Annotated in this window: 103 protein-coding genes and 4 pseudogenes (2 of these 107 running past the window's edge); 70 read left to right on the top strand and 37 right to left on the bottom strand. The window is 62.7% G+C overall.

Going from position 1 to position 114,556, the window contains the following annotated elements:
* From ABMD26_RS01740 to ABMD26_RS01760, 5 genes and pseudogenes are all read left to right on the top strand, one after another.
* Positions 1-73 carry the 3' portion of a FepA family TonB-dependent siderophore receptor gene (locus tag ABMD26_RS01740; RefSeq protein ID WP_354307175.1) on the top strand. The gene continues 2,171 nt to the left of window position 1, outside the view, so 73 of the gene's 2,244 nt are visible here — the last part of the coding sequence; the start codon falls outside the window, past its left edge; its stop codon occupies positions 71-73.
* A gap of 14 nt (positions 74-87) precedes the next feature.
* Positions 88-981, top strand: a complete 894-nt coding sequence (locus ABMD26_RS01745; RefSeq protein ID WP_134722173.1) for an ABC transporter substrate-binding protein — start codon at positions 88-90, stop codon at positions 979-981.
* Between the two features lie 98 nt (positions 982-1,079).
* Positions 1,080-2,014 (top strand): annotated as a pseudogene (locus tag ABMD26_RS01750) (FecCD family ABC transporter permease).
* Positions 2,011-3,057 (top strand): FecCD family ABC transporter permease, encoded by a 1,047-nt coding sequence (locus tag ABMD26_RS01755; RefSeq protein ID WP_354307178.1) that lies wholly within the window; start codon positions 2,011-2,013, stop codon positions 3,055-3,057. The pseudogene ABMD26_RS01750 and the gene ABMD26_RS01755 overlap by 4 nt, the downstream one beginning before the upstream one ends.
* Positions 3,054-3,872: an ABC transporter ATP-binding protein gene (locus ABMD26_RS01760; protein WP_354307180.1), complete on the top strand. Its 819-nt coding sequence runs from the start codon at positions 3,054-3,056 to the stop codon at positions 3,870-3,872. Before ABMD26_RS01755 ends, ABMD26_RS01760 begins: the two co-directional genes overlap by 4 nt.
* A 14-nt stretch (positions 3,873-3,886) precedes the next feature.
* Here the strand turns inward: ABMD26_RS01760 and cysG are convergent, their stop codons facing one another.
* The 6 genes from cysG to ABMD26_RS01790 are packed head-to-tail and all read right to left on the bottom strand — an operon-like array spanning position 3,887 to position 11,481.
* On the bottom strand, positions 3,887-5,278 hold the full coding sequence (gene cysG / locus ABMD26_RS01765) for a siroheme synthase CysG (protein ID WP_354307182.1): 1,392 nt from the start codon (positions 5,276-5,278) through the stop codon (positions 3,887-3,889).
* Positions 5,279-6,559: a serine--tRNA ligase gene (serS, locus tag ABMD26_RS01770; RefSeq protein ID WP_049860111.1), complete on the bottom strand. Its 1,281-nt coding sequence runs from the start codon at positions 6,557-6,559 to the stop codon at positions 5,279-5,281. It abuts the gene before it with no gap.
* A gap of 26 nt (positions 6,560-6,585) precedes the next feature.
* Positions 6,586-6,960 carry a fluoride efflux transporter CrcB gene (gene crcB / locus ABMD26_RS01775; protein ID WP_049860110.1) on the bottom strand — a complete coding sequence of 125 codons (375 nt, stop codon included), beginning with the start codon at positions 6,958-6,960 and terminating at the stop codon, positions 6,586-6,588.
* Positions 6,957-8,282, bottom strand: coding sequence for a replication-associated recombination protein A (locus tag ABMD26_RS01780; protein WP_122742046.1), 1,326 nt, complete (start codon positions 8,280-8,282; stop codon positions 6,957-6,959). The genes crcB and ABMD26_RS01780 overlap by 4 nt, the downstream gene beginning before the upstream one ends.
* Positions 8,283-8,303: 21 nt before the next feature.
* Positions 8,304-8,927 carry an outer membrane lipoprotein periplasmic chaperone LolA gene (lolA, locus tag ABMD26_RS01785; protein ID WP_049860108.1) on the bottom strand — a complete coding sequence of 208 codons (624 nt, stop codon included), beginning with the start codon at positions 8,925-8,927 and terminating at the stop codon, positions 8,304-8,306.
* 37 nt (positions 8,928-8,964) lie between these two features.
* Positions 8,965-11,481, bottom strand: a complete 2,517-nt coding sequence (locus ABMD26_RS01790) for a DNA translocase FtsK (protein WP_354307186.1) — start codon at positions 11,479-11,481, stop codon at positions 8,965-8,967.
* Positions 11,482-11,523: 42 nt separating this feature from the next.
* On the opposite strand from ABMD26_RS01790, the gene ABMD26_RS01795 reads away from it, so the two are divergent.
* From ABMD26_RS01795 to infA, 4 genes are all read left to right on the top strand, one after another.
* Positions 11,524-11,901 carry a hypothetical protein gene (locus ABMD26_RS01795; protein WP_354307188.1) on the top strand — a complete coding sequence of 126 codons (378 nt, stop codon included), beginning with the start codon at positions 11,524-11,526 and terminating at the stop codon, positions 11,899-11,901.
* A 9-nt stretch (positions 11,902-11,910) separates the two neighbouring features.
* Positions 11,911-12,591 (top strand): leucyl/phenylalanyl-tRNA--protein transferase, encoded by a 681-nt coding sequence (gene aat, locus ABMD26_RS01800; RefSeq protein ID WP_354307190.1) that lies wholly within the window; start codon positions 11,911-11,913, stop codon positions 12,589-12,591.
* A gap of 58 nt (positions 12,592-12,649) precedes the next feature.
* A complete protein-coding gene (locus ABMD26_RS01805; protein ID WP_354307192.1) occupies positions 12,650-13,357 on the top strand; it encodes an arginyltransferase in 708 nt (235 codons plus the stop codon).
* A gap of 99 nt (positions 13,358-13,456) precedes the next feature.
* Positions 13,457-13,675, top strand: coding sequence for a translation initiation factor IF-1 (gene infA / locus ABMD26_RS01810; RefSeq protein ID WP_002553999.1), 219 nt, complete (start codon positions 13,457-13,459; stop codon positions 13,673-13,675).
* A 140-nt stretch (positions 13,676-13,815) separates the two neighbouring features.
* On the opposite strand, the gene clpA is transcribed toward infA, so the two are convergent.
* Together clpA and clpS are read right to left on the bottom strand one after the other, a co-directional pair.
* Positions 13,816-16,086, bottom strand: coding sequence for an ATP-dependent Clp protease ATP-binding subunit ClpA (clpA, locus tag ABMD26_RS01815; RefSeq protein WP_049860104.1), 2,271 nt, complete (start codon positions 16,084-16,086; stop codon positions 13,816-13,818).
* A 29-nt stretch (positions 16,087-16,115) separates the two neighbouring features.
* Positions 16,116-16,478, bottom strand: coding sequence for an ATP-dependent Clp protease adapter ClpS (gene clpS / locus ABMD26_RS01820; protein WP_043190060.1), 363 nt, complete (start codon positions 16,476-16,478; stop codon positions 16,116-16,118).
* A gap of 229 nt (positions 16,479-16,707) precedes the next feature.
* On the opposite strand from clpS, the gene cspD reads away from it, so the two are divergent.
* The 23 genes and pseudogenes from cspD (at position 16,708) to nuoN (ending at position 44,064) form a co-directional block, all read left to right on the top strand.
* A complete protein-coding gene (gene cspD / locus ABMD26_RS01825) occupies positions 16,708-16,977 on the top strand; it encodes a cold shock domain-containing protein CspD (RefSeq protein ID WP_502948292.1) in 270 nt (89 codons plus the stop codon).
* Positions 16,978-17,437: 460 nt separating this feature from the next.
* Positions 17,438-19,666: an NADP-dependent isocitrate dehydrogenase gene (locus ABMD26_RS01830; protein ID WP_354307341.1), complete on the top strand. Its 2,229-nt coding sequence runs from the start codon at positions 17,438-17,440 to the stop codon at positions 19,664-19,666.
* 187 nt (positions 19,667-19,853) lie between these two features.
* Complete coding sequence (locus ABMD26_RS01835) at positions 19,854-20,294, top strand: NUDIX hydrolase (RefSeq protein ID WP_134722162.1); 441 nt, start codon at positions 19,854-19,856, stop codon at positions 20,292-20,294.
* A 59-nt stretch (positions 20,295-20,353) separates the two neighbouring features.
* Positions 20,354-21,475 (top strand): tRNA 2-thiouridine(34) synthase MnmA, encoded by a 1,122-nt coding sequence (mnmA, locus tag ABMD26_RS01840; RefSeq protein WP_049860101.1) that lies wholly within the window; start codon positions 20,354-20,356, stop codon positions 21,473-21,475.
* On the top strand, positions 21,472-22,092 hold the full coding sequence (gene hflD / locus ABMD26_RS01845; RefSeq protein ID WP_056842492.1) for a high frequency lysogenization protein HflD: 621 nt from the start codon (positions 21,472-21,474) through the stop codon (positions 22,090-22,092). The genes mnmA and hflD overlap by 4 nt, the downstream gene beginning before the upstream one ends.
* An 89-nt stretch (positions 22,093-22,181) precedes the next feature.
* Positions 22,182-23,552 (top strand): adenylosuccinate lyase, encoded by a 1,371-nt coding sequence (purB, locus tag ABMD26_RS01850; protein WP_043190076.1) that lies wholly within the window; start codon positions 22,182-22,184, stop codon positions 23,550-23,552.
* Positions 23,553-23,636: 84 nt separating this feature from the next.
* Positions 23,637-24,806 (top strand): ribosomal protein uL16 3-hydroxylase, encoded by a 1,170-nt coding sequence (locus ABMD26_RS01855; protein WP_049860098.1) that lies wholly within the window; start codon positions 23,637-23,639, stop codon positions 24,804-24,806.
* The gene (locus ABMD26_RS01860; protein WP_122742039.1) at positions 24,799-25,224 is read left to right on the top strand and encodes a GNAT family N-acetyltransferase; all 426 of its coding nucleotides are present in this window, start codon (positions 24,799-24,801) and stop codon (positions 25,222-25,224) included. The genes ABMD26_RS01855 and ABMD26_RS01860 overlap by 8 nt, the downstream gene beginning before the upstream one ends.
* A 192-nt stretch (positions 25,225-25,416) precedes the next feature.
* Positions 25,417-26,172, top strand: coding sequence for a secretin N-terminal domain-containing protein (locus tag ABMD26_RS01865; protein ID WP_354307346.1), 756 nt, complete (start codon positions 25,417-25,419; stop codon positions 26,170-26,172).
* A gap of 279 nt (positions 26,173-26,451) precedes the next feature.
* Positions 26,452-27,777 (top strand): isocitrate lyase, encoded by a 1,326-nt coding sequence (gene aceA, locus ABMD26_RS01870; protein WP_354307348.1) that lies wholly within the window; start codon positions 26,452-26,454, stop codon positions 27,775-27,777.
* A 1,321-nt stretch (positions 27,778-29,098) separates the two neighbouring features.
* A complete protein-coding gene (locus tag ABMD26_RS01875; RefSeq protein ID WP_043190089.1) occupies positions 29,099-29,512 on the top strand; it encodes an NADH-quinone oxidoreductase subunit A in 414 nt (137 codons plus the stop codon).
* Between the two features lie 10 nt (positions 29,513-29,522).
* Complete coding sequence (locus ABMD26_RS01880; protein WP_043190091.1) at positions 29,523-30,197, top strand: NuoB/complex I 20 kDa subunit family protein; 675 nt, start codon at positions 29,523-29,525, stop codon at positions 30,195-30,197.
* A gap of 77 nt (positions 30,198-30,274) precedes the next feature.
* Complete coding sequence (gene nuoC, locus ABMD26_RS01885) at positions 30,275-32,062, top strand: NADH-quinone oxidoreductase subunit C/D (RefSeq protein WP_049860094.1); 1,788 nt, start codon at positions 30,275-30,277, stop codon at positions 32,060-32,062.
* A gap of 2 nt (positions 32,063-32,064) precedes the next feature.
* Positions 32,065-32,562: an NADH-quinone oxidoreductase subunit NuoE gene (gene nuoE, locus ABMD26_RS01890; RefSeq protein ID WP_049860093.1), complete on the top strand. Its 498-nt coding sequence runs from the start codon at positions 32,065-32,067 to the stop codon at positions 32,560-32,562.
* Positions 32,559-33,917: an NADH-quinone oxidoreductase subunit NuoF gene (nuoF, locus tag ABMD26_RS01895; RefSeq protein ID WP_134722702.1), complete on the top strand. Its 1,359-nt coding sequence runs from the start codon at positions 32,559-32,561 to the stop codon at positions 33,915-33,917. The genes nuoE and nuoF overlap by 4 nt, the downstream gene beginning before the upstream one ends.
* A 130-nt stretch (positions 33,918-34,047) precedes the next feature.
* Positions 34,048-36,765, top strand: coding sequence for an NADH-quinone oxidoreductase subunit NuoG (nuoG, locus tag ABMD26_RS01900; protein WP_134722701.1), 2,718 nt, complete (start codon positions 34,048-34,050; stop codon positions 36,763-36,765).
* Complete coding sequence (gene nuoH, locus ABMD26_RS01905; protein WP_043190106.1) at positions 36,762-37,769, top strand: NADH-quinone oxidoreductase subunit NuoH; 1,008 nt, start codon at positions 36,762-36,764, stop codon at positions 37,767-37,769. Before nuoG ends, nuoH begins: the two co-directional genes overlap by 4 nt.
* Before the next feature lie 11 nt (positions 37,770-37,780).
* On the top strand, positions 37,781-38,329 hold the full coding sequence (nuoI, locus tag ABMD26_RS01910) for an NADH-quinone oxidoreductase subunit NuoI (protein ID WP_043190109.1): 549 nt from the start codon (positions 37,781-37,783) through the stop codon (positions 38,327-38,329).
* 9 nt (positions 38,330-38,338) lie between these two features.
* A complete protein-coding gene (gene nuoJ, locus ABMD26_RS01915) occupies positions 38,339-38,836 on the top strand; it encodes an NADH-quinone oxidoreductase subunit J (protein WP_049860090.1) in 498 nt (165 codons plus the stop codon).
* 4 nt (positions 38,837-38,840) lie between these two features.
* Entirely contained in the window at positions 38,841-39,149 is a 309-nt protein-coding gene (gene nuoK / locus ABMD26_RS01920; protein WP_043190115.1) for an NADH-quinone oxidoreductase subunit NuoK, read from the top strand.
* Positions 39,146-40,999: an NADH-quinone oxidoreductase subunit L gene (nuoL, locus tag ABMD26_RS01925; RefSeq protein ID WP_049860089.1), complete on the top strand. Its 1,854-nt coding sequence runs from the start codon at positions 39,146-39,148 to the stop codon at positions 40,997-40,999. Before nuoK ends, nuoL begins: the two co-directional genes overlap by 4 nt.
* A 39-nt stretch (positions 41,000-41,038) precedes the next feature.
* A pseudogene (gene nuoM, locus ABMD26_RS01930) lies at positions 41,039-42,572 on the top strand (NADH-quinone oxidoreductase subunit M).
* A 7-nt stretch (positions 42,573-42,579) separates the two neighbouring features.
* Positions 42,580-44,064: an NADH-quinone oxidoreductase subunit NuoN gene (gene nuoN, locus ABMD26_RS01935; RefSeq protein WP_134722699.1), complete on the top strand. Its 1,485-nt coding sequence runs from the start codon at positions 42,580-42,582 to the stop codon at positions 44,062-44,064.
* Positions 44,065-44,222: 158 nt separating this feature from the next.
* Here nuoN and ABMD26_RS01940 read toward each other — a convergent pair whose 3' ends face one another.
* From ABMD26_RS01940 to ABMD26_RS01960, 5 genes are all read right to left on the bottom strand, one after another.
* Entirely contained in the window at positions 44,223-46,472 is a 2,250-nt protein-coding gene (locus ABMD26_RS01940; protein WP_354307355.1) for an ATP-dependent DNA helicase, read from the bottom strand.
* The gene (locus tag ABMD26_RS01945) at positions 46,469-48,121 is read right to left on the bottom strand and encodes a VRR-NUC domain-containing protein (protein WP_354307357.1); all 1,653 of its coding nucleotides are present in this window, start codon (positions 48,119-48,121) and stop codon (positions 46,469-46,471) included. Before ABMD26_RS01945 ends, ABMD26_RS01940 begins: the two co-directional genes overlap by 4 nt.
* Before the next feature lie 84 nt (positions 48,122-48,205).
* Positions 48,206-49,609 (bottom strand): aminotransferase class I/II-fold pyridoxal phosphate-dependent enzyme, encoded by a 1,404-nt coding sequence (locus ABMD26_RS01950; RefSeq protein ID WP_354307359.1) that lies wholly within the window; start codon positions 49,607-49,609, stop codon positions 48,206-48,208.
* Positions 49,606-50,919, bottom strand: a complete 1,314-nt coding sequence (locus tag ABMD26_RS01955; protein ID WP_354307361.1) for a hypothetical protein — start codon at positions 50,917-50,919, stop codon at positions 49,606-49,608. The genes ABMD26_RS01950 and ABMD26_RS01955 overlap by 4 nt, the downstream gene beginning before the upstream one ends.
* A 321-nt stretch (positions 50,920-51,240) precedes the next feature.
* Positions 51,241-52,254: a zinc-dependent alcohol dehydrogenase family protein gene (locus tag ABMD26_RS01960; protein ID WP_354307363.1), complete on the bottom strand. Its 1,014-nt coding sequence runs from the start codon at positions 52,252-52,254 to the stop codon at positions 51,241-51,243.
* A 231-nt stretch (positions 52,255-52,485) separates the two neighbouring features.
* Here ABMD26_RS01960 and ABMD26_RS01965 point away from each other — a divergent pair, with 231 nt between their 5' ends.
* The 8 genes and pseudogenes from ABMD26_RS01965 to ABMD26_RS02000 form a co-directional block, all read left to right on the top strand.
* Positions 52,486-53,400: a LysR family transcriptional regulator gene (locus ABMD26_RS01965; RefSeq protein ID WP_043190139.1), complete on the top strand. Its 915-nt coding sequence runs from the start codon at positions 52,486-52,488 to the stop codon at positions 53,398-53,400.
* Between the two features lie 117 nt (positions 53,401-53,517).
* Complete coding sequence (locus ABMD26_RS01970) at positions 53,518-53,799, top strand: type II toxin-antitoxin system RelB/DinJ family antitoxin (protein WP_043193601.1); 282 nt, start codon at positions 53,518-53,520, stop codon at positions 53,797-53,799.
* Between the two features lie 82 nt (positions 53,800-53,881).
* Positions 53,882-54,103, top strand: a pseudogene (locus ABMD26_RS01975) (type II toxin-antitoxin system YafQ family toxin); the annotation flags it as partial.
* Between the two features lie 136 nt (positions 54,104-54,239).
* Positions 54,240-54,539, top strand: a complete 300-nt coding sequence (gene hxsD / locus ABMD26_RS01980; RefSeq protein ID WP_320522014.1) for a His-Xaa-Ser system protein HxsD — start codon at positions 54,240-54,242, stop codon at positions 54,537-54,539.
* Positions 54,536-56,023 carry a His-Xaa-Ser system radical SAM maturase HxsB gene (gene hxsB / locus ABMD26_RS01985; RefSeq protein ID WP_354307367.1) on the top strand — a complete coding sequence of 496 codons (1,488 nt, stop codon included), beginning with the start codon at positions 54,536-54,538 and terminating at the stop codon, positions 56,021-56,023. Before hxsD ends, hxsB begins: the two co-directional genes overlap by 4 nt.
* Complete coding sequence (gene hxsC / locus ABMD26_RS01990; protein WP_354307369.1) at positions 56,023-57,258, top strand: His-Xaa-Ser system radical SAM maturase HxsC; 1,236 nt, start codon at positions 56,023-56,025, stop codon at positions 57,256-57,258. Before hxsB ends, hxsC begins: the two co-directional genes overlap by 1 nt.
* Positions 57,255-57,863 carry a His-Xaa-Ser repeat protein HxsA gene (gene hxsA, locus ABMD26_RS01995; protein WP_354307371.1) on the top strand — a complete coding sequence of 203 codons (609 nt, stop codon included), beginning with the start codon at positions 57,255-57,257 and terminating at the stop codon, positions 57,861-57,863. Before hxsC ends, hxsA begins: the two co-directional genes overlap by 4 nt.
* 19 nt (positions 57,864-57,882) lie before the next feature.
* Positions 57,883-58,017, top strand: a pseudogene (locus ABMD26_RS02000) (type II toxin-antitoxin system RelE/ParE family toxin); the annotation flags it as partial.
* Positions 58,018-58,033: 16 nt separating this feature from the next.
* Here ABMD26_RS02000 and ABMD26_RS02005 read toward each other — a convergent pair.
* On the bottom strand, positions 58,034-59,284 hold the full coding sequence (locus tag ABMD26_RS02005; protein ID WP_354307373.1) for an MFS transporter: 1,251 nt from the start codon (positions 59,282-59,284) through the stop codon (positions 58,034-58,036).
* Positions 59,285-59,386: 102 nt separating this feature from the next.
* Here ABMD26_RS02005 and ABMD26_RS02010 point away from each other — a divergent pair, with 102 nt between their 5' ends.
* On the top strand, positions 59,387-60,370 hold the full coding sequence (locus ABMD26_RS02010; protein ID WP_134722674.1) for an AraC family transcriptional regulator: 984 nt from the start codon (positions 59,387-59,389) through the stop codon (positions 60,368-60,370).
* A gap of 1 nt (position 60,371) precedes the next feature.
* Here ABMD26_RS02010 and ABMD26_RS02015 read toward each other — a convergent pair whose 3' ends face one another.
* Positions 60,372-61,133 carry a glucose 1-dehydrogenase gene (locus ABMD26_RS02015; RefSeq protein ID WP_134722673.1) on the bottom strand — a complete coding sequence of 254 codons (762 nt, stop codon included), beginning with the start codon at positions 61,131-61,133 and terminating at the stop codon, positions 60,372-60,374.
* Between the two features lie 206 nt (positions 61,134-61,339).
* Here ABMD26_RS02015 and ABMD26_RS02020 point away from each other — a divergent pair, with 206 nt between their 5' ends.
* From ABMD26_RS02020 to ABMD26_RS02045, 6 genes are all read left to right on the top strand, one after another.
* Positions 61,340-62,212: a LysR family transcriptional regulator gene (locus tag ABMD26_RS02020; protein WP_354307376.1), complete on the top strand. Its 873-nt coding sequence runs from the start codon at positions 61,340-61,342 to the stop codon at positions 62,210-62,212.
* 187 nt (positions 62,213-62,399) lie between these two features.
* On the top strand, positions 62,400-62,825 hold the full coding sequence (locus tag ABMD26_RS02025; RefSeq protein ID WP_043190159.1) for a VOC family protein: 426 nt from the start codon (positions 62,400-62,402) through the stop codon (positions 62,823-62,825).
* A gap of 363 nt (positions 62,826-63,188) precedes the next feature.
* The gene (locus tag ABMD26_RS02030; RefSeq protein WP_237749255.1) at positions 63,189-64,430 is read left to right on the top strand and encodes an MFS transporter; all 1,242 of its coding nucleotides are present in this window, start codon (positions 63,189-63,191) and stop codon (positions 64,428-64,430) included.
* 132 nt (positions 64,431-64,562) lie between these two features.
* On the top strand, positions 64,563-65,345 hold the full coding sequence (locus tag ABMD26_RS02035; protein ID WP_122742023.1) for an endonuclease/exonuclease/phosphatase family protein: 783 nt from the start codon (positions 64,563-64,565) through the stop codon (positions 65,343-65,345).
* Positions 65,342-66,580, top strand: coding sequence for a cardiolipin synthase ClsB (gene clsB, locus ABMD26_RS02040; protein WP_354307379.1), 1,239 nt, complete (start codon positions 65,342-65,344; stop codon positions 66,578-66,580). The genes ABMD26_RS02035 and clsB overlap by 4 nt, the downstream gene beginning before the upstream one ends.
* Entirely contained in the window at positions 66,577-67,575 is a 999-nt protein-coding gene (locus ABMD26_RS02045; protein WP_090357776.1) for a lysylphosphatidylglycerol synthase domain-containing protein, read from the top strand. Before clsB ends, ABMD26_RS02045 begins: the two co-directional genes overlap by 4 nt.
* Before the next feature lie 6 nt (positions 67,576-67,581).
* Here the strand turns inward: ABMD26_RS02045 and ABMD26_RS02050 are convergent, their stop codons facing one another.
* The 5 genes from ABMD26_RS02050 to ABMD26_RS02070 all read right to left on the bottom strand — a co-directional run bounded on the left by ABMD26_RS02050 (position 67,582) and on the right by ABMD26_RS02070 (position 73,262).
* Positions 67,582-69,621: a hybrid sensor histidine kinase/response regulator gene (locus tag ABMD26_RS02050; protein WP_354307382.1), complete on the bottom strand. Its 2,040-nt coding sequence runs from the start codon at positions 69,619-69,621 to the stop codon at positions 67,582-67,584.
* Positions 69,622-69,699: 78 nt separating this feature from the next.
* A complete protein-coding gene (locus tag ABMD26_RS02055) occupies positions 69,700-70,695 on the bottom strand; it encodes an aldo/keto reductase (protein ID WP_354307384.1) in 996 nt (331 codons plus the stop codon).
* A 111-nt stretch (positions 70,696-70,806) separates the two neighbouring features.
* Positions 70,807-71,658: a LysR family transcriptional regulator gene (locus ABMD26_RS02060; protein WP_320497220.1), complete on the bottom strand. Its 852-nt coding sequence runs from the start codon at positions 71,656-71,658 to the stop codon at positions 70,807-70,809.
* Positions 71,659-71,748: 90 nt separating this feature from the next.
* The gene (locus tag ABMD26_RS02065) at positions 71,749-72,618 is read right to left on the bottom strand and encodes an NAD(P)-binding domain-containing protein (RefSeq protein ID WP_354307386.1); all 870 of its coding nucleotides are present in this window, start codon (positions 72,616-72,618) and stop codon (positions 71,749-71,751) included.
* Positions 72,619-72,635: 17 nt separating this feature from the next.
* Positions 72,636-73,262 carry an RraA family protein gene (locus ABMD26_RS02070; protein WP_049860068.1) on the bottom strand — a complete coding sequence of 209 codons (627 nt, stop codon included), beginning with the start codon at positions 73,260-73,262 and terminating at the stop codon, positions 72,636-72,638.
* A 98-nt stretch (positions 73,263-73,360) separates the two neighbouring features.
* Between ABMD26_RS02070 and ABMD26_RS02075 the strand changes: the two genes are divergently transcribed.
* Positions 73,361-74,260: a LysR family transcriptional regulator gene (locus ABMD26_RS02075; protein WP_134722667.1), complete on the top strand. Its 900-nt coding sequence runs from the start codon at positions 73,361-73,363 to the stop codon at positions 74,258-74,260.
* Positions 74,261-74,287: 27 nt separating this feature from the next.
* Here the strand turns inward: ABMD26_RS02075 and ABMD26_RS02080 are convergent, their stop codons facing one another.
* A complete protein-coding gene (locus ABMD26_RS02080; protein WP_134722666.1) occupies positions 74,288-75,631 on the bottom strand; it encodes an MFS transporter in 1,344 nt (447 codons plus the stop codon).
* A gap of 173 nt (positions 75,632-75,804) precedes the next feature.
* A complete protein-coding gene (locus tag ABMD26_RS02085) occupies positions 75,805-76,728 on the bottom strand; it encodes a LysR family transcriptional regulator (protein WP_049860066.1) in 924 nt (307 codons plus the stop codon).
* Positions 76,729-76,920: 192 nt separating this feature from the next.
* Between ABMD26_RS02085 and ABMD26_RS02090 the strand changes: the two genes are divergently transcribed.
* The 4 genes from ABMD26_RS02090 (at position 76,921) to ABMD26_RS02105 (ending at position 80,205) form a co-directional block, all read left to right on the top strand.
* The gene (locus ABMD26_RS02090; RefSeq protein WP_354307389.1) at positions 76,921-78,291 is read left to right on the top strand and encodes an MFS family transporter; all 1,371 of its coding nucleotides are present in this window, start codon (positions 76,921-76,923) and stop codon (positions 78,289-78,291) included.
* A gap of 107 nt (positions 78,292-78,398) precedes the next feature.
* Positions 78,399-78,929, top strand: a complete 531-nt coding sequence (locus ABMD26_RS02095; RefSeq protein ID WP_082223613.1) for a thiamine pyrophosphate-binding protein — start codon at positions 78,399-78,401, stop codon at positions 78,927-78,929.
* Positions 78,917-79,513, top strand: coding sequence for a thiamine pyrophosphate-dependent enzyme (locus ABMD26_RS02100; protein ID WP_354307391.1), 597 nt, complete (start codon positions 78,917-78,919; stop codon positions 79,511-79,513). The genes ABMD26_RS02095 and ABMD26_RS02100 overlap by 13 nt, the downstream gene beginning before the upstream one ends.
* Before the next feature lie 89 nt (positions 79,514-79,602).
* Positions 79,603-80,205, top strand: coding sequence for a TetR/AcrR family transcriptional regulator (locus ABMD26_RS02105; RefSeq protein WP_354307393.1), 603 nt, complete (start codon positions 79,603-79,605; stop codon positions 80,203-80,205).
* On the opposite strand, the gene ABMD26_RS02110 is transcribed toward ABMD26_RS02105, so the two are convergent.
* Positions 80,173-81,348, bottom strand: coding sequence for an MFS transporter (locus ABMD26_RS02110; protein ID WP_354307395.1), 1,176 nt, complete (start codon positions 81,346-81,348; stop codon positions 80,173-80,175). The genes ABMD26_RS02105 and ABMD26_RS02110 overlap by 33 nt on opposite strands.
* Positions 81,349-81,625: 277 nt before the next feature.
* Between ABMD26_RS02110 and ABMD26_RS02115 the strand changes: the two genes are divergently transcribed.
* From ABMD26_RS02115 to ABMD26_RS02140, 6 genes are all read left to right on the top strand, one after another.
* On the top strand, positions 81,626-82,216 hold the full coding sequence (locus ABMD26_RS02115; RefSeq protein WP_354307397.1) for an amino acid synthesis family protein: 591 nt from the start codon (positions 81,626-81,628) through the stop codon (positions 82,214-82,216).
* Positions 82,217-82,239: 23 nt separating this feature from the next.
* Positions 82,240-83,073: an alpha/beta fold hydrolase gene (locus tag ABMD26_RS02120; RefSeq protein ID WP_313659803.1), complete on the top strand. Its 834-nt coding sequence runs from the start codon at positions 82,240-82,242 to the stop codon at positions 83,071-83,073.
* Positions 83,070-84,551: an aldehyde dehydrogenase gene (locus tag ABMD26_RS02125; protein WP_049860062.1), complete on the top strand. Its 1,482-nt coding sequence runs from the start codon at positions 83,070-83,072 to the stop codon at positions 84,549-84,551. Before ABMD26_RS02120 ends, ABMD26_RS02125 begins: the two co-directional genes overlap by 4 nt.
* A 12-nt stretch (positions 84,552-84,563) precedes the next feature.
* On the top strand, positions 84,564-85,049 hold the full coding sequence (locus ABMD26_RS02130; protein ID WP_049860061.1) for a flavin reductase family protein: 486 nt from the start codon (positions 84,564-84,566) through the stop codon (positions 85,047-85,049).
* A 123-nt stretch (positions 85,050-85,172) separates the two neighbouring features.
* Positions 85,173-85,925, top strand: a complete 753-nt coding sequence (locus tag ABMD26_RS02135) for a GntR family transcriptional regulator (protein ID WP_049860060.1) — start codon at positions 85,173-85,175, stop codon at positions 85,923-85,925.
* A gap of 1 nt (position 85,926) precedes the next feature.
* Positions 85,927-86,490, top strand: a complete 564-nt coding sequence (locus ABMD26_RS02140; RefSeq protein ID WP_134722662.1) for an NUDIX hydrolase — start codon at positions 85,927-85,929, stop codon at positions 86,488-86,490.
* Here the strand turns inward: ABMD26_RS02140 and ABMD26_RS02145 are convergent.
* Positions 86,487-86,789 (bottom strand): DUF1330 domain-containing protein, encoded by a 303-nt coding sequence (locus ABMD26_RS02145; protein ID WP_134722661.1) that lies wholly within the window; start codon positions 86,787-86,789, stop codon positions 86,487-86,489. The two genes, ABMD26_RS02140 and ABMD26_RS02145, sit on opposite strands and share 4 nt — an antisense overlap.
* Positions 86,790-86,928: 139 nt before the next feature.
* Here ABMD26_RS02145 and ribBA point away from each other — a divergent pair, with 139 nt between their 5' ends.
* From ribBA to ABMD26_RS02170, 5 genes are all read left to right on the top strand, one after another.
* On the top strand, positions 86,929-88,053 hold the full coding sequence (gene ribBA / locus ABMD26_RS02150) for a bifunctional 3,4-dihydroxy-2-butanone-4-phosphate synthase/GTP cyclohydrolase II (RefSeq protein ID WP_134722660.1): 1,125 nt from the start codon (positions 86,929-86,931) through the stop codon (positions 88,051-88,053).
* A 119-nt stretch (positions 88,054-88,172) separates the two neighbouring features.
* Positions 88,173-89,198 (top strand): ABC transporter substrate-binding protein, encoded by a 1,026-nt coding sequence (locus ABMD26_RS02155; RefSeq protein ID WP_122742014.1) that lies wholly within the window; start codon positions 88,173-88,175, stop codon positions 89,196-89,198.
* On the top strand, positions 89,183-90,121 hold the full coding sequence (locus tag ABMD26_RS02160; RefSeq protein ID WP_354307402.1) for an ABC transporter permease: 939 nt from the start codon (positions 89,183-89,185) through the stop codon (positions 90,119-90,121). The genes ABMD26_RS02155 and ABMD26_RS02160 overlap by 16 nt, the downstream gene beginning before the upstream one ends.
* 6 nt (positions 90,122-90,127) lie before the next feature.
* Entirely contained in the window at positions 90,128-90,937 is an 810-nt protein-coding gene (locus ABMD26_RS02165; protein WP_049860054.1) for an ABC transporter permease, read from the top strand.
* Positions 90,938-90,946: 9 nt separating this feature from the next.
* Positions 90,947-92,104: an ABC transporter ATP-binding protein gene (locus ABMD26_RS02170; protein WP_354307405.1), complete on the top strand. Its 1,158-nt coding sequence runs from the start codon at positions 90,947-90,949 to the stop codon at positions 92,102-92,104.
* Positions 92,105-92,190: 86 nt separating this feature from the next.
* Here the strand turns inward: ABMD26_RS02170 and ABMD26_RS02175 are convergent, their stop codons facing one another.
* Positions 92,191-93,594 carry a purine-cytosine permease family protein gene (locus ABMD26_RS02175; RefSeq protein WP_354307407.1) on the bottom strand — a complete coding sequence of 468 codons (1,404 nt, stop codon included), beginning with the start codon at positions 93,592-93,594 and terminating at the stop codon, positions 92,191-92,193.
* A gap of 238 nt (positions 93,595-93,832) precedes the next feature.
* Here ABMD26_RS02175 and ABMD26_RS02180 point away from each other — a divergent pair, with 238 nt between their 5' ends.
* Positions 93,833-94,318 carry a flavin reductase family protein gene (locus ABMD26_RS02180; RefSeq protein ID WP_320522039.1) on the top strand — a complete coding sequence of 162 codons (486 nt, stop codon included), beginning with the start codon at positions 93,833-93,835 and terminating at the stop codon, positions 94,316-94,318.
* A gap of 83 nt (positions 94,319-94,401) precedes the next feature.
* Positions 94,402-95,439, top strand: a complete 1,038-nt coding sequence (locus tag ABMD26_RS02185; RefSeq protein ID WP_056842455.1) for an LLM class flavin-dependent oxidoreductase — start codon at positions 94,402-94,404, stop codon at positions 95,437-95,439.
* A gap of 43 nt (positions 95,440-95,482) precedes the next feature.
* On the opposite strand, the gene ABMD26_RS02190 is transcribed toward ABMD26_RS02185, so the two are convergent.
* The gene (locus ABMD26_RS02190; protein ID WP_502948293.1) at positions 95,483-96,565 is read right to left on the bottom strand and encodes an NAD(P)H-dependent flavin oxidoreductase; all 1,083 of its coding nucleotides are present in this window, start codon (positions 96,563-96,565) and stop codon (positions 95,483-95,485) included.
* A 55-nt stretch (positions 96,566-96,620) separates the two neighbouring features.
* A complete protein-coding gene (hmpA, locus tag ABMD26_RS02195) occupies positions 96,621-97,808 on the bottom strand; it encodes an NO-inducible flavohemoprotein (RefSeq protein ID WP_354307411.1) in 1,188 nt (395 codons plus the stop codon).
* 124 nt (positions 97,809-97,932) lie between these two features.
* On the opposite strand from hmpA, the gene norR reads away from it, so the two are divergent.
* On the top strand, positions 97,933-99,516 hold the full coding sequence (gene norR / locus ABMD26_RS02200) for a nitric oxide reductase transcriptional regulator NorR (RefSeq protein ID WP_354307413.1): 1,584 nt from the start codon (positions 97,933-97,935) through the stop codon (positions 99,514-99,516).
* Between the two features lie 299 nt (positions 99,517-99,815).
* Entirely contained in the window at positions 99,816-100,727 is a 912-nt protein-coding gene (locus tag ABMD26_RS02205) for a DMT family transporter (RefSeq protein ID WP_354307415.1), read from the top strand.
* A 102-nt stretch (positions 100,728-100,829) separates the two neighbouring features.
* Here ABMD26_RS02205 and umuC read toward each other — a convergent pair whose 3' ends face one another.
* A complete protein-coding gene (gene umuC / locus ABMD26_RS02210) occupies positions 100,830-102,107 on the bottom strand; it encodes a translesion error-prone DNA polymerase V subunit UmuC (RefSeq protein ID WP_354307417.1) in 1,278 nt (425 codons plus the stop codon).
* Positions 102,094-102,522, bottom strand: a complete 429-nt coding sequence (locus ABMD26_RS02215) for a LexA family protein (protein WP_056842449.1) — start codon at positions 102,520-102,522, stop codon at positions 102,094-102,096. Before ABMD26_RS02215 ends, umuC begins: the two co-directional genes overlap by 14 nt.
* A gap of 95 nt (positions 102,523-102,617) precedes the next feature.
* On the opposite strand from ABMD26_RS02215, the gene ABMD26_RS02220 reads away from it, so the two are divergent.
* The gene (locus tag ABMD26_RS02220; RefSeq protein ID WP_354307419.1) at positions 102,618-103,316 is read left to right on the top strand and encodes an SOS response-associated peptidase; all 699 of its coding nucleotides are present in this window, start codon (positions 102,618-102,620) and stop codon (positions 103,314-103,316) included.
* Positions 103,317-103,340: 24 nt separating this feature from the next.
* Here the strand turns inward: ABMD26_RS02220 and ABMD26_RS02225 are convergent, their stop codons facing one another.
* Both ABMD26_RS02225 and uvsE read right to left on the bottom strand, forming a co-directional pair.
* Positions 103,341-105,791, bottom strand: coding sequence for a glycoside hydrolase family 65 protein (locus tag ABMD26_RS02225; RefSeq protein WP_354307421.1), 2,451 nt, complete (start codon positions 105,789-105,791; stop codon positions 103,341-103,343).
* 55 nt (positions 105,792-105,846) lie between these two features.
* Entirely contained in the window at positions 105,847-106,866 is a 1,020-nt protein-coding gene (gene uvsE / locus ABMD26_RS02230) for a UV DNA damage repair endonuclease UvsE (RefSeq protein WP_354307423.1), read from the bottom strand.
* A gap of 257 nt (positions 106,867-107,123) precedes the next feature.
* Between uvsE and lldD the strand changes: the two genes are divergently transcribed.
* Positions 107,124-108,257: an FMN-dependent L-lactate dehydrogenase LldD gene (gene lldD, locus ABMD26_RS02235; RefSeq protein ID WP_134722648.1), complete on the top strand. Its 1,134-nt coding sequence runs from the start codon at positions 107,124-107,126 to the stop codon at positions 108,255-108,257.
* A 9-nt stretch (positions 108,258-108,266) separates the two neighbouring features.
* Here lldD and ABMD26_RS02240 read toward each other — a convergent pair whose 3' ends face one another.
* The 4 genes from ABMD26_RS02240 to ABMD26_RS02255 all read right to left on the bottom strand — a co-directional run bounded on the left by ABMD26_RS02240 (position 108,267) and on the right by ABMD26_RS02255 (position 111,028).
* Positions 108,267-108,725: a metallophosphoesterase family protein gene (locus ABMD26_RS02240; RefSeq protein WP_354307425.1), complete on the bottom strand. Its 459-nt coding sequence runs from the start codon at positions 108,723-108,725 to the stop codon at positions 108,267-108,269.
* A gap of 270 nt (positions 108,726-108,995) precedes the next feature.
* Positions 108,996-109,397: an ExbD/TolR family protein gene (locus ABMD26_RS02245; RefSeq protein WP_049860037.1), complete on the bottom strand. Its 402-nt coding sequence runs from the start codon at positions 109,395-109,397 to the stop codon at positions 108,996-108,998.
* 1 nt (position 109,398) lies between these two features.
* Positions 109,399-110,124 (bottom strand): MotA/TolQ/ExbB proton channel family protein, encoded by a 726-nt coding sequence (locus ABMD26_RS02250; protein ID WP_192066054.1) that lies wholly within the window; start codon positions 110,122-110,124, stop codon positions 109,399-109,401.
* A gap of 82 nt (positions 110,125-110,206) precedes the next feature.
* Positions 110,207-111,028: an energy transducer TonB gene (locus tag ABMD26_RS02255; protein ID WP_354307428.1), complete on the bottom strand. Its 822-nt coding sequence runs from the start codon at positions 111,026-111,028 to the stop codon at positions 110,207-110,209.
* A 446-nt stretch (positions 111,029-111,474) separates the two neighbouring features.
* Between ABMD26_RS02255 and ABMD26_RS02260 the strand changes: the two genes are divergently transcribed.
* On the top strand, positions 111,475-112,575 hold the full coding sequence (locus ABMD26_RS02260; RefSeq protein WP_354307430.1) for a sigma-54 interaction domain-containing protein: 1,101 nt from the start codon (positions 111,475-111,477) through the stop codon (positions 112,573-112,575).
* Between the two features lie 164 nt (positions 112,576-112,739).
* Here ABMD26_RS02260 and ABMD26_RS02265 read toward each other — a convergent pair whose 3' ends face one another.
* Together ABMD26_RS02265 and ABMD26_RS02270 are read right to left on the bottom strand one after the other, a co-directional pair.
* Complete coding sequence (locus ABMD26_RS02265; protein ID WP_354307433.1) at positions 112,740-113,960, bottom strand: acyl-CoA dehydrogenase family protein; 1,221 nt, start codon at positions 113,958-113,960, stop codon at positions 112,740-112,742.
* Between the two features lie 46 nt (positions 113,961-114,006).
* Positions 114,007-114,556 carry the final stretch of a dipeptide ABC transporter ATP-binding protein gene (locus ABMD26_RS02270; RefSeq protein ID WP_354307435.1) on the bottom strand. Its footprint extends 1,163 nt past the window's final position, so 550 of the gene's 1,713 nt are visible here — the last part of the coding sequence; its start codon lies beyond the right edge, outside the window; the stop codon is at positions 114,007-114,009.

Below are 114,556 nucleotides of genomic sequence, written 5' to 3' on the forward strand. Positions count from 1 at the left end.
CAGTTCGGCCGGCGCCCAGACCTACAACGAACCCGGACGCGCCTACTTCGCGTCCGTCACCACCTCGTTCTAAGAGGAGTCTGAACCATGCTCAAGCCCCTTTGCCTCGCGCTCTGCACCCTGTTCGCCAGCACCTGGGCGCTGGCCGCACCACGCACCCTCGACACGCCCTATGGGCCCGTCACCCTGCAAGGCTCGCCGACCCGGGTGATCACCCTCGACGAGAGCAGCCTGGACGCCGCGCTGGCGGTTGGCGTGCAACCGGTGGGTACCGTTTCGACCCGCGGCAGCGATCAGGTCTCGGCCTACCTGCAGGAACGCGCCGGCCAGCCGCAGATCGTCGGTACGGCGCGGGCGCCGAATCTGGAGGCGATCCTCAAGCTGGCGCCCGACCTGATCCTGGCGCCCGCCGGCGTCAGTCAGGAATTGTTCGCCACCTATAGCCGCATCGCGCCGACCGTGGCGTCGAAGAACTCGAGCATGAACGACTGGCAGGCCACCACCGCGTTCTACGCGCTGGCTCTGGATCGTCAGGCGCAAGGGCAGCAGGTACTCGCCGCCATCGACCAGCGCGCCGCCGAGCTCAAGGCGCGTCTGCCCGCCGAACAGCGAGTCTCTGTGGTGCGCTGGAACCCACAAGGCCCGATCGCCATGTCCGGCCGGATCTTCGTCGGGCAGATGCTGCACAAGGTCGGATTGCAGACCACCGAACTGGCCAACGGCCTGAAAGGGCCGCACAGCGATGTCCTCAGCCTGGAAAACCTGAGCCGGATCGACGCCGACTGGCTGTTCGTCGCCAGCCTGAACGCCGACGGTGCCAGCGCCCTGGAGGCGGCGCGCCAGCAACCGGCGTTCACGCGCCTGCACGCCGTGCGGCAGAACCACGTGGCGACCGTCGACGGTCAGGTCTGGGCCAGCGGCTCGGGGCCATTGGCCGCACACAAGGTGCTGGACGACCTGCAGCGCATCCTCGCGCCCTGAGCCCGGTTCTGTTCATGAACCACACCCTGCCCGCGCCAACCCTGGTCAACCGCTACCGCTGGAGGGTGTATCGGTGTGCCGCCCTGCTGGCGCTCGTCATGCTGGCGAGCCTGCTGTTGGGGGCCGGCGACACCGGGCCCTGGCGTGCGCTGTCCACCTTGTTGGGCCAGGGCAGCAGCGAGGAGCGCTTCGTGCTGTTCCAGCTGCGTTGGTCGCGAACCCTGCTCGGCCTGCTGGTCGGTGCCGCGCTGGTGCGGCGGGCATCGTGCTGCAGGCGACCACGCGCAACCCCCTGGCGGAGCCCGGCATGCTCGGCGTCAGTGCCGGTGCTTCGCTGGCCGTGGTGATCGCAGTCGCCCTGGGCGCGAGCTCGGCGACGGTCAACCTCGGCGTTGCGGTCGCCGGCGCGCTGGTGGGCTGTGCGCTGGTGCTGCTGGTCAGCCGCGTCGGCAGCCTGGGCGACGACCCGGTCCGGCTGGTACTGGCAGGCGCGGCGTTCAGCAGCCTGCTGGCGGCCTTGACTTCGCTGATCCTGCTGCACGATCAGCGCAGTGCCGACGAGATCCGCTTCTGGGTCATCGGCGCCCTCGCCGGTCGCTCCGGCGACACCCTGCTCTGGAGCCTGCCCGGTGTGATCGGCGGATTGCTGCTGTTGCTACCGGCAATCCGGCCACTGGCCAGCCTGGCCTTGGGCGAGCGCGTGGCCGCCGGGCTAGGCCACCATCCGCAATTGACCGGTTTATGGGCCCTGGTTGCCGTGGCGATACTGGTGGGTACGGCCACTGCGGCGGCGGGGCCAATCGGCTTCGTCGGCCTGATCGTGCCGTTCATGGCACGCCGCCTGGTCGGGCCGGACATCCGCCGCACCTTGTTACCGGCCTTGTTGCTCGGCCCCTGCGTACTGATCAGCGCCGACATCATTTCGCGCCTGACCGTGCGCCCCTACGAACTGCCCATCGGGGTCATCACCGCGTTCATCGGCGCGCCGATTCTGATCGCCGTGGTTCGCGGACAGCGGATGCCGCGCCTGTGAAGCGCTCGATCCCTCCAGGCCACTGGCTGCTGAGCAGCGGCAACTGGTCGGTGCTGGTCGACCGGCGCGCCTGCCTGGCAGGCCTGACCCTGAGCCTGGCCTTGGTGCTGGCCGGCGCGCTAAGTCTGGCCAGCGGTTCAGCCGACATCGACGCCATCACCGCAGTGCGCGCCCTGTTCGGGGTCGGTGAGCCGATGCAGTTTTTCCTGGTCCGCGAACTGCGGCTGGAGCGACTGCTGGCCGGGCTGTTCACCGGCGCCGCACTGGGCATCGCCGGCTGCCTGTTGCAGACGCTGGCGCGCAATCGCCTGGCCACCCCCGGCGTGATTGGCATCGACGACGGTGCCACGGCGTTCGCCGTCGCCTCCATCGTGGCCGTGCCCACCAGCCTCGCACCCCCCGCCTTGGCACTGATCGGCGCCATGACCGCCGCCGCGCTGGCCTTCGGCCTGGCCGGTGGCAGCGGCGCACGGGGGTATCGGTTCATCGTCGTGGGCATTGGCGTTGGGGCGGTGTTCGGCGCGCTGACCAACCTGATGCTCGCGCGCACCGACCTCGACAGCGCCAACCAGGCCTACCCCTGGACCGTCGGCAGCCTCAGCGGCCGACCATGGCTGGCGGTGCAGCTGCTGGGCATTGCGTTGCTGCTGGCAATTCCCTGCGCGAAAGGACTGAACCGGGCACTGGCCACCCTGCGCTTCAACGACAGCGTGGCCCGCGGCCTGGGCATCGACGTAGCACGGGTGCGCCTGCTGACCCTGGCCCTGACGGTCCTGCTGACCGGCCTGGCCGTGGCCGTGGTCGGGCCGGTCGGACTGATCGCGCTGGCCGCGCCGGAGATGGCGCGCTACCTGTCCGGGCACCGCGGCGTGGCCGTCGTCAATGCCGGGCTGGCCGGCGCCCTGCTCATGGTCTGCGCCGACTGGAGTGGCCGCACCGTCCTGGCGCCGGTGGAAATCCCGGTGGGCATCGTCACCGCCGTCGTCGGCGGCCCCTATCTGCTGTGGATTCTGATCCGCCAATCCGTACGGAGCACCCCATGAGTCTGGACCCGGCCCTGCTGGATGCCAACGCTGAACCTGCCCGCCTGAACGCGCGGGACCTGAGCCTGGGCTATGGCCGCACATCCGTGATCGAGCGCCTGTCCCTGGACGTCCCCAGCCATCAGGTCACCGCCATCGTCGGCCCCAATGGATGCGGCAAGTCGACCCTGCTCGCCGGGCTCTGTCGGCTGCACAAGACTACCCACGGCGCGGTGGTGCTCGACGGTCGGGACATCGCCCGCCTGCCGACCCGGCAGGTCGCCCAGCGCCTGGCCCTGTTGCCTCAGGACGCCTCGGCGCCCGATGGTTTGACGGTCCGGGAGCTGATTCGCTTCGGTCGCCAACCCCATCAGGGCCCGCTGCGCCAGTGGTCCGAGCACGACCAGCGTATCGTCGAGGCCGCGCTGGCGGCCGCCGACCTGCAAGCGCTGGCCGACCGCCCCCTGGAGTCGATGTCCGGCGGCCAGCGGCAACGCGCCTGGATCGCCATGGCGATCGCCCAGGCCACGCCCCTGCTACTGCTGGACGAGCCGACGTCTGCCCTGGATCTGGGCCATCAGATAGAAGTGTTCGAACTGATCCGCGACCTCGCCGCCGCCGGCAAGACCGTGGTCATGGTGGTGCACGACATTTCCAGCGCCTGCCGCTACGCCGATCATCTGGTGGCCATGCACGATGGGCGGATCGTTGCCGAAGGCCCACCGGCAGAGGTGGTGAACTCGGCATTGATCGAACGGCTATACGGCGTGAAGTGCGAGCTGTTGCGTGATCCGCACAGCGGCACACCGATCATCGCCGGCGTGCGCCGGCGTTGATCGGCAGCCCCTGCTCAGCGGTATTGCGCGCCGTCGAACCAGGCGAGTTTTTCCCGCAGAACCACCACTTCACCCACGATCACCAAGGTCGGAGCGTGCACCTCATGCTCGGCAACCATGCGTGGCAGATCCGCCAGAGTGCCAGTGAACACCCGCTGGTTCACCGTGGTGCCCTGCTGGATCAACGCCGCCGGTGTGTCCGCGCCACGCCCGTGGCGAATCAACTCTTCACAGATGATCGGCAAACCGATCAGGCCCATGTAGAACACCAGCGTCTGCCCCGGTGACACCAGATCGTGCCAGGGCAGGTCGGTGGTGTTGTTCTTGAGGTGCCCGGTGACGAAGCGCACCGATTGCGCATAGTCGCGGTGGGTCAGCGGAATCCCGGCATAGGCCGCACAGCCACTGGCCGCAGTGATGCCGGGCACCACCTGGAAGGGAATACCGTGAGCGGCAAGCTCTTCGATCTCTTCACCGCCACGACCGAAGATGAACGGGTCGCCGCCTTTGAGGCGCAACACACGCTTGCCCTGCTGGGCCAGCGCCACCAACTGCTGGTTGATCTGTTCCTGCGGCAGGGCGTGCTCGGCGCGACGCTTGCCGACGTACACACGCTCGGCGTCGCGGCGGCACAAATCGAGAATCGCCGGCGCGACCAGGCGGTCGTACAGCACCACGTCGGCCTGCTGCATCAAGCGCAGCGCGCGGAAGGTCAGCAGGTCCGGATCGCCAGGCCCAGCGCCCACCAGGTAGACCTCACCGGGTGCATGGGGTGGCGCGCCGTCGACCTTGGCCTGCAGCATGCGCTCGGCCTCGGCGCCCTGCCCGGCCAGTTGACGGTCGGCGATCGGGCCCTGGAACACTTCCTCCCAGAACGCACGGCGCTGCGTGACGTCCGGGTACAACGCCTTGACCTTCTGCCGAAAGCGCGCGGCCAGGCCGGCCAGCTCGCCATAGGTCGAAGGAATCCAGGTTTCCAGCTTGGCGCGGATCAGACGGGCCAGCACGGGCGCGTCCCCCCCACTGGAGACCGCCACCACCAACGGCGAGCGATCGACGATGGCTGGAAAGATCACCGTGCACAGCGCCGGGGCGTCGACCACGTTGACCGGAACGCAGCGCGCGCGGGCGTCGGCCGACACCTGGGCGTTGAGCGGTTCGTCGTCGGTGGCGGCAATCACCAGCTGACAGCCGTCCAGATCGTGGCTCAGGTAGCCTCGGTCGAGCATCTGTCCGCCGCTGCCGCGTACCAGCTCGGCCAGTTGCGGATCGATGCTCGGCGCGACCACGCGCAGCACCGCGCCCGCCTCGGCCAGCAGGCGCGACTTGCGCAGGGCGATCTCGCCCCCGCCCACCACCAGGACCTGGCTGTCGCGCAGTTTGTGGAAAAGCGGTAGGAACTCCATTTAGCCGATGACCTCGAGGCCGCCCATGTAAGGCTTGAGAACCTCGGGCACGCGGATGCTGCCGTCGGCCTGCTGATAGTTTTCCAGCACCGCCACCAGGGTACGACCGACCGCCAGGCCCGAGCCGTTCAAGGTGTGCACCAATTCAGGCTTGCCGGTTTCCGGATTGCGGAAGCGGGCCTGCATGCGGCGCGCCTGGAAATCACCGGTGTTGGAACACGAGGAAATCTCGCGGTACTTGTCCTGGCTCGGCACCCAGACTTCCAGGTCGTAGGTCTTCACGGCGCTGAAACCCATGTCGCCGGTGCACAGCGCCAGGACGCGGTACGGCAGCTCCAGGGCCTGCAACACCCGTTCGGCGTTCGCAGTCAGGCTTTCCAGCGCTTCCATGGACTTGGACGGCTCGACCACCTGGACCATCTCGACCTTGTCGAACTGGTGCTGGCGGATCATGCCACGGGTGTCGCGCCCCGACGCACCGGCTTCGCTGCGGAAGCACGGCGTATGGGCAACGAACTTGAGGGGCAGCTGTTTGACGTCGAGGATCTCGCCGGCCACGATGTTGGTCAGCGACACTTCAGCCGTTGGAATCAGATACAGATCGGCCTCGCCGTCACGGCTGATCTTGAACAGGTCTTCCTCGAACTTGGGCAACTGGCCGGTGCCCTGCAAGGCCGGTGCCTGGACCAGGTACGGGGTGTAGGCTTCTTCGTAGCCATGCTCGCTGACATGCAGGTTGATCATGAACTGCGCCAGGGCACGGTGCAGGCGAGCGATCGGGCCGCGCATGATGGCAAAGCGCGCGCCGGACAGCTTGGCCGCCGTTTCGAAATCCAGGCCACCGGTCTTGCCACCCAGCGCGACGTGGTCCTGCACCGGGAAGTCGAAGGTGGCAGGCGTACCCCAGCGACGGACTTCGACGTTGCCGTCTTCGTCTTCGCCAACCGGGACCGATTCGTGGGGCAGGTTGGGAATGCCCAGGGCGATACCGTCCAGCTCACCCTGCAATTGCTCCAGCTCGACCTTGCCGCGGCCCAATTCCTCGGCGATGGACTCGACCTGCGCCTTCAACGCGTCGACGTCGCCGCCGCTCTTCATGACCTGCCCAATGGACTTGGACAGCGCGTTGCGTTCGGCCTGCAGTTGCTCGGTGCGGGTCTGCACGGTCTTGCGCTGGGCTTCCAGCGCCTCGATGCGTGCCACATCCAGGACATAGCCACGGCTGGCAAGGCGATCCGCTACGTCCTGAAGCTGGCTACGTAACAGTTTGGAATCGAGCATGTCGGTCTCTCGTTTATCAGTATTGGTCAGATTTTAGTCAGTGCCAGGCCGGCCCAGGTGGCCAGCAGGCCGCCGAATACGCTCACTGCGCAGTAGCCCATGGCAACCAGTCCCTGGCCGCTTTCGAGCAAGCGCACGGTGTCCAGCGAAAATGAGGAAAAGGTGGTCAGGCCGCCCACGAACCCCACCATCAGTCCTGAACGGATTTCGACCGGAATGTCCGGGCGAATCATGAACAGGCCGTACAGGTAGCCGATGATCAGGCAGCCGACGATATTGACGGCCAGCGTACCGGTATAGAACAGGCGTGGCCAGTTCGCATTGATGTAGGTGGCGGTAAACAGCCGCAGCAAGGTGCCGACCACCCCACCCAGCGAGACCGCGATGATGGTTGGGATCACTCGTTTCTCCGCCGTCGTGGGCTGTTGTCGTCCAGGTTGGACAGGTGCTTGAGCTTCTCGCCGATCTTCAATTCCAGGCCGCGGGGCACAGGTCGGTAGTAATGGCGCGGGCTCAGTTGTTCGGGGAAATAGTCCTCGCCGGCCGCGTAGGCGTCGGGCTCATCGTGGGCATAGCGGTACTCGTCGCCATAGCCCAGCTGCTTCATCAACTTGGTCGGGGCGTTACGCAGGTGCAGCGGCACTTCGAGGGAACCGTGCTCGGCTGCTTCGCGCATGGCCGCCTTGAAGCCCATGTACACAGCATTGCTCTTGGGCGCGCACGCCAGGTAGACGATCGCCTGGGCCACGGCCAACTCGCCCTCCGGACTGCCCAGGCGCTCCTGCACGTCCCACGCCGACAGACACAGGGGCAACGCGCGCGGATCGGCATTGCCGATGTCCTCGCTGGCCATGCGCACCACGCGTCGCGCCAGGTAGAGCGGGTCGCACCCACCGTCGAGCATGCGCGCGAACCAGTACAGCGACGCATCCGGATTGGAGCCGCGCACCGACTTGTGCAGGGCCGAAATCTGGTCGTAGAACGCCTCGCCGCCCTTGTCGAAACGCCGACGGGTGTCGCCCAGCAGGCTCTGCAACAGTTCGGTGCCGATTTCCTCACCGTCTTCGGCAAGGTCCGACGCGTTCTCCAGCAGGTTGAGCACGCGGCGCCCATCACCGTCGGCGGCCGCCATGAGCATGGCGAAGGCTTCGTCACCCAGGCGCAGTCGACGCTTGCCCAAACCCCGCTCCTCATTCAGCGCGCGATCGACCAGACGCCGCAGGGCCGCCTCGTCCAGGCTCTTGAGCACGTACACACGAGCCCGCGAGAGCAACGCGTTATTGAGCTCGAAGGAAGGGTTCTCGGTGGTGGCACCGATGAAGATCAACGTGCCGTCTTCCACATAGGGCAAAAAGGCATCCTGCTGGGACTTGTTGAAGCGATGCACTTCGTCGACGAACAGAATCGTGCGACGGCCATACTGACCGGCCTGCTGCTTGGCCACCTCGACCGCCTGGCGAATCTCCTTGACCCCGGCCAGCACCGCCGAGACGGTTTCGAAGTGCGCGTCCGAGACCTTCGCCAGGAGCCGCGCCAGGGTGGTCTTGCCCACGCCCGGCGGACCCCAGAAGATCATCGAGTGCAGGGCGCCCTGCTCCAACGCTTCGCGCAATGGCTTGCCACGGGCGAGCAGATGCTCCTGGCCGACATATTCGTCCAGGTTGCTTGCGCGCAGGCGGGCAGCCAGCGGCTGGGCGATGGGATCGCTGCGAAACAGGTCCATGGGCTGGCAATCGACCTCGAATTATTCCTGGATCACGTCCGCCCCTTTGGGGATGTCGAACTTGAACTTGCTGGCAGCGATCGGCTCGTTGGCCTTGACGTTCATGAACAGGATATTGGTGCGCTGGCCAACGCTGTCGATCAGCTGCATGTCGTTGATCATGCCCTTGCGGAACGACAGGCGCAGCGAGTCGAACAAGGTGTCACGCGTTTTGGGCTTGAGCACGAAATCGATCACGTCACCGGCTTCCTTGGCGCTGATGTCGAAGCTCTGGCTGATCTTGGACACGTCACCGGACAACAGCAGTGCCGGGGTCTGGGTCAGGCGCTGGTCGAGATTCTTGATGGTGACCTGTTCCAGGTCCGGGTCCCACAGCGAGACTTTCTTGCCGTCGGAAACCATCAGCTGTTCCTGGGGCGCATCGGTGTGCCAGTTGAACAGGCCAGGGCGCTGCAGGGCCATCTCCCCAGCGGTTTCCTGCAACTGGGTACCGCTGCCGTCAAGGGTCAGCTGGGAAAAGCGGGCGGTCAACGTCTGGGACTTTTCCAGCAGTTGCGTCAAGCGCGCAACGTCCTTCTGGTCGGCATGCACCGACAGGCTGGACAGGGCCAGGGCAGAAACCAACAGCATGCGAATCAGGCGCATGGGAATCCTCGTTCTAGGGTAAGGCGCGAGCGTTGCATCAGTCGCGCATCGGGCCCGGCGCGATCACTTCGCGCGAGCCATTGGTATTCATCGGCGTGACCACACCGGCCATTTCCATGGACTCGATCATCCGCGCCGCGCGGTTGTAGCCGATCTTGAGCTTGCGCTGCACCGCCGAGATGGACGCGCGACGGCTTTCCAGGACGAAGTTCACCGCTTCGTCGTAAAGCGCATCGCTCTCGCTGTCGTCACCGTCACCGCCACCGCCGCTGTTTTCGAAGCCACTGCCGGCCTCTTCGACGCCAGCCAGGATGTCTTCGTTGTAATCCGGCACGCCACGCTGCTTCCAGGCCTCGACCACGCGGTGCACTTCTTCGTCGGAAACGAAGGCGCCATGTACGCGAATCGGCAGACTGGTGCCTGGCGGCATGTAGAGCATGTCACCGTGACCCAGCAGTTGTTCGGCGCCACCCTGGTCGATGATGGTGCGCGAGTCGATCTTGCTCGATACCTGGAACGCCATACGGGTCGGAATGTTGGCCTTGATCAGGCCGGTGATGACATCCACCGAAGGTCGCTGGGTGGCCAGGATCAGGTGGATACCGGCAGCACGGGCCTTCTGGGCGATCCGCGCGATCAATTCTTCGACCTTCTTGCCGACGATCATCATCATGTCGGCGAATTCGTCCACCACCACCACGATGGTCGGCAGGGTCTTGAGCAACGGCGCCTCGTCGTGAATGCTTTCACGCTTGTACAGCGGGTCAGTCAGCGGTTCGCCTGCTTCTTCGGCATCCTTGATCTTGCGGTTGAAGCCCGCCAGGTTGCGCACGCCCATGGCAGCCATGAGCTTGTAGCGCCGCTCCATCTCGGCCACGCTCCAGCGCAGCGCGTTGGCCGCGTCCTTCATGTCGGTGACCACCGGGCACAGCAAATGCGGAATGCCTTCGTAGATCGACAGCTCGAGCATCTTGGGGTCGATCATGATCAGCTTGGCGTCTTCCGGACCCGACTTGAACAGAATCGACAGGATCATCGCGTTCACGCCCACCGACTTACCGGAACCGGTGGTACCGGCCACCAGCAGGTGCGGCATCTTCGCCAGGTCGGTGATGACCGGCTTGCCGCCGATGTCATGACCCAGGGCCATGGTGACAGGCGACGTGGCCTGATCGTACTGGGGCGAGGACAGCACTTCGGAGAAGCGCACGATCTGCCGGTCTTCGTTGGGAATCTCGATACCCACGGTGGTCTTGCCGGGAATGACTTCGACCACCCGCACGCTCAACACGGCCAGCGAGCGCGCCAGGTCCTTGGCCAGGTTGGAAATCCGGCTGACCTTGACGCCGGCCGCAGGCTGAATCTCGTAGCGGGTGATGACCGGGCCCGGATGGATGGAATCGACGGTGACTTCCACGCCGAATTCCTTGAGCTTGACCTCCAGCAACTGCCCGACAGCCGCGAGCGACTCGGGCGAGTAGTTGACCTTCTTCTGCTCGGCGGGATCGAGGATGGAAATCGGCGGCAGCGTACCCTGCACGGCGCTGTCGACGAACAACGACGCCTGTTTCTCCTTCTGCACCCGCGCGCTCTGCTCGGCAGGCTTGGCACTGGATGCGCCGAGGCTGCTTTCTTCGCTCAACGGCTTGATCGGCACCGCAGGTCGCGCAGGCTGGCTCGGCGCGATCTGAGCCGGTGCAGGATTGGTTGCGACCGAGGCAGCCGGCATGATCGGCGCCACGGGGCGAGGCGGCGGACTCGGCTGGCTCGACAGCGTCGGTTCCACCGGCAAAGGCCGAGCGGGCTTGGGCTTGGCCAGGTCCCGCGGTTCGCTCATCCGCGGCGCGGCGTAGGCTGGCTCGTCCACTTCGCGCAGTTGGGCTACCAGTTGCTTGCGTTCGGCGCGCGCCGCCCACCAGCGGGTGACGGAGCCCTGCATGAGTTCGAGCAGATCGAGGGTGATCTTGCCGGTCATGTCCATGACCTTGAACCAGGACAGGTCGGTGAACACCGTCAAACCGAACAGAAACAATGCGATGAACAGCAAGGTACTGCCCTGGATGTTCAGGGCATTGAGCGCCAGGTTGCCCAGGCTTTCGCCCAGCGCACCCCCGGCTGACGCCGGCAGGCTGCCTGCGGAATGGAAATGAATATGCGCCAGCGCCGCGCCGGAAAGAATCAGGAACACCAGGCCGATCAAGCGCCACGAGAACAGCCAGCCGCTCCACTGCCAGGGCTCATGGCGCTGACGGAAGATCTGCCAGGTCTTGACGGCCAGCAACAGCGGGAAGATGTAGGCGAAATAGCCCAGCACCATGAACAGGATATCGGCGGCGAACGCCCCGGCGCGGCCGGCGGCGTTCTGCACCTGGTCCATGTTGCTGCTGGTATGGCTCCAGCCCGGATCGGTCTGGTCGTAGGTCAACAACGCCATCCACAGATACAGGCACAGCGCGCCCATGGCGATCAGGGCGCCTTCCTTGAGGCGGTAGTGCATCTGCTGGCGCCAGACAGGCACCGATGCGGGAGCGGATGAGGCAGTGGATTTCTTCAAAACGCTTGATTTCCTGCGCCTGTTGGAGCGCGCAACTGATGAATGACTAAAAACACAGCAAATGGCCAGTATCGGTTGAGAACGGGCCCTGCAAAGATCGCATTGTACGGGTTTGTCGGCAATTCGCGCATCCGCAATATGAGCATCTGCCGCCGTGCGCTTTCGGACACCGTCGTCGAGCCGAATCACCGGTTGTTTCGACCGCACATTGCCTTTGCCGACAAGACCTTACGCGCGGATCTTGAAGAACAGTCACGTGGGACTGCAAAAGCGCAGAAAAGTTACATGAAAGCTGCCACCCCAATCCTGTCCGGTATCGTGCAGGAAGACCGCGCTGCATCGGCGGTGCACGTTGGCGGGCCAGCCGGATCATGGCAGGATGAACCCATCGCCCACCCGTACCACCCTCCCCTGCCGTAGCGAACAACCATGCTGACTTGGCTCAAACGAAACGAACTGGTCTTTCCACCCCTAAGCAAAGCCATGCGCGAGCCCAACGGCCTGCTCGCCGCTGGCGGCGACCTCAGCCCCGAGCGCCTGATCCAGGCCTACCGACACGGCTGCTTCCCCTGGTTCGAGGAAGGCCAGCCGATTCTGTGGTGGTCACCCGATCCGCGCACCGTGCTGCTGCCCGCCGAAGTGCACGTTTCCCGCAGCCTGCGCAAAGTCCTGCGCCAGGGCCGTTTCAGGGTCACGTTCGACCATGACTTCGCGGCAGTGATTGCCGAGTGCGCCGGGCCAAGGAACTACACGGACGGGACCTGGATCACCGACGACATGCAACGTGCCTACCTTGCCCTGCACGAGCAGGGTCACGCCCACTCGGTCGAAGTGTGGGACGGCGATGCGCTGGTGGGCGGACTCTACGGCCTGGCCATGGGCCGGCTGTTCTTCGGCGAGTCGATGTTCAGCCGTGCCGACAATGCCTCGAAGGTTGGTTTCGTGACTTTGATCGAACACCTGCAGCAGGCCGGGTTCGTGCTGATCGACTGCCAGATGCCGACCGACCATCTGCACAGCCTGGGTGCGCGAAGCATTCCCCGCGAGGTATTTGCCGGCTACCTGAGCCAGTACCTGGACCAGCCCAACAGCGCGACGTGGCAGCGCTAGGCGAGTTATCCGGCACTGGCATACACTGAACGTACTGGTTTCATTCCGAGGGTTCATCATGACTGAGTTGGCGCGCTTGAAGTTCTATGCCACTCAACCCCATTCGTGCAGCTACCTGCCCGACGAGCAAGCCACGACCTTGTTTCTCGATCCGAGCCAGCCGATGGACGTCAATGTCTATGCCGACCTCTCGGAAATGGGTTTCCGCCGCAGCGGCGACCATCTCTACCGGCCGCACTGCCAGCGCTGCAGCGCCTGCGTGCCGGCGCGCATCCCGACAGCAGGCTTCACCCCTTCACGCCAGCAGAAACGCATCCTCAAGCGCAACCCCGACGTGCAGGTGACCTGCACCACTCCGCGCTTCACCGAAGAGTATTTCGATCTGTACCAGCGTTACATCGAGCAGCGTCACGCCGACGGCGACATGTTTCCGCCCAGCCGGGATCAATTCTCGACCTTCCTGGTGCGCGACCTGCCCTTTTCCCGCTTTTACGAATTCCGCCTGGAGGGGAAGCTGGTGGCGGTTGCTGTGACCGACGTACTGCCCAACGGCCTGTCGGCCGTGTACACCTTCTACGAACCGACCGAGGAACGCCGCAGTCTGGGCCGCCTGGCGATTCTCTGGCAGATCGAGGAAGCCCGTCGCTTGAGTCTGGATGCGGTGTATCTGGGCTACTGGATCAAGAACTGTCAGAAGATGAATTACAAGACCCAATATCGCCCGATCGAGCTGCTTATCAACCAGAGATGGGTGACTCTTAACTGAACCCCTTGGCTTGAGCCCCCTTTTTCGGGCACAATGCACGCCGCTTTTGCCTGGCGCAGTTGCACCGGGCCATCAACTGGATACCGAGGGTTTTACTGCATGTCGAAAGAAGACAGCTTCGAAATGGAAGGCACTGTCGTCGACACCCTGCCCAACACCATGTTTCGCGTGGAGTTGGAAAACGGGCACGTCGTAACCGCGCATATCTCCGGCAAGATGCGCAAGAACTACATTCGTATTCTGACCGGTGACAAGGTGCGTGTTGAACTGACGCCCTATGATTTGAGCAAAGGGCGCATCACCTACCGCGCTCGCTGAACCGAGACACATGAAAACGCCCGGCATTGCCGGGCGTTTTTGTGTGCGCAGGGTTTGGACATTGAAAGCTACGCGGCTCGCGCCGCTGCTACAAGGATTGCACAAACCCCTGTAGCAGCGGCGCGAGCCGCGTCACACCCTCAGGCCATCTCCGCCGTGGTCTCGAAATCGAAGGTCAGCTCGCCGTCCTTGATGTCGATGTGCACCACGCCGCCGTGCTCGGCCAACTCGCCGAACAGGATTTCTTCCGCCAACGGCCGCTTGATCTTGTCCTGAATCAAGCGCGCCATCGGCCGCGCACCCATCTGCACGTCGTAGCCACCGGCCGCCAACCAGCCGCGAGCGGCGTCGGTGACTTCCAGTTGCACACGCTTGTCTTCCAGCTGCGCCTGAAGCTCGGTGAGGAACTTGTCGACCACGCTCTTGATGACTTCGTGGCTCAGGCGACCGAACTGGATGATGGTGTCCAGACGGTTGCGGAACTCGGGCGTGAAGCTCTTCTTGATCACTTCCATGGCGTCCGAAGAGTGGTCCTGATGGGTAAACCCGATCGAGGCACGTGCAGCGGTTTCGGCACCGGCGTTGGTGGTCATGATGAGGATCACGTTGCGGAAGTCCGCCTTGCGACCGTTGTTGTCGGTAAGGGTCCCGTGGTCCATCACCTGCAGCAGCAGGTTGAAGACTTCAGGGTGAGCCTTCTCGATTTCATCGAGCAACAGCACACAGTGCGGCTGCTTGGTGATGGCCTCGGTCAGCAACCCGCCCTGGTCGAAACCGACGTAGCCGGGCGGCGCACCGATCAGACGCGAAACGGTATGACGCTCCATGTACTCGGACATGTCGAAGCGCACCAACTCCACGCCCAGCGCCTTGGCCAACTGCCGCGCAGCCTCGGTCTTGCCCACACCGGTGGGACCTGCGAACAGGAACGAGCCGACCGGCTTGTCCGGCGCCTTGAGGCCCGCACGGGACAGCTTGATGGCGGTTGCCAGCGAATCGATGGCAGCGTCCTGGCCGAATACGGTGAGTTTGAGGTCACGCTCCAGATTACGCAGCAGTTCCTTGTCGGAGCTGGTCACGTGCTTTGGCGGAATTCGCGCGATCTTGGCCACGATATCCTCGACCTGAGGCACTTCGATGCGCTTGACCCGATTGGCTTCTGGTTGCAGACGCTGATAGGCACCGGCCTCGTCGATGACGTCGATGGCCTTGTCGGGCATGTGCCGATCATTGATATAGCGCGAAGCCAACTCCGCGGCGGCACGCAGTGCTTCGTCGCTGTACTCGATGTTGTGGTGCTGCTCGAAACGCCCCTTGAGGCCGCGCAGAATGCCGATGGTGTCTTCCACCGAAGGCTCGGACACATCGACTTTCTGGAAGCGCCGCGCCAGGGCACGGTCCTTCTCGAAGATGCCGCGGAATTCCTGGAACGTGGTCGAACCGATGCAACGGATGTCGCCGGAGGACAGCAGCGGCTTGAGCAGGTTGGAGGCGTCCATCACCCCGCCCGACGCCGCGCCCGCACCGATGATGGTGTGGATCTCGTCGATGAACAGGATGGCTTGCGGACGCTTCTTCAGCTCACCGAGCAACGCCTTGAAGCGCTTCTCGAAATCGCCGCGGTACTTGGTGCCGGCCAGCAATGCACCCAGGTCGAGGGAATACACGACGCTGTTGGCAAGCAGGTCGGGCACCTGACTGTCGACGATGCGCTTGGCCAGGCCCTCGGCGATGGCCGTCTTGCCCACGCCTGCCTCGCCCACCAGCAACGGGTTGTTCTTGCGGCGACGGGCGAGGATCTGCGCAACGCGCTCGACCTCGATCTCGCGCCCCACCAGCGGATCGATGCGACCCTGGCGCGCCAGCTCGTTGAGGTTGCTGGCATAGGCGTCCAGCGGGTTGCTCGACGTGGAGGTGTCACCACCTTCCTCATCCTGCATCTCCTGCTCGCCTTCGGAACTGTCGCCGTGGCCCGGGACCTTGGAAATGCCGTGGGCGATGTAGTTGACCACATCGATACGCGCCACGCTCTGCTGCTTGAGCAGGAACACGGCCTGGCTTTCCTGTTCGCTGAAGATCGCCACCAGCACGTTGGCGCCGGTGACTTCTCGCTTGCCCGAACTTTGTACGTGGAACACGGCACGCTGCAGCACACGCTGGAAGCCCAGGGTTGGCTGGGTCTCGCGATCCTCGTCATGCACGGGGATCAACGGCGTGGTGGAGTCGATGAACTCCTGCAGGTCGTGTTTGAGTTTGTCGAGATTGGCGCCACACGCCCGCAAAACGGTGGCGGCTGCCTCGTTGTCCAATAGCGCCAGCAGAAGGTGTTCCACGGTCATGAACTCATGACGCTTGGAGCGCGCTTCCTTGAAGGCAAGATTGAGCGTGACTTCGAGCTCGCGGTTTAACATAGCTTCACCTCATACCCAAGTGGTCGGCGTTAACCGTCCTTCTCGATTTCACAGAGTAGCGGATGCTGGCTTTCCCTGGCGTACTGGTTGACCTGCATGGCCTTTGTTTCGGCGATGTCTCGGGTAAACAATCCGCATACTGCCCGTCCTTCGGTGTGGACGGCCAGCATGACCTTGGTCGCCAGCTCACGATTCAGATTGAAAAAAACCTCGAGGATTTCGACGACGAAATCCATCGGGGTGTAGTCGTCGTTGAATAGAACCACCTTGTACATCGGTGGGGCCTGTAATGCCGGCTTGGATTCCTGAACGGCAATGCCTGCCGAATCGTCCTCGTGCGACTGCGGGCGGTCTTGATTGAAGGTTAGTCGAATCTGACTGAATGCATGCATGGAAAGAAGATTCATCGTTGAGCGAATAGAAGTAGTGGGTTGGACCTTGTGACCGAATTTTGACTCGGCCGCCGCATGACCTTGACTATCGGCAAAACGGTGTTACAAACAGTAGAACCCACATTGGGGAAGAAAGGTCCGCGCAGTCAACCAAATTTTTTCAATCGATTGATTGCGCATGAAGTGGATGATACTCCAGAGCTGGAGTCCTTTGCAGAGGGATATGGGTATGCACAGTGGTAAAGTCAAGTGGTTCAACAATGCCAAGGGCTACGGCTTCATCATCGAGGACGGCAAGGACGAGGATCTTTTCGCCCATTTCTCCGCCATCGGTATGGAAGGCTACAAGACGCTGAAGGCAGGTCAGCCCGTTGTCTTTGACATCATCCAGGGCCCCAAGGGTCTGCACGCGGTGGACATCAAGGCAGTGCAAGCAGCAACGCCCCAGGCAGGCACTGCAACGTCCGACAACCAGGCCAAGGCGTCCGCGGACGCGTGATGCTCAAGCTGGCACAGTGATCGCAAGCAAGCGTTCCGCGGGCCCACGCCCTGCAACCGGAGCGTTTACTCGCCGTCATTGCACCACCTTCTGGTTCGATGCACACACAGACAGGCCATCCAGACGGATGGCCTGTCTCGTTTCAGGCGTATGCGTTTCCAGTACACCAGGCGCCGCAGCTTTGTGCCCCTACACAGTATTCATCGCCACGACCAGTGGTATACTGCCGCAGTGACCACAGGGTCACTCTGGTCGGACCGGTCCGCTCGTGCGAGTTGTCTTGGGGCCATTCTTGGGGCCGTTTGTTGCCGGTCGACCGCTTGACGCTCTACTGATGCATCCCACATCACCGCGACGAATGCTCGACTTTTCGCCTCATTGATGACAACGAGCGAAAGCGCCTATCCTGCGCATCTCGAGATTCTGTGCACGCTCAGCAAAGAAGAGAGTTAATTCGATTATGCCCACCCGCTCAAAGATCATCTACACCTTCACCGACGAAGCGCCAGCCCTGGCCACCTATTCGCTGCTGCCGATCATCGAAGCCTTCACCGCTTCCTCGGACATCGCCGTCGAGACGCGCGACATCTCCCTGGCAGCGCGCATCCTTTCGAGCTTCCCCGAGCGTCTGCAGGCCGGCAAACCCGTCCCGGACGATCTCGCCGAGCTGGGCACCCTGGCCACCACGCCTGAAGCGAACATCATCAAGCTGCCGAACATCAGTGCTTCGGTACCGCAGCTCAAGGCCGCCATCAAGGAGCTGCAGGATCAGGGCTTTGACCTGCCCGACTACCCGGACACCGCTGAATCCGACGCCGACAAGGACACCCGCGCCCGCTACGACAAGGTCAAGGGCAGCGCCGTGAACCCGGTCCTGCGCGAAGGCAACTCCGACCGCCGCGCCCCGCTGTCGGTCAAGAACTACGCACGCAAGCATCCGCACAAGATGGGTGCCTGGGCGGCCGACTCCAAGTCCCATGTGGCCCACATGAGCAGCGGCGACTTCTACGGCAGCGAAAAAAGCGCCCTGATCGAAGCCGATGGCAGCGTCAAGATCGAGCTGGTCGGCAATGACGGCAGCACCACCGTACTGAAAGAAAAGACCAGGGTGCTGGCCGGCGAGATCATCGACTGCGCCGCACTGAGCAAGAAGGCCCTGCGCGCCTTCGTCGCCGCCGAGATCGAAGACGCCAAGAAGCAAGGCGTGCTGTTCTCCGTGCACCTCAAGGCCACCATGATGAAGGTCTCCGACCCGATCATGTTCGGCCAAATCGTCGCCGAGTTCTACCAGCAGGCGCTGGACAAACACGCCGACGTGCTGGAGCAGGTCGGTTTCAACCTGAACAACGGCATTGGCGATCTTTACGCACGCATCAAATCGCTGCCGGCCGAACAGCAGGCGCAGATCGAAGCCGACGTCCAGGCCGTCTATGCCACCCGCCCTGCCCTGGCCATGGTCAACTCCGACAAAGGCATCACCAACCTGCACGTGCCGAGCGACGTCATCGTCGACGCCTCGATGCCGGCCATGATCCGTGACTCGGGCAAGATGTGGAACGCCGAAGGCGTGCTGCAGGACACCAAGGCAGTGATCCCGGATCGCTGCTACGCCAGCATCTACCAGGCCGCCATCGAAGACTGCAAGAAGCACGGTGCCTTCGATCCGACCACCATGGGCAGCGTGCCCAACGTTGGCCTGATGGCGCAGAAAGCTGAAGAGTACGGCTCCCACGACAAGACCTTCCAGATCGCGGCCGATGGCGTGGTTCGCGTCAGCGACAGCAACGGCAGCGTGCTCATGGAGCAGAAGGTCGAGGCCGGTGACGTGTTCCGCATGTGCCAGACCAAGGACGCGCCGATCCAGGACTGGGTCAAGCTTGCCGTCAATCGTGCCCGCGCCAGCAACACCCCAGCCGTGTTCTGGCTCGACCCGGCGCGCGCCCACGACGCCGTGATGATCGAAAAGGTGCAGAAGTACCTCAAGGACCACGACACCAATGGCCTGGACATCCAGATCATGTCGCCGGTCGATGCCATGGCTTTCTCGCTCAAGCGCATTCGCGCAGGGCAGGACACCATCTCCGTCACCGGCAACGTGCTGCGCGACTACCTGACCGACCTGTTCCCGATCATGGAACTGGGCACCAGCGCCAAGATGCTGTCGATCGTGCCGCTGATGAACGGCGGTGGCCTGTTCGAAACCGGCGCTGGCGGTTCGGCCCCCAAGCACGTCCAGCAGTTGGTGGAAGAAAACTTCTTGCGCTGGGATTCGCTGGGTGAGTTCCTGGCCCTGGCCGCCTCGCTTGAGCACCTGGGCAGCACCTACGACAACCCCAAGGCGCTGGTACTGGCCGCGACACTGGACAAGGCCACCGGCCAGTTCCTCGACAACAACAAGTCGCCATCGCGCAAGGTCGGCAACATCGACAACCGCGGCAGCCACTTCTACCTGGCGCTGTACTGGGCCCAGGCCCTGGCCGAGCAGAACGACGACCCCGCCCTCAAGGCGCAGTTCGCTCCGCTGGCCAAGACCCTGGCCGAGAACGAGGCGAAGATTGTCGCCGAGCTCAACGCCGTTCAGGGCAAGCCAGTGGACATCGGTGGCTACTACCACGCCGATGCCGAGCTGACTCGCAAGGCGATGCGCCCGAGTGAAACCCTGAACGCCGCGATCGCTTCGCTGGTGTAAGGTTTGCCTTGGTAATACCCTCAGCCCCGGCCTTGTGCCGGGGCTGACTTTTTCTGGCATCCGCGATCTCTCGTAGGAGCGGTCATCGGCCGCGAAAAAGGCAACGCGAATTGGCTGATGCACTGTGGTGCCTGGTTCGCGGCCAAGGACCGCTCCTACGAGGGCCCCATCAATAGGAGATCCCACCATGACTTGGCAACCCCACATCACCGTCGCCACCATCATCGAGGACGACGGGCGTTTTCTGTTCGTCGAGGAAATGAAAGGCGGACGCCTGGTGCTCAACCAGCCTGCCGGCCATCTGGAACCCGACGAAAATCTGCTGCAGGCAGCGCTGCGCGAAACGCTGGAAGAAACCGCCTGGGACGTCGAACTGACCGGTGTGGTGGGCGTGTACCTGTACACCGCGCCCAGCAACGGCGTGACCTACCAGCGCATCTGCTTCAGCGCACGGCCCGTGCATCTGAACCCCGAGCTCGAACTGGATCCGGACATCAGCGGCACCACCTGGCTGACCCGCGACGAGCTGGCCGTACAGGGCCATCGACTGCGCAGCGAGCTGGTCATGCAATGCCTGGACGACTACCTGAACGGACCGCTGCACAGCCTGGAGCTGATTCGCACCTGAGCGTTTTGCAGCTTACCCTGTTAGAATCGCGTCCTTTTCAGAGACCCCATCGAATCCCTATGCGTGAGCCAGCTCCCCGCCACTGTGCAAAGCAGCGCGTCATCGTCGGCATGTCCGGCGGCGTCGACTCGTCCGTGTCCGCCCTTCTGCTGATGGAGCAGGGTTACCACGTGGAAGGCCTGTTCATGAAGAACTGGGAAGAAGACGACGGAACCGAATACTGCACGGCGCGCGAAGACCTGGCGGACGCCCAGGCCGTCTGCGACAAGCTGGGCATCAAGCTGCACACGGCCAACTTCGCCGCCGAATACTGGGATAACGTCTTCGAGCATTTCCTGGAAGAGTACAAGGCCGGCCGCACGCCGAACCCGGACATCCTGTGCAACCGCGAGATCAAGTTCAAGGCGTTCCTGGACTACGCGCTGATGCTGGGTGCCGACCTGATCGCCACCGGCCACTACGTGCGTCGCCGCGACATCGACGGGCAGACCCAACTGCTCAAGGGCCTGGATCCGAACAAGGACCAGAGCTACTTCCTGCATGCCGTGGGTGGCGAGCAGATCGCCCGTACGCTGTTCCCCGTGGGCGAACTGGAAAAGCCGGAAGTGCGCGCGATTGCCGAGATGCATGGCTTGGCGACCGCCAAGAAAAAGGATTCCACCGGAATCTGCTTCATCGGCGAACGACGCTTCAGCGACTTTCTCAAGCAGTACCTGCCGGCGCAGCCCGGCGAGATCAAGACCACCGACGGCGACGTCATCGGCCGCCACCATGGCTTGATGTACCACACCATCGGCCAGCGCCAGGGCCTGGGCATCGGCGGTTTGAAGGACGCTGGTGACGATCCCTGGTATGTGCTGATCAAGGACCTGGCCAACAACGAACTGATCGTCGGCCAGGGCAACGAACACCCGCTGCTGTTCTCCCGCGCCCTGCTGGCCTCGGAAATCTATTGGGTGAACCCGGTGGACCTGACCGAGCCGCGGCGCCTGACCGCCAAGGTCCGCTACCGGCAGAGCGACCAGGCCTGCACCCTGGAACAGACCGCCGAAGGCTATCGCGCCGTGTTCGACGAGCCGCAACGGGCGGTCACTCCGGGTCAGTCGGTGGTGTTCTACGACGGCGAAATCTGCCTGGGCGGCGGCGTCATCGAAGTCGCCGAGCCCTGGAGCCAGTCATGAACAACCTGCAGGAACAACTGGTAGCGCTGGGGGCGGTGTTCCAGGCGGCCGTACTGGTCGACCGGATCGCCAAGACCGGTTCCGCCGCCGAGGCCGAGGTTGCCTGCCTGCTGGGCAGCCTGCTGGTGGTCGATCCGCAGAATACGCTGCAAGTCTACGGTGGTGACGACAGCCATCTGCGTGAAGGCTACGGCGCGCTGTCCAGCGCGCTGGAGCGTGACCCTGGCAGCCTGCAGCGCGAGCCGCTGCGCTATGCCCTGTCGATGCTGGGTCTGGAGCGGCAGCTGGCCAAACGCGGCGAGATGCTGGACATCATCGGCAAGCGCATCCCGCAGATCCAGAATCAGGTGGAGCATTTCGGCCAGGGCCACGAGAACGTCATCGCGGCCACCGGCGCGCTCTACCAGGACACCCTGAGCACACTGCGCCAGCGCATTCAGGTGCATGGCGATACGCGCCACCTGCAGCAACCCAACAACGCCTCGAAGATTCGCGCGCTGTTGCTGGCCGGCATTCGCTCGGCGCGGCTGTGGCGGCAACTGGGCGGGCATCGCTGGCAGCTGGTGATCAGCCGCCGCAAACTGCTGCGAGAGCTGTACCCCCTGATGCGCGGATGAACGGCCGAACGGTCGGCCCGCGCCGCCCAACCGGCTTTTTTCATGTATAATTCGCGCCCTTTTCAAAGCCCGACTGTCCGAGAATACCCATGCAGCTTTCTTCGCTCACTGCGGTTTCCCCTGTAGACGGCCGCTACGCCGGCAAAACCCAGGCCCTTCGTACCATCTTCAGCGAGTACGGCCTGATTCGCTTCCGCGCCCTGGTCGAGGTGCGCTGGTTGCAGCGCCTCGCCGCGCATCCGCAAATCGCCGAAGTACCGGCTTTCTCGGCAGAGGCCAACGCCGTGCTGGACGTGCTGGCCAGTGATTTCGCCCTGGAGCACGCCGAGCGCGTCAAGGAAATCGAGCGCACCACCAACCACGACGTCAAAGCCATCGAGTACCTGCTCAAGGAGCAGGCCGCCAAGCTGCCGGAGCTGGCCAAGGTCAGCGAGTTCATCCACTTCGCCTGCACCAGCGAGGACATCAACAACCTGTCCCACGCCCTGATGCTGCGCGAAGGCCGTGACGACGTCATGCTGCCGCTGATGCGCCAGATCGCCGAGTCCATCCGGGAACTGGCCCACCGCTTCGCCGACGTGCCGATGCTGTCGCGCACCCACGGCCAGCCCGCTTCGCCAACCACCCTGGGCAAGGAACTGGCGAACGTGGTGTACCGCCTCGAGCGCCAGATCGCTCAGGTGGCAGCGGTGCCGCTGCTGGGCAAGATCAACGGCGCGGTAGGCAACTACAACGCACACCTTTCGGCCTACCCGCAGATCGACTGGGAAGCCAACGCCCGCGCCTTCATCGAAGACGAGCTGGGCTTGGGCTTCAACCCCTACACCACGCAGATCGAGCCGCACGACTACATCGCCGAGCTGTTCGACGCCATCGCGCGCTTCAACACCATCCTCATCGACTTCGATCGCGACATCTGGGGCTACATCTCCCTGGGCTATTTCAAGCAGCGCACCATCGCTGGCGAAATCGGTTCCTCGACCATGCCGCACAAGGTCAACCCGATCGATTTCGAGAACTCGGAAGGCAACCTGGGCATCGCCAACGCGCTGTTCCAGCACCTGGCGAGCAAGCTGCCGATCTCGCGCTGGCAGCGCGACCTGACCGACTCCACCGTACTGCGCAACCTGGGTGTAGGCTTCGCCCACAGCGTTATCGCGTACGAGGCAAGTCTCAAGGGAATCAGCAAGTTGGAGATCAATACTCAACGCATTGCTGAAGATCTGGACGCGTGCTGGGAAGTGTTGGCCGAGCCGATTCAGACGGTCATGCGCCGCTACGACATCGAGAACCCCTACGAGAAGCTCAAGGAGCTGACTCGCGGCAAGGGCATCAGCCCTGAAGCCCTGCAGACCTTCATCGACGGCCTGGACATGCCCGACCAGGCCAAGGCCGAGCTCAAGCAGTTGACGCCAGCCAATTACATCGGCAATGCGGCCGCTCAGGCAAAACGCGTCTGACACTCGCCACCGACGCTTCGACGCCCGGCTTAGCCGGGCGTTTTTATTCCGGCTATAAAAGCAATATTATTCAGCAGGTTACACATGAAATCTAATACGCCACTTCAAATACTGGGCGGTCTGACTGCCGCTGAATTCCTTCGTGACTACTGGCAGAAGAAACCCCTGCTGGTGCGCCAGGCCTTCACCGATTTCGAAAACCCGTTGAGCGCCGACGAGCTGGCCGGCCTAGCGCTGGAAGAAGAAGTCGAGTCGCGGATCGTCATCGAGCATGGCGCCCAGCCATGGGAAATGCGTCGCGGGCCCTTCGCCGAAGACGAGTTCAGCAAGCTGCCGGAAACCGAATGGACCCTGCTGGTCCAGGCCGTCGACCAGTTCGTGCCGGAAGTGGCCGAACTGCTCGAGCACTTCCGCTTTCTGCCGAGCTGGCGCATCGACGATGTGATGATCAGCTTCGCAGCGCCCGGCGGTGGTGTGGGCCCGCACTTCGACAACTACGACGTGTTCCTGCTGCAAGGCCTGGGCAAGCGCAACTGGAAAGTCGGGCAGATGTGCGACTCCCAGAGCCCGCTGCTCGATCATCCGGATCTGCGCATCCTGGCCGACTTCCAGCAGAGCGAAGAGTGGACCCTGGAGCCGGGCGACATGCTGTACCTGCCGCCGCGCCTGGCCCACTGCGGTGTGGCCGTGGACGACTGCATGACCTATTCGGTAGGTTTCCGCGCCCCGAGCGCAGCCGAAGTGCTGACCCACTTCACCGACTTCCTCAGCCAGTTCCTGCCGGATGAAGAACGCTACAGCGACGCCGATGCCGTGCCTGCGGTCGACCCGCACCAGATCCAGCACGACGCGCTGGACCGCCTCAAGCGCCTGCTGGCCGAGCACATGAGCGACGAGCGCCTGCTGCTGACCTGGTTCGGCCAGTTCATGACCGAACCGCGCTACCCGGAACTGGTGGCGGGCGAAGAAGTGGCCGAAGCCGATCTGCTGGCGGAGCTGGAACAGGGCGCCTTGCTGGTGCGCAACCCGAGCGCCCGCCTGGCCTGGTCGGAAGTCGACGAGGACCTGCTGTTGTTCGCCAGCGGCCAGAGCCGTCTATTGCCGGGCGAATTGCGCGATCTGTTGAAATTGATCTGCGCGGCCGATGCCTTGCACATCGATAACCTGGGGCCCTGGATGAACGACGAGCAGGGTCGCGCGTTGCTGTGTGAACTGGTGAAGCAAGGGAGCCTGGGGTTCGCCATCGATGAATAGCGTCGAAGTACGCGTGGCTGACTGGCACAAGGACAACCGAGACATCCGGCGCATTCGCGAGGCGGTGTTCATCGCCGAGCAGTCGATTCCGGCCGAACTCGAATGGGACGAGGACGATCTGAGCGCGGTGCATTTCCTGGCCGTCGAAGGCGACTACGCGGTTGGTACCGCCCGCTTGCTCGCCGACGGCGAGATCGGTCGAGTCTCGGTGCTCAAGGATTGGCGTGGGCTGCGGGTGGGCGACAAACTGCTGCAAGCGGTCATCGCCCATGCCAACTCGCTGGGTCTGCACGAACAGAAGCTCAGCGCTCAGGTGCACGCCACGGCGTTCTATGAGCATCATGGCTTCCGCGTCGTCAGCGGCGAGTTTCTCGAAGCCGGCCTGCCCCATGTGGACATGGTCCGCACGCAGGATTGATCGCGCTGCGGGCTGTCTGATGCACCCCAGCGCACCGTTCGCGGCCACGGACCGCTCCTACAAGCAGGAATGCGTGGAACCTGTAGGAGCGGTCATCGGCCGCGAACCGACGCTGCGGGCTGTCTGATGCACCGCGACCGGCCGCTCCAGCGTGCCATACTGGTCCCCACACTCAATGCGGAGATCATGGACATGCCGCTGCACCTTCTGTTCGCCAGCCTGTTGTTGTGCCTCGCCACCGGGGCCAACGCCGCCACACAGGTCATGCCCCTTCACTATCGCACCAGTGCCGACATCCTCCCCATTGCCCAACAGCTGGTGGGACGTGACGGCACCGTTGCGGCCTATGGCAACCAGTTGGTGGTCAACGCCGAGCCAGACAAGCTCGACGAACTTACCGCCCTGCTCGAACAGCTGGACAAGCCGGCGCGAAGGCTGCTGATCAGCGTCGACACCAGCGACAGCAACACGGCCAACCAGCGCGGTTATCGGGTCAACGGCGGCGGCACCACGCGCATCATCCAGTACGGCACCGACAACCGCAGCGGTGGCGTGCAGCAGGTACAGGCCAGCGAAGGCAGCCCTGCCCTGATCCAGATAGGCCAAAGCGTCCCGCTGACCACGGCCGGCACCGACGCCTATGGCCGCCTGCAAGCGCAGACCGAATACCGCGAGGTGACACAGGGCTTCTATGTCACGGCCAGCCTGACCGGCGATGTAGTGCATCTCGACATCGCTACAAAAAACGACCGTATGAGCCAGGAACGTGCCGACGTGGTCAACGTGCAAAGCACTCAATCCACTCTCAGCGGTCGGCTCGGTGAATGGATCACCGTGGCTGGGATGAACGAACATTCGAGCATCAACCAGCAAGGCATCGCCCGCCAGTACAGCACTCAAGGCCGAAACGACACCACCGTGCGAGTGAAAGTCGACGCGCTGGATTGAGCCGCTGGCCCGCCGCCTGCTCCAAGGACATGCGAACGACCAAGCCCCCGAAAACTGACTGCTCGGTCGCTGAATCGAAAGGAATGTAGTGCTTTGTATTTTTCACTACAAAACGTTTGACGTGCAGAAAATCCGTGGGGCATGATGGCCTCGCCCTCACCGAACCGCTCCTCCTGCTCACCGGCAGGCGCGGGTTCGGCGAGCGCCGATCAAGTGTTCGGCATACGCAGCGCCTGGCGCAGCACACCATCATCGAACCTATGCACGAGGTTTATCTCCATGGCACTGACACGCGAACAACAAGAAGCGGCCCTTGCAAAAGACTGGGCTGAAAACCCGCGCTGGAAAGGTGTAACGCGCAACTACTCGCCCGCCGACGTGGTCCGCCTGCGCGGCTCGGTTCAACCCGACCACACATTGGCTCGCCTCGGCGCGGAGAAGCTGTGGAACCTGGTGACCCAGGGCGCCAAGCCGTCATTCCGCCCCGACAAGGACTTCGTCAACTGCATGGGCGCGCTCACTGGCGGCCAGGCGGTGCAGCAGGTCAAGGCCGGCATCCAGGCCATCTACCTGTCGGGCTGGCAGGTGGCGGCCGACAATAACTCCGCCGAATCCATGTACCCCGACCAGTCGCTGTACCCGGTCGACTCGGTGCCGACCGTGGTCAAGCGCATCAACAACTCGTTTAAACGGGCCGACCAGATTCAGTGGAAAGCCGGCAAGAATCCAGGCGACCAGGGCTACATCGACTACTTCGCACCGATCGTGGCCGATGCCGAAGCCGGGTTCGGTGGCGTGCTCAATGCCTATGAACTGATGAAGAACATGATCGAAGCAGGCGCCGCCGGCGTGCATTTCGAAGATCAGTTGGCTTCGGTGAAAAAATGCGGACACATGGGCGGCAAGGTGCTGGTGCCAACCCAGGAGGCCGTACAGAAGCTGACCGCCGCACGCCTGGCTGCCGACGTCGCCGGTGTGCCGACGATCATCCTGGCGCGGACCGATGCCAACGCGGCCGACCTGCTGACCTCGGACTGCGACCCTTACGACCAGCCGTTCGTGACAGGCACCCGTACGCCCGAGGGCTTCTACAAAGTGCGTGCCGGTCTGGATCAGGCGATCGCCCGCGGTTTGGCCTATGCGCCCTACGCCGATCTCATCTGGTGCGAAACCGCCAAGCCGGATCTGGACGAGGCACGTCGCTTCGCCGAGGCCATCAAGCGCGAGTACCCGGACCAGTTGCTGTCGTACAACTGCTCGCCGTCCTTCAACTGGAAGAAGAACCTGGATGACGCAACCATCGCCAAATTCCAGCGCGAGCTGTCGGCGATGGGCTACAAACACCAGTTCATCACCCTGGCCGGGATCCACAACATGTGGCACGGCATGTTCAGCCTGGCCCACGACTACGCGCGCAACGACATGACCGCATACGTGAAGCTGCAGGAGCAAGAGTTCGCCGATGCGGAAAAGGGCTACACCTTCGTGGCACACCAGCAAGAAGTGGGCACCGGCTACTTCGACGACATGACCACTGTGATCCAGGGCGGCGCCTCGTCGGTCACCGCACTCACCGGTTCCACCGAGGAAGAGCAGTTCCACTGATCACCCAGGCAAGCTGCTCCCTCAGGGGAGCAGTTGCCTCCCTGGGTAGCAGATATCCCTGTGGGAGCGGGCTCTGCCCGCGAAGAATTCGCCACGTTGTACCTGCAAAACCGCAGCGTGACCTTCGCGGGTAGAACCCGCTCCCACAAGGGGCCGCCATCGATCCCTGTGGGAGCGGGCTCTGCCCGCGAAGGGTTTGGCGCGTTGTACCTGCAGAACCGCGGTGTGGCTTTCGCGGGTAGAACCCGCTCCCACAAGAGGCTGCCATCGATCCTTGTGGGAGTGGGCTCTGCCCGCGAAGGGTTTGGCGCGGTGTATCGGGTGAACCGCGGTGCGGCCTTCGCGGGTAGAACCCGCTCCCACAAGAGGCTGCCATCGATCCTTGTGGGAGTGGGCTCTGCCCGCGAAGGATTCGGCGCGTTGTACCTGCAGAACCGCGGTGTGGCCTTCGCGGGTAGAACCCGCTCCCACAAGGGACTGCCATCGATCCTTGTGGGAGCGGGCTCTGCCCGCGAAGGGTTTGGCGCGGTGTATCTGATGGACCGCGGTGTGGCCTTCGCGGGTAGAACCCGCTCCCCAAGGGGCTGCCATCGATCCCTGTGGGAGCGGGCTCTGCCCGCGAAGAATTCGGCGCGTTGTACCTGCAGAACCTCAGCGTGGCCTTCGCGGGTAGAACCCGCTCCCACAAGGGGCTGCCATCGATCCTTGTGGGAGCGGGCTCTGCCCGCGAAGGATTTGGCGCGTTGTACCTGCAGAACCGCGGTGTGGCCTTCGCGGGTAGAACCCGCTCCCACAAGGGGCTGCCATCGATCCTTGTGGGAGCGGGCTCTGCCCGCGAAGGGTTTGGCGCGTTGTACCTGGCGGACCGCGGTGTGGCCTTCGCGGGTAGAACCCGCTCCCACAAGGGAGGGGGTGTGGTTTGGAGCCGCCGTGGCGAATGCCTGGCGGTTTTTTTTGCATGATCGATTGATCTGGCGCAATGCCGACAATCGAATATCCCAGTAAAACACTCGGCGCAGTTAATTATCCCAACTTGAACAACAGCACCAGCCTGTAAATGATATTAATTATCATTAAGATGTAAGCACAGTGACGGTAAAAGCCTGTCAGCGTTGAATATTCTTCATAAACCCAGCCAAACCCCCAGCATGAGCTACATTGAATAAGCCTATGTGCGTAATGATACGAATTAATTTGCGATCCGAAATTTACTTGCCTGGCTTTTACCCATAAAATCACCGCGATCGATTTTGCTGCGACATATCGTCACTGCGACACTTCATTCAATTCAGCGGCCCAGGCCCCTGCCAAGGAAACCAGCATGCCCGATTCGACAGGACTCATCGCCCACAACTGGGGCTTTGCCATCTTCCTTCTCGGTGTTGCCGGTCTGTGCGCGTTCATGCTCGGGCTCTCCAGCCTGCTGGGCAGCAAAGCCTTCGGACGCAGCAAGAACGAACCCTTCGAATCCGGCATGCTGCCGGTCGGTAGCGCCCGTCTGCGCCTTTCCGCCAAATTCTATCTGGTCGCGATGCTGTTCGTGATCTTCGATATCGAAGCCCTCTTTCTCTTTGCCTGGTCTGTGTCCGTCCGCGAAAGCGGCTGGACCGGATTCGTCGAAGCTCTCGTTTTCATAGCAATTCTGTTGGCAGGTCTTGTCTACCTGTTCCGAGTGGGCGCCCTTGACTGGGCTCCGGAAGCTCGTCGCAAGCGGCAGGCGAAGCTGAAACAATGAGGCTTTGGCAATGCAATACAATCTCACCCGGATCGACCCCGATGCTCCCAACGAGCAGTATCCCATCGGCACCAGGGAAACTGTTTCCGACCCCCTAGAAGATCAGGTTCACAAGAACATCTTCATGGGCAAACTCGAAGACGTCCTCAGCGGCGCGGTCAACTGGGGTCGCAAGAACTCCCTGTGGCCGTACAACTTCGGTCTCTCGTGCTGCTACGTGGAAATGACCACGGCCTTCACGGCACCCCACGACATCGCCCGCTTCGGCGCCGAAGTCATCCGGGCCTCGCCGCGTCAGGCCGACTTCATGGTCATCGCCGGCACCTGCTTCATCAAGATGGCGCCGATCATCCAGCGTCTCTACGAGCAGATGCTCGAACCCAAGTGGGTCATTTCCATGGGTTCGTGCGCCAACTCCGGCGGCATGTACGACATCTACTCGGTGGTTCAGGGGGTCGACAAGTTCCTCCCCGTGGACGTCTACGTGCCTGGCTGCCCGCCGCGCCCTGAAGCTTTCCTGCAAGGCCTGATGCTGTTGCAGGAGTCGATTGGCCAAGAGCGTCGCCCGCTGTCCTGGGTCGTCGGTGATCAAGGCGTGTACCGCGCCGAGATGCCGTCGCAGAAGGAACAGCGCCGCGAACAGCGTATCGCGGTAACCAACCTGCGCAGCCCCGACGAAGTCTGATCCAGCGCTTTCCACGCCTGCAACGGCAGGCGAGAACCCTGGCTTCACACCGTAGTTGACCGATAGCGACCGAGACCATGACAACAGCGGACACCGCTCTGTATATCCCGCCTTACAAGGCTGACGACCAAGACGTGGTCGTCGAACTGAACCAGCGCTTTGGCCCCGAGGCCTTCCTCGCCCAGGAAACCCGCACCGGCATGCCGGTACTGTGGGTGGCCCGCGCCAAGCTGGTCGAGATCCTCACGTTCCTGCGCAACGTGCCCAAGCCCTACAGCATGCTGTACGACCTGCACGGCGTGGACGAGCGCCTGCGCACCCATCGCCGCGCGATCCCCAGCGCCGGCGACTTCACCGTGTTCTACCACCTGCTGTCGGTCGAGCGTAACAGCGACGTCATGCTCAAGGTGGCCTTGAACGAAGGCGATCTGAACCTGCCGACGATCACCGGTATCTGGCCTAACGCCAACTGGTACGAGCGTGAAGTCTGGGACATGTTCGGCATCGACTTCGCCGGCCATCCGCACCTGTCGCGCATCATGATGCCGCCGACCTGGGAAGGCCATCCGCTGCGCAAGGACTACCCGGCGCGCGCGACCGAATTCGACCCCTACAGCCTGACCCTGGCCAAGCAGCAGCTGGAAGAGGAAGCCGCGCGCTTCAAGCCCGAAGACTGGGGCATGAAGCGTTCGGGCACCAACGAGGATTACATGTTCCTCAACCTGGGCCCGAACCACCCTTCGGCGCACGGTGCCTTCCGCATCATCCTGCAGCTGGACGGTGAAGAGATCGTCGACTGTGTGCCCGACATCGGCTACCACCACCGTGGTGCCGAGAAAATGGCCGAGCGTCAGTCATGGCACAGCTTCATCCCCTACACCGACCGCATCGACTACCTGGGTGGGGTGATGAACAACCTGCCCTACGTGCTGGCGGTCGAGAAGCTGGCCGGCATCAAGGTGCCGCAGAAGGTCGACACCATCCGCATCATGATGGCCGAGTTCTTCCGCATCACCAGCCACCTGCTGTTCCTGGGCACCTACATCCAGGACGTCGGTGCCATGACCCCGGTGTTCTTCACCTTCACCGACCGGCAGAAGGCCTACACGGTGATCGAAGCCATCACCGGTTTCCGCCTGCATCCGGCCTGGTACCGCATCGGCGGCGTCGCCCACGACCTGCCGCGCGGTTGGGAAAAGCTGGTCAAGGACTTCATCGAGTGGATGCCCAAGCGCCTCGACGAATACACCAAGGCCGCGCTGCAGAACAGCATCCTCAAGGGCCGCACCATCGGCGTCGCTGCCTACAACACCAAGGAAGCCCTGGAATGGGGCGTCACCGGTGCCGGCCTGCGCTCCACCGGTTGCGATTTCGACCTGCGCAAGGCGCGTCCGTATTCGGGCTACGAGAACTTCGAGTTCGAAGTGCCGCTGGCCCACAACGGCGACGCCTATGACCGCTGCATGGTGCGCGTGGAAGAAATGCGCCAGAGCATCCGGATCATCGAACAGTGCATGCGCAACATGCCCGAAGGCCCGTACAAGGCGGATCACCCGCTGACCACGCCGCCGCCCAAGGAGCGCACGCTGCAGCACATCGAAACCTTGATCACGCACTTCCTGCAGGTTTCGTGGGGCCCGGTGATGCCGGCCAACGAATCCTTCCAGATGATCGAAGCGACCAAGGGCATCAACAGTTATTACCTGACGAGCGACGGCGGCACCATGAGCTACCGTACCCGCATACGCACCCCAAGCTACCCGCACCTGCAGCAGATCCCCTCGGTGATCAAAGGCAGCATGGTCGCGGACTTGATCGCGTACCTGGGTAGTATCGACTTCGTTATGGCCGACGTGGACCGCTAAGCATGAACAGCACGCTCATCCAGACAGACCGTTTCGCCTTGAGCGAAACCGAGCGCTCGGCCATCGAGCACGAGCTGCACCACTACGAAGACCCGCGCGCGGCGTCCATCGAAGCCCTCAAGATCGTCCAGAAGGAACGTGGCTGGGTCCCCGACGGCGCGTTGTACGCCATCGGCGAGATCCTGGGCATTCCGGCCAGTGACGTCGAAGGCGTGGCCACCTTCTATAGCCAGATATTCCGCCAGCCTGTGGGCCGCCACATCATTCGCGTCTGCGACTCGATGGTCTGCTACATCGGTGGCCATGAGTCGGTGGTCAGCGAAATCCAGAGCAAGCTGGGCATCGGCCTGGGCCAGACCACCGCCGACGGCCGCTTCACCCTGCTGCCGGTGTGCTGCCTGGGCAACTGCGACAAGGCCCCGGCGCTGATGATCGACGACGATACCTTTGGCGATGTCCAGCCCGCTGGCGTGGCCCAACTGCTGGAGGGCTACGTATGAAGCTCACCTCGTTCGGCCCGGCCAATACCATTGCCCGCGCCGCTGAAACCCATCCGCTGACCTGGCGCCTGCGCGACGACGGCGAGCCGATCTGGCTCGAGGAGTACCAGGCCAAGGACGGCTACGCCGCCGCGCGCAAGGCGTTCGCCGACATGTCGCAGGACGACATCGTGCAGACGGTGAAGGATTCGGGCCTCAAGGGCCGCGGCGGTGCGGGCTTCCCCACCGGCGTCAAATGGGGCCTGATGCCCAAAGACGAATCCATGAACATCCGCTACCTGCTGTGCAACGCGGATGAAATGGAACCCAACACCTGGAAAGACCGCATGCTCATGGAGCAGCAGCCTCATCTGCTGATCGAAGGCATGCTGATCTCCGCCCGTGCGCTGAAAGCCTATCGCGGCTACATCTTCCTGCGTGGCGAGTACACCACCGCCGCCAAGCACCTGAACCGTGCGGTGCAGGAAGCCAAGGCCGCCGGCCTGCTGGGCAAGAACATCCTGGGGTCGGGTTTCGACTTCGAGCTGTTCGTGCACACCGGCGCCGGGCGTTATATCTGCGGTGAAGAAACCGCCCTGATCAACTCCCTGGAAGGCCGTCGCGCCAACCCGCGCTCCAAGCCGCCCTTCCCTGCCGCCGTCGGCGTGTGGGGCAAGCCGACCTGTGTGAACAACGTCGAAACCCTGTGCAACGTGCCGGCCATCGTCGGCAACGGCATCGACTGGTACAAGTCGCTGGCCCGTGAAGGCAGTGAAGACCACGGCACCAAGCTGATGGGCTTCTCCGGCAAGGTCAAGAACCCCGGCCTGTGGGAGCTGCCGTTCGGCATCACCGCACGCGAGCTGTTCGAGGACTACGCCGGTGGCATGCGCGACGGCTTCACCCTCAAGTGCTGGCAGCCCGGCGGCGCCGGTACCGGTTTCCTGTTGCCCGAGCACCTGGATGCGCAGATGTACGCCGGCGGCATCGGCAAGGTCGGCACCCGGATGGGTACGGGCCTGGCCATGGCCGTGGACGACAGCGTCAACATGGTATCGCTGCTGCGCAACATGGAAGAGTTCTTCGCCCGTGAGTCCTGTGGCTTCTGCACCCCTTGCCGCGACGGCTTGCCGTGGAGCGTCAAGCTGCTGCGCGCCATCGAGACCGGCAACGGTCAGCCGGGGGACATCGAAACCCTGCTGGGTCTGGTCGGTTTCCTCGGCCCCGGCAAGACCTTCTGTGCCCACGCCCCTGGCGCCGTGGAGCCCTTGGGCAGCGCGATCAAATATTTCCGTGCCGAGTTCGAGGCGGGCATCAAGCCCGTCACGCCGGGCAGCCTGACCCAGGTGGCCACCCCCACCATGGCCGGCGCCTGACTCGATGCACGTCCGGCGGCCCGTGCCGCCGGTATCGCCCGTTGACGCGCCATCGCTGGCTGCGCCGGGCGAATAACAAGATTTCCATTAGCCACGCCCGCTGACAACGGGCCAACGAAGAACTTGAACCATGGCCACTATCCACGTAGACGGCAAAGCGCTCGAGGTCGATGGCGCAGACAACCTGTTACAGGCCTGTCTGTCGCTGGGCCTCGACATCCCGTATTTCTGCTGGCACCCGGCGCTGGGCAGCGTCGGCGCCTGCCGCCAGTGCGCAGTCAAGCAGTACACCGACGAGAACGACACCCGTGGTCGCATCGTCATGTCGTGCATGACCCCTGCCACCGACAACACCTGGATCTCCATCGAAGACGAAGAATCCAAGGCCTTTCGCGCCAGTGTCGTCGAATGGCTGATGACCAACCACCCGCACGACTGCCCGGTGTGCGAGGAAGGCGGTCACTGCCACCTGCAAGACATGACCGTGATGACCGGTCACAACGAACGCCGCTATCGCTTCAGCAAGCGCACCCACCAGAACCAGGAGCTGGGCCCGTTCATCGCGCACGAGATGAACCGCTGCATCGCCTGCTATCGCTGCGTGCGTTTCTACAAGGACTACGCCGGCGGCACCGACCTGGGCGTGTTCGGCGCCCACGACAACGTCTATTTCGGACGGGTCGAAGACGGCACCCTGGAAAGCGAGTTTTCCGGCAACCTCACCGAGGTCTGCCCGACCGGTGTGTTCACCGACAAGACCCACTCCGAGCGCTACAACCGCAAGTGGGACATGCAGTTCGCCCCAAGCATCTGCCACGGCTGCTCCAGTGGCTGCAACATCAGCCCGGGCGAGCGCTACGGTGAGCTGCGCCGTATCGAGAACCGCTACAACGGTTCGGTGAACCACTACTTCCTGTGCGACCGCGGCCGCTTCGGCTATGGCTACGTCAACCGCAAGGATCGCCCACGCCAGCCGCTGCTGGCCGAAGGCAACCGCAAGCTGAGCCTGGACGAGGCGCTGGACAAGGCCGCCGACCTGCTGCGTGGCCGCAACATCGTCGGCATCGGCTCGCCGCGTGCCAGCCTGGAAAGCAACTACGCCCTGCTCGAACTGGTGGGTGCCCAGCACTTCTACAGCGGTATCGAAGCCGGCGAGCTTTCGCGCATCCGCCTGGCCTTGCAGGTGCTGCGCAGCAGCCCGCTGCCGATCCCGAGCCTGCGCGAGGTGGAAGACCACGACGCGGTGTTCGTGCTCGGTGAAGACCTGACCCAGACCGCGGCGCGCATGGCACTGGCGTTGCGGCAATCGGTGAAAGGCAAGGCCGAGGCGATGGCCGAAGCCATGCGCGTACAGCCATGGCTCGACGCCGCGGTGAAGAACATCGGTCAGCACGAGCTGAACCCGCTGTTCATCGCCAGCCTGACCGACACCAAACTCGACGACGTCGCCGAAGAGTGCGTCCACGCCGCGCCGGAAGATCTGGCGCGCATCGGGTTTGCCGTTGCCCACGCGATCGACCCGAGCGCACCGGCGGTGGCCGGGCTGGACAGCGAAGCCCTGGAACTGGCGCAGCGCATTGCCGATGCCCTGGTGGCGGCCAAGCGTCCGCTGATCGTCAGCGGTACGTCGCTGGGTTGCAACGCCCTGATCGAAGCCGCAGGCAACATCGCCAAGGCCTTGAAGGGCCGCGACAAGGCCGGTTCGCTGAGCCTGATCGTTCCGGAAGCCAACAGCATGGGCCTGGCGATGCTCGGCGGCGACTCGGTCGACGACGCGCTGCAGGCCGTGATCGATGGCCATGCCGACGCGCTGGTGATCCTGGAAAACGACCTCTACACCCGTGTCGACGCTGCCAAGGTCGACGCTGCGCTGAACGCCGCCAAGGTGGTCATCGTCGCCGACCACCAGCACACCCGCACCGTCGAGCGCGCCCATCTGGTCCTGCCGGCCGCCAGCTTCGCCGAAGGCGATGGCACCCTGGTCAGCCAGGAAGGCCGCGCCCAGCGATTCTTCCAGGTGTTCGACCCGGTCTACCTGGATTCCAGCATCCTGATCCACGAAGGCTGGCGCTGGTTGCACGCGCTGCGCAGCACCTTGCTGAACAAGCCGGTGGACTGGACTCAGCTCGACCACGTGACCGCCGCGGTGGCCAACAGCGCACCGCAACTGGCGCGCATCGTCGATGCCGCGCCGTCGGCCTCGTTCCGCATCAAGGGCCTGAAGCTGGCCCGCGAACCGCTGCGCTACAGCGGCCGTACCGCCATGCGCGCCAACATCAGCGTGCACGAGCCGCGGACACCGCAAGATACGGATACGGCGTTTTCGTTCTCCATGGAAGGCTACTCGGGCTCCGTCGAACCGCGTCAGCAGGTGCCGTTCGCCTGGTCGCCGGGCTGGAACTCGCCGCAGGCCTGGAACAAGTTCCAGGACGAAGTGGGTGGTCACCTGCGTGCCGGTGACCCCGGTACGCGCCTGATCGAAAGCCAGGGCGACGGCCTCGGCTGGTTCGCCAGTGTTCCCGGCGCGTTTTCCCCGGCGCGCGGCACCTGGCAAGCCGTGCCGTTCTATCACCTGTTCGGCAGCGAGGAGAATTCCTCGCGCGCCGCGCCGGTACAGGAGCGCATTCCCCAGGCCTACGTGGCCCTGGCCAAGTCCGAAGCCGACCGCCTGGGCGTCAACGACGGTGCCCTGCTCAGCCTGACCGTGGCCGGCCAGGCCCTGCGCCTGCCGCTGCGCATCAGCGAAGAACTGGGCGCCGGATTGGTGGGCTTGCCCGCCGGCCTGGCCGGGATTCCGCCGGCATTCGCCGGCGCGTCCGTCGAAGGCCTGCAGGAGGCAGCACAATGACCTGGTTCACCCCTGAAGTGATCGACATCATCATCGGTGTGGTCAAGGCCCTGGTCATCATGCTGGCGGTGGTCATCTGCGGCGCGCTGCTCAGCTTCGTCGAGCGTCGCCTGCTGGGCTGGTGGCAGGACCGCTACGGCCCGAACCGGGTCGGTCCGTTCGGCATGTTCCAGATCGCGGCCGACATGCTGAAGATGTTCTTCAAGGAAGACTGGAACCCACCCTTCGTCGACAAGGTGATCTTCACCCTGGCGCCGGTGGTGGCCATGAGCGCCCTGCTGATCGCCTTCGCGATCATCCCGATCACCCCCACCTGGGGCGTGGCCGACCTGAACATCGGGCTGCTGTTCTTCTTCGCCATGGCCGGCCTGTCGGTGTATGCCGTCCTGTTCGCCGGTTGGGCGAGCAACAACAAGTACGCCCTGCTGGGCAGCTTGCGGGCTTCAGCGCAGACCGTGTCGTACGAAGTGTTCATGGGCCTGTCGCTGATGGGCATCGTGATCCAGGCCGGTTCCTTCAACATGCGCGACATCGTCGAGTACCAGGCGCAGAACCTGTGGTTCATCATTCCGCAGTTCTTCGGCTTCTGTACCTTCTTCGTCGCAGGCGTGGCCGTGACGCACCGTCACCCGTTCGACCAACCCGAGGCCGAGCAGGAACTGGCCGACGGCTACCACATCGAATACGCCGGCATGAAATGGGGCATGTTCTTCGTGGGTGAATACATCGGCATCATCCTCATCTCGGCCCTGCTGGTGACGCTGTTCTTCGGCGGCTGGCACGGTCCGTTCGGGATCCTGCCGCAACTGTCGTTCGTCTGGTTCGCACTGAAAACCGCGTTCTTCATCATGCTGTTCGTCCTGCTGCGCGCTTCCATCCCGCGCCCCCGGTACGACCAGGTAATGGATTTCAGCTGGAAGTTCTGCCTGCCACTGACCCTGATCAACATGCTGGTGACCGCCGCGATCGTGTTGTTGAACACGCCCGCCGGCACGGTTCAGTGAGGAATTGACCCATGTTCAAATATATCGGTGACATCGTAAAAGGGACGGGCACGCAACTGCGCAGCCTGATCATGGTCTTCGGCCATGGCTTCCGTAAGCGCGACACCCTGCAATACCCCGAGCAAGCCGTGTACCTGCCGCCGCGCTACCGCGGCCGCATCGTCCTGACCCGCGACCCCGACGGCGAAGAGCGCTGCGTGGCCTGCAACCTGTGCGCCGTGGCCTGCCCGGTAGGCTGCATCTCGCTGCAGAAGGCAGAAACCGAGGACGGTCGCTGGTATCCGGACTTCTTCCGGATCAACTTCTCGCGCTGCATTTTCTGCGGCCTGTGCGAAGAAGCCTGCCCGACCACCGCGATCCAGCTCACGCCGGACTTCGAGATGGCCGAGTTCAAGCGCCAGGACCTGGTGTACGAGAAGGAAGATCTGCTGATCTCCGGACCCGGCAAGAATCCCGACTACAACTTCTATCGCGTGGCCGGCATGGCCGTCGCCGGCAAGCCAAAAGGCGCCGCGCAGAACGAAGCCCAGCCGATCAACGTGAAGAGCTTGCTCCCTTAAGGAAGAAAGATGGAATTCGCTTTCTATTTCGCGTCGGGTATCGCGGTGGTGTCCACCCTCAGGGTGATCACCAATACCAACCCCGTGCACGCCCTGCTCTATCTGATCATCTCGTTGATCGCCGTAGCCATGACCTTCTTCGCCCTGGGCGCACCGTTCGCCGGTGTGCTCGAAGTGATCGCCTACGCCGGCGCCATCATGGTGCTGTTTGTCTTCGTGGTGATGATGCTCAACCTGGGTCCGGCCTCGGTGCAGCAGGAACGGGTGTGGCTCAAGCCCGGTATCTGGGCAGGTCCGGTGTTCCTCGGTGCGCTGCTGCTGCTCGAACTGCTGTACGTGCTGTTCGCCAATCCCAGCGCTGCCGGTATCGGTCAGACCACGGTCGACGCCAAGGCCGTCGGCATCAGCCTGTTCGGGCCTTACCTGCTGGTGGTTGAACTGGCGTCGATGCTGCTGCTCGCCGCAGCGGTGACGGCGTTCCACCTCGGCCGCACGGAAAAGGAGTAAACAGATGCCCGCTATCCCTCTAGAGCATGGCCTGGCAGTCGCCGGCATCCTGTTCACCCTCGGTCTGGTCGGCCTGATGGTCCGCCGTAACATTCTTTTCGTGTTGATGAGTCTGGAAATCATGATGAACGCCTCTGCCCTGGCGTTCATCGTGGCCGGCGCGCGCTGGGGTCAGCCCGATGGACAGATCATGTTCATCCTGGTGATCACCCTGGCCGCGGCCGAGGCCTCGATTGGCCTGGCGATCCTGATGCAGCTGTATCGCCGCTTCCACACGCTCGACATCGACGCTGCCAGTGAGATGCGCGGATGAACCTGATCTTTCTGACCTTCGTATTCCCGCTGATCGGCTTTTTGCTGCTGTCGTTCTCCCGCGGGCGCTTCTCGGAAAACCTCTCGGCGCTGATCGGCGTTGGCTCCATCGGCCTGTCGGCGATCGTCGCCGCCTACGTCATCTGGCAGTTCAACGTTGCTCCACCGGAAGGTGGCGTATACACCCAACTGCTGTGGCGCTGGATGTCGGTGGACGGGTTCGAACCCAACTTCACCCTGTACCTGGACGGCCTGTCGATCACCATGCTCGGCGTGGTGGTCGGCGTGGGTTTCCTGATCCACCTGTTCGCCTCCTGGTACATGCGCGGTGAAGAGGGCTACTCGCGCTTCTTCGCCTACACCAACCTGTTCATCGCCAGCATGCTGTTCCTGATCCTGGGCGACAACCTGCTGTTCATCTACTTCGGTTGGGAAGGCGTGGGCCTGTGCTCGTACCTGTTGATCGGTTTCTACTACGGCAACCGCAACAACGGCAACGCAGCGCTCAAGGCGTTCATCGTCACCCGCATCGGCGACGTGTTCATGGCCATCGGCCTGTTCATCCTGTTCCAGCAACTGGGCACGCTGAACATTCAGGAACTGCTGGTGCGTGCGCCCGAGCACTTCAAGGTCGGCGATTTCTGGATCGTCCTGGCCACGCTGATGCTGCTCGGTGGCGCCGTGGGTAAATCCGCGCAACTGCCCCTGCAGACCTGGCTGGCAGACGCCATGGCCGGTCCTACTCCGGTGTCGGCACTGATCCACGCCGCGACCATGGTCACCGCAGGCGTCTACCTGATCGCCCGGACCCACGGCCTGTTCGCCCTGGCCCCGGACATTCTGCATCTGGTGGGCGTGGTCGGTGGTGTCACCCTGGTGCTGGCCGGCTTCGCCGCGCTGGTGCAGACCGACATCAAGCGCATCCTGGCCTACTCGACCATGAGCCAGATCGGCTACATGTTCCTGGCCCTGGGCGTGGGCGCCTGGGACGGCGCGATCTTCCACCTGATGACTCACGCCTTCTTCAAGGCGCTGCTGTTCCTCGCCTCCGGTGCCGTGATCGTCGCCTGCCACCACGAGCAGAACATCTTCAAGATGGGCGGCCTGTGGAAGAAGCTGCCGCTGGCCTACGCCAGTTTCATCGTCGGCGGTTCGGCCCTGGCGGCCCTGCCGTTGCTGACGGCCGGCTTCTACTCCAAGGACGAGATCCTCTGGGAAGCCTTCGCCAGCGGCAACAATGGCTTGCTGTACGCCGGTCTGGTGGGTGCGTTCATGACCTCGCTGTACACCTTCCGCCTGATCTTCATCACCTTCCACGGCGAAGCCAAGACCGAGGCCCATGCCGGCCACGGGGTTGCCCACTGGCTGCCGTTGGGCGTGCTGATCGTGCTGTCGACCTTCATCGGTGCCTGGATCCATCCGCCATTGGCCGGTGTGCTCCCGCAGAGCGTCGGCCATGCCGGTGGCGAAGCCAAGCACAGCCTGGAGATCGCGTCGGGCGCCATCGCCCTGGCCGGAATCCTGCTGGCAGCCATGCTGTTCCTCGGCAAGCGCAGCTTCGCCACGTCGGTGGCCAACAGCGGTATCGGCCGGATGCTGTCGGCGTGGTGGTTCGCCGCCTGGGGCTTCGACTGGATCTACGACAAGCTGTTCGTCAAACCTTATCTGCTGATCAGCCACCTGTTGCGCAAGGACCCGGTCGACCAGGTGATTGGCTTGATCCCGCGTACGGCCAAGGGCGGCAACAACGCCATGAGCCGTACCGAGACCGGTCAGTTGCGCTGGTATGCCGCTTCGATCGCCGCGGGCGCCGTGCTGGTGCTCGGCGCTGTCGTACTGGCGGCGGTCTGATATGAATCCTGTGACTTTGCGAAAGGAAACGAGCCCGTCATGATTTTGCCCTGGCTGATCCTGATCCCCTTCATCGGCGGCCTTCTGTGCTGGGTAGCGGAGCGCAGCAGCGCTACCCTGCCCCGCTGGATGGCCTTGCTGACCATGTCCCTGGAACTTGCTCTCGGCCTCTGGCTGTGGGCCCATGGCGACTACACCCTGGCCCCTGCACCCGGTGGCGAACCGGCCTGGGCCTACGAGTTCAAGCTCAACTGGATCCAGCGCTTCGGCATCAGCGTGCACCTGGCACTGGACGGCCTGTCGCTGCTGATGATTCTGCTCACCGGCCTGCTGGGCATGCTCTCGGTCCTGTGTTCGTGGAAAGAGATCCAGCGCCACGTCGGCTTCTTCCACCTCAACCTGATGTGGATCCTGGGCGGCGTGGTCGGTGTGTTCCTGGCACTGGACCTGTTCCTGTTCTTCTTCTTCTGGGAAATGATGCTGGTGCCGATGTATTTCCTCATCGCGCTCTGGGGTCACAGCTCCTCGGACGGCAAGAAGACCCGGATCTACGCCGCGACCAATGTTCTTCATCTTCACTCAGGCCAGCGGCCTGATCATGCTGGTGGCGATCCTGGGCCTGGTGCTGTTCAACTACAGCAACACCGGCGTGATGACGTTCAACTACAGCGACCTGCTCAAAGCGAAGCTGCCGGAACATGTCGAATACCTGCTGATGCTGGGCTTCTTCATCGCCTTCGCAGTGAAGCTGCCGGTGGTGCCGTTCCACTCCTGGCTGCCCGACGCCCACGCCCAGGCGCCGACCGCCGGTTCCGTGGACCTGGCCGGTATCCTGCTGAAAACCGCGGCCTACGGCATCCTGCGCTTCGCCTTGCCGCTGTTCCCCAATGCCTCGGCGGAATTCGCCCCCATCGCCATGACGCTGGGCCTGATCGGTATTTTCTACGGCGCCTTCCTGGCGTTCGCGCAGACCGACATCAAGCGCCTGATCGCCTTCTCCAGCGTCTCGCACATGGGCTTCGTGCTGATCGGTATCTACTCCGGTACCCAGCAGGCCTTGCAGGGCGCCGTGGTGCAGATGCTGGCCCACGGTCTGTCGGCGGCCGCGCTGTTCATCCTCAGCGGTCAACTGTACGAACGCCTGCACACCCGTGACATGCGTGAGATGGGCGGTCTGTGGTCGCGCATCGCCTACCTGCCGGCGATCAGCCTGTTCTTCGCGGCTGCTTCGCTGGGCCTGCCGGGTACCGGCAACTTCGTCGGCGAGTTCCTGATCCTTTTGGGCAGCTTCACCGTGGCACCGTGGATCACCGCCGTGGCCACCTCCGGCCTGGTGTTCGGCTCGGTGTACTCGCTGATCATGATCCACCGTGCCTACTTCGGCCCTTCCAAGTCGGACGCGGTACTGGCCGGCATGGACAACCGCGAACTGATCATGGTGCTGGGCCTTGCGGGCCTGCTGATTCTGCTTGGCGTCTACCCGCAGCCCTTCCTTGACACTTCCGCCGCCACCATGACCGGTGTGCAGCAGTGGTTCGGCACCGCCTTCACTCAACTCGCTTCGGCCCGGTAAGAGCGCTATGGACCTGACGATTCAACACTTTATTGCGCTTGCGCCGCTGCTGATCACCACGGTCACCGTCGTTGCGGTGATGCTGGCGATCGCCTGGCGGCGCAACCATTCGCAAACCTTCCTGCTTTCGTGCGCGGGGCTGAACCTGGCGCTGCTGTCGATCTTGCCGGTGCTCAAGCTCACGCCCATCACCGTCACGCCGCTGCTGCAGGTGGACAATTTCGCCGCGCTGTACATGGCGTTGATCCTGGTGGCGACGCTGGCCTGCGTGACCCTGGCCCACGCCTACCTGGGCGATGGGTCCTCGGGCTACCCGGGCAACCGCGAAGAGCTTTACCTGCTGATCCTGATGGCAGCCCTGGGTGGCTTGGTACTGGTCTGCGCGCAGCACCTTGCCGGTTTGTTCATCGGCCTGGAGCTGCTGTCGGTGCCAACCTACGGGTTGATCGCCTACGCCTTCTTCAACAAGCGCTCGCTGGAAGGCGGCATCAAGTACATGGTGCTGTCGGCCGCAGGTTCGGCGTTCCTGCTGTTCGGCATGGCGCTGCTGTACGCCGATGCCGGTAGCTTGAGCTTCTCGGGCATCGGCCTGGCGCTGGCCGCCACCGGCGTGCCGAGTGCGCTGGCGCAGTTGGGCCTGGCCATGATGCTGGTCGGCCTGGCGTTCAAACTGTCGCTGGTGCCCTTCCACCTGTGGACGCCGGACGTGTACGAGGGCGCCCCTGCGCCTGTGGCCGCTTTTCTGGCAACAGCCAGCAAGGTCGCGGTGTTCGCCGTGGTGGTGCGTCTGTTCCAACTCTCGCCAGCCGCCAGCAGTGGCGTGCTCAGCGATGTGCTGGCGATGATTGCGGTGGCTTCGATCCTGATCGGCAACCTGCTGGCGGTGACCCAGAGCAACCTCAAGCGCCTGCTGGGTTACTCGTCCATCGCCCACTTCGGTTACCTGTTGATCGCGCTGGTTGCCAGCAAGGGCCTGGCCCTGGAAGCCATCGGCGTCTATCTGGTGACCTACGTGATCACCAGCCTGGGTGCGTTCGGCGTGATCACCCTGATGTCGTCGCCCTACAACGGCCGTGACGCCGACGCGCTGTACGAATACCGTGGCCTGTTCTGGCGCCGTCCGTACCTCACCGCCGTGTTGACCGTGATGATGCTGTCGCTGGCCGGCATTCCGCTGACGGCCGGTTTCATCGGCAAGTTCTACATCATCGCCACGGGCGTCGAATCGCAGCTGTGGTGGCTGACCGGCGCGCTGGTGATCGGTAGCGCCATCGGTGTCTTCTACTACCTTCGGGTGATGGTGACTCTGTACCTGATGGAGAAAAACCTGCGCCGCACCGATGCCCCGCTGAAGTGGGAACAGCGCACCGGTGGCGTGATGCTGCTGGCGATCGCGGTACTGGCATTCCTCCTCGGCGTGTACCCGCAACCGCTGCTGGAGCTGGTGCAACATGCCGGCTTCCAGTTGGGTTCGGTGGTGGTGAAAGGCTGAAAACTGGCTGCATGAAAAAACCCGCTTCGGCGGGTTTTTTTCTGGGTGTCAGTGGGGGCCTCTTGGCGGGCAGAGAGCTCGCCGCCCCGCCCCGCTCCCACAGGTTTTCATTTTGTGGGAGCGGGGCTCTGCCCGCGAAGAGGCCCTCAAGCCGAACACTAAACCGCCCACCACCGCGGAAACAGACTCTTGACCCGCGCCTCGGCGAAGCGGTCATCGATCAGCACCACCACCCCCCGATCCTCCTGACCACGAATCACCCTGCCCGCCGCCTGCACCACCTTGCACAGCCCAGGATAAAGATAGGTGTAGTCATACCCCGCACCGAACAGCGCGTTCATGCGCCCTTTGATCTGCTCGTTCACCGGATTGAACTGGGCCAACCCCAAGGTCGCGATAAAGGCCCCGATCAAGCGATCGCCCGGCAAATCGATGCCCTCTCCGAATGCCCCACCCAGCACTGCAAAGCCCACGCCCTGGCTGGTGGCGGTGAAACGGGCGAGAAACGCCCGCCGCGCGCTTTCGTCCATCTTGCGTGCCTGAGCCCATTGCTCGATGTCGGGATAACGCTCGGCCAGCAAGGCCTCGACCTGTTGCAGATAGTCGAAGCTGCTGAAAAACGCCAGGTAGTTACCCGGTCGCGCCTGATACTGCCTGGCGATCAACTCCACGATAGGACCCAGCGACGCCTGGCGATGGTTGAAGCGCGTGGAAATGTCGTCGACGATGCGCACCTCCAGCTGATCGGCACTGAACGGTGACTGCACATCGATCCAGGCGTGGTCCTTGGGCAGCCCGAGCAGGTCGGCGTAATAGCGTCGCGGGCTGAGCGTGGCCGAAAACAGGACGGTGCTGCGGGCCGCAGCGATCCGCGGTCCGAGCAAGGGCGCCGGAACGATGTTGCGCAGGCACAACTGCGACTGCACGCGCTTGCCGGGCGCATCGCGGCGGCTGACGTCGAACACATAGTGCTCGTCGAACAGCTCGGCGACACGGGTGAACTGCAGCGCCTGAAAATAGAAGTCCAGCAACTGCGGATCGATGCCCTGGGGCTGGGCGTTCATCTCGTCGCCAATCAGGCTGATGCAGCGCAGCAGCGTGAGGATCAAGTTGTCCGGCAAGCGCGCGTGCGCCTGATACGGCGCGACTTGATCAGCGTGCAGCGCATTCCATTCGCGATTCAGGCGCTGCAACGGACTCTTGAGTTTGGCGGGCGGCGACACGCGTACAGCTTGCAGCGTGCGCTGGTCGAGGGTGGCGCTGTACATGCCGCGCGCCCGGTCGACCAGATTGTGGGATTCGTCGACCAGCACCGCCAGGCGCCATTGACGCTCCTGCGCCAGGCCGAACAACAAGGCATTGAGATCGAAGTAATAGTTGTAGTCGCCAATGATGATGTCGGCCCAGCGCGCCAGCTCCTGGCTCAGGTAATACGGACAGATCTGATGCGCCAGGGCCGTCTGACGCACCTGGGCCTGATCGAGAATCTGCAAGCGTACCGCGTCTTCGCGTGCCGCGGGCAGACGGTCATAGAAGCCCTTGGCCAACGGACAGGATTCGCCGTGACAGGCTTTGTCCGGATGCTCGCAGGCCTTGTCCCGCGCGACCATTTCCAGCGTGCGCAGCGGCAGGCCCGGCTGGCGATGCAGCTGCGCTACGGCCTCCAGGGCCAGGGCGCGGCCGGGGCTCTTGGCGCTGAGGAAGAAGATCTTGTCCAGTTGCTGCGGGACCATCGCCTTGAGCAACGGAAACAGGGTCGCCAGGGTCTTGCCGATACCGGTGGTGGCCTGAGCCATGAGGCAGCGCCCGGTGCTGACCGCCTTGTAGACGGTCTCCGCCAACTCGCGCTGGCCGACGCGAAAGTCGGCATGGGGGAAGGTCAACGCGCGCAAGGCCGCGTCCCGCTCGGCGCTGCGGGCCAGTTCCTGACGCGCCCAGTTCAGGAAGCGCGAGCACAGGCGTTCGAAATGCGCCTCCAGATCCTGCGCCTGGCACTGCTGGCTGAACACTGTCTGCTTGTCGTAATCGACATCGAAATACACCAGGGCCACATCCATGCGCGTCAGCTGCAATTGCTGGCACATCAGCCAGGCATAGACCTTGGCCTGGGCCCAATGCAGTTGGCGATGGTTGTCGGGCTGCAGATCGAGGTCGCCGCGATGGGTCTTGATCTCTTCCAGGCGGTTGAGCACCGGGTCATAGCCGTCGGCACGGCCGCGTACCAGCAGTTCGTGGTACTGACCGCTGAGGGTGACTTCGCTCTGGTAGCCGGCATCGCGGCCCTGGGTGACCCGGCGGTGGCCAAGCATGCCTTCCTGGGCCGACGGCGATGGCGTGAAGCGCAGGTCCAGGTCGCCGACCTTGGCCGTGAACTCGCATAAGGCCCGGACGGCCACGGTATAGCTCACGCGGGCTGTCCTGCCCACTCCACGTAGCAGACCTGCACCGGCAATCCATGGCGAGCGCAGAACTCCAGCCAGCGCAGCTGGTTGTCCTGCAAGCGATCGCCTGGCCCTTTGACCTCGATCATCAGGTAGCGACCCTCGGCCGGCCAGAACTGGATAAGGTCGGGCATGCCGGTGCGGTTGGCCTTGACGTCTTCCAGCACGCGGTCGAAACAATGCTTGAGGTGCTGCGCCGGAATGCAGCCCAGCGCCAGCTCCAGCAAGGTTTCGTCGAGCATGCCCCAATGGACGAAGGGTGACTGCAGGCCCCGTTTCTCCTGCCAGGTCTGACGGATGGTGTGCTTGTAGCGGCCGTCGTCCAGCTCACCCAGGCACGCGTCGAACAGCGCACGGCGGCGCTGACGGAAGTCGGGCTGGTGAAGGTCGGCCGGGCCGTTCTGGAACGGGTGGAAAAACGCGCCGGGCAACGGCGCGAAAATCGCCTTCCAGCACAGCAGGCCGAACAGGGCATTGAACAGGGTGTTCTCGACGTAATGCACCGGAGCGTCTTCGCTGTGCAGCGAGGCCGCCACACGGCGCTCGACGCTCAGGCGCTGCTCGCACAGCACCAGCGTCAGGTCCAGGCGCGCGACCTTGGCGGCCTGACGCTTGGGTTCGGCAGGCAACCCCAGGTGTCGACGCAGGCGCGGCAACATCCGTGGCAATTGCTGCGCCTCGGCGGGATTCAGCGGCGCCAGGGTGGCCTGCTCGGCCAGCGCCAACGCTTCGGCGAAGTCGCCGCACAGTTCGAGCACGCGAATGATCCGCGCCCGGGCCTGGGCAAACTCGCAGCTGCGGTATACCACCAGGGCTTGCTTCAGGTTCTGCTGGCGCTCGCAGGCATACCCCAGCCGGAACAACAGCTTCTGGCGACGACTCTGCAACCACGATTTGTCGGTGGTCACCGCCAGCAACTGCCGGTGAATCTCTTCACACGGCAAACCGGCTTCGATGGCTTCGCTGCAGGCATGCAGGGCCAACCCCGCCGCCACATCGTCACGATGGGTCAGGCCCCGAGACTCGGGCGCCAGTTGCACCGACTCGTAACGATAGACGCCCAGGTCGGCCAGCACGAACTCGGTCCAGCCCTGATGCAGGTTGCCGAAGAACAGCAACCGCAGGCGATCGCAGAGCGCCTGCACGGTCAGGCAGTACAAGGTATCAGCCAACCTCGGACACCAGGCCGCGAAAGGCTGCCCCGGCCATTCCTGTTCGGCGAGGACCAGCAGCAGTTGCGGCTTGGGCAACGATGGCTTGGCAAGATGGGCCGAAAAACAGGCGACGATTTCCGGCTTGAGCAACACCTCGCCCACCTGTTCCAGGGTCAACGGTGCCTGATCCATCAGATAACCACTGGCCAGCAACGGTTGGGCGGCCTGCTTCGGGCAGCCAATCTCGGCGTAGTCGAGGCGACTGGCGCGAAACATCTCGCCCTTGCGCATGATCATGCGCACCAACAGCGCCTGTGACGGCTGCGGCAGCGTCTCGAAACACTGGATGAAACCCAGCTCTTCAGCGTCCAGCACGTCCAGGTAGCGTTGTTCAAGCCACGCCAGCACGCGACGGAAATTGGCCAGGTAGTAGAAAGGGTCTTCAAGCGGTGCAAATGCCACGTTGTCGCCAAACCAGTGTCGTAAAAGTCACTGGTTATACATACAGAAAAAAGCCAAGGCAATCGGAAATGGACCGATGGCGCCTTACACTGCGTGAGCCTCCAGCGCCAATGCAAGCGCCTTGGCGCAGCGCTCCCACTGGGCCATCGAGTGTCCGCAACCATTGAGGCGCAAATGCTGATGGCAATGGCCCTGCAGGCTGAAAACGTCCCCGGGGGCGATCAGCAACCGCTGTCTGCGCAGGTCTTCGAAGACGTTGCGCATGTCGACCGGGTAGCGCGAGCGCGCCCATATGCACGCCCCGCCTTCGGTCTTTGCCAGTTGCAACCGCTCGTCCAGATGCTTGCGCAGGATCGCGCTGAAGGCCACGACCTGGTCGCGTAGCGATTCGCGCTGCGGGCTTAGACAGTCATCGTAGCCGCCGCCGCTGATGAATCGCGCCAGCACTTTCTGTCGCAACGGCGGCGCCACCGTCGCGCGTTGCAGGCAGTACTGTTGCAAGCGGCTTTGCCATTGGCGCGACAGCAGGTAGGCGAAAGGCGCCTCGGCGCCTAAAAGGTGCTGTAGCGAGCCGAAGATCAGCAGACGCTGCGGTGCCACCAGTTCGCGAAAGCGCAACGCTGCCTCGAAACACAGGTCGCCCTCGGTATCGTCCTCCGCCACCCACACCCCGTGCCTTTCCAACAAGCTGGCAATGGCGCGCTTGTCGGCGTCATCGATGCAGGTACCGTGAGGCGCTTGAAAAGACGCGCCGAGCACCATCAGGCGGACTTGCCGGCTCACAAGCACCTCCTCCAAGCGCTGCATCGGCACCCTGCCCTGTGCATCGAGCGCCAGCTCCACCACTCGCGCACCCGCCTGCTGCAAGGTCCGCAGAATGCGCCAGGCGCACGGCACCAGCACAACGACCACTGCACCTTGCAGTTGCATCGCCGTCCAGGTCATGTGCAACACGCTCAGCAGATCGCTGCCGATGTAGACATCGTCGGCGCACCAGTGGTGCTCGAGGCAACGGGTGTAGCGGGCCGCCAGGGCGTGGCGCAGCTCCAGCTCGCCACAGGGCTGCACGGTACTGCCCAGCCCAGCGGGATAACGCCTGGCCAGCTCGACCTCGAAGCGCAGCACCGTTTTCAACGCGTCGGCTCTGGGCGCAGGTGCGGCTCGACTGAACACCTCCATGTTGGGCTGGCAGGCACCTGCCAGGACGCGCTGGAGCAGATCGGGACTGGCCAGCGCCGGCCCGAACGCCGTTGAGCCACGAGCGTAATAGCCGGACTTGGCCACCGGCTCGATGCGCCCTTCGGCCTCGAGCAGCCCATAGGCGGCCTGCACTGTAGAAACGGAAACATCCAGCGTACGCCCCAGTACCCGCAAGGACGGCAACTTGATGCGCACCCCTGGCTCGATCCCGTCGATCAGGCGCAACAGATAGCGGTAGACACCTTGGTAAGCGAACGCGCCAGCCTTGTCCTTGGCAGCGCCGTTCATGACAACCTGGGCCTCTGGTAGAGCCGCTGCAAGGTCGCCAGTGGCAGGCCACTGACCGATTCCAGCCACTGCACGACCTGCGCAGGCACCTTGGACCCGCGCAACCCTTGATGCAGGTAAGGCGCAGTCACTTGCATGCCCGGATGACACGCCGCCAGGAATGCCTCCAGACGTGCCCCGCGGTCATTGAACGGAGCGTATACGGCGCAGTTCACCTGGGCCGAGTCCATCCCATACCAGGTGGCCAGACGCGCCTGCATCTGTTCGGCAGAGTTGCGTGGGAGGGCAACGGATGGAGGGTGAAGCAAAGTTGCCGAGCTCGGCACCGAACGTGCGATGGCTTCGCGGAACGCATCCAGCCCCTGCTCGAAACGGCCCCCTTGCCGTCGTTGGCTGCGCAGGCCACACAGGTGAGCCAGCAAGGCCAACTGCGAATAGCGGGTTTCTCGTGGGTCGAACAGGGCGAGCACTGGGTGACAACCCAGGAATTGCCACAACGCTTCGTCGCTGGCCAACGGCTCGCCAAGCAGGTCCTGCACACCCAGCAAACGCACGCCGCCGGGTTGATCGATGCGCTGGCCGCGTGGCACGGCAGCAACGCCAGCTTCGAGAGTCTGCAGGCAGTCGCTTGAATGCCAGTGGTAGCGTGACACCCGAGCGCCGCCCGCGCGACGCCGCTCGCGCAGGGCCCAGGCGACGAAGCGCCGACGCTGCAACAGCGGCTGATCGAGCACGATGGCGTCGGCCGGTGCCCGATAGCCCAGCAAGCGCTGGTAGATCCGCGCCATCGCCCGGTACCCATGCTGCTGCAATACCGCAGGCGCCAAGGTGTCGAGTTCGTGGGCGACACTCAATATTTCCGTGCGCAGGTTCAGGCGCCGTTGATTGACACTCGCGTGACGGTATTCATAGGGCTGCAGCGTCTCGTCATCGAAGGCCAGCAGTTCGACGCGCGGATCGTCGTGCAGGAACAACGCGTTGCAGGCCCGCTGCACGTTGGCGTTGCGGGCATCGTCGAGCAGGGCCTGGCTGCCGACCGCGGCGCGGATGAAAAACGTCGGCTGGTTGCGGGCGGCCAGGGTCAGCTGCGCGGCGCGCAGCAACGCCAGGTTGCAGCTGCCCGCAGTGTCACCGCAGAGCCAGTACACGATCCGGTAGCTGCCCAGACGCTGCGCCCCTCCGGCGGCCGTCATCAGCCGCTGGATCAATGGCTGAACCGCCATGCGCCGGGCGGGCGAAAAGGACCCCAGCAAACGCGACAGCACCTGCTGGTAAACATGATTCATGGCTTGCTGGTGCATTGCGCTCATGGGTGGTTTCCGAGTTCTGGCCAGGAACCCGCCGGACGACTGCCACGCTTCGAAACGTGCTTGCCAAGCCCCGGAGACGGGCATAGACCGCGCATTATGAAGAGCCGTCCTTCGATTAAAAGATACAGAAAGTCGGCAAAAGGCAGTGCAGATCAGCAGGGCACGGCAAGGCCGCACAAGCGCCATGAGGCGCCCACGCCGGCGCCGAGCGCAATCGGAGGGATCTGAAAAAAGGCAGGGAAAGGTCTTACAAACCGGCGTGAATCAGAGGGAAAACACCAGGAAAACACGGCGTCCCAGGCAGGACGCCGCTTCGACAGGTTACAGCTGCAACGCGATGCGCCCGCCGCAGGGGCATTCGTCCATGGCCTTGTGCGCTTCGACGAACTCATCGAACGGATACACCTTGGCAACCTGCGGCACCAATACCCGGTCCGCCGTCATCTGGTTGATATCACGCAACGCGCGCTGCAACGCCTCGGCATCCTGGATGATGCCCAGTTCCGGCTTGCCGAGGAAGTTGCCCAGGCAATGCACATGGAACTGGATGTTCTTCTGGAACGCGGCACAGGCCGGGAACGGTGTCTGGTTGCCGCCCTGCAGGCCATACAGGATCAGGCTGCCACGGGGCGCCAGTACGTCACCCAGGACCGACATCTGCGGCCCGCCCAGGCCATCGAGGACCATGTCCACACCGCGGTTGCCGGTGAATTTGTCGATCTGCATGAGCAGATCCTGTTCCTCGGTCACCACCACCTTCTCGGCGCCCAGCGACAGCAGGTAGTCGCGCTCGGCGGGATTGCGCGTGGCTGCCACCACCTTCAGGCCCAGCGCCTTGCCCAACTGCACGAACGAAGGTCCGGCACAGTGGCTGGCATCGGTCACCAAGGCGGTTTGCCCAGGCTTGGCACGCGCCAGTTCGACGTAGGCGAAGTAGGCGATCAGCAACGGCGTGTAATGCACGGCCGCCTGGATCGGCGAAAGAATGTCGGGGTAGCGCGTCAGGGCCGTGGCTGGCAGCAGGATCGCCTCGCCATAGACCGGGTATTCGTTGGGGCTCTGCGCCGGAAAGCTGGCAACCTTGTCGCCGACCGTGAAACCTTCGACACCCTCGCCCACCGCGGTCACAACCCCCGCCATCTCCTGGCCGAGGCCCGCCGGCAAACGTGCTTGCGAGGGCGCCAGGTTCTGCCGCCAGAGCACGTCATACCAGCTGATACCGATCGCCTCGACACGGACCTGAACTTCGCCCGGAGCGGGCGATGCCACTGCGTGCTCTTCGCACGTCAAGACTTGCGCCGGGCCAAATTTATGAAAACGGATCGTGCGGGACATCGCAAACCTCGCCTTGTAAACCTCTAATGCCCTGAACTTTATCTGGGCATTCGCGCATAAGCTATCAGCGCCTGTTAATAGTCGACATGCTCGCCATCGATTCGACCCGGCAACCGCTCTGCGGCGCGGGCACGAGGATGGCACAAACCGAAATTTTCCGGTGCAGGGTAGCAGCCTTTGCCCTTAAGATTCACGCCTGCACCTCTTCTTCATGTTCCAGCGGGCCTATAGATGAACCGTAACGACCTGCGTCGCGTCGACCTGAACCTGTTGATCGTGTTCGAAACCCTGATGCATGAACGCAGTGTCACCCGCGCTGCCGAAAAGCTCTTTCTCGGCCAGCCGGCCATCAGCGCCGCGCTGTCACGCCTGCGTGGGCTGTTCGACGACCCCCTGTTCGTGCGCACCGGACGCAGCATGGAACCCTCGGCGCGGGCCATGGAGATCTTCGCCCTGCTCTCGCCGGCGCTGGACTCCATCTCCACGGCCGTCAGCCGCGCCGCCGAGTTCGACCCGGCCACCAGCACCGCGGTGTTCCGCATCGGCCTGTCCGACGACGTCGAGTTCGCCCTGCTGCCCATGCTGCTCAAGCGCATCCGTGCCGAAGCGCCAGGGATCGTGCTGGTGATCCGCCGCGCCAACTACATCCTCATGCCGGCCCTGCTCGCCTCCGGGGAAATCTCCATCGGCGTCAGCTACACCGACGACCTGCCGGCCAACGCCAAACGCAAGGTGCTGCGACGCAACCGCCCCATGCTGCTGCGCGCCGACACCAAGCCGGGCAACCTGACCCTCGACGAGTTCTGCGCCCGCCCCCACGCGCTGGTGTCGTTCGCCGGTGACCTGAGCGGCTTCATCGACGAGGAACTGAAGAAACACGGCCGCACCCGCCACGTGGTGCTCGCCGTCCCGCAATTCAACGGCCTGAGCACCCTGCTCGCCGGCACCGACATCGTCGCCACCGTACCCGACTACACCGCCGACTCCCTCACCGCCGCCGGCGGCGTGCGCGCAGAGCCGCTGCCGCTGGACACGCCTTCGTTCGAGCTGCATCTGGCTTGGCGGGGGTCGCAGGATAATGATCCGGGGGAGCGCTGGTTGAGGTCGCGGATTCAGATGTTTTTTGGGGATCCTGAGAGTCTCTGATATCTCTAGGCAGCCACGTAAACTGTCCTGCCAGGGCCAAAGGCCCACTCCATTGGCAACCACTTGCCTCGTATCTCAACTGAGATACGCTGCTTTCCATTCATTCAGGAGGTCGATATGGCTACCCAAACATCCATGCTGCATGTCCGTGTCGATGATGACATCAAGGCTCAGGCCAACGCTGCTCTCGGCCATATGGGTATGAGCATGTCCGAAGCTGTTCGGATATTTTTGCACCGTATTGCGGTTGATCAGGCTTTTCCACTAGAGCTAAAAGTTCCCAATGCAAAGACTCGCTTGGCTATGTCCGAAGCGGAAGAGATCGTGCGAGATAAAAAGGCGCGCTTTGAATCACTAGACGAGTTGTTCGATGACTTCAAGAAAAACAGCGGCGAGTAAACGTGCGACGTTACCTCGCGTGTCTGACCACGCGAAGACCTTCCTGAAAGACTGGGAGTGACTTTCCCCCTCCGGTCGTTTTGATCTCAACCGACTCAAGGAAGTCATGATGCTGTTGGTCTCTAATGAAGGAGCTTTGGCGCCTGAATGGGTAGATTATCCGTTGAAGGGAAACTGGGCTAGCTTTCGGGAATGTCATGTCGGCGGGGGTTTCCTGCTGATTTACCGCTTGGCTACAGAAAGCAAACAAGATCAAATCGTATTCGTTCGAGCAGGAACCCACGCTGACCTTTTTGAAGAATGATGAAAACACTGGCATTCTGGCTTTTATCTGCTATGCGCTGCGACACTCGTAGGCGATTGTAAAAAAGATGATGGCATAATGCCCTGGCAACCGGCAAAATCCATATGTTCTCAACGGATTTGAAGGACCGGTTCCGATGACATGGCCAGTCACGCTGAAACTCGACAGCGCAGCCTACCCGCTCAGCGTGGTGCAACGCGCCGCTTATTCCTTGGCCGACACTGTCGCGATCCAGGTCGGTATTGAAACCAATCAGATAAGCCTCACGGCCTACCCCGCTGAAGCAAAGCTAACGCTTTCCCCGGAGCAGGCTCACTCACTGATCCTCCAGCATCTGAACGACTTCGCCCTACGCGCCCATATCAACCGCGAAACAGCAGGGTTGCGCGAAGTCCTGGCCCGAGCCGCGCTCGCTGGATGTGGGGTTTCGCAGTGACTCTGATTGCGACAGACGCCAAGCATTACCGCTTGCTGCCTTTTCGATTCATGCGCATGAACACGGGACATGACCGTGACATCCTGCTCACCTCCGATACCGGTGAGTACATGCACGTGAACGACGCGCAATTACGAGCCCTCAGTTACTTCAACGTTCGAGCAAGTACGCCTTTTTACAAGGACCTGCTGGCCCGCCACTTCATCTACGAACCAAGCCGCCACGACCCTTTCCCGGAAATGGCTGCGCAGTATCGCAGCCGCAAGGACTTCCTCTTCCAAGGTCCTGCACTGCACTTGTTCGTAGTTACATTGCGCTGCAACCACACCTGCCAGTACTGCCAGGTGTCGCGGGCCCCTCTGGGAGGTTCCGGCCACGATCTGTCGGAAGCGGACGCACAGGCGGCGGTCGATCGCCTGTTCGAATCGAACGCTCCCGCCTTGACTGTGGAGTTTCAGGGTGGCGAGCCGCTTCTGGCCTTCCAGCGCGTCCGCCAGATTGTCGAATGGATTGTTGAACGGAACGTGGTCGAACAACGGGACATCCAGTTCGTTATCACCACCACACTGCACCACCTGACAGAAGAGATACTCGACTTCGCAGAGCAAAATCGCATCCAATTTTCGACCTCGCTGGATGGGCCGGCGCCCTTGCATAATGCCAACCGCCCTACACCGTCACGAAACTCCTACGAACGCACTGTGAAAGGCATCCAGTGGGTCCGTGAGCGCCTTGGCCATGATGCAGTTTCCGCGCTGACCACGCTGACCTCAAGAAGCCTCGAACACCCTGAAGCGATCATCGATGAGTATGTAAGCCAGGGCTTCTCCAGCATCTCGCTTCGGCCTCTTAGCCCTTATGGGTTTGCCACCAAAAGTGCTCATCGACTTGATTACCCTATTGAGCGATACCTGGCTTTCTACAAGAAGGCACTGGCCTATTTGTTGGATATCAACCAGCAGGGTGTATACCTCTCGGAGAGTTATGCGAGCCTGTTGCTGAAGAATATCCTGACACCCTTCTCCTCCGGCTATGTAGACCTGCGTTCCCCTGCTGGCGCAGGTACTGCGGCGCTGGTCTACAACTATGACGGTTACGTCTATCCCTCGGACGAAGCCCGAATGTTGCTGGAGATGGGTGAAGACGGATTGAGGCTCGGCACCGTCCAGCAACCTTTGTCCGAATTACTCGCATCGCCCGTTATGAATGCGTTGCTCGCCAGTGGCGTAGCAGAGGCGCTGCCGGGCTGCTCCGATTGCGCACTTGTCCCGTACTGCGGTGCTGACCCCATCGAACACTATGCCCGTCAAGCTGACCCGATCGGGCACCGAGTGTTCAGCAGCTTCTGCAAGAAGAACATGGGGCTGCTGAAGCATCTCTTCGGCCTGCTTTGCGATGGCGACGACAACGTACAGAGAGTACTGCTGTCCTGGTTGAACAGGCGCTCCTACAACGATGTCCAGTTCCCCGGTTACGGGGGCTGATGGCGATGCTGCGCAAAGAGACCCACTTCGAAATCCATAACCTGAATGAGCCGAAGCTGCTCAAGGTTATTACTCTGGATGAGTTCATCGAACAAGGCCTGGCGGTTTGTGCGGGAAGCGCTGAGTTCTGTGACCTGCTGCTTTGGCTGCCAAACGAAGAGCGGCTACGGAGCCCGCATCTGCTCTCATTACCAGTGGGTGGTTTCCTGATCCCGGAGCCATTGCTCGGCGACTTCGACAGCGCGCGGCCACACCTGCACACGCCCAAAGATGCGGATGTCGTGCAGCCCGGCGATGTCATTGCTATCACACCCGGTAACCCATTGGTGCGAGTGCTCTATCGACGAGGCTCGGACAGCAACCTGCTGTTCATGACCGATCGTTGCAACAGCCTCTGTTTGATGTGTTCGCAGCCGCCCAAAGATATCGATGACCGCTGGCATATCGAGGAGAACCTACGGCTGATCGACCTGATGGACCGAGTCGAGGAAAATCTGGGAATCAGCGGCGGAGAACCAACGCTTTATCGCGACGGCCTGCTCGAAATTCTTGCCAAATGCAAAGCCGTTCTGCCGCAGAAATCCATTCACGTGCTCAGCAACGGGCGTCTGTTCCAAGATCCGAGCTGGATCGCGGCGCTCTCTGCCATAGGACACCCTCAGCTGAGTTGGGGCATCCCGCTGTATGCCGACAATGCTGAAGACCATGACCATGTGGTGCAGGCACCAGGCGCGTTCAGCGAAACCCTGCAAGGTCTTTACAATCTGGCGCGCGCCAACCAGATCATAGAGATACGCGTGGTGCTCAATCGCCTGACCACGCCACGCTTGCCAGAGCTCGCCCACTACGTGTTCAGAAACCTGCCCTTCGTGCGACACGTTGCGCTGATGGGGATCGAGAGTACCGGCCTGGCCAGGAAGAACTACGAAGAATTGTGGATTGACCCGCTAGACTATCAAGAACCGTTGAGCCAGGCCGTGTATTTCCTGTTCAACCGAGGAGTACCGGTTTCAATCTACAACTTGCCCTTATGCCTGATACCGGCCCATCTCTCGCGTTTCGCCCGCCAAAGTATCTCGGATTGGAAGAACTTGTTCATCGATACCTGCCAGCAATGCGCTGCCCTCAAACATTGCTCTGGTTTCTTCAAATCCCACACCGACCGTTGGCAAAGCCGCGGCGTACAACGACTATCGACCGAGGCCTTCAGCGCCTATGCAAGGAGTGCACAGTGAAATTGCTCGACCGCTGGAAAGTCCTGATCAGTGGGATAAGCCTGCTGCCGATGGCAGGTACCACCCTTGCCCAGGCGGGCCATCTGTCGCTCGCCGATGCGAACTGGCAACCCAACGACAAGCTACAGCCCCCGGTATTCGCCGATACGCTCAATGCGCCAGACGCCGTCAACATCTATGCGGCACATCGCTCGCACAGCTCTCACCGGTCTCATAGTTCGCACAGCTCTCACTACAGCGGCTCGGGTGGCTATAGCGCACCTCGCTATTACAGCCCGCCTGATACCAGCACCCGAAGCTACAGTGCGCCGAGTGCTTCAAGCAGCACCCCAAGCCGCAATACCCTCTACCAGTCATCTGACACGACCAACGGAGCAACTTCGAGCACTTCAAAGAGCCGTGCGACCAATGAGCAGAAAAGCAACCTGGTCACCCGTGTGCAGACCGCGCTCATGGTGCGTCAGTATTACCAAGGCCCCATTGATGGGGTGATGGGTAAAGCGACACGTGGTGCATTGATGGCGTTTCAGATGGACAGTGGGCTGACAATAAACGGCCAAATGGATACACCATCGCTGAATGCGTTGGGTATCAAAATTCCATAAGTCGCTTCAGGTACCAAGCATGCTGCAGTATCGGGTTTCCAACCCGGCGCGCGCCGACATTGTCGACATTCTCAGGCTCTCCCAGACGCAGTTCGGCGATCAAGCGCGCCTGCGCTACCAGGCGCTGATCCTCACGGCGGTGCAAGCGCTCGCCGAACGACTGATCAGAATCACAGATGCACCGCCGGCTCAGGCTCACCAACCCCACGACCAGAAGAAACCCGCACCCTTACCGCAATCAACAACGCCGCCAGCAGCATCAGCACAGCCGCCGCAACGAACACACCCGCGCTGCCACCAAGGCTGAACATCGCTCCCCCGGCAGCGGCGCCAGTGGCGATGGCCGACTGCACCGATGCCACCACCATGCCACCGGCGCTTTCCGCCTGGTCAGGCACCGCGTTGGCCACCCAGTTCGACCACGCCACCGGCACGCCGCCGAAGGCCATCCCCCAGATCGCCACCAGTACTGCCTGCCCCGGCACCGAGGCCGGCAACAGCACCAGCCCCAGTGCTGCGACACCGACCAGCGCGGGCATCAACACGAGCGTGGCCAGCGGATGGCGCTCCAGTAGTTTCCCGGCCACCAGTGTGCCGGCGAAGTTCGCTACACCAAAACCCAGCAGCATCAGCGACAGCCCTTGCGCACCGATGCCAGTGGTTCCTTCAAGGAACGGCCGAACATAGGTGAACATCGCGAAGTGGCCGCTGTGCACCAGCACGCAACCGAACATTCCCATGGCGATGCCCGGACGCAGCAGCACCTCGAGTACGGTACGCAGGCGTGCCGGTCGGCGTGGCGCAAGCCGGGGCAAGGTGAACGACTGGAACGCCAGGGTCACCATGCCAACCGCCGCCGCGGCAAAGAACGCGCTGCGCCAGCCATACAAACCGCCCAGATAGCTGCCCATCGGCACGGCAACGACCGTGCCGATGGCGATGCCGCTGAAAATGATCGACAGCGCCCGGGGCAACAACGCGCTCGGCACCAGGCGCATCGCTACCGCCGCCGCCATGCTCCAGAATCCGCCAAGGGCGATACCCAGCAGGATGCGCATCAGCAGCAGCACGGTGAAGCTGGAGGACACGGCGACCAGCAGATTGGAGGCGACCATCAGCGTGGAGAAACCCAGCAACACCCAACGTCGGTCAATGCTGCGGGTCAGGCCAGGCACCAGTAAACCGGCGAACAGCGCCACCACGGCGGTCACGGTTACCGCCTGACCAGCCAGCGCTTCGGAGACGCCCAGGTCAGTCGCCATCAGCGTTAGTAGACTGGCCGGAAGATACTCTGCGGTCAGTAATCCGAAGACGCCCATTGCCAGTGAGAAGACGGCCATCCACGCAGGGGTCGCGGGCGCCTCATTCGCGCTGTCGCCAGCATGAGGGTCGGATGGGGCGTTGCATACACAGTCGGTCATTACTCGGATCTCCCAATTTTCATTGCGAGCCGCAGTCTAGGCGCCGGAAGCTGGATGATCTATGATCCAAAACCCCTCATTTTTGACCAAAGCACCTGAACCATGTCGGTAGAACAGTTCGCTCTGTCCTCGGATCTCATCAACGAGTTGTTGCAGGGCATGCGTCTGCGGGGCGTCGACTACCGGCGTATCAACGCAGGTCCACGCTTCGGTCTGGGTTTCGCGGCAAAACCAGGGCACGCCTGGTTCCACTTCCTGGCCGTCGGGACTGCAGTGCTGCATATGGAGGATGGCACCACCTATGAGCTGTCTGCCGGCAACGCTGTGTTCATCTCCCATGGCGCGGCCCATGAACTGCTTTCCCACCCCGACGTGCCGGTTCAGGACATTGACCGTTTAAATGGAGCCGCCCTCGGGGATACCGTCAGCGCCGTGGATATCGGAACCGATGCCAGCCCCATGCCCAGTACCCTTCTGTTCAGTGGGTGTATGGAGTTCGAGCTGGGCAGTATCCATGGCCTCGGCCAACTGATGCCGGGACTGATGCTGATCGATGCCGGTGGCCAGCGCTACCCCGGGCTGGTGCCTATCCTGACCACCATGGAGCGCGAGGTCAGCGCTGCACGTGTTGGCTTCGCCGGTATTCTTGCGCGGCTGGCCGATGTGGTGGCCGCCATGATCGTTCGCGGCTGGGTGGAGTGCGCCTGCGGGAACGCTTCCGGCCTCGTCGCTGCCTTGCGCGATCCACGCCTGGCCGGCGCTCTGCTTGCACTGCATCAACAACCCGGCCGCGACTGGACGGTTGCGCAACTGGCTGAGCACTGCCATACCTCACGCTCGGTGTTCGCAGACCGCTTTCAAGTGACGATCGGCATGTCCCCGCTGCGCTATGTCACCGAACTGCGAATGCGGCTTGCGACCCAGTGGCTGACACTTGAGCGGCTGCCGATCGAAGAAGTGGCGCAGCGTTTGGGCTATACCTCACAGGCCGCCTTCAGCCGTGCATTCAAGCGCATCACGGGCAAGACACCGGGTTTGAGCCGCAAGGCGAGGCAGCCTGCTGTTCCCCAGAATCCATACCCCTGACTCACTTACCGCCCGTGACGTCGAGGAATGTACCGGTAACGAACGATGCCTCCTCGCTGGCCAGCCACAGAATCGCGCGTGCCACTTCCTCCGGCTGACCGCCCCGCCCCATGGGGATCGAGTCCTTGACACGATCGACCCGTCCCGGCTCACCGCCACTGGCGTGCATTTCGGTGTAGATATGTCCGGGGCGAATGCAGTTGACGCGTATGCCTTCGCGGGCCACCTCCTTTGCAAAGCCGATGGTGAAGGTCTCCAGGGCACCCTTCGACGCTGCGTAGTCGACGTACTCGTTCGGGCTGCCAAGGCGAGCCGAGGCCGAAGAGACGTTGATCACCACGCCACCCGGACCGTTGTGGCGGGTGGACATGCGCTTCACTGCCTGCTGGGCACAGAGTATTGGCCCGATGGTATTGACGGCAAAGATGCGCTGCATCCGCTCGTAACCCAGGTCCTCCAGGCGTGACTGAGGCGCCAGCACGCCCGCGTTATTGACCAGTACGTCGATGCGTCCGAATGTGCGATCGATGGCGGCGAACAACTCGGCCACCTCTTCGAGGTCCGCACTGTCGGCCCGGATTGCCAGCGCCTTGCGCCCCAATGCTTCCACATCCGCCGCCACGGCCAGCGCTGCGGACTCGTTGGCCACGTAGCTGATAACCACGTCATAACCTCTGGCCGCGGCCAGCCGGGCGGTTGCCGCACCGACCCCACGACTGCCTCCCGTGATGAGAATCAGCGGTGCCTGCGAGACGTTGACCATTGGACTTAGCTCCTGAGCCGTTGGCTGTGTCAGCCGATAATGGGGATGCCGCTGGCGATCACTACGCACGCCAGTACACGGCGAGCAACCAGACACAATATAACGGACCCAAACAGCCTCGGGCGTTCAGAAATACGCTTTGCTTGTTCATTAGGCGACAATGGCTTCCCTCTGCACGAACAGCCCACAACTCTCCAAGGCACCCCATGATCCGAGAACTCAAGACATTCATCTGCGTCGCGCAACGGGGCACCTTCGCGGCGGCCGGGCAGCAGGTGGGGCTGACGCAGTCGGCGGTCAGCGCGCAGATCAAGAGTCTTGAGCAGACCCTGGGTGTCAGGCTGTTCGATCGGACCGGGCGTGCGGCGACCATCAATGCTGCCGGGCAGCGGGCCATTCCGCTGGCTGAAGAAATTCTGCGGCTTTTCGAGCGCATGGGCGCGGCGGACAGTGGCAATGATTTCCACGGCTCGCTGCGCATTGGCGCCATCGGCACGGTGCAGACCGGGATCCTGCCGCAGGCGTTGGTGGCCTTGAGAAAGCAAGCGCCTTTCATCGAAACCCACCTGGTGCCGGGTGTGTCGTTGAACCTGCTCAGCCAGGTGGACGCAGGCGAGTTGGACCTGGCCATCATGATCAAGCCGCCGTTTGCGCTGCCCAAGGACCTGCATGCCGAAGTCATCGCGCGCGAGGCCTTCGTCCTGATCGCGGCGAAGAACGTCCCAGGCGACGACCCGCTGGCGATCCTGGCGCAACAGCCTTTTGTCCGGTATGACCGCGGCTCGTTTGGAGGGCGCCTGGTCACCCAGTTTCTCAAGGAACAGAAGCTCCATGTGCGGCAGGCACTGGAGCTGGACGAGCTGGACGCCATTGTCAAAATGGTCCGCAGTGGGCTGGGTGTCTCGTTGGTGCCCAAGGCGGGTCTGTGGCTGGAGCATTCGGCGGACGTAAGGGTGCTGGAGCTGCAGGAGCTGACGTTTTTCCGCGAGATCGTATTGGTGTCGAAATACCGGCAAAAGCACTCGGCACTTTTCAACATCTTCAGAAGCTGCGTTCTGGAGGCCGGCGATGTGGGGTGACGATGCAGGGTTTCCAGCCGAGAATTGAACCGTTGTGGGGCAGCATGAACAATCAAGGTGCAAAACCCTGATCGAATGCAGAATCAATCGAAATATTTCGTGCTCAGAACACAGGATTTACGCTTTTATCTCACGCATTCACGGACAAGAATGGCTTCAGATCAAAACGAAGCCATAGGAAACCACCGTGAGCCTTTCTCCTTTTCATCTCGCTATACCTGTCTACGACCTGGCGGCCACACGTCATTTCTACGGTGAAGTGTTCGGGCTCTCCGAAGGCCGCTCGAGTGCGCAGTGGGTCGACTTCGATTTCTACGGCCATCAACTGGTTATTCACGAGCACCCCAAGACGGCTTCCCAGGAAAGCGTGCACAGCAATCCCGTGGACGGTCACGATGTACCGGTCCCGCACTTCGGAATCATTCTGGAGTGGGCGCAGTGGGAGGCATTGGCCGAACGCCTGAAGGCACGCGGTACCCAGTTCGTGATAGAACCCTATATTCGTTTCCAGGGCCAGGTGGGTGAACAGGCCACCATGTTCCTCTTCGACCCGTGCGGCAACGCACTGGAGTTCAAGGCGTTCAAGGACATGAGCCAGCTGTTCGCCAAGTAACCGGTTACGCAAGCGACCGTCGCCAGCAGAGCGACGGCGCACCCAGGCCTCCTCCTCTTCCTCGATTCAATTGCCAACCTCCCCTTGCAGCCGCCGCAGTGGCTTCGCAGTAAGGACGTTGCGCTTCGAACAAAGGCATCAGGGCATCCGCACGCAGTGCGCGGATGGACGGTGCACTGCCGGTTTTTGTTACGCCTTTTCAGGCAGCACTTTCTGCCATCCAATTTCCTGGCCTCGGAGCCAAAGCGGGAGGTATTCATGTCCGGTGTTCTTTCTGAAAGTAGCCCAATGCGGCGCACTGACGTCGAGACAAGCGTCACCCAGGGCTCAGGGCATTCAGCCGTGATTGCCAGGCGTGCAGCCATGGCTTCGGCGACTGGCACTGCGGTGGAATATTACGAGTTCAGCATCTACGGCTATATGGCAACCATCATCGCGCCCCTGTTCTTTCCCGGTGACAATCCGGCGGCGGCCCTGCTCGCCACCCTGGCGGTGTTCGGCATCGCTTTCGTCATACGCCCGATCGGTGGGGTACTGCTGGGTCGTCTGGCCGACCGTATCGGACGACGTCGGGTGCTGCTCAGTACCGTGATCGGCATGGGGACCGCTACGGCGCTGATTGGGGTGCTGCCCACCACCGCGCAGATCGGCCTCGCCGCCCCTGTGTTGCTGGTGCTGTTGCGCTTGTCCCAAGGTTTCTTCGCCGGCGGCGAAGTGGTGGGCGCTGCGGCGTTCGTGGCGGAGTCTTCGCCCAACGGCCGGCGTGGTTTCTTCGGCGCGTTCACCCCGCTGGGGGTCGCCGTCGGCGGGGCGCTGGGGGCGATTGTCTGCGGTATCACCACCGGGCTGCTCAGCGCCGAGCAGTTGCAGGCCTGGGGCTGGCGCATTCCGTTCTTTCTGTCCATCCCGCTGGTGATCTTCTCGTTCCATATGCGCCATAACGTCGAAGAAACGCCGGAGTTCAAGGCCTTCCTGGCCAAGGACAAGCCTCCGGTTGCGCCGGTCAGGGAAGTGTTCGGCAAGAACCTGCCTGCGCTGTTGCGGGTCATCGTGTTCGCGTCTGCACAGAATGCCGGCTATTTCATCGGCATGGTGTTCATGAACATCTACCTGACCACCTACCTGCATTTCGACAAGTCCAAGGTCTACTGGGTGATTGCAGTGATCAGCCTGTGCATGGCGGCGATGATGCCGTTCTGGGGCGGCCTGTCGGACCGTATCGGTCGGCGCAAGGCCTTGGCCATCGGCTTCGTCGGCTATGCCGTGCTGGTGGTGCCGATGATGATGCTGATGGACAGCGGCAGCCTGTGGATCGCGGCGCTGGCGATGTTTGTCGCCACCCTGCCCATGCCGATCGTGCAATCGGTCGGCTACCCCACCTACGCCGAGCAATTTCCGACTCGCGTGCGCTATACGGCGATGGCGATCAGCATCAACCTGGGTGCGATCCTGGGAGGCGGGATCACACCCTATGTGGTGACCTCGATCATCACCCGGACCGGCAATCTGCTGGTACCGGGCTACTTCATGGCGGGCGCGGCGGTGTGTGCGCTGCTGGCCATTCTGACCTTGCGGGAAACGTCCAAGGGCAATCTGCTCAGATAGCCGCGGCAGCGGGAAACATCTGGTGTGCCTTTATCGCCAGGGACGATAAGGGCACCGTTGAACCTTCACAATCGCTTCCGAGTCGGACCATATGGGCCAAAGTGCCCCTGTCGTCCCCTCAGGAGCTTCAGAATGACCACCCCCAATCCTCAGCCGTTACCCCAGGACGCTGTGGCGGTAACCTCCCTGCATATTCTGACGGTGAATACCCACAAGGGCTTCAGCCCGCTGAACCGGCGCTTCGTGCTGCCCGAGTTGCGCGAGGCCGTGCGGACGTTGGGCGCCGATGTCGTGTTCCTGCAGGAAGTGCTCGGGATGCATCGCTCCCATGGCCAGCGCTACGACAACTGGTCGGACGTTCCCCAATACGAGTTCCTGGCCGACAGCATGTGGCCGGTGTACGCCTACGGCCGCAATGCGGTCTACCCCGATGGCGATCACGGCAATGCGCTGCTGTCGAAATTCCCCATCGTGCGCCACGAGAACCTCGACGTCAGCGTCACTGGAACCGAGGAACGTGGTCTGCTGCATTCGGTTCTCGACGTGCCCGGGCACGGCGAAGTGCACACCATCTGCGTGCACCTGGGGCTGCGTGAGAGCCAGCGCCAGCAGCAGCTGACATTGCTGTGCCGCTTGCTCGACAGCCTCGACCCCACCGCAGCCGTCATCGTCGCTGGCGATTTCAACGACTGGCGCGTGCGCGCCGACGAAGCCCTGGCCGGCTGCCACATGACCGAAGTGTTCGTCGAAGCCTTCGGCAGCGCGGCCAAGACGTTCCCGGCGCGGCTGCCGCTGCTCAGGCTCGACCGTATCTACATTCGCAATGCGACGGCCCACATGCCCAAGGTGCTGTCGCGCAAACCCTGGTCCCATCTTTCCGATCATGTGCCCCTCGCAGTGGAGGTTCGCCTATGAGCGAGCAATGGCGTGACAACAACGAAATCCAGCTGCTGATCAATGGCGAGGAGTTCTTTCCGGCGGTCTTCGAGGCCATTGGCCAGGCCCGTGAAGAAGTGTTGATCGAAACCTTCATCCTCTACGAGGACGAAGTGGGCAAGAATCTGCAACGGGTGCTGATCGAAGCGGCGCAACGCGGCGTGCGCGTGGAAGTGCTGGTGGACGGCTATGGCACGGCCGAGCTGAGCACCCAGTTCCTGCGCGAATTGGCCGACGCCGGTGTGCAGTTGCTGGCCTTCGATCCGCAGCCGCGGGTGATGGGCGTGCGGACCAACCTGTTCCGTCGCCTGCACCGCAAGATCGCCGTGATCGACGGCGAAATCGGCTTCGTCGGCGGCATCAACTACAGCTCCGACCACCTGGCCGACTCCGGCGAGCCGATGGCCAAGCAGGATTACGCGGTGCGCGTGCGTGGCCCCATCGTGGCGGATCTGCACCGTGCCACTCTGGCCCTGCTCGACCGCACCAGCAAGGTCGTGCGCAGCCGCGCACCATGGCGCTCGCGCAGTCCGTCGCCGGACGCCGACAGCGCCAGTGCGCGGCTGATGCTGAGTATCCGCGACAACGATCAGCACACCACCGATATCGAAGAGCAGTATCTCAAGGCCATTCGGGGCGCACGCGAACGGATTATCATCGCCAACGCCTATTTCTTCCCCGGCTACCGCTTCCTGCGCGAGCTGCGCAACGCGGCCCGCCGCGGCGTGGACGTGACGCTGATTCTGCAGGGCATGCCGGACATGCCACTGGTGCGGTTGTGCTCGCGACTGCTCTACAACTACCTGCTGCGTGACGGCGTGGTCATCCGTGAATACTGCCAGCGGCCATTGCATGGCAAGGTCGCGGTGATCGACCGGGAATGGTCGACGGTGGGCTCCAGCAACCTCGATCCGCTGAGTCTGTCGCTGAACCTTGAGGGTAACCTGATCATCAAGGACCGCCGCTTCAACGAACGCCTGCACGATCACCTGGAGGAACTGGCGCGCAGCACCTGCAAGTCGATCAGCCTGCAACGCGTGCTGCGCGGCTACTGGTGGCGGGCGCCGATCATCTTCCTCACCTTCCACTTCCTGCGGCATTTCCCGGCGATGGTAGGTTTCATCCCCGCGCACTCGCCCAAGCTGGTGCCGCTGATCGATGTCGAACCGCAGCATTGCCAGGCCCCGGCACTGGCTCGCAAGGAGACGGTATGACGACCTCATCGCCGAGCGCGCCGAAGGCTTCGCCGAAATCCAGCAAGTGGGTGTGGGCCAAGCGCGGCATGACCGTGTTGTGCTTCATCCTGGTTCCGGTACTGGTGTTCATGCTGGTGAAGAACCTCGACTGGCAGGAGGTCAAGCATGCGCTGAGCTCCTACAAGCTGAGCACCTTGCTGATCGGCGCCGGTATCGTCGCGGCAAGCTACCTGACGTTCGCCAGCTATGACGTGCTGGCCAAGCGTTACATCGGCCACGACGTGCCCAATCGGCAGGTGCTGCCACTGGCATTTGTCTGCTACGCGTTCAATCTCAACCTGGGCTCGTGGGTGGGTGGGATCGCCTTGCGTTACCGGCTGTACTCCAAGCTGGGCCTGGATGCCACGGCCATTACCAAGATCGTGAGCCTGTGCCTGATCACCAACTGGCTGGGCTACCTGTTCGTGGCGGGGACGCTGTTCGCCATGGGCCTACCGGCGCTTCCCGAGGGCTTCAAGATCGGCAGCACCGGGCTGCAGATCATCGGTGTGGTGATCATCCTGCTGGGGCTGGCGTACCTGGCGGCTTGCCGCTTCTCGAAGAAGCGCACCTGGACCATTCGCAAGCAGGAGATCCTTCTGCCTTCGTTCAAAATGGCGCTGACCCAGGCCTGCCTGGGTGCGTTGAACTGGAGCTTGATGGGTCTGCTGGTGTGGTCGTTGCTGCCGGATAAAGTGGGCTATCCGACCATTCTGGCGATCCTGCTGATCAGCAGCATCGCCGGGGTCATCACGCACATTCCAGCGGGCTTGGGTGTGCTGGAAACCATCTTCATCACCTTGTTGCAGGGCCAGTACTCCAAGGGTGCGCTGCTGGCGGCATTGATCGCCTACCGTGCGCTGTATTTCCTGTTGCCCCTGGCGATTGCCTGCGTGGTGTACCTGGTGCTGGAAAAGCGCACGCGCACCATCGAAAAGCACCGTGAAGCGGATGCAGGCACCGGCGCCAGCTAGTCCTGTCTAGATGCGCCAGGCCAGCATCGAGCGCACGGTGGAGGTCAGGTGATCCAGGGTGAAGGGCTTGGTCAGCACCTGGGAAGCGGCGGTGGACAAGCTCTCGGAGTCCACCTTCTGATCCGCGTAACCGGTGATGAACAGGACTTTCAGATAGGGTTCGAGCGACCAGGCGGCGTCCGCCACCTGGCGGCCGTCGAGCCCACCGGGCAGGCCGATGTCGGTGATCAGCAGGTCCGCCTTCACCCCGCCCTGCACCAGCGATAGACCTTCAACGCCATTCGCCGCCTCCAGCACGCGATAACCTTTTTCCCGCAACGCTTCGCCAACCATCTGCCGGAGCGTGCCCTCGTCGTCGATCAGCACGATGGTTTCACCCGTGGCATCGGTGTCCATCGGTGAACCGCTGGGCAGCGGCAATGGCGCGACCACTTCGCCTTCGTGCCGCGGCAGGAACAGGTGCATCGCCGTGCCCTGCCCGGGCGTGGAATCGATGCGGATCTGCCCACCGGACTGGCGCACGAATCCGTAGACCATCGACAGGCCCAGCCCCGTGCCCTGCCCCAGCGGCTTGGTGGTGAAGAACGGATCGAAGACCCGTGCCACGGTCTGCGGGTCCATGCCAGTGCCGCTGTCGGTCACGCTCAGGCACACGTACTGACCCGGTTGCAGGTCGTTCTCGGTGCGCGCCCGGGCAAACTGGTGGTGGTTGCGTGCACGCAACCACAGGCTGCCGCCGTCCGGCATCGCGTCGCGGGCGTTGATGCACAGATTGAGCAACGCGCTTTCCAGCTGGTTGGCATCCACGCGCACCCACCACACATCGTCATCGCTCTGGGCGCTGAATTCGATGCTCGGGCCCAGGGTCTGGCGGATCAGGTCTTCGAGGTCGGCGATCAGCACCGGCGGCTCGACCGCACGCGGTGCCAGGGTCTGACGCCGGGAGAAGGCCAGCAGTCGGTGGGTCAGCGTCGCGGCCCGAGCCGATGCACCCAGCGCAGCGTCGATGTACCGCTTGAGCTCGGTGGTGCGGCCCTGTTCGACACGCTGGCGAAGCAGCTCCAGGCTGGCACTGATGCCGGTCAGCAGGTTGTTGAAGTCGTGGGCCAGGCCGCCGGTCAACTGCCCGACCGCTTCCATCTTGAGGCTGTGGCGCAGTTGCTCTTCGACCTGCTGCAGCATCAGCGCGCGCTCGCGCTCTTCGGTGACGTCGCGGCCCACGGAGTGGAACGCGTTGTCCGTGGGCACGGCGGCCCAGGCGATCCAGCGATAGCTGCCATCGCGGTGCCGCAGTCGGCAGGTCATGTCATGCAGGCGTTCGCCGCGGTACAGCGGCACCATCGCAACGGCGACGGCATCGTGATCGTCGGGGTGGATCAGGTCGACCGCATGCCGGCCCAGCAGCTCTTCGGCCTTCCAGCCCAGTACCCGCGACCAGGCAGGGTTGATGGCCCTGACCTCCAGCTTGCGGCTGGTCACCAGCATGATGTCGGAGGACAGGTCCCAGAATCGGTTGCGCTCGGCCGTGCGCGCCATGGCTTCGCGTTCGAAATCCTCGGCGGCCTGCTCGGCCTTTTCCCTGGCCTGCAGGGTCGCCGTGGTTTCGATGACCGTATCGAGCATACCGACGATAGTGCCGTGCTCGTCGCGCACCGGGCTGTAGCAGAACGTGAAGTACGCCTGCTCGGCCCTGCCGTTGCGATGGATGACCAGGGGAAAGTTTTCGATGAAGGTCGCTTCGCCTTCAAAGGCACGGTCCATGATCGGCTTGATCTCGTCCCACACCTCGCTCCAGACGATGTGTATCGGTACCCCGAGCGCTGGCGGCTTGCCCGTCAGCAAGGGCGCGAACGCATCGTTGTACAGCATGATGCGTTCGGGACCCCAGGCCAGACAGCCGGGAAAGCGTGACGCCAGCAACATGTCGACGGCGATGCGCAGGGCTGCAGGCCAACTGTGGATCGGTCCCAGTGGGGTCGCTGCCCAGTCGTGGCAGCGTACTTGCTCGCTCATGCCCTCTCGGGAAAAGGGAAATGGCTCGGTCATGTTCAACTCAGGCAGTGGATCGCGCAGCAACCATAGCATCCGCACGGGTCTGCGGCGACCCACCTGTGCCTCTGGGGCTCAGGAAAAACCGGTCACCGCGTGCGGTACATAGGGCTTTTCCAGGCGCGTCGTTTCTTCTTCGGTCAACGACAGCTGCAGCGCAGCCAGGGCGTCATCCAACTGCGCGGCCTTGGAGGCACCGACGATCGGCGCCGACACGCCGGGCTTGTTCAACACCCAGGCCAGCGCTACCTGGGCCATGGGCACGCCACGTTCCTGGGCAATCTGCTCGACCACGTCGATGACCTTGCCATCCTCGGCCTCGGTGGCGGCATAGAACGACTGCCCGGAAATGTCGGTACGGGTGCGTTCGGTCTGCACGCCGTGCGGGCGGGTCAGCCTGCCGCGCGCCATCGGGCTCCAGGGCATCAGGCCCACGCCCTGGTCCAGGCACAGCGGAATCATCTCGCGTTCTTCTTCGCGGTAGATCAGGTTGAGGTAGTTCTGCATCGAGACGAAGCGGCTCCAGCCATGACTGGCCGCGACCTGCTGGGCCTTGGCGAACTGCCAGGCGTACATCGACGAAGCGCCTATGTAGCGCGCCTTGCCGGCCTTGACCACGTCATGCAGCGCTTCCATCGTCTCTTCGATCGGCGTGTGGTAGTCCCAGCGGTGGATCTGGTACAGGTCGACGTAGTCGGTGCCCAGGCGCTGCAGGCTGGCATCGATGCTGGCCATGATCGCCTTGCGCGACAGGCCCTGCTCGTTCGGCTTGTTCGAGCCCTCCCACATGTTGGCCGGGAAGAACACCTTGGTGGCGATCACGGTTTCTTCGCGACGGGTGAATTCCTTGAGCAGCTTGCCGACGATGACTTCGGACGTGCCGGCCGAATAGCTGTTGGCCGTGTCGAAGAAGTTGATGCCCTGCTCCACCGCATGCTTGATGATCGGGCGGCTGGCGTCTTCGCCCAGGGTCCAGGGGTGGGTACCGGCATCGGGTTCGCCGAAGGTCATGCAGCCCAGGCACAGGCGGGAGATATCCAGGCCGGTGTTGCCCAGCTTGACGTATTTCATGGAGTGGCTCCTGCGGTGGACCGCGCGACATGCCGATCCGATGCCCGTTACCTTAGCGCCCACCGCCCACCGACATAACCCCCAGGCATCGCACCTGAGCTATGCAGAAATTCACAAGCGCGGCAGGACGGCCATGCAGGTGCGCACGAATTCGCTGACCGCTTGGATGCGTGGCGTAGCGCGCACGTCTTCATGGAACGCCATCCAGACTTCGATGTTCAAGGTGTCCGCCTCCGGATCGACCCGTTGCAGGGCATGTTCGGCAGCGATGAACGCCGGCAGGCAGACGATACCCGCCGCGCCGGCGGCCGCCAGTGCCTGCACGCGCAGGTCATTGCTGCACAGCACGAACTCGCCCCCCTTGGCCTGCTCCACCAGCCAGCGATGCTGGATGGATTTGGCTTGCGAAGCGTCGTAGCCGATGAAGCGCGGCTTCGCTGCCTGCGCCAGGTAAGCAGGGCTGGCGTACAGCGCATAGTCCAGATGCCCGAGCAGACTGGCCACCAAAGTCGACTCCAGCGGCCGCGCCAGGCTGACCGCCACGTCCGCCTCCCGGCGCGCCAGCGAGGTCCGCGACTTGGTGCCCACCAAACGCAGCGACAGCGCCGGGTGCTGCGCCAGCAAGGCACCGGCATGGGGCGCGATCAGGCTACCCAGCAACACCGGCGGCGCCGACAGCACCACTTCGCCCTGCACGTCCGGCTGGTCGGCACCGGCGTAATGCTCCAGGGCGAACGAAGAGGCGCTCATCTGCTCGGCGAACTCGGCAATCCGCAGCCCCTGGTGCGTCAGTACGTAGGCGCGAGAGCGACGATCGACCAGCTTGAGGTTGAGCGCAGTTTCCAGTGAAGCAATACGCCGGGCCACGGTGGCATGGTCCACCGCGAGCGCCTTGGCCGCCGACGCCAGCGAGCCGGCTCGCACAAAGGCCGCAAAGTGCCTCAGATCTTCCCAGTCGAACATGGATACCCTCGTCAGTGAGGGGGCATGATACCCATGGATCTGTGCAAACACCTGTACCGCCTGCACAAGCCGCGTGCGACCCCGTCGTTGCTACCTGGTTACGTCGTTGACCTTGAACAGCCACTCGAAGGCCTGCGGCAAGGTAGGGGAAGCGCTGTCGATCGGCTGCACGGCGATCTGGTCAGCGGTACGTTTGAACAGCGTCTTCACGCCCGGCAACACAGCGACTGGCATGCCTGCGGCCAGCAGTTGCCGCTCCGCTTCCTCAACCTCCTTCAAGCGCCGCGGTGCATGCAGTACGTGGGTGCGGATCAAGGCGCCGAGGAAATCACGCAGGCTTGCCTGGTCGATATCGCTCAATGCATCGTGCAACTTCTCGCTGACACCCTGTTTCTCCGCTGCCATGAAGCATTCGATGGTCAAGGCTTCCAGACCCTTGGTGAACACGCTTCGGAGGATCTTCAGCGCCGCAGCATCGCCGGCCGCGCCCTCCTCGACTGGTTTGAGCGGTGCGTCGATGGCGGAGAACAACGTCAGCGCCCGATCGATACCCGTACCCGCACCCAGCAGATTGGTCTTTGCGTGTGTCAGGGCGATGGCCCCAAGGATCGCCACATCAACGTAACCGATTCCACGCTGAGCTGCAGAGTGGGCCGCGGTTCTGATCAGGGCTGGATCGGCGGTGGTCATGTCCACGTAGAGCGCCTCCCTGGCCATGTGCTCAAGGGCCTGCTCGGCCACGACCAGCGAAACGGTGCCGAACACACACGACACCACGACATCGCAGTCCGGCGCGAGCTCCGCCACCGATGCGCGGATGTCCTGGCCTGACTGTTCTGCAAACGCTGTTGCGGCAGTCGATGGCTTCAAGTCGCACAGGACCACTTCATGTCCGGCCGCAGCCCAGGGACGCGCATAGGTCAGCCCGACTTCGCCCGCACCGATTATTCCAATTCTCATGTCTTCATCATCCCGATTCAGTGAGCGGCGTAGGCGCCTTTGTAGGTTCCTGCAGCGATCTGCGCCAGCATTTCAGCCTCTTTCTGTTCAGTCGCATGGCAGTCGCGCAACAGCGCTGCAGCGCGTGAAGGGGCGAAAGCGACGATACCGTCGTGATCACCCACCACGAAGTCACCTGGCGATACGATCATCCCGTCGATGCTGACCGGAACGTTTATGTCACCCGGTCCGTTCTTGTACGGGCCCAAGTGGATACCGGCTCGCGCGAACATGGGAAATGAACCTTTGCCCAAGGTTGCCAGGTCACGGATCGCACCGTCGACCACCACCCCGGCAGCACCTCGTTTTTCGGCAATCGCAGCCATGATATCGCCCATCAAGGCGCGGCTGATGTCGCCACCGCCATCGACCACCAGCACGTGGCCCGGTTCGAGCAACTCCAGTGCCTGATGAATCGCACGGTTATCGCCTTGAGCGACTTTCACGGTCAGCGCAATGCCGGCCATGGTGCCTTCGATCCTGTGGAAGGGCCTCAACGCTGCGCCGGGCAGGCGATCCAGACAGTCACTGATGATCGAGGTCGAGGTTCGAGCAAACAAGGTGACCAGTTCGTCACGTTCGGATGTAGCGAGCACTGCGGTCATAGACCTTTCTCCGATGGCAGATGCAATGAGCATAAACCTGTCGGCGAATAGAAAAAGCGATATTATGCAATGCACAAACATTCTATTTGGGAATGATCATGATCACATTGCGTCAATTGCTTGCCTTGCACTGGATCGAGCGTCTGGGTACGTTCGAGCGCGCTGCTGACCATCTGAGCACCACTCAATCGGCCATCTCCAAACGTGTTCAGGAGCTTGAGGCTTCGACCGGTATGCAGCTGTTCGACCGCTCGCAACGCGGCGCCAGGTTGACCAGCGCTGGCGAGGAACTGCTGGTGATAGCGCGAGAAATGCTCAACCTCGCCGAACGTATCGACTCGCTCAAGGATGGCACGCAAGTGGTCAATCGACGGCTGAGGCTGGGTGTCACAGAACTGACGGCGTGGACCTGGCTGCCGCGACTGATCACCCGATTGGTGGAGGATTTCCCCGGCCTCACCATCGAACCGGAAGTCGACATGAGCCGCAACCTCCATGAAAGACTCATGGACGACATGATCGATTTGATCATCATCCCCGACACCTTCACGGCGCCGGAGGTAAGCTCCATCGCGCTGGGTAATGTCGAGAATGCATGGATGGCCGCGCCGGGCCTGATTGCCCACGAAGGGGTGCTTGACCTGGCCGAACTGGCCAAATACCCCATGCTGGTCCAAGGCAAGAAATCAGGATCGGGCTTGTTCGTGAACAAATGGCTTCGCACCTTGGGTATCGATCTGCCCAAGACACTTTCGTCAGACAGCCTTACGGCCATGCTCGGCCTGACCGCAGCGGGGCTCGGGGTGACCTATCTGCCACTGGAATGCTTTCGACCGCTGGTGGATGATGGCAAATTGACCATCATCCGTACCAACCCTGAGCTGCCACCCGTGCCGTACATGGCCATGTATCGCAATGATCGTCCTTCTGCGTTCATGACCGAGGTGGCGGCACTGGCGGTGGAGTTGTGTGACTTCACTCGGCAATTGCAGCGCTGAATCAGAGGCAAAGCCCGCCCACCCGCTTCAGCCCGCGGCAGGCTCGACCGTGTCGGCCGGCTCCGCGATGGTCAGCACGAATGCCAGCGCGGCAAGCGAACACACCCCAAGGAAGATGAACACGGCGGTCCAGCTGTAGCTGTCCAGCAGAAAACCGGTCACCAAGGGCGCTATCGCACCGCCCGCCTGCCCGGCGCTGTTGACCAGCGAAGCGGCCACCGGGTAAGTGCTGCGGCTGGTAAGGCCCATGGAGTACACCGAGAAAGACGAGTAGCCGATGTTCAACAGGAAACCGGTGCCGAACAAAAGCAAGCTCACCGCCAACAGGCCATTGGGGGCGTAGACCAGCGCCACCATCATCACGCACGTGGCGACCGCGCTGATCATCATGGTCGGTTTGCGACGACGGTCCAGAATCCGATCGGAAAACCAGCCGCCGACGATGTTGCCCAGCACGCCACCCGCGAACGGCAAAGCGGCGATGAAGCCAACCTGCATCAGTTCGAAATGCTTCACTTCGCTCAGGTATTTGGGCAACCAGGCCAGCAGCACATTGACCACGCCGGTCATCAGGAGGTAGCCCAGGCCGCAACCCCAGATGTTCCATGAGGCGAACACCGATTTCGATGAAGCCAACGGTGTCACGCGCTGGTAGCGCAGCACCTTGTCCAACGCACCGAAGTCTCTCTGCCTGCGCTTGGGCCCACTTTCGGCCGGTGTCTGATCCTCGATGTGGTCGGCTTCAGCGCCGTTGACCCGTTTGCAGGCACGCGGGTCATTGGGCACCGTCCACCACCAGATCAATGCCAGCAGCAGGCCGGGAATGGCGAACACGATGAACATGGTGCGCCAGTCGTAGAGCATGATTATCGCAGCGCCGATAGGGGGAGCGATCACGGCGCCCATTTTGGCGGCCGATAGGAAAGCGCCCGTGGCCAGGCCTTTCTCACCCGCCGGAAACCAGCGGTTGATGGTGCTGAGCATCGACAGCGGAAGCGCTGCCTCTGCGATACCCAAGGCTGATCGATAGATCTTGATCATGCCGAAGTTATGCGCGGTTCCAATCAGCAGCGTCACGATGGAGGTCAATGTGATCGACACCGGCGCAACGAGACGAACGCCCAGGCGACTGATAATGAAGCCCGCTGGAATCTGCCCCAGTGAATAGAACAGGAAGAAGGCGCTGACCAGCATGCCCGCCTGGGCATTACTGGCGCCGAACTCTTTCTGGATGTAGGGCAAGGCAATGCCGATGTTGGCACGATCCGCGGCTGCCAGCATGTACACCACGACGATGACGGACAGAACTATCCAACGATACTTCGACCTGGCCGACCGAACGGCAGCTGCGGAGTGGGCTAATTCGACCATGAGTGTTCCTTTATTATGGTTGTTCGATGGCCGAATCATGGTCAGTGCGCATGAATAGAAAAAGCGATAAATAAGCACAACGAACCATTCCATGGTGGCATGGCAAACGGCAATCAGCGTGCCGGACTTAAACCATCGACGACCCACACTGGCCGCGCTCGAACAGCTCACTACTAGAGCATGTGCCCGGTCCAGATGCCCTGCGCGACCAACTGCGAGGCCAGTTCGACGAAGGTTTCGCTCACGTGTCGAGCTGCGGGACTGACCTGACGATCGGCAGGCGACACCATCACCAGCTTGCGCATCGGCGTCGGGTCCACCAAAGGTGCCGCGCACAGCGTACCGTTCTGCAAATGACCGTAGATCGACGCCAGAGGCAAGGCGGTGAAGCCGAAGCCGTGTCGTACCAGCTCGATCATCGCCCCCAGCGAATCTGCTTCTACACTGGCGCAGATCGTGAAGCCGGCCTCTGCGGCGCACTGATCCATGATCTTGCGCAGGCCGTGGCGCGGGCTGGGCAAAATCATCTGTTCAGGCGCCAGCGTCGAAAACCGTACCGGCGTGTGCATCGACAATCCGGCAGCAGGCGGGCCTACCAGCACCAGATTTTCCATCATAACCGGCACGATCCGCAGGGTATGCAAGGGCGCCAGGTCGTAGGAGATGGCCAGCTCCAGCTCACCGCGCTGCAACCAGTCCATCAGATAGCCGCTGAACGCGGAAGAGAAACGAATCGATAGATCCGGGTTGGCTTCGCGTATTCGCTTGACCAAGCGCACGGTCACGATTTCGGCAATGGTCGGAGTGGTACCGATGGCCACCGACCCACGGAATGACAGGTGCTCGCCTGCCACCGAGGTGCGTATGGCGGCGAGCTCGGCCATGATCCGAGTGGCGTGCTGAAGCACTTCACTGCCTGCTGCAGTGATGATCATGCCGCGCCCATGCCGTTCGAACAGATAAACGCCGAGTTCTTTTTCCAGCAACCGAATCTGTCGGCTGAGCGCCGGTTGCGCGATGTGCAGTCGATCCGCTGCCTTGCTCAAGCTACCCAGCTCGGCAACGTGTATGAGGGTCTTGAGCTGAACGACATCCATGGACAGGCCGTGACGCAAAGAGGAACACAGGCGGCAGTCTAGACCGCAGTCGATGCCCGAGCTAGACAATTCAGGCATATCAGTTAGTAGCCTGCTGCCCTTATTGAATCGCCCGCCCTGGAGTAGTTTGAACCGCAGGTCGCCATCCCCGTAGCGGCCCCATGACAACAATAAGATCAGAGGGTCTGCATCATGCCCAAACCATTGCTTCATATTGAACAAGCTGTCGACAGTACCCGCCCGCCCAATCGTATCAGGGCGATCGTAGGTGCCTGCTCGGGCAATCTCGTGGAGTGGTACGACTTTTTTATCTACGCCTATACCGCCATTTACTTCGCGGCGTCGTTCTTTCCCAAAGGCGATACCACCACGCAGCTGCTGGCCACAGCAGGTGTCTTTGCCGTCGGCTTCTTCATGCGCCCACTGGGCGGCTGGATTTTCGGCTGGGTCGCCGATACGCGAGGGCGCAAGGTTTCGATGATCATTTCGGTCTTCATGATGTGTGGTGGCTCCTTGCTGATCGCCGTGATGCCGACTTATGAAACAGCGGGCATTGCAGCACCGGTCATGCTAGTGGTGGCTCGTCTGATCCAGGGGTTGTCGGTGGGAGCCGAGTACGGCACGGGTGCGACCTACATCAGCGAAATCGCTACGCCGGGGCGGCGCTGCTTCTATGGGTCATTTCAGTATTTCACCATTATTGCCGGGCAGCTGCTGGCGCTCTTCACCGTGGTGATCCTGCAGCAAACGCTCAGTGATGAGCAACTGCGCGACTGGGGCTGGCGCATTCCCTTCTTCATCGGTGCCGCCAGCGCCGTGGTGGTGGTCTACCTGCGTCGTTCGATGCACGAAACCGCTACGCACAAGGACATGCATCGCAAGGGCGCAGGCTCACTGCGGGGTCTCCTCAAGCACAAGCGCGCGGTCGCGCTGGTCATTGCGTTCACCATAGGTGGATCACTGTATTTCTACACCTTCACCACCTACATGCAGAAATTCCTCGTCATCTCGGCGGGATTCGATGCAGCCACAGTCAGCTTCATCATGACCTGTGCACTGATCGGTTTCATGCTGTGCCAACCGCTGTTCGGTCTGCTGGCGGATCGCATCGGTATCAAGGCGCACATGCTGATGTTTTCAGGTCTCGGGATCCTGCTGGTGATTCCACTGCTCATGGCGATCCGTTCGACTCACGATCCGATTGTGGCCTTCGCTCTGGTGTTCGCCGGCCTGGTCATCGCTTCGCTCTACACACCCATCGCAGGCATCGTCAAGGCCGAACTGTTTCCCCCAGCGGTACGCGCCCTCGGCGTCGGTTTCCCGTATGCGATCGGCAACGCTGCATTTGGTGGCACTGCGGAATACGTGGCGCTGTCGTTTCGCGCCGAGGGGGCGGAAACCTACTTTTTCTTCTACGTTGCGGCCGTGCTCTGCGTGACATTCATCGCCTCGCTTCTGATGCCCCATCTGGGTCGTCACGGGTACATCAGCGGCGACGGCAACATCGAGGAAAACACTGGTAGGCACTCGCGCAAGGCGCAGGCCGCCAAGGCATCGACTTGATCGCGAGCTATGCCGCCGCGGCATATCTCAAAGAGAAAAACGGTAGTCGTCATGCCTCGTGGGTGGCGCCATGATCCATAAAAACAAAAGCAGCAATGGAGACAATCATGTCATCGAAAGAAGCTGAAAATGGCTGGCAGGAAGACGTCTTTCGCATCCTCAAAGCTCATGACGTCAAGCACGTCGTGTTCGTTCCGGATGCCGGTCACTCGGCGGCGATCCGCATGTCCTATGCCGATCCCGATATCAATGCGGTGGTGTTGACGACCGAGGAGGAAGGTATTGGCTACCTTGCCGGGGCCTGGCTGGGCGGCGAACGAGGGGCATTGTTGATGCAGTCCAGCGGTGTCGGAAACTGCATCAACACCTTGGCGCTGCAGAATTGCGCGGGGTTTCCACTGCTGATGGTGGTGACCCTGCGCGGTGACTGGGCCGAGTTCAACGCGTGGCAGAACCCCATGGGACAGGCTACAGAGGCCTCACTGCGATTGATGAACGTCATGACCTGGCGCGCCGATGTCGCCGAAGACGTCGCACCGCTGCTTCACGGTGCTGCCACTATGGCATTCAACGGCGATGCCGCCACTGCGCTGCTGCTGGGCCAGCGTCTGATTGGAGAGAAAAAATGGATCAAGTAAGCGCCACTCATACGCTGTGCCGCCGTGAGGTGGTGCGCACACTTCTTGCCGATCGTCAGGACTTGTTGGTGGTGACCGGGCTGGGCTCGGCGTCCTACGATGTCATGGCCGCAGGTGACGACCACGGCAACTATTATCTATGGGCCGCCATGGGCAGTGCGATCACCGTGGGCCTTGGGCTTGCCAAGGCTCAACCGGAAAAGTCGGTGGTGGTCGTTACGGGTGACGGCGAATTGCTGATGGGCCTGGGGGCGTTGGCTACCGTTGCCCTGCAAAGGCCGGCCAACTTGACCGTTGTGGTACTGGACAACGGCCACTTCGGCGAAACCGGAATGCAGGTCAGTCATGCCGGATTTGGCCTCAAACTCGATCAGGTAGCCCAAAGCTGCGGCTTCGCCTGGACCACGGAGATCCGCGAGATCGCCGGCATACACGACCTGCGCGAGCGCCTGGGCACACGCGAAGGCGTGAAACTGGCAACGGTGAAGATCAAGGCGGAAAATCCGCCAAGGGTCCTGCCCCCACGTGATGGCCACTACATCAAGAACCGCTTCCGCGCGGCGCTTGGCCTGCAACCGATCTGAGCGTTCCACATGCCCTCGCGGGCCACCGCTCCAATGCCCCCAGCGCGCGTACGCGGCGGGGGCCTGCCACGACCACCGAGATGACACGCATGCATCCCCCTACGCTGGAAAGCGCGCAGGCCCCCGACGCTGCGAGCAAGGTCCTGCTCGCCGCCCGCGCGCTGTTCGTCGAAGAAGGTTACACAGCCACGAGCATGCGCCAGTTGGCGGCGCGTGTCGGCGTGCAACCCGGCAGCCTGTACCACCACGTCGCCAGCAAACAGGATCTGCTACTCGACGTGCTGATGGACATCGCGACTACTCGGCTGGACGCCTGGAGGTACGGCGCCTACACCCGCAACGTAGTGGGCTATCTGCGTTTTCGAATGGATCGCCAGGCGGCTCATCCAGACGAAGAGGCCTTGTTGCGGTACGAATCACGCCACCTTACCCGCGAGCAACGCCTGTGCCTGGAGACAGCCCTGGCTCAATTGCAGCAACCGTTACGCGACTTTCTGGCGAAGGATCGTCGACCGGGACGTTTCGTGGCGCAAGACCAGGCGCGATCGTTCGAAGCCCTGCTGGCGCTGATCGACGCTGCCAACGACATGCGCCGTCGACCCGTGCCGGTCGAGGCGTCCTGGATTCGGGGCTGGATCGAACAAACCAGCCGGGCTCTGCTAGACAGACGCAGAGTGGCGAACGAAGGGTAGTACCGAGAGCACCAGAATCAGGCTGATCAAGGCCAGTACACACAGTGCCGACAGCACGCCCATTGCGCCAAAATGCTGCTGCAGGTAGCCACAGGCCAAGGGGGTAATTGCCTGACCGATCAGCGAAGGCCGCGACATCTTGCCCATCATGGCCACGTACTGTGCCGGTGGCATCAACGCCAGCGGCAACAGTCCACGCACGATCGCGCGCAGCCCGTTGCCCAGCCCGAACAGCACCAGCCCGACGGCGGTAGCGCCTGGCGCACAGGCGACCAGAAACAAGCCCACGGCGATCAGCACGACGGAAATCAGTGCCGTCCAGATCGGATGGCGCTTGCCTGCCAGCATCTGCAGGATCCTTGACGACACCTGACTGGGCCCCAGCAGCGCCGCCAGCGCAATGGCGCTGGCGAGCGAATGACCCAGCCCCTGCAGGACCGCCACCAGTTGCACCGAGACGGCGGTCATGATGATCGCGCCCAGGGCGAAGATCCAGATAAGGCGCAGGTACAACCGCCGATCCAGGCCATTGCTGTCGACCGGGGTCGTGGCTGCGCGCACCTCGAGTCGGCGTACCTGAGGCAGCACCTTGAGGTACAACGGCGTGGCCAGCACCAGCAAGACCGCATAGCCGATACAGGTGTAGCGCCAGCCAACGTGTTCGATGAGCCACGCGACGGCCGGCCAGGTGAGGGTCGTGGCAAATCCCGAAATCAGGGTAATGCCGGTGATGGCCCTGCCGGCACGCTCGGCATAGAGCGCGCCCAGGGTGGCAAACAATGCCTCGTAGAGGCCTGCAGCCATGCCGACGCCAATCACGACCCAGGCCAGCATGAACACCGGCAATGTTTGACTGGCCGCCATGATCGCCAGGCCGGCGGCAACGATCATGCCGCTGCCGGCAAGCTGGACACGACCACCATGGCGTGAGACCAGGCGACTCGACAGCGGGGCCAGCAACGCGCTGGTCATCAGGCCAAGAGACAGCGCGCCATACACCCAGTGACTGCCCCAGCCGGTTTCGCGCGCGATAGGCTCGCCCATGACCGCGAGCAGGAAGAACGACCCACCCCATACCAGAATCTGCAGCGCGCCCAGGCAGAAAATGCCAGGCGTGGTAGGAAGAGGAATCTGAGCTTGCACGGGAAACCTTCGAGATGACGGGGCTGGCGGGAGGGCGCGCGGCGAGCCCTGCACGAGTCGATGCGAGATCCATTGAATCTGACGCGCTTGGCCATTCTAGAGCGCTCGCTCAGCAGTCGCTAAACAATGTCGTTATAACAGCTAGCGGGCGATTGGATCGTTGCGTGTTGCATCAGGCGCAAAGCGCCCGCTCTCGATGCAGATAAAAAACGCTTGCCGAAGCCTGTTCTTGGTATACCATAATACCAGATACACACCCTCCAAGAAGGAAACAGGCATGAGCTTCGAGATCCGCAAAATCGTCACCTACTCCGAAGAGACCCGCATCGAAGGCGGCAAGGCCACCGACGCTCCGGTGACCATGGTCGGCCTGGCGGTCGTCATCAAGAACCCTTGGTTGGGCCGCGGCTTCGTGGATGACTTGAAGCCGGAGATCAAGGCCAACTGCTCGGACCTCGGGGCTTTGATGGTCGAGCGTCTGGTGGCCAGCATCGGTGGTGCCGACAAGATCGAGGCTTACGGCAAGGCTGCGGTGGTCGGTGCCGATGGCGAGATCGAGCACGCTTCGGCCGTGATCCATACCCTGCGTTTCGGCAACCACTACCGCGAGGCGGTGCAAGCCAAGAGCTACCTGAGCTTCACCAACAAGCGTGGCGGGCCCGGCACCTCGATCCAGATTCCGATGATGCACAAGGACGACGAAGGCCTGCGCTCCCATTACGTCACGTTGGAAATGCAGATCGAGGACGCGCCGCGCGCCGACGAAATCGTCGTGGTCCTGGGCTGTGCCAACGGCGGGCGCCTGCATCCGCGCATCGGCAACCGCTACATCGACCTGGAAGAACTGGCCGCCGAAAAGGCCCAGTGATCCACCTGACTCAGGAGCGCTCCATGATTCGGCTTACCGCTGAACGCACTGCGGCCGGTACCAGTTACCTTGCCGCCGGTGACGGCCCGCCCGTGGTGTTCATCCATGGCGTGGGCTTGAACAAGGAAATGTGGGGAGGCCAGTTCGTCGGGCTGATGCCGCACTATCGGGTCATCGCCTACGACATGCTGGGGCATGGCGCCAGCGCGCAGCCCGCGCCTGGCACGGCGCTGCTGGGTTATGCCGAGCAGTTGCTCGAATTGCTGGATCACTTGCAGTTGCCGGCGGCAACGGTTATCGGGTTCTCGATGGGTGGGCTGGTGGCACGGGCGTTTGCCTTGCACTATCCCGAGCGGCTACAGGCCCTGGTGGTGCTCAACAGCGTGTTCAACCGCAGCGCCGAACAGCGCGCCGGCGTGATGGCACGCACCGGGCAAGCTGCCGAACACGGCCCCGATGCCAACGCCGAGGCCGCGCTGTCGCGCTGGTTCAGCCGCGAGTATCAGGCGGCCAACCCGGCGCAGATCGCGGCGCTGCGCGAGACGCTGGCCGGCAACGACCCCCAGGGCTACCTGACCACCTACGAGCTGTTCGCTACCCAGGACATGTACGGAGCCGACGAACTGGGCCGCATCCAGGCGCCGGCGCTGATTGCCACGGGCGAACTCGATCCGGGCTCCACGCCGCAGATGGCCCGTGAGATGGCCGAGCGCATCCCCCACGCCGAAGTGGCGATACTCTCCGAACAACGGCACATGATGCCCGTGGAATCGCCTCGGCTGGTCAACCAGACGCTGTTGAAATTTCTTACCCGGGCCCAGCGCCTGGACAATCAGGCACAGGGGATCGTCGCATGACCCTTTCACGCTTTCAGATGTGCATCGACGGCCAGTGGGTCGATGCGCTGTCCGGCAAGACCTTCGAAAGTCACAACCCGGCGCTCGCGCAACCCTGGGCGCTGCTGCCCGACGCCGACGAGGCCGATGTCGACCGCGCCGTGCAGGCCGCACAGCGGGCATTCGAATCGCCCGCCTGGCGCGGGCTGACCGCCACGGCGCGGGGCAAGCTGCTGCGCCGGCTGGGCGACCTGATTGCCGACAACAAAGAGGCGCTGGCGCAGTTAGAGAGCCGTGACAACGGCAAGCTGATCCGCGAAACCCGCGGCCAGGTGGGCTACCTGCCTGAGTTCTTCCACTACACCGCAGGCCTGGCCGACAAGCTGGAAGGCGGTACGCTACCGCTCGACAAGCCCGACCTGTTCGCCTACACCGTGCACGAACCCATCGGCGTGGTCGCCGGGATCATTCCCTGGAACAGCCCGCTGTACCTGACGGCGATCAAGCTGGCGCCGGCCCTGGCCGCCGGCAACACCATCGTTCTCAAGCCATCCGAACACGCCAGCGCGACCTTGCTGGAGCTGGCCCGCCTGGCCCTCGAAGCCGGCATTCCGCCGGGCGTGGTCAATGTCGTCACCGGCTATGGGCCGAGCACCGGCGCCGCCCTCACCCGCCACCCACTGGTGCGCAAGATCGCCTTCACCGGCGGTGCCGCCACCGCGCGGCATGTGGTGCGCAGCAGCGCCGAGAACTTCGCCAAGCTGTCGCTGGAACTGGGCGGCAAGTCGCCGAACATCATTTTCGCCGATGCCGACCTGGACAGTGCCATCAATGGCGTGGTGGCCGGCATCTACGCTGCCTCCGGGCAAAGCTGCGTGGCCGGCTCGCGCCTGCTGGTGCAGGACGAGATCTACGACGAGTTCGTCGAGCGCCTGGTGGAACGCGCTCGACGCATCAAGATCGGCAACCCGCAGGACGAAGCGAGCGAGATGGGCCCGATGGCCACCGCCCAGCAATTGGCCGTGGTGGAAAATCTGGTCGCGCAAGCCGTGCAAGAAGGCGCTACCCTGCGCATGGGCGGCCAGCGTGCGCAGACCGACAGCGACGGCTGGTACTACCAACCGACGCTGTTCGAGTGCGACAGCCATTCGATGAAAATCATGCAGGAAGAAGTGTTCGGTCCGGTGGCGTCGGTGATTCGATTCTCCACTGAAGCCCAGGCGCTGGCCATGGCCAACGACTCGCAATTCGGCCTCGCGGCCGGCATCTGGACCCGCGACCTGGGCCGTGCCCATCGCCTGGCCCGCGACGTGCGCTCCGGCATCATCTGGGTCAACACCTACCGCGCGGTATCGGCCATGGCACCGATCGGTGGCTTCAAGAACAGCGGCTATGGCCGTGAAAGCGGGATCGATTCGGTGCTGGCCTACACAGAACTCAAAACGGTATGGATCAACCTGTCCCAGGCCCCCATGCCCGACCCATTCGTGATGCGTTGAGGTAATTTGAACATGATAGAGCCCGGCATCTACAAAGAAGTGATGGCCTCCTTCCCCTCCGGGGTGACGGTGGTCACCACGCTGGACCCGGAAGGCGGCATCGCCGGCATCACCGCCAGCGCCTTCAGCGCGCTGTCGATCGACCCGGCGCTGGTATTGTTCTGCCCCAACTACCAGTCGGACACCTACCCGATCCTGCGCGACAGCAAGCGCTTCGCCATTCACCTGCTGTCTGCCGACCAGCAGGCGGAAGCCTACGCGTTCGCCAGCAAGGGCAAGGAAAAGGCCCGCGCCATCGCCTGGCATCTCAGCGAGCTGGGCAACCCGCTGCTGGAAAACGCCACGGCGATCATCGAGTGCGAACTGTGGCGTGAATACGACGGCGGCGACCACGCCATCATCGTCGGCGCGGTGAAGAACCTGATCCTGCCCAGCGAGCCGTTGGCCCCCATGCTCTACCATCGCGGCAAACTGGGTGCGATGCCGAGCCTGGGCTGACCGACCCTGCGCTGAGCGCTCCTGTCGACCGGACCTGGGCAAATCACCGGTCGCGGGTCGGCAGCGCCGGGTGGCGTGTTAGACTCGCCGCTGTTTTTTTGCCTTTTCAACAGAGCGGACCCGATGAAACGCCTGCCCCTCGACGACAGCTTCAAGGTCAATCGCAACCCCGTCACCCTGCGCGAAATCGTGCTCGACAAGTTGCGCAGCGCCATCATGAATTTCCAGCTTCTGCCCGGCGACCGCCTGGTGGAACGCGACCTGTGCGAGCGCCTGGGCGTGAGCCGCACGTCAGTGCGTGAAGCCCTGCGCCATCTCGAATCCGAAGGCCTGGTGGAGTTCGCCGACGCCAAGGGCCCGCGCGTGGCGATCATCACCCTGGAAGACGCCCGCGACATCTATGAACTGCGCTGCGTGCTCGAGGGCCTGATCGTCCAGCTGTTCACCCTCAATGCCAAGGCCAAGGACATCCGCGCCCTGGAAAAGGCGCTGGCGGTCAACCGCAAGGCCCTTGAGGAACGCGCGCTGTCGGACGTGCTCAACTCCGTCCAGGGTTTCTACGACGTGCTGCTCGAGGGCTCCGGCAACCAGGTCGCCGCGACCCAGCTGCGTCAGTTGCAGGCGCGCATCAGCTACCTGCGGGCTACCTCGGTATCGCAGGAAAACCGCCGCGGCGTCAGCAGCGACGAGATGGAGCGCATCGTTGCCGCGATCAAGAGCGGCGATCCGATGGCGGCGCACCAGGCTTCGGTCGATCACGTGCGCGCTGCGGCCAAGGTGGCTTTGGAGTCGTTGCGCCAGCAACGCAACGACGACCACAAGGTCCGCGACATCGCCGCGCCCATCGCCCTCGACGAACCCCGTATCGGACGCTGACATGGCCACTCCCCGGTTCTGCCCACACTGCGGCGCCGGCGGCCTGAGCCTGGGCATTCCGGCGGGCGATACCCACGAGCGGACCTTCTGCGCCGGTTGCGGGCACGTGCATTACGTCAACCCGAAAGTCATCACCGGCTGCATCGTCGAAGCCGATGGCAAGTACCTGCTGTGCCAGCGCGCCATTCCGCCGCGACCCGGCACCTGGACCCTGCCCGCCGGCTTCATGGAAAGCGGCGAGACCACCGAGGAAGGTGCCCTGCGCGAGCTGTGGGAAGAAGCCGGCGTGCGCGCCGAGATCATCTCCCCGTATTCGATCTTCAGCGTGCCGCGCATCAGCGAGGTGTACATCATCTTCCGCGCCATGGCCCTGGAAGTGACGGACGACTTCGGTCCGGAAACCGCCGCGCGGCAGTTCTTCGCGCCGGCGGACATTCCCTGGCACAGCATCTACTACCCTGCCATCCGGCAGATCCTGGAACGCTACATTCAGGAACGCGCGACCGGTACCTACGGCATCTACATGGGCAATGACGACACCGGTCGCATTCACTTCATGCGCTAGCCGCCGATCGCCTCGCAACCCTCCACGATGATCACCTCGGCCCTCGCCGCACCTGCGCGCAGGCTGGCTGCAGCCTGGTATTCGCTGGACTGGTAGCAGGCCTGCGCCTGGGCGTACGAATCGAACTCGATGACCACGCTGCGCTGCGGCGTGGCCCGGCCTTCCATGGCCTGCGAACGTCCGCCTCTGGCCAGCAGGCGGCCGCCGTACTGGGCGAAAACCGCGGGTGCGCGCTGGGTGTAAAGCCCGTACTGCGCCGAATCGGTAACGTCCACATGAGCAATCCAATAAGCCTTCATTTTCACCTCGACAGGGGGATTGTTTGCGTATTATGGTATACCACGATTCAGCTGATTATCCCAATCGGTCAGCCACGATCGGTCAGCCCGGATCCGTATCCAAGTACGCATCAAAGAGCCCGTAAAAGAGAGTGCAGGCATGGCGTTCAACAGCATCGAAGAAATCATCGAGGACTTTCGCCAGGGCAAGATGGTGTTGCTGGTGGACGACGAGGACCGCGAAAACGAAGGCGACCTGCTGCTTGCCGCCGACTGCTGCACGGCCGAAGCGATCAGCTTCATGGCCCGCGAAGCCCGTGGCCTGATCTGCCTCACCCTCACCGACGAACGCTGCCAGCGGCTGGGCCTGGAGCAGATGGTCCCCAGCAACGGCAGCGGTTTCGGCACGGCGTTCACGGTGTCCATCGAAGCGGCCAGCGGCGTCACCACCGGCATTTCCGCCGCCGATCGCGCCCGTACGGTCGCCGCTGCGGTAGCGCCACGGGCCGGCGCCGCCGACCTGGTGCAGCCGGGCCACATCTTCCCCCTGCGCGCCCGTGAAGGCGGTGTGCTGACCCGCGCCGGGCATACCGAGGCCGGCTGTGACATGGCCCGCCTGGCCGGTTTCACGCCCGCCTCGGTGATCGTCGAAGTCATGAAGGATGACGGCACCATGGCCCGCCGTCCGGACCTGGAACTGTTCGCCGCTCGCCATGGCATCAAGATCGGCACCATCGCCGATCTCATCCACTACCGCCTGAGCAACGAACACACGGTCACCCGCATGGGCGAACGCGAACTGCCTACGGTGCACGGTACGTTCCGCCTGGTCAGCTACGAAGACCGCATTCAGGGCGGCGTGCACATGGCCATGGTCATGGGCGACATCCGCCGCGAAGACCCGACGCTGGTGCGCGTGCACGTCATCGATCCGCTGCGCGATCTGGTCGGCGCCGAGTACACCGGCCCGGCCAACTGGACGCTGTGGGCCGCGCTGGAAAAAGTCGCCGAGCATGGCGCGGGTGTGGTGGTAGTGCTGGCCAATCATGAATCGTCCCAAGCCCTGCTGGAGCGCGTCCCGCACCTGACCCAGCCGGTGCGCCCCTATTCACGCACCCAGACCCGCATCTATTCGGAAGTCGGTACCGGCGCGCAGATCCTGCAGGACCTGGGCGTCGGCAAACTGCGCCACCTGGGCCCGCCGCTCAAGTACGCAGGCCTGACCGGCTACGACCTGGAAGTGGTCGAAAGCATCCCGTTTCACGCGACAACCACTGGGGCTTGAGCCTTGAACGGCAACGGCCCCTGAGGCAATCGATCCACCAGGTCTTCACGACCTGACTGCTCCCGATACGCGGGTGTGGAAACAGCCCGCTCAAACAATGACAAAAGAGGGCGTACACGATGGTATTCAAGAAACGTGCGATAGCGGCGTTGGCTGCGGCGACCCTGGCATTCACGGCAGGCACTGCCGTGGCGGCCGAGACGCTGAGTTTCGTCAGCTGGGGTGGCACCACCCAGGATGCGCAGAAGTCGTCATGGGCCGATCCGTTCAGCAAGAGCAGCGGCACGGCGGTGGTCATGGACGGCCCGACCGACTACGGCAAACTCAAGGCCATGGTCGAGAGCGGCAACGTGCAGTGGGACGTGGTCGACGTGGAAGCCGACTTCGCCCTGCGCGCGGCCAGCGAGGGTCTGCTCGAACCCATGGACTTCAAGGTCATCGACCGCAGCAAGCTCGACCCGCGCTTCGTCTCGGACTACGGGGTAGGCTCGTTCTACTTCTCCTTCGTGCTGGGCTTCAACGAAGGCAAGGTCGCCGCCGGCAAGCCGCAGGACTGGACCGCGCTGTTCGACACCAAGACCTACCCCGGCAAACGCGCGCTGTACAAGTGGCCCAGCCCAGGCGTGCTGGAGATCGCCCTGCTGGCCGACGGCGTCGCTGCCGACAAGCTCTATCCGCTGGACCTGGACCGGGCCTTCAAGAAGCTCGACTCGATCAAGAAGGACATCGTCTGGTGGGGCGGCGGCGCGCAGTCCCAGCAATTGCTGGCGTCCGGTGAAGTCGCCATGGGTCAATTCTGGAACGGTCGCGTTTACGCCCTGCAACAAGACGGCGCCCCCGTGGGTGTGAGCTGGAAGCAGAACCTGGCCATGGCCGACTTCCTCGTCGTGCCCAAGGGTTCGAAGAACAAGGAGGCTGCCATGCGCTTCGTGGCCAACGCCACCAGCGCCAAGGGCCAGGCCGACTTTTCCAACCTGACGGCCTACGCGCCGGTCAACACCGAAAGCGTGCAGCGCCTCGACTCCGTCCTGGCACCCAACCTGTCGACCGCGCACGTCGACGACCAGATCACTCTGGACTTCGCCTACTGGGCCAAGAATGGTCCCTCTATCGCGACACGGTGGAACGAATGGCTGGTCAAGTGAAGCTGTCATCGCGCTCCGCTCTGGGCAGCACCGGGGGCGCCGCCGGCGGCCCCGATGCACTGCGTGCGGTCCAGCCACGAGCGAGCCTGATCCAGCGCTGGCGGGGTTCGGGCAACCTGCTGCCGGCGCTGTTGTTCCTCGGCCTGTTCTTCTTCGCTCCACTCATCGGCCTGCTGCTGCGCGGCGTGCTGGAACCGACGCCGGGGCTGGACAACTACCGTGAGCTGTTCGCCAACTCGGCCTACGCCAGGGTGTTGTTCAACACCTTCTCGGTGGCCGGGCTGGTGACCCTGTTCAGCGTGTTGCTGGGCTTTCCCCTGGCGTGGGTGATCACCCTGGTTCCGCGCGGCTGGGGCCGCTGGATCTTCAGCATCGTGCTGCTGTCGATGTGGACCAGCCTGCTGGCGCGCACCTATTCCTGGCTGGTATTGCTCCAGGCGTCGGGGGTGGTCAACAAGCTGCTCATGGCGCTGGGCATCATCGACCAGCCGCTGGAGATGGTGCACAACCTCACTGGCGTGGTGATCGGCATGAGCTACATCATGATCCCGTTCATCGTGTTGCCGCTGCAGGCGACCATGCAGGCGATCGACCCCATGGTGCTGCAGGCCGGTGCCATCTGCGGCGCCAGCCCCTGGACCAACTTCTTTCGGGTGTTCCTGCCGCTGTGCCGCTCGGGGCTGTTCTCCGGCGCCTTGATGGTGTTCGTCATGTCGCTGGGTTACTACGTCACCCCGGCCCTGCTGGGTGGCGCACAGAACATGATGCTGCCCGAGTTCATCGTGCAACAGGTGCAATCATTCCTCAATTGGGGCCTGGCCAGTGCCGCTGCGGCGCTGTTGGTGCTGATCACCCTGGTGCTGTTCTATTTCTACCTGAAGCTGCAACCGGAATCCCCGGTTGGCGCCAGCAATTCGAGGTAAGTCATCATGCTCCTTACCCCCAATGCCATGAGCCGGCGCCTGCGCGTCGGCCTGTACCTCACCACAGCTGCGATCGGCCTGTTCCTGCTGCTGCCGATCGTCTTCATCGTCCTGCTGTCGTTCGGCTCGTCCCAGTGGCTGGTGTTTCCGCCTCCGGGCTGGACCACCAAATGGTACCTGCAGTTCTTCGCCAACCCGGAGTGGATGGCGGCGGCCTGGTCGAGCCTGAAAGTCGCTGCGCTGACCACCGTCTTCGCCGTGCTGCTGGGCCTGCCCACGGCCTTTGCACTGGTGCGCGGCAAATTTCCGGGGCGCGAGCTGCTGTATGCGCTGTTCACCCTGCCGATGATCGTGCCGCTGGTGATCATCGCCGTGGCCGTCTACGCGCTGTTCCTCAAGCTGGGCTACACCGGCACGCTGTTCTCCTTCGTGGTCAGCCACGTGATCGTCGCCCTGCCCTTCACCATCATCTCGATCATCAACTCGCTGAAACTGTTCGACCAGTCCATCGAGGATGCCGCAGTGATCTGCGGCGCGTCGCGCCTGCAGGCGATCTTCAAGGTCACCTTCCCGGCGATTCGGCCGGGCATGGTGGCCGGCGGCCTGTTCGCTTTCCTGGTCTCGTGGGACGAGGTGGTGCTCAGCGTGATGATGGCCAGCCCGACCCTGCAGACCCTGCCCGTGAAAATGTGGACCACCCTGCGCCAGGACCTGACGCCGGTGATCGCCGTCGCCTCGACGCTACTGATCGCCCTGTCGGTACTGGTCATGGTGGTCGCCGAAATCATTCGTCGCCGTAACCCCGTCAACGCCTAGGAGCTGGACATGAGTGCAGTGATCAAACAACAACAGGCCGTGCAGGCCGGCGACACCCTGGTCAGCCTGCGCGGCTTGAACCGTCACTATGGCGACTTCGCCGCGGTCGACAACATCGACCTGGACATCAAGGACGGTGAGTTCCTGACCTTCCTCGGCTCCAGCGGCTCGGGCAAGAGCACCACGCTGTCGATGCTGGCCGGGTTCGAGACGCCCAGCTCCGGCGAGATCCTGGTCGGCGGTCAGTCACTGGTGAATGTGCCGCCGCACAAGCGCGGGATCGGCATGGTGTTCCAGCGCTATTCGCTGTTTCCGCACCTGTCGGTACGCGACAACATTGCTTTCCCTCTGGACATCCGCAAACTGAGCCGCGCCGAACGCGACCGCAAGGTCGATGCGATGCTCAAGCTGGTGCAGCTGGAGGCCTTCGCCCACCGCCGCCCGGCGCAGCTGTCCGGTGGCCAGCAGCAAAGGGTGGCCATCGCCCGCGCGCTGGTCTACGAGCCGCGCATCCTGTTGATGGACGAGCCACTGGGCGCCTTGGACAAGAAGCTGCGCGAAGATCTGCAGGACGAATTGCGGCAGTTGCACCGACGCCTGGGCATCACCATCGTCTACGTGACCCATGATCAGGAAGAAGCCATGCGCCTGTCGCAGCGCATCGCCATCTTCAGCCACGGCAAGATCGTCGGACTGGGCAGCGGCTACGACCTCTACCAGAACCCGCCCAATGCCTTCGTCGCGTCGTTCCTGGGCAATTCCAACTTTCTCAAGCTGACCACCACCAGCAACGGTTCCGCCACCTTCGAAGGCGACAGCCTGGGCATGCGCCTGACCCCCGGTGCCAATGTCGGGCAGCAGGTGCTGCTGATGGTACGTCCGGAGAAGGCCCAGGCCCTGAGCGTTGCTCAGGCGGCAGAGCAACCGCTATTGCCAGGCTGGAACCAGATTCCGGCCACTGTCACCGAGACCCTGTTCCTGGGTGAAAGCCAGACCTGCAGCGTTGTCACCCGCGGCGGTACGGCGATGACGGTCAAAGCCTTGTCAGCGGCCGGTATGCCCCTGCAGGCCGGTGAGCAGGTCCAGGTGCGCTGGGCAGCGGCAGACGCTTGCGTGTACACGCACTGGGAAGACGGCGACCTGAACAAGGCGGCCGGCGCACACTGATCTGTCGACACACCCAGCAATCGCCGCAACGCAAAAGGCCCCGAACGATCGGGGCCTTTTTGCAACTGATCGCCGGGTAGCCAGCGCTACTTGGCGTATCCGGCCCGCAGTCGTTCGGCACGTTGCTGTTTGCGGGTCGCCAGGCAGTAGAACAGCGGACAGGTGACCACGATGCCCACCAGCCAGGACAGGTCCGCGCCTTCGACCAGATGGGCATAGGGACCGACATACAACGCGGTGTTGGCGAACGGCAACTGCACGGCGATGCCACAGGCGTAGGCGATGATCGCGTGCCAATTGAAGCGGCCGTACTGGCCGCCATCGGCTGCAAAGATCGACTCGATGTCGTAGTCGCCGTACTTGATCAAGTAGAAGTCGATCAGGTTGATCGAGGCCCACGGCACCAGTACCAGCAACAGGGCCAGGATCAAGCCGATGAAGTCCTGGATGAAGTCGCCCGACGCGCCCACCGCCACCACACAGCACCCGCTCAACACCAGCGCCGACAGCACGATGCGCACCTTCACACTCGGCGTCCAGTGGGCGATGAACGTCTGCACGGCGGTGACGATGGCCAGTACCGCACCGTACAGGTTCAGCGCGTTGTGGCTGATGATGTTGAGCAGGAACAGCAACATCAGCACGGGGCCCAGCACGCCGGTCGCCTGCTCAACCGCAGTCATCGCTTCGGTGCCTGGCGGGGTTGCCAGCACCACCACGGCGCCAAAGCTGAACGACAGGATGGTCCCCAGCGTGGCGCCGGCGTAGGTGGCCCAAAACGGCTTGGCGATGCCGATATCGCTGGGCAGGTAGCGGGAGTAGTCCGACACGTAGGGCGAAAAACTGACCTGCCAGATCACCCCCAGCGACACCGTGGCGATGAACCCTGCCAAGGTGAACCCGCCTCGGGTCAGGAAATCGACCGGCAGCGGCTGACTGAACACGAAAGCGAAGCCGGCGAGCAGCGCGCCGCCCATGACCCAGGTGCCGATCCGGTTCAAGGTGTGAATGAAGCGGTAGCCGAGCACGCCGATGGCGGTCGCGGCCAGGGCGCCGATGAGGCTGCCCAGAGGCAATGAAATCGGCTCGACCATGGCGTGGATCGATTTCCCGGCCAGCACGATGTTGGAGATGAAGAAACCGACGTAGATCAACGCGGCGAAGAACACGATCAACAGCGCGCCGAACCGACCGAATTGCCCGCGACTCTGGACCATCTGCGGTATGCCCAGCCTTGGCCCCTGCGCCGAGGACAGGGCAATGACCACACCCCCCAGGCAATGCCCCAACACGATGGCCAGCAACCCCCAGGCGAGATTGAGGTGGAAGACCTGGACCACCATGGCGCCGGTGACGATCGGCAACGGCGCGATGTTGGTGCTGAACCACAGCGTGAAGAGGTCACGAGCCCGCCCATGGCGCTCGGCGTGGGGGACCTGCTCGACGGTGTGGCTCTCGATCAATGGGTCTTGCGATGAACGCTCGGACATAGGTTTTCACTCGAGTCTGTTGTTGTTCTTGTAGGAATCCGGGTCACCAGGCGCAACCCGTTTCTGATAGACAAACCATATTACGGTATACCAAGAAAACGCAAGCGAGCGTCTGACCCCAACCTGTTTCAAAAGACCACCCGGACCGCGGCGCAGCTCTGAAAATGAGGGTTGCACAAACAATTCTTTGGTATACCATCAGACCAATAAATATTCGAACAAACCCGAGGTACCTTTGATGATCGATGCCGAAATCTACAAACAAGTCATGGGCTCGTTCCCCTCTGGCGTGACCGTGATCACCACGCTGGACGATCAAGGCCAGCTCGTGGGCATGACCGCCAGCGCCTTCAGTTCGCTGTCCATCGATCCGGCCCTCGTGTTGTTCTGCCCCAACTACAAGGCCGACTCCTATCCTCACCTGATTCACAGCAAGCGCTTCGCCATCCATCTGCTCTCCAGCGACCAGCAAGCCGAAGCCTACGCCTTCGCCAGCAAGGGCAAGAACAAGGCCGATGGCATCGCATGGAGCCTGAGCGCGCTGGGCAATCCGGTCCTCGACAACGCCATCGCGGTCATCGAGTGCGAACTGTGGCGGGAATACGAAGGCGGTGATCACGCGATCATGGTCGGCGCGGTCAAGAATCTGCTGGTGCCCAGCGCCCCGCAAACCCCGTTGGTCTATTGCCGAGGAAAAATGGGTGCCCTGCCCGCGTTCGCCTGACATATCCCACGCCATTGACTGTCCGGGCCACGGCACGCCCCTGGCCGGGACGAACCACCGCCAACAGATCCGAGGTAGGCAAGATGAAATTTTCGCTGTTCGTGCACATGGAGCGCTGGGACGAGAAGACCAGCCACCGCCAGCTTTTCGAAGACTTGACCGAACTGACCCTGATGGCCGAAGAAGGCGGGTTCAGCACGGTGTGGATCGGCGAGCACCACGCCATGGAGTACACCATTTCCCCCAGCCCCATGCCGCTGCTGGCCTACCTGGCCGGCAAGACCACGACCATTCACCTGGGCGCCGGCACCATCATTGCGCCGTTCTGGCACCCGCTGCGAGTTGCCGGCGAATGCGCTCTGCTGGACGTGATCAGCAACGGACGCATGGAAGTCGGCCTGGCTCGCGGCGCCTACCAGGTAGAGTTCGATCGCATGGCCGGTGGCATGCCCGCCAGCAGCGGCGGTAACGCACTGCGCGAGATGGTGCCAGTGGTGCGCAAGTTGTGGGAAGGCGACTACGCCCATGACGGCGATATCTGGAAATTTCCCACCTCCACCAGCGTGCCGAAGCCGGTCAGGACGCCACCGATGTGGATCGCTGCGCGCGACCCCGACTCGCACAACTTCGCGGTCGCCAATGGTTGCAACGTGATGGTCACGCCGCTGATGAAGGGCGACGAGGAAGTGGTCGATCTGAAGAACAAGTTCGAAGCGGCCCTGGCCAACAACCCAACCGTACCGCGCCCGCAATTGATGGTGCTGCGTCACACCCATGTTCACGGTAACGACGACCCCGAAGGCTGGAAGGTTGGCGCCACGGCGATCTCGCGGTTCTACCGCACCTTCGATGCCTGGTTCGGCAACAAGACCACCCCGGTCAACGGCTTCCTGGAACCCAGCCCGGAATCCAAGTTCGCCGAGCGCCCGGAGTTCGAACTGGAGAACATCCGCAAGAACACCATGATCGGCACACCCGAGCAGATCATCGCGCGCATCAAGCATTACCAGGAGTTGGGCGTCGACGAGTTCAGCTTCTGGTGCGACAACAGCCTGCCCCATGCCGAAAAGAAGAAATCGCTGGAGCTGTTCATCAATGAGGTGGTGCCGGCGTTCCGATAGCCTTGAAGCGTCAATGAAAGAACCGGGCACTTGCCCGGTTTTTTCATGAGTGACTGAAGCGAGAGGCGGCCTGCATTTCTTCGACAAGCACCTGCACAAGCCTCTGTGCAGGTAGCTCCCTGGCCAGCGGCGCACCCTGCCCCGCCCACTGTGCAGCAAAGTCGTGACAGCCCTTGGCGCTGGCCGCCCCATGCAAGGCTTTGGCAGCGTCGTAGGCCAGCGGATACTCGGCTGGCAGAGGAACCCTGTCGGCCCCGGACTCCAGGTACAGGCGATTCGGAATGCCCCGGGCCGGGCGGCCGGACAAGTAGCTGGTCACCCGGGTCTGATGGGCCTTCGGACCTTTCAATGCGTCTCGATGCTCTGGCGTTGCACAGGACTCCGGGCACAGGATGAACGCCGTTCCCAACTGACAGGCGCTGGCGCCAAGCATCATCGCTGCATTGATTCCAGCCCCCTCCATGATCCCGCCTGCAGCGATGACTGGCAGATCCACCGCTGCGACGATAATGCGCAACAACGCAAACAGCCCCATCTGCTGGTCTTTACCGAACGCATCATCGAACACGCCGCGATGCCCGCCGGCTTCATAGCCCTGCGCAACGATCGCCTGAGCCCCGGCCTGCTCAAGCTGCCGGGCTTCGGACAACGTGGTTGCACAACCCATGGTGTAGATGCCCGCCGACTTGAGTTCTTCGATCCACTGCGCAGGCGGCGCGCCGAAATGAAAGCTGACGACAGCGGGCTTCTCTTCGACGAGCATTTCAAGCATGGCGCGGTCGTCGACAAAGCTTTTGTAGATTTCCTTCAGGACCGTTGGCGGTACACCCTCGAACTCGGCAAACAAACTCGCAAGATACTTCAGCCACGCTTCGTTTCTGGCGTGATCGAACACCGCAGGGCGATGGCAGAACATATTGACGTTGAAGGGGTTGCCCGTCAGCGCCCTGGTCTGCCGAATCAGCTCACGCCCCTGCTCCGGCGTACTGGCGCCCAGACCGATGGAGCCCAATGCGCCAGCGTTGGAAACGGCCGCTGCCAATTGCGGCGTCGAGACACCTACCATCGGCGCTTGAACGATCGGATGCGTGATTCCCCACTCGGACAGCATGTCGGGTTTTGGCATTTTTCATCCTTCCTCTCGATTGGTCGTGCCGGCTAGCGAGCCGACCTGACCAGTACTAGGCCAGCTCTTCTGCAGGTCCGAAAAACTCATAATGCGCCTGGCCGTCCGGCACGCCCATTTCACGCAGGCTTCGCTTCATGAACGCCATGAACGGCTTGGGGCCCAGAAAATAGGCTTCGACGTCTCGGTCTTCGGGCATCCACTGTTTCAGCTGCTCTATCGAAGGCATGCCGACGGCATCGGGTTGTACTGCTGAATCGGCACTGGCTTCGTTATATACGATGTAGCCCTTGAACTGCGGAAAGCCTTGCGACCACTCGTAAAGCCGATCCTTGAACGCTTGAGCCTGGGCATTTCTTGCGTAGTGGATGAAGACGACTGGACGCTCACCTGCCTGCAGCGCGGTCTCGGCCATGGCGATCGTCGGCGTGATACCCACCCCGCCACTGATCAGCACCAATGGCTTGGTACCTTCTGCCAGCGTGAAGTTGCCCGACGGTGGAAACAACTCGAGCACCGATCCGGCGATGACCTGGTCGTGCAGATAATTGGAGGCCACGCCAGTGGGCTCGCGCTTCACACTGATGCGCAGTCCCACCCCTGAGGATGGCGCAGACAGCGAGTAACTGCGACGGCACTCGGTCCCCTCGATGTTCAGACGCAGGCTGATGTATTGCCCCGGTTTGTGCGCGATGACCGGTTTGCCATCGACCGGCTCCAGGTAAAACGACGTGATCTCACTGCTTTCAGGCACTTTGCAGGCGACCCGGAACAAGCGCCCACCGCGCCACCCGCCCGGTGCTGCGGCAACGTTTTCGTACACCTGTTCTTCGGCACCGATCAGCAGGTCGGCGAGCTGTTGATAGGCTGCCCCCCACGCGGCTATCACTTCATCGGTGGCGATGTCTTCACCCAGCACTTCACGAATCGCGCGCAACAGGCAGGCACCCACGATCGGGTAGTGCTCCGGAAGGATTTGCAGCGCGACGTGCTTGTTGACGATCTGGCTTGCCAGCGGTCCCAGGTTTTCCAGGCGGTCGATATTGCGGGCATACATCAGCACGCCGTTGGCGAGCGCCCGAGGTTGCGATCCGCTCGCCTGATGCGCTTGGTTGAACAACGGTCTAACCTCTGGATGACCGTCGAGCATGATGGTGTAGAAATGGGTCGCCAATGCCTCACCCCCCGTTTCCAGGAGCGGGATGGTTGCCTTGATGATGTCGCGCTGAGCTTGAGTGAGCACGTGAACTCCGGATGCAGATTAGTGATATCGTCATAGCAACCGTCATGCCATCAAAAAACCCCAGTGAAATCAGGCTACCACTGGTTTTCGAGAGTCGTTTCGACTCGGTTAAAAAGACTCAAACATGAAAGATAAGGTCATTTCGACTCAGTCATCACGCGCGCTCCGGGCGCTTCTACCCCTGCTGGGCGACCTCACGGCCGAGATCAGCGCAGAACACCGTTACCAGCGTGTGCTCGATGCGCTACGGGAGCTGGTGCCGACCGATGCCGTAGCCATCCTGCGTCTTGACGATCACGTGCTGATCCCCGAGGCCGCCCATGGACTGGCGGTCGATGCCATGGCCCGACGGTACCCGGTGGACAGCCACCCGCGCTTGAAAGCGATCATCGAGGCGCCGGGCGCGATACTCTTTCCGCCCGACTGCCCATATCCGGACCCCTACGATGGCCTTATCGGCGCCAGCACGTTGCCGGTGCACGACTGCATGGGCTGCGCCCTGCGCATCAACGAAAAGATCTGGGGTGTCCTGACCCTGGACGCGTTGAAGGTGGGTCAATTCTCCGCAGACGATCTGCAGACAGTGGAAACGTTCGCGCGCCTGGCTGCCGCCACCGTGGTGGCCGCCGGGCATTTCGACCAACTGATGCGCGCCCTCGAGGGTGAACGCAAGCGCGCCGATGCCTACCGACTGGCCCACCAGGGCGGGCCTCAGCGCATGATCGGCACCAGCGAGGCATTCAAACAGTTGCTGGGGGAAATCGACCTGGTGGCACCCAGTGAGCTGACCGTTCTCATTACCGGTGAAACGGGGGTTGGCAAAGAGCTGGTGGCGCGTCGGCTCCACAGCCACTCTCACCGCGCCGACAAGCCGATGATCAGCGTCAACTGCGCCGCCTTGCCGGAACACCTTGTCGAAAGCGAACTGTTCGGGCACGTCAAAGGCGCGTTTTCAGGCGCCGTCGAGAATCGCCTGGGCAAATTCGAGATGGCCAGTGGGGGCACCCTGTTCCTCGACGAGATCGGCGAACTGCCGCTGTCGGTGCAGGCCAAGCTGCTCCGGGTGCTGCAAGGCGGTGATGTACAGCGCGTAGGCTCCGACCGCTCCCATGTGGTCGATATCCGGCTGCTGGCCGCGAGCAACCGAGACCTGGCTGAAGAGGTTCGAACCGGCCGCTTTCGCGCCGACCTCTATCATCGCCTGACGGTGTATCCGCTGCGCGTGCCGCCGCTGCGGGAGCGCAAGGAGGACATTCTTCTGCTGGCCGGCGCGTTCGCCGAAGAAAACCGGTACCGCATGGCACTGCCCCCGGTCAGGTTCGCCGCCCCCGCCAAACAGGCCCTCGGTCACTACGCTTGGCCCGGCAATGTTCGCGAGTTGGAACACCAGATCGCCAGGGCCGTGCTGAAGGCGAAAAAGCGGGTTTCAGGTTCAGCCCGTAAAGACATGCTCGTCCTGATGGCAGACGACTTCGACCTGCCGGCGGCGAAAACAGTGGAAGCAGAACTCCCTGAGTCGCCGGACCCCACTCGGTCTGCGCCTGTCGACTACAAGGCCGCCGTGGATGATTACAAGAGAGAGCTTCTGGAAGGCGCATTGATCCAGCATCGAGGCAATGTCACTGCCGCCGCCAGGAGCCTTGGCCTGGACCGAGCCAATCTGGCAAGGCTTGCAGCACGGCTTGGTGTCAGGGTTCAGCGCGTGTAGGCACAAGCTTCAATCCGTGCTCATTGCTGAGCATCGATCAAGGTATAGCCAGCTCATGTTGGTGCTGTGCATTAACTGAACTTGACAAGACTTCCTCATCAAATCAGAGATTTAGTAAAAATTGAGAACCGACTCCGGAGCCTGGAGAAACAACTCGATGCAAAACAAAAAAACGAATCGCCGACTCGTACCCTATAAACACCAACGCAGCAATAAATTCAGCAGCCTTCATCAATAGTAACGGCGCCCCAGGCTCAAAACCGGATCGCCCCTCATTGCTCGTTATGGTTAATCAGATAATGTCGCCCTTTCAAAAAAGCGTGTTCCTTATAGCTGTCATGGCGCTGATCTGGGGCGCTGGCTTGCCGGTTTCAAAGGTTGGTGTTCAGGCCTTGGGCGCTTGGCCATTCCGATTGGCATGCGCTTTTATCAGTGTTCTTTTCCTCTACGCCGTATTTTGGAAACCTGTGAATGCCCTCAGCACCACCTTAGACGCCATGCTTTATCTAAAGCTTTTCATTATTGCAATTCCAAACGTTTTTCTCGTTCCGGTTTTAAACAACATAGCATTGGAGCGCCTAAGCATTTCCGACTCCACTTCCCTAATCTATACAATGCCTTGCTTTACCTCTTTTTTTGCGATGATACTTAATCGTAAACTCGATGGTTTTTCCATTGCTTCACTGACGTTCTGCTCAATAGGCATCTGGTTGATTATCGGAAAACTTGAATTTTCTTCAAGCCACTTGATCATCCTGTCAAGCGCCGTATCCTGGTCGATCGGCTCCCTCATCGCCCAGCGATTGAAGACTGATATAGATTTTCGGGTGAAAGTATTCTGGCAGGTCACCTTCGGTTGCTTTTGCACCTTCCTGGTGTCGCCGCTATTTCTAGATTGGCCTACCGAAATCATGGCATTTCCTGGAAGCTTGTCGTTATCTGCTGCTGCGGCGATTTTGTTTATGGGCATCGTTGGGGGCGCGATCGTTTTTTATATCTGGTTCTACCTGATCAAACTTCAGAGCGCCGAATACGCAAGCTACGCGACTTTATTTTCACCTGTCATTTCTGTCGTGTTGGCCATGACCTATTTTGGTGAAAAACCTTCAGCCAGCACAATCATTGGCTTTGCCCTCATTCTTGCCAGCGCGTTGATCGTGAATATCGTGCGGCCTGCATGGGTTTCAAGGAAATCTCCGGAGACCGCATGACGTGTTCCGATCAAGTTATTGGACAGATCAACCAACACTTTGAGTCTGTGACGCATCGCGCCGATGACGACGTAGCAACGCTCAGCCCCGACGGCGGAACACTCACCCCCTGACCGTCCACAACTGCTCGATCTGCGTCGTATAGCTCTGACTCATCATCTCCCGACGCATGCCCCAGTCCGGGTTGGTCGGCACAGCCGCCGGACGCAAAGTCCCCCTGCCCCAGCGACCGTTGACCGCGTCGAGCACCTGCATCAGGCGCTCGGCGCTGGCCGGTTGGGCGCTGGCGAACAAGTCGTCGGTGAACTCGCCGCGCTGGCACAGGCCCAGCAGGAGTATTTCGGCCTTGCTGTAGGTGAAGCCGCTGCGAAAGATGAATTCCAGGCCCTGCACCGCTGCCTTGGTCAACAGGCGCACATCGTCGGTGGGGTACGGCAGTTGTACCACCACGCCGTTGGCGTACTTGGCTTCCAGCGGGTTGAGCATGCCGGTGCGGATGCTCACACGCAGCTGCCGACACAGCGAACGTTGCGCACGCAGCTTCTCCGAGGCCCGCATCACATAGCTGGCCACCGCCTCGCGGATCGGGGCGATCTCGGTCAGGCGCTTGCCGAACATCCGGCTGCAGCAGATTTCCTGCTTGGGCGGATCGGGGTCTTCAAGTTCCAGGCACGGTGTGCCGCCCAGTTCGCGGGCGGTCTTTTCGATCACCACGCTGAAGCGGCTGCGCAACAAGGCCGGATCGGCGCAGCTCAGGTCCCAGGCGGTGGCGATGTTCATGCCCTGCAGGTGTGCGCTCATCTTGCGGCCGATGCCCCAGACGTCGCTCACCGGGGTGACCTTCAACAGGCGATCGCGGCGACCGGCTTCGCGCAGGTCCAGCACCCCGCCCAGCTGTTTGTGCCACTTCTTCGCGGCATGGTTGGCCAGTTTGGCCAAGGTCTTGGTGCCGGCAATCCCCACCCCCACCGGTATGCCGGTGCGTCGGTAGACCTGTTCACGAATGTCGCGGCCCAGTGCGTCCAGGTCCTGGTGCATGCCGGTGAGGTCGGCGAACGCTTCGTCGATGCTGTAGACCTCCAGCGCGGGCACCATGGACTCGATGATGCACATCACCCGTTCGCTGATGTCGCCGTACAGCGCGTAGTTGGAGGAAAACGCCACGATGCCGTGCTGGCGCAGCAAGTCCTTGATCTGGAAATACGGCGACGCCATCTTCACCAGCGCCTTGGCCTCGGCCGATCGGGCAATCACGCAGCCGTCGTTGTTGGATAGCACCACGATCGGCGTCTTGGCCAGATCCGGACGAAACACCCGTTCGCAACTGGCGTAGAAGCTGTTGCAGTCGATCAGCGCGAAGACCGGTTCATTCCTTTTCATGGGCACGTACGCTGAAGGTCACCACGCCCCAGATCAACAGCTCGTCGCCTTCCATGATGTAGCGCGGCGGGTACTCGCGATTGGCCGACTTGAGAATCACCTCGCGACCACGCTTGTGCAGGCGCTTGCACATGGGTTCGCTGTTCACCGCGGCAATGACGACATGGCCATGTTCGGCCTCGATCGAGCGGTCCACGATCACCAGGTCGCCGCAGAAGATCCCCGCGCCCTGCATGCTGTCGCCCTGGATGCGCACCAGGTAGATGTGCGGTGCGCGGATCTCCAGCAGTTCATCCAGCGAAATGCGCTGCTCCATATGGTCGGCGGCGGGCGAGGGAAAACCGGCCGGGACCTTGAAGGAATACAGCGGATGCGCGGTGCTGCCCGGAGCGAGCGGGCCAAGAATAGTGATCATGGGATTGCCTGGTATTGATACTGTACGAATATACAGTTAACTTTGTACGACCTTGGAGGTCAACAAGAGACCGCGACAATCTGACGGAGAACACCATGTGTGGTCGCTACTCGATGTACGAAGCGATGGACGTCTATCTGCGTGAATTGGCCCCGCGTCAGCAGGTCATCCGTTATGTCGACCCGCAGCCGCAGGCGCGCTACAACATCGCGCCGACGCAGCGGGCCATGGTGTTGCAGGGCACCGAGCAGGGCCTGTCGATCGATTCGGTGAAATGGGGCTGGGCGCCGTTCTGGGCCCAGGGCAAGCGCCCGGCCCCAATCAACGCGCGGGTCGAGACGGTCGCGACCGGAAAGTTCTTCAAGCAGCTGTGGCCCAATGGGCGCGTGCTGATACCGGCCAACGGCTGGTATGAGTGGGTCAAGGACGCCGGTGACCCGAAGAAGAAACAACCCTGGTTCATTCATCTTGCGGACGACAAGCCGATGTTCTTCGCCGCCCTCGCCCAGGTCACGCCGGGGCTTGAGCCCTGTGAAGGCGATGGTTTCGTGATCATCACCGATGCCAGCAATGAAGGCATGGTCGACATCCACGACCGCCGCCCGGTAGTGCTGGCACCGGAGCAGGCACAGGAGTGGCTGGAAGCCGACCTGAGCGCCGAGCGCAGCATCGAGATCGCCCAACACGAAGGCCGGCCGGTAGCCGACTTTCGATGGCACGCGGTGGGCAAGGCGGTTGGCAATGTGCGCAATCAGGGCGCCGAATTGATTGCGCCGATCGATGAGGCGTCCTGAAGCCGCACTCGCCACCCGCTGAACTCAGCCGATGAGGTTGACCGACGAACCGGGTTCGAGCTGTTCAGCGCCCAGCGCGTGGATCAAGGTGATCGCCTGGGTCGACAGCGCACGCAGGTGCACGGTGATCACTTCATCGACCCGCGTCACGTCCACCCATTGCCCATGAAACTGCACGGCGAGGCTGACGTCGCCCAGGCCGGGCGGTGGTGCCGGGAACACCCGCAACCCTTCCACCGCCGCAGACACGCCCAGGTAATGCCGCTGCATCACGTCCAGCGCACCGGACATGGCCGCCAGGTGCACGCCCTCGCGGACTCCGCTGTCGGACTTGGCGTCCAGATCCGTGCGCAGGCAATGCTGGTAGTACGTCCATGAAGCGTCGCTGTCGGTGTGGGCCAGCGCACCGGCGCAGACGGTTTTCGACAGGCTGGATTCGTGGAAGACGTGGCCCAGGTGGTAGTCCATTGTCCGCCGCGCGATGTCGCTGTCGAATGGGTAGCGCAAGCGGTCGAACAGCGCCTGCAACTGATCCTGTGACAGCAAATAGAACAGCATCAGGGTGTCGGCCTGCTTGCTCACCTGATAGTGGTCGCAGTGATCGCCCCGGGCTTCGAGCATCCAGTCCAGGCGCGGATTGTCTTCGCGCTTCCACTCGTCCGGCGCAGGCTGCAGCCTGTCGAAGCCCTCGAACTGGTCGAGTACGCCATCGGCGGTGAACGGCAGGAACATGTTGCGGCTGACATGCTCCCAGTGCGATGCCTCGTCGGGGCGCAGCGCCAGGCGCTCGACGAGGTCCTCGCGCAGGACGGTGGGCAACCGCTGTAGCACGTCCAGCGCGCGGCATAGGGTCCAGACGGCCATCAGGTTGGTGTAGGCGTTGTTGTCCAGGCCCGGTTGTTCGGCATGGGGGTAGGCGTTGTGGTACTCGTCGGGACCGATCACACCTTCGATGACATAGCGTTGCCGAGACTCGTCATAGCGAGCCACGCTGGCCCAGTAACGCGCGACTTCGATGATCAGATCACCGATCTTGCCGGCCAGTTGCTGCTCGTCGCCGGTCGCCAGGTAGAGCGTCCAGGCGTCGTAGGCCACGGCCGAGCCGATGTGGCGCTGCAAGTGCGTGGGGTCGGGCACCCAGTGGCCGGAAAGCGGGTAGTATTGGAACGGCTGGGTCTGCTCTTCGCCGTCGTGGGCGCTGCGCCAGGGAAACATGGCACCGCCGTAGCCCAATCGGGCCGCTCGGCGCCGCGCGGCCGGCAGGCGTGTGTGGCGGTAGTCGAGCAATGAACTGGCCAGTTCCGGACGGTGCGTGGCGAACAGCGGAAAGGCGAACAATTCGTCCCAGAACACTTGGCCGAAATAGCCTTCCTGCCAGCCGCGCGCCGGAAAGCCCAGGTCACGGCCGATGCTCAACGGCGACACCGTTTGCTGGATATGCCATCCGGCGAACTGCAGTGGATGATCCACTGCCGGATCGGCCACGCGCATGCGTCCGTATTCCCAGGTGTCTTGCCATGCCTGTTGGTGGGCGGTCAGTAACGCTGCATAGGGGGCGTCGGGCAGTGCCGCCATGCTGCTGGACAGCCCATGGAATTCGTCATCGACCTGCACGATGACGCGCTTTTCCAGTACCAGCGGGCCTTGCTCGGGCCATTCCACCGTACCCTCCTGCACCAGGCGATCGTCCACCACCTGACCCTGCCACTGGCACGGCGCTACGGTCTGCACGGCCACTGCCACCTTGCGCGAAGGGTCCTCAAGGGTCGCCACCACCCCTGCCCGGCCGTCGGGCAGGTGCTCCCAGCGATGACTGCGCAGGCGTCGGCCTTCGTAGTCGCGGTCGCGCTCGATCAGGTAGTTGCCGCGGCTGTTGTCCAGCGTCGCACGCACACGCAGGCCGGTCAGTGGTGTCTGCGCGTGCAGCTCCCAGCGCAGCACCGCCAGTTGCGCATTGGCCAGGCTGACGAAGCGGGTCTCTATCAGCTCGACCGGTGTTCCGCCCAGCAGGAACGACAGCCGACGGGTCAGTACACCGCGCTGCATGTCGACGTGCTGGTGATAGCTGCGCAAGGTGTCTTCGGCAAGCTCGAACCATGGCTGCTCGTTCAACGAAAAGGTCAGGCCGAAGGGATCGGGCAGATTGACCAAGGCTGCAATATGGGTCGTGGTGCCGTTGACCTGGCGCGCGGCATCGTCGTACCAGCCTGCACGGTAGAGACCGGGGTAATGCCCCTCTGGACGCGGCACGGCGCAGGCTTCGGGCGAACACGCACGCCACGAGATCACGCCGTTGGCCAAAGTGAACAGCGCTTCGCGGCGCTGCTCGTCGTCGAGTTCGAAATGGTCGAAAGCCAGTGAGTGGGTCGCTCGATCCGTCATCGGCGTGGTCCACGGGCGTGCAGCAGGGAAACAGCGGTAACCGGCGTGGGCGTCATGCAAGGATTCCTCGAGTGTGCAGGCGTCGATAGTCATCAATGCAGACCCATGCCACCGCTCTGGGTTCGGCCTCCTGGGGGGTGCGCAGTGGTTACAGCATGTAACTCTGGTAGAACGCCAAGGTCGCCTGATTCTTGTGCTTGGCTTCGAACATGATGTCGAAGCGCTCGAGAAACTGCAGGGCGTAGCGGTTGGTCCAGTGGTTCCACATCAGTTCGCTGTGGCCATAGAGATCACGCTTGGAAACCACCTGCAGCAGCGCTTCCATCTCCAGCTTCTGCTCGGCGGTAAAGCCCAGTTCCTGAAGGCGCTCCTGGGGCTGCGAGTAATGCATGACCGGCCGCACGCCGCGCCAGCTGTCGATGATGCGATCCACACGGGGATCGTCCACGGCGATGTAGTCGTTCTCGTTGATCCAGCAGTGGTGGATATCCAGCACCACCGGTGCCAGGTCGGCCAGTTGCAGGCAATCGTCGACGCCGTAGGTTTTCTCTTCGTTCTCGAAGGTGATGCAGCGGCGTGCCACCTCCGACAAACGCGGCCAGATGGCGCGGATGCCCTCGGCGCCGAGGCGGCCGGCAATGTGCACGTTGCACTTGAAGTCCTGGAACTGCACGCCGTAGCCCATCATGCGGATCATGTCGGCGTGGTACTCGAATTCCGCCAGGCTGTTTTCCACCACCGGGGGTTTGTCCGAACCCAGCACGCAGAACTGGCCAGGGTGGAAAGACAGACGGATGCCGGCACTGCGCGCGCGATCGCCCATCTGCGCGAAACGCTTGGCCAACCAGGCCTGACGCTCGGGCTGCTGGTAGAACGCTGCCACCTGCGGATGACTGTAGAACGGCAGCAGGTCGCTGCTCAGGCGCAGCATGCGCAGGGCTTCGGGCAGCTGCGCTACGTAATCGAGCAATTGCAGCTGCGCTTGCAGGTTGTGGGTGATCACTTCCTGAAGCTTCTCGTGGGCCACCTGGGTGGCGACGCTGTTCATCCAGCGCAGGGTGGTGGTGCGTGGGTTGTAGGCGCCTTCGATGAGCTTCAGTTCGGCCAGGGTCAGGGCGCGAATCGAATGTCGGTATTGGCAGGCGAAGCCGATGCGAGGGGTGTTCATGGGTGTGAAGGCCTGGTGTTCAGGTAGGTAGCCGATAGACCACTGCGGTGTCTATTCCTCTCGTCGAACATCCCCGCAGGCAGGCAAATTGACAGACGCCCTGCGCCGCTCTTAATCTGTAGCCAATAGATTGTAAATTGGTCATACCAATTCAGATTCGCTGCTGGCAGACCTCCAACAACAATCGGGGAACCCGCAACCATGCCGATGACACCTGTGGCCCAGCCTGCCCTCCCTGTGCGGGAGATGACGCGCCCATGATCATTTCCGCTTCCACCGACTACCGCGCCGCCGCGCAACGTCGCCTGCCGCCCTTTCTGTTCCATTACATCGATGGCGGCGCTTACGCCGAGCACACGCTCAGGCGCAACGTCAGCGACTTGGCCGATATCGCCCTGCGTCAGCGGGTGCTGCGCAACATGTCCGAGTTGAGTCTGGAAACGCAGTTGTTCGGTGAAACCCTGGCCATGCCGGTGGCGCTCGCGCCGATCGGTCTGTGTGGCATGTTTGCCCGTCGTGGCGAGGTGCAGGCGGCCAAGGCGGCGGATGCCAAAGGCATTCCATTCACGCTGTCGACGGTGTCGGTCTGCCCGATCGAGGAAGTTGCGCCAGCCATTTCGCGGCCGATGTGGTTTCAGCTGTACGTGCTCAAGGATCGCGGTTTCATGAAGAACGCCCTGGAGCGCGCTCGCGCCGCCGGGGTCAAGACGCTGATTTTCACCGTCGACATGCCGGTGCCCGGCGCACGCTACCGGGATGCGCACTCGGGCATGAGTGGCGCCAACGGCCCGATGCGGCGCATGTGGCAAGCGGTGACGCACCCGGCCTGGGCCTGGGATGTGGGCCTGCATGGCCGACCACATGATTTGGGCAATATCTCTACCTACCGTGGCAACCCCACCGGGCTTGCCGACTACATCGGCTGGCTGGGCAGCAATTTCGATCCGTCGATTTCCTGGAAGGACCTGGAGTGGATCCGCGAATTCTGGGATGGACCGATGATTATCAAGGGCATTCTCGACCCCGAGGACGCTCGCGATGCCGTGAGTTTCGGTGCCGATGGCATCGTCGTCTCCAACCACGGCGGACGCCAGCTCGACGGCGTGCTGTCCAGCGCCCGAGCCCTGCCTGCAATCGCCGATGCGGTGAAGGGCGATCTGGCGATACTGGCCGACTCGGGTATCCGCAGCGGGCTGGATGTTGTGCGCATGATCGCGCTGGGTGCCGATACGGTGCTGTTGGGCCGCGCCTTCATCTATGCCCTGGCGGTGGCTGGCGGTGCCGGCGTGAGCAATCTGCTGAATCTGATCGAAAAGGAAATGCGCGTGGCCATGGTGTTGACCGGGGCCAAATCCATTGCCGAGATCGGCTCGGATTCGCTGGTGCGTTGAGCGTTCGGTTCAGGGCAGCAGGTCGATCAGTTGCGGTTGCAGGGCGTGGGGTTGCACGTCGAGCACGACCAGGGTGACCGGCAGCTTGAAGCGGCGGCGGCCGGCGCTGCCGGGGTTGATGTACAGGCACTCGCCGCGCCATTGGATCAGCGGCTTGTGCGAATGGCCAGTAATGACCAGGCGGGTGTCGCTGCGCAATGCAGCGGGTACGTCGGCCATGTCGTGGATGAGCAAGGTGGGCCAGCCTTCGAGGTCGAAATGCAGCACATCCGCCACCGAATCGGCCCATGGCATGCCGACATCGTTGTTGCCCGAAACCACCTGCACCGGAGCGATGGCAGACAGGTGCTGGACGATGTCACCCTTGCCGATGTCGCCGGCATGAATGATCCGTTCACAGCCCTGCAGCGCTGCCACGGCCTCGGGCCGCAGCAGGCCATGGGTGTCGGAAATGATGCCTACTTTCACGGCGTGGTTCCCTGTGTGCGTGGTGCAGATCTGGACTGCCTTGCACAGGGGTGGGTTCCATGCTGCCACATTGGATCGGCGTCCATGTATGGTCGCGGGCTGCTTTCGTTAAGAACACCGCAGTGTTTCAGGTAGTGTGCGGTGAAGCCTTCGCGGGCAGAGCCCGCTCCCACAGTGTGGGAGTGAATTTTGTGGGAGCGGGTCTCTGCCCGCGAAGTGACTCCGCATCGCTGCCTTCGCGGGCGGCCCGTTCTCACATCAAATCGGCTGCTACTTGGCGGTGATCACCGCCAGTTTGGTGATGCCTGCCTTTTCGATGGAGGCCATGGCGCGGGCCACTTCGCCGTAGTTGACGCCGTCGTCTGCCTGCAGCTGTACGCGCACATCCGGGTCTTTCTGCCTGGCGGTCTGCAGGTTGGTCTGGAGCAGGTCCGGCTGGATTTCGTCCTTGTTGATGAACAGCTTGCCCTGCCCGTCGATGCTCACCACCAGCGGGTCCTTCTGCTCGGCAGGCGCCACGGCTTCGGTCTTGGGCAGGTTGATCGGGATCGAATTGGTCAGCAACGGCGCGGTGACGATGAACACCACCAACAGCACCAGCATGACGTCTACCAGAGGCGTCACGTTGATCTCGCTGAGCACCTCGTCCGTGTCTTGAGTGGAAAAGGCCATGTCAGGACGCCTCCTTCACTTTGTGGCCCGAAGCCGCAGCACCGCTGCGAGTCAGGGCCGGATGTTGCAGGACACGGAAGGAATGCTTCTGCGCCAGGCTATAAAAGTCGTGGGCGAAATCGTCGAGGTCGGCGGCGGTCAGTTTCAGGCGACGCAGGAAATAGTTGTAGACCAGCACCGCCGGCACCGCGACGGCGATCCCCACGCCAGTGGCCACCAGCGCCGCGCCTATGGGACCCGCCACTGTCTCCAGGCTGGCCGAGCCGGCCGCGCTGATGCCCTTGAGCGCCGACATGATCCCCCAGACCGTCCCGAACAGGCCGATGAACGGCGAGGTACTGCCGATACTGGCCAGCACCGCCAGGCCCGTTTCCAACGAGCGTCGCTCACGTACGATCTGCTGGCGCAGGGCGCGCTCGAGGCGATCCTGATGATTGATCGACTGGCTCAGATCGGTTTGCGCCTGTTCGTTGACCTGAATGGCCGCGTAGCCCGACTGCGCGACCCGGGCCGCTGCACCGGGTTGTTCCTGGGCCAAATGGGCCGCCGAATCAAGGCTCGATGCCGCCCAGAACTGCTTGTGAAACTTGCGATCCTGCCCTTTGAGCCGAGCGAACTGCAGGCCTTTGAGCAATGCCAGCCCCCAAGTGGCAACGGAAAACAGGATGAGCAGCCAGATGACCGAGTGCTCGACGGAAGTGAAGGGAGATTCTGTCAGAAGGTTCATGGTGAGGCTCTCTGTAGCAAGGCGTTGGGTGGTGCGATGCGCCTTTTGTCAGGTAGCCCGCTTCATGCAGCAAAAAAGTCGATCAGCGCAATTTGAAATCGATCGGTACGCTGACCCAACCGTCGACCGGGTCGGCACCCCGTTTGGCCGGAACGAAGCTCCAGCGTTTCACTGCTGCCAGTGCGGCATCATCGAGCTGACTGCGACCGCTGCTGGTCTGCACCTGGATTTCGCTGGGCTTGCCGTTGGCCAGCACGTGAACCCGCAACAGCACGGTCCCTTCCCAGTTGCGACGCATGGCCAGGGCGGGATATTCGGGCGCCGGATTGTGCAGGTAGCCGGCATTGGCCGAGGCCGGTGTCAGCGGTTGCGGCGCAGGCGGTGCCGGGGGTGCAGGCGGCGTGGGCGGCGTCGGTGCGGCCACGGGTTGCGGCGGCGCGGGCGGTTGCACGACCGGTTTGGCCACCGGCTTGGGCACCGGCTTCTTGACCACCGGCTGAGGCTTTGGCTTGGGCGGTGGCGGTGGTGCTGGCTTGGCCGCCAGTTCATCCTCAATAGGCGGTGGCGGTTCGACAACCGGCGCGACCGGCTCGGGCGGCGGCGGTGGCGTCTCTACCACCGGCGGTGGCGCGGGCTGGGAAAATTCGATCGTCATGGGTGGAATTTCTGGCGGCACTGTCGGCAATACCGGTGTTGGCGTCTGACTGATCCAGTAGATCACCGCACCATGCAGCACCAGCGCGAACACGCCCAGCAATGCCGCCTCGCGGCGACCGAGGATCCGTTTGGGCGCACGTTGCAGGCGCAGCTCGCCCAAGGGTTCGCGGAACACCCGGCCCAGGTCGAGCAATTCGCCGGGTACCGGATGCCACCGCACCTCCAGGGCGGCCTTGAGGTTGTTCATCAGTTGCTCCTGTTGACGGGTGATCGTGAAGAAGCGAGTCCAATCGGCCTCTTCGGCGGGCGAATGATGTTCAAACTCCGCTAGTTCGAAAAGTAATTGTTTGTTATTCCAAGCTTTCAATCCGGCATAAGGCGCAATGCGGGGTTGGCTTATTTGTAATTGCTGTTGGCCTATGAACACTTGGCCAACTTGACTGTTGCTCAGGCAACACTGAACAGGCCGAAGCATCGCGATTTTATTCAATCAAATGATCGGGTTGCAGCTTTCGCGTAATGCGGCGCACGGTGGATCAATGGCGATGCGCAGCGCGTGCTCATTGCGCGACACGACATAAGCTAATGCTCATAAGGTATTTAACGATCGTTTTTTATATCCATTAGTATCGCCTTCATTCCGTGTTTACCGCTCGATTCCTTTCTTTTTCTCCGCACCTTGAAGGCGCCGCCATGCAGCTTTTGACACTTCCCCCATCGCCCGCCCTCGCCACCTCCATCCGCGCCACTGCCCAGGTGTTCGAAGACCCGAAATCCAAGGCGTTGCTGGCCCATCTCGAACAGGTCGCGCCCAGCGAAGCCAGTGTGTTGATCATCGGCGAAACCGGCACTGGCAAGGAGTTGGTCGCGCGCCATATCCACAACCTCAGTGCAAGACGCAACAAGCCGTTCGTGGCCGTCAACTGCGGTGCGTTTTCCGAGTCTTTGGTCGAAGCCGAATTGTTCGGCCACGAAAAAGGCGCGTTCACCGGCGCCCTGGCGGCCAAGGCCGGGTGGTTCGAGGAGGCCAACGGCGGGACCTTGTTTCTCGATGAGATCGGCGACCTGCCGATGCCCATTCAGGTCAAGCTGCTGCGCGTGCTGCAGGAGCGCGAAGTGGTGCGCCTGGGTTCGCGCAAGAGCATTCCGATCAATGTGCGGGTATTGGCGGCAACCAATGTCTTGCTGGAGAAGGCGATCAATGCCGGCCATTTCCGCGAAGACCTCTATTACCGGCTGGATGTGGTCAGTCTGGAACTGGTGCCGCTGCGCGAACGGCCTGGCGATATCATTCCCCTGACCCGGCATTTCCTCGAGGTGTATTGCAAACGCCTGGGTTACGAACGCACCACATTGTCGGCCGACGCCGAGCACAAGCTGCGCCACTACAGCTGGCCGGGCAACATTCGCGAACTGGAAAACGTCATTCATCACACCTTGCTGATCTGCCGCAACGGCGTGATCGAGCGCGATGACCTGCGCCTGTCGAACATGCGCATCGAGCGCGCCGATGACAGTCCGGCGGTGGACGATTCGGTGGAGGCATCACTGGATCGGCTGTTCCAAAGGCTGTTCGACGAGCAGGTCGGCGATCTGCACGAGAAGGTCGAGGATGCCCTGCTGCGTTCGGCCTATCGGTTCAGCCATTGCAACCAGGTGCACACCGCCAACCTGCTCGGTCTGAGCCGCAACGTCACCCGCACGCGGCTGATCAAGATGGGCGAGCTGGCGGTGAACAAAAGGCGCTCGGTGGCGGATCAACCGGAGGTGCGGGCTCTCCGGTTGTCGATCTGAGGGTTTTGTAGGGACCGTGTGATAAGTGAATGACTGGGCAGACGCGAACCTGTGGGAGCGGGCTCTGCCCGCGAAGAACCCACCGCGGTATTCCTGAAACACCGCAGCGATTTCTTCGCGGGCAGAGACCCGCTCCCACAGGGGGGGGGGGGTTGTGAAGGCGCTCAAAAAAGCCCGGAGGTCGGGGGCGGTGTGCCTTTGAGCTGCCAGGTGCCCACTGCTGCGGCTTTCCAGTCGCGGGGGTTGTGATTGGCTACGGTGCGGGCGTTGCGCCAGTGCCGGTCCAGGTTATGGCCGCGCCCGGTCGTGGAGGCGCCGCCTACATCGAACACCCGTTCCGCCGCCTTGAGCGCGCATTCGGCGGCGATGTATTGCGCCTGCGCCACCTCGATCGCGGCCTCGTCCACCGCTGCCGGATCGAGCCCCGCCGCCCAGGCGCGATCGATCGCTTCGGCGGCCTTGAGTACCACCGCCTCTGCGGTATAGGCACGCGCCGAAATCTCGCCCACGCTCAACGCCACATAAGGATCATCCACCGACTGCTCGGCGCTGCTGTGCTTGATCGGACGCGCATGATGGCGTGCGAACGCCACTGCATCGTTCAACGCATTGCGGGCGATTCCGGCCTGCACCGACGCCAGGAACACCTGCAGGAATGGCGTCACCAGTGTGCGCTTGCCCTCTTCCACCGTGCGCGTGCGCACCTCGTGGGCATAGACCTGCACGTTGTCCAGCCGCGTCGTGCCACTGGCGGTCAGGCGCTGGCCCATGGCATCGAAATCATCCAGCAGCACCAGCCCTTCGCGGTCGCGGGGCAGAATGAACGACAGCGGCTGGTCGTGCTCGTCCAGCGCCACCGCGCTGATCCAGTCGGCGTACAGCGAGCCGGTGCTGTAGAACTTGCTGCCATTAGCCCGGTAGTGATCACCTTCGCGCACGATGCGGGCGCTGATGGCACCGTTGGCACCGCCGACTTCCCAACCGGCGTTGCCCAGCACCGCTCCCCGCAGGTAACGGGCGAACCAGAGCTGACGCTCCTGTTCGGCGCCTTCGGCCCGAGACACCAGCAGCCCTTCGATGAACGCGAAGCCGGGACGCAAGGCCTGGGCGACATTGGAATCCACCGAGGCGATGCGCACCAGCAGGCCGATGACGTCCTTCACCGAGCCGCCAGGGCCGCCATAGCGGGTGGGAATGCGCAGGGTATAGAGCAACGCTTGGGCGATCTGTGCGACGGCCTCGTAGGGCAGTTGCCGGTCACGCTCGCGCGCAGCGGCGCCGGCAGCGATGGCCGGCAGCAATTGCTCGGCACGTGCCAGCAATTGCGCCACGCTCAGCGGCGCTACGGGTGAAGGGGAAGGCGTGACGTTGGCAGCATGAGTCATGAAGGGTTCCTGTCTGGAAATGGAGGGAAGGAGCAGCGCGACGCCTTCAAATGGCGATCTTCCACAAGCGGGATTCATCGAACAGCAGCACGGCGTTTTCCGGCTCCAGCGGAGGGACCTGCAGCGCCACGCCAGCGCTGGGCAGGCGCGGCACGGCACCGAGCAGGCGTTGGGTGTAGGGGTGCTGCGGCGACTCGAACAACTGCTCGACCGGCGCGTGCTCGACCACCTGGCCATGGCGCATCACCAGCACCTCGTCGCTGACATGACGGATGACGCCCAGGTCATGGGAAATGAACAGGTAGGCCAGGCCCAGTTCGGCTTGCAGGTCGGCGAGCAGGTCCAGCACCTGGGCCTGGACCGAGACGTCCAACGCCGATACCGGCTCGTCGCAGACAATCACTTTGGGGTTGCTGGCAATGGCTCGGGCAATCGCCACCCGCTGGCGCTGGCCACCGGAGAGTTGCAGGGGCCGTCGCGTTGCCAGCTCGGCAGGCAAGCGCACCTGCTGCAGCAAGTGACGAATACGAGGCGCCTGATCAGGGACTGCGACGCCGGCCACGTCCAGCGCATCGGCGAGAATCTGCCCGACGCTC

This window comes from Pseudomonas sp. PvP001 (genome assembly GCF_040546375.1).
GTDB lineage: Bacteria > Pseudomonadota > Gammaproteobacteria > Pseudomonadales > Pseudomonadaceae > Aquipseudomonas > Aquipseudomonas coleopterorum.

Excerpts from the sequence above, each read along its gene's own strand:
- ABMD26_RS01745 (WP_134722173.1), top strand. The coding sequence starts at position 88 with ATGCTCAAGCCCCTTTGCCTCGCGCTCTGCACCCTGTTCGCCAGCACC.
- ABMD26_RS01760 (WP_354307180.1), top strand. The coding sequence starts at position 3,054 with ATGAGTCTGGACCCGGCCCTGCTGGATGCCAACGCTGAACCTGCCCGC.
- cysG (WP_354307182.1), bottom strand. The coding sequence starts at position 5,278 with ATGGAGTTCCTACCGCTTTTCCACAAACTGCGCGACAGCCAGGTCCTG.
- serS (WP_049860111.1), bottom strand. The coding sequence starts at position 6,559 with ATGCTCGATTCCAAACTGTTACGTAGCCAGCTTCAGGACGTAGCGGAT.
- ABMD26_RS01780 (WP_122742046.1), bottom strand. The coding sequence starts at position 8,282 with ATGGACCTGTTTCGCAGCGATCCCATCGCCCAGCCGCTGGCTGCCCGC.
- lolA (WP_049860108.1), bottom strand. The coding sequence starts at position 8,927 with ATGCGCCTGATTCGCATGCTGTTGGTTTCTGCCCTGGCCCTGTCCAGC.
- ABMD26_RS01795 (WP_354307188.1), top strand. The coding sequence starts at position 11,524 with ATGACTAAAAACACAGCAAATGGCCAGTATCGGTTGAGAACGGGCCCT.
- aat (WP_354307190.1), top strand. The coding sequence starts at position 11,911 with ATGCTGACTTGGCTCAAACGAAACGAACTGGTCTTTCCACCCCTAAGC.
- ABMD26_RS01805 (WP_354307192.1), top strand. The coding sequence starts at position 12,650 with ATGACTGAGTTGGCGCGCTTGAAGTTCTATGCCACTCAACCCCATTCG.
- infA (WP_002553999.1), top strand. The coding sequence starts at position 13,457 with ATGTCGAAAGAAGACAGCTTCGAAATGGAAGGCACTGTCGTCGACACC.
- clpA (WP_049860104.1), bottom strand. The coding sequence starts at position 16,086 with ATGTTAAACCGCGAGCTCGAAGTCACGCTCAATCTTGCCTTCAAGGAA.
- clpS (WP_043190060.1), bottom strand. The coding sequence starts at position 16,478 with ATGCATGCATTCAGTCAGATTCGACTAACCTTCAATCAAGACCGCCCG.
- cspD (WP_502948292.1), top strand. The coding sequence starts at position 16,708 with ATGCACAGTGGTAAAGTCAAGTGGTTCAACAATGCCAAGGGCTACGGC.
- ABMD26_RS01830 (WP_354307341.1), top strand. The coding sequence starts at position 17,438 with ATGCCCACCCGCTCAAAGATCATCTACACCTTCACCGACGAAGCGCCA.
- ABMD26_RS01835 (WP_134722162.1), top strand. The coding sequence starts at position 19,854 with ATGACTTGGCAACCCCACATCACCGTCGCCACCATCATCGAGGACGAC.
- mnmA (WP_049860101.1), top strand. The coding sequence starts at position 20,354 with ATGCGTGAGCCAGCTCCCCGCCACTGTGCAAAGCAGCGCGTCATCGTC.
- hflD (WP_056842492.1), top strand. The coding sequence starts at position 21,472 with ATGAACAACCTGCAGGAACAACTGGTAGCGCTGGGGGCGGTGTTCCAG.
- purB (WP_043190076.1), top strand. The coding sequence starts at position 22,182 with ATGCAGCTTTCTTCGCTCACTGCGGTTTCCCCTGTAGACGGCCGCTAC.
- ABMD26_RS01855 (WP_049860098.1), top strand. The coding sequence starts at position 23,637 with ATGAAATCTAATACGCCACTTCAAATACTGGGCGGTCTGACTGCCGCT.
- ABMD26_RS01860 (WP_122742039.1), top strand. The coding sequence starts at position 24,799 with ATGAATAGCGTCGAAGTACGCGTGGCTGACTGGCACAAGGACAACCGA.
- ABMD26_RS01865 (WP_354307346.1), top strand. The coding sequence starts at position 25,417 with ATGCCGCTGCACCTTCTGTTCGCCAGCCTGTTGTTGTGCCTCGCCACC.
- aceA (WP_354307348.1), top strand. The coding sequence starts at position 26,452 with ATGGCACTGACACGCGAACAACAAGAAGCGGCCCTTGCAAAAGACTGG.
- ABMD26_RS01875 (WP_043190089.1), top strand. The coding sequence starts at position 29,099 with ATGCCCGATTCGACAGGACTCATCGCCCACAACTGGGGCTTTGCCATC.
- ABMD26_RS01880 (WP_043190091.1), top strand. The coding sequence starts at position 29,523 with ATGCAATACAATCTCACCCGGATCGACCCCGATGCTCCCAACGAGCAG.
- nuoC (WP_049860094.1), top strand. The coding sequence starts at position 30,275 with ATGACAACAGCGGACACCGCTCTGTATATCCCGCCTTACAAGGCTGAC.
- nuoE (WP_049860093.1), top strand. The coding sequence starts at position 32,065 with ATGAACAGCACGCTCATCCAGACAGACCGTTTCGCCTTGAGCGAAACC.
- nuoF (WP_134722702.1), top strand. The coding sequence starts at position 32,559 with ATGAAGCTCACCTCGTTCGGCCCGGCCAATACCATTGCCCGCGCCGCT.
- nuoG (WP_134722701.1), top strand. The coding sequence starts at position 34,048 with ATGGCCACTATCCACGTAGACGGCAAAGCGCTCGAGGTCGATGGCGCA.
- nuoH (WP_043190106.1), top strand. The coding sequence starts at position 36,762 with ATGACCTGGTTCACCCCTGAAGTGATCGACATCATCATCGGTGTGGTC.
- nuoI (WP_043190109.1), top strand. The coding sequence starts at position 37,781 with ATGTTCAAATATATCGGTGACATCGTAAAAGGGACGGGCACGCAACTG.
- nuoJ (WP_049860090.1), top strand. The coding sequence starts at position 38,339 with ATGGAATTCGCTTTCTATTTCGCGTCGGGTATCGCGGTGGTGTCCACC.
- nuoK (WP_043190115.1), top strand. The coding sequence starts at position 38,841 with ATGCCCGCTATCCCTCTAGAGCATGGCCTGGCAGTCGCCGGCATCCTG.
- nuoL (WP_049860089.1), top strand. The coding sequence starts at position 39,146 with ATGAACCTGATCTTTCTGACCTTCGTATTCCCGCTGATCGGCTTTTTG.
- nuoN (WP_134722699.1), top strand. The coding sequence starts at position 42,580 with ATGGACCTGACGATTCAACACTTTATTGCGCTTGCGCCGCTGCTGATC.
- ABMD26_RS01950 (WP_354307359.1), bottom strand. The coding sequence starts at position 49,609 with ATGAACGGCGCTGCCAAGGACAAGGCTGGCGCGTTCGCTTACCAAGGT.
- ABMD26_RS01955 (WP_354307361.1), bottom strand. The coding sequence starts at position 50,919 with ATGAGCGCAATGCACCAGCAAGCCATGAATCATGTTTACCAGCAGGTG.
- ABMD26_RS01960 (WP_354307363.1), bottom strand. The coding sequence starts at position 52,254 with ATGTCCCGCACGATCCGTTTTCATAAATTTGGCCCGGCGCAAGTCTTG.
- ABMD26_RS01965 (WP_043190139.1), top strand. The coding sequence starts at position 52,486 with ATGAACCGTAACGACCTGCGTCGCGTCGACCTGAACCTGTTGATCGTG.
- ABMD26_RS01970 (WP_043193601.1), top strand. The coding sequence starts at position 53,518 with ATGGCTACCCAAACATCCATGCTGCATGTCCGTGTCGATGATGACATC.
- hxsD (WP_320522014.1), top strand. The coding sequence starts at position 54,240 with ATGACATGGCCAGTCACGCTGAAACTCGACAGCGCAGCCTACCCGCTC.
- hxsC (WP_354307369.1), top strand. The coding sequence starts at position 56,023 with ATGGCGATGCTGCGCAAAGAGACCCACTTCGAAATCCATAACCTGAAT.
- ABMD26_RS02005 (WP_354307373.1), bottom strand. The coding sequence starts at position 59,284 with ATGACCGACTGTGTATGCAACGCCCCATCCGACCCTCATGCTGGCGAC.
- ABMD26_RS02010 (WP_134722674.1), top strand. The coding sequence starts at position 59,387 with ATGTCGGTAGAACAGTTCGCTCTGTCCTCGGATCTCATCAACGAGTTG.
- ABMD26_RS02015 (WP_134722673.1), bottom strand. The coding sequence starts at position 61,133 with ATGGTCAACGTCTCGCAGGCACCGCTGATTCTCATCACGGGAGGCAGT.
- ABMD26_RS02020 (WP_354307376.1), top strand. The coding sequence starts at position 61,340 with ATGATCCGAGAACTCAAGACATTCATCTGCGTCGCGCAACGGGGCACC.
- ABMD26_RS02030 (WP_237749255.1), top strand. The coding sequence starts at position 63,189 with ATGGCTTCGGCGACTGGCACTGCGGTGGAATATTACGAGTTCAGCATC.
- ABMD26_RS02035 (WP_122742023.1), top strand. The coding sequence starts at position 64,563 with ATGACCACCCCCAATCCTCAGCCGTTACCCCAGGACGCTGTGGCGGTA.
- clsB (WP_354307379.1), top strand. The coding sequence starts at position 65,342 with ATGAGCGAGCAATGGCGTGACAACAACGAAATCCAGCTGCTGATCAAT.
- ABMD26_RS02045 (WP_090357776.1), top strand. The coding sequence starts at position 66,577 with ATGACGACCTCATCGCCGAGCGCGCCGAAGGCTTCGCCGAAATCCAGC.
- ABMD26_RS02050 (WP_354307382.1), bottom strand. The coding sequence starts at position 69,621 with ATGACCGAGCCATTTCCCTTTTCCCGAGAGGGCATGAGCGAGCAAGTA.
- ABMD26_RS02055 (WP_354307384.1), bottom strand. The coding sequence starts at position 70,695 with ATGAAATACGTCAAGCTGGGCAACACCGGCCTGGATATCTCCCGCCTG.
- ABMD26_RS02060 (WP_320497220.1), bottom strand. The coding sequence starts at position 71,658 with ATGTTCGACTGGGAAGATCTGAGGCACTTTGCGGCCTTTGTGCGAGCC.
- ABMD26_RS02065 (WP_354307386.1), bottom strand. The coding sequence starts at position 72,618 with ATGAGAATTGGAATAATCGGTGCGGGCGAAGTCGGGCTGACCTATGCG.
- ABMD26_RS02070 (WP_049860068.1), bottom strand. The coding sequence starts at position 73,262 with ATGACCGCAGTGCTCGCTACATCCGAACGTGACGAACTGGTCACCTTG.
- ABMD26_RS02075 (WP_134722667.1), top strand. The coding sequence starts at position 73,361 with ATGATCACATTGCGTCAATTGCTTGCCTTGCACTGGATCGAGCGTCTG.
- ABMD26_RS02080 (WP_134722666.1), bottom strand. The coding sequence starts at position 75,631 with ATGGTCGAATTAGCCCACTCCGCAGCTGCCGTTCGGTCGGCCAGGTCG.
- ABMD26_RS02085 (WP_049860066.1), bottom strand. The coding sequence starts at position 76,728 with ATGGATGTCGTTCAGCTCAAGACCCTCATACACGTTGCCGAGCTGGGT.
- ABMD26_RS02090 (WP_354307389.1), top strand. The coding sequence starts at position 76,921 with ATGCCCAAACCATTGCTTCATATTGAACAAGCTGTCGACAGTACCCGC.
- ABMD26_RS02095 (WP_082223613.1), top strand. The coding sequence starts at position 78,399 with ATGTCATCGAAAGAAGCTGAAAATGGCTGGCAGGAAGACGTCTTTCGC.
- ABMD26_RS02100 (WP_354307391.1), top strand. The coding sequence starts at position 78,917 with ATGGATCAAGTAAGCGCCACTCATACGCTGTGCCGCCGTGAGGTGGTG.
- ABMD26_RS02105 (WP_354307393.1), top strand. The coding sequence starts at position 79,603 with ATGCATCCCCCTACGCTGGAAAGCGCGCAGGCCCCCGACGCTGCGAGC.
- ABMD26_RS02115 (WP_354307397.1), top strand. The coding sequence starts at position 81,626 with ATGAGCTTCGAGATCCGCAAAATCGTCACCTACTCCGAAGAGACCCGC.
- ABMD26_RS02120 (WP_313659803.1), top strand. The coding sequence starts at position 82,240 with ATGATTCGGCTTACCGCTGAACGCACTGCGGCCGGTACCAGTTACCTT.
- ABMD26_RS02125 (WP_049860062.1), top strand. The coding sequence starts at position 83,070 with ATGACCCTTTCACGCTTTCAGATGTGCATCGACGGCCAGTGGGTCGAT.
- ABMD26_RS02130 (WP_049860061.1), top strand. The coding sequence starts at position 84,564 with ATGATAGAGCCCGGCATCTACAAAGAAGTGATGGCCTCCTTCCCCTCC.
- ABMD26_RS02135 (WP_049860060.1), top strand. The coding sequence starts at position 85,173 with ATGAAACGCCTGCCCCTCGACGACAGCTTCAAGGTCAATCGCAACCCC.
- ABMD26_RS02140 (WP_134722662.1), top strand. The coding sequence starts at position 85,927 with ATGGCCACTCCCCGGTTCTGCCCACACTGCGGCGCCGGCGGCCTGAGC.
- ABMD26_RS02145 (WP_134722661.1), bottom strand. The coding sequence starts at position 86,789 with ATGAAGGCTTATTGGATTGCTCATGTGGACGTTACCGATTCGGCGCAG.
- ribBA (WP_134722660.1), top strand. The coding sequence starts at position 86,929 with ATGGCGTTCAACAGCATCGAAGAAATCATCGAGGACTTTCGCCAGGGC.
- ABMD26_RS02155 (WP_122742014.1), top strand. The coding sequence starts at position 88,173 with ATGGTATTCAAGAAACGTGCGATAGCGGCGTTGGCTGCGGCGACCCTG.
- ABMD26_RS02160 (WP_354307402.1), top strand. The coding sequence starts at position 89,183 with ATGGCTGGTCAAGTGAAGCTGTCATCGCGCTCCGCTCTGGGCAGCACC.
- ABMD26_RS02165 (WP_049860054.1), top strand. The coding sequence starts at position 90,128 with ATGCTCCTTACCCCCAATGCCATGAGCCGGCGCCTGCGCGTCGGCCTG.
- ABMD26_RS02170 (WP_354307405.1), top strand. The coding sequence starts at position 90,947 with ATGAGTGCAGTGATCAAACAACAACAGGCCGTGCAGGCCGGCGACACC.
- ABMD26_RS02175 (WP_354307407.1), bottom strand. The coding sequence starts at position 93,594 with ATGTCCGAGCGTTCATCGCAAGACCCATTGATCGAGAGCCACACCGTC.
- ABMD26_RS02180 (WP_320522039.1), top strand. The coding sequence starts at position 93,833 with ATGATCGATGCCGAAATCTACAAACAAGTCATGGGCTCGTTCCCCTCT.
- ABMD26_RS02185 (WP_056842455.1), top strand. The coding sequence starts at position 94,402 with ATGAAATTTTCGCTGTTCGTGCACATGGAGCGCTGGGACGAGAAGACC.
- ABMD26_RS02190 (WP_502948293.1), bottom strand. The coding sequence starts at position 96,565 with ATGCCAAAACCCGACATGCTGTCCGAGTGGGGAATCACGCATCCGATC.
- norR (WP_354307413.1), top strand. The coding sequence starts at position 97,933 with ATGAAAGATAAGGTCATTTCGACTCAGTCATCACGCGCGCTCCGGGCG.
- ABMD26_RS02205 (WP_354307415.1), top strand. The coding sequence starts at position 99,816 with ATGTCGCCCTTTCAAAAAAGCGTGTTCCTTATAGCTGTCATGGCGCTG.
- umuC (WP_354307417.1), bottom strand. The coding sequence starts at position 102,107 with ATGAAAAGGAATGAACCGGTCTTCGCGCTGATCGACTGCAACAGCTTC.
- ABMD26_RS02215 (WP_056842449.1), bottom strand. The coding sequence starts at position 102,522 with ATGATCACTATTCTTGGCCCGCTCGCTCCGGGCAGCACCGCGCATCCG.
- ABMD26_RS02220 (WP_354307419.1), top strand. The coding sequence starts at position 102,618 with ATGTGTGGTCGCTACTCGATGTACGAAGCGATGGACGTCTATCTGCGT.
- ABMD26_RS02225 (WP_354307421.1), bottom strand. The coding sequence starts at position 105,791 with ATGACTATCGACGCCTGCACACTCGAGGAATCCTTGCATGACGCCCAC.
- uvsE (WP_354307423.1), bottom strand. The coding sequence starts at position 106,866 with ATGAACACCCCTCGCATCGGCTTCGCCTGCCAATACCGACATTCGATT.
- lldD (WP_134722648.1), top strand. The coding sequence starts at position 107,124 with ATGATCATTTCCGCTTCCACCGACTACCGCGCCGCCGCGCAACGTCGC.
- ABMD26_RS02245 (WP_049860037.1), bottom strand. The coding sequence starts at position 109,397 with ATGGCCTTTTCCACTCAAGACACGGACGAGGTGCTCAGCGAGATCAAC.
- ABMD26_RS02250 (WP_192066054.1), bottom strand. The coding sequence starts at position 110,124 with ATGAACCTTCTGACAGAATCTCCCTTCACTTCCGTCGAGCACTCGGTC.
- ABMD26_RS02255 (WP_354307428.1), bottom strand. The coding sequence starts at position 111,028 with ATGAACAACCTCAAGGCCGCCCTGGAGGTGCGGTGGCATCCGGTACCC.
- ABMD26_RS02260 (WP_354307430.1), top strand. The coding sequence starts at position 111,475 with ATGCAGCTTTTGACACTTCCCCCATCGCCCGCCCTCGCCACCTCCATC.
- ABMD26_RS02265 (WP_354307433.1), bottom strand. The coding sequence starts at position 113,960 with ATGACTCATGCTGCCAACGTCACGCCTTCCCCTTCACCCGTAGCGCCG.